Origin of the sequence: Paenibacillus konkukensis (assembly GCF_023523925.1) — a bacterium.
Taxonomy (GTDB): domain Bacteria; phylum Bacillota; class Bacilli; order Paenibacillales; family NBRC-103111; genus Paenibacillus_S; species Paenibacillus_S doosanensis.
Window position 1 is genome coordinate 1,960,833 of the sequence record NZ_CP027059.1, and the last position, 115,343, is coordinate 2,076,175.

89 protein-coding genes, 2 pseudogenes, 1 riboswitch and 2 other annotated features (2 of these 94 cut by a window edge) are annotated in these 115,343 nt (G+C 54.8%); of the genes and pseudogenes, 17 read left to right on the forward strand and 74 right to left on the reverse strand.

The genetic code is table 11. From position 1 onward, the window contains the following. The 5 genes from SK3146_RS08505 to cymR all read right to left on the reverse strand — a co-directional run. Window positions 1-95, reverse strand: partial view of an AI-2E family transporter gene (locus SK3146_RS08505; protein WP_249866231.1) — the 5' end (the start) only. 976 nt of this gene lie to the left of the window's left edge; the window shows 95 of its 1,071 coding nt (coding positions 1-95); its start codon is at window positions 93-95; the stop codon falls past the left edge of the window. Window positions 96-499: 404 nt separating this feature from the next. Then, a complete protein-coding gene (locus SK3146_RS08510; protein WP_218093074.1) occupies window positions 500-697 on the reverse strand; it encodes a hypothetical protein in 198 nt (65 codons plus the stop codon). 11 nt (window positions 698-708) lie between these two features. Beyond that, window positions 709-1,233, reverse strand: coding sequence for a PRC-barrel domain-containing protein (locus tag SK3146_RS08515; protein WP_249864673.1), 525 nt, complete (start codon window positions 1,231-1,233; stop codon window positions 709-711). 165 nt (window positions 1,234-1,398) lie between these two features. Then, entirely contained in the window at window positions 1,399-2,547 is a 1,149-nt protein-coding gene (locus SK3146_RS08520) for a cysteine desulfurase family protein (RefSeq protein WP_249864674.1), read from the reverse strand. A gap of 18 nt (window positions 2,548-2,565) precedes the next feature. Beyond that, window positions 2,566-2,985, reverse strand: a complete 420-nt coding sequence (gene cymR / locus SK3146_RS08525) for a cysteine metabolism transcriptional regulator CymR (protein WP_249864675.1) — start codon at window positions 2,983-2,985, stop codon at window positions 2,566-2,568. Between the two features lie 343 nt (window positions 2,986-3,328). Here cymR and mnmA point away from each other — a divergent pair, with 343 nt between their 5' ends. Further along, on the forward strand, window positions 3,329-4,414 hold the full coding sequence (mnmA, locus tag SK3146_RS08530; protein WP_249864676.1) for a tRNA 2-thiouridine(34) synthase MnmA: 1,086 nt from the start codon (window positions 3,329-3,331) through the stop codon (window positions 4,412-4,414). A gap of 106 nt (window positions 4,415-4,520) precedes the next feature. Here mnmA and SK3146_RS08535 read toward each other — a convergent pair whose 3' ends face one another. From SK3146_RS08535 to SK3146_RS08580, 10 genes are all read right to left on the reverse strand, one after another. Further along, window positions 4,521-5,858 (reverse strand): hemolysin family protein, encoded by a 1,338-nt coding sequence (locus SK3146_RS08535; RefSeq protein ID WP_249866232.1) that lies wholly within the window; start codon window positions 5,856-5,858, stop codon window positions 4,521-4,523. A 253-nt stretch (window positions 5,859-6,111) separates the two neighbouring features. After that, on the reverse strand, window positions 6,112-7,431 hold the full coding sequence (locus SK3146_RS08540) for a replication-associated recombination protein A (protein WP_249864677.1): 1,320 nt from the start codon (window positions 7,429-7,431) through the stop codon (window positions 6,112-6,114). Between the two features lie 226 nt (window positions 7,432-7,657). Beyond that, the gene (tnpA, locus tag SK3146_RS08545; RefSeq protein WP_249860177.1) at window positions 7,658-8,128 is read right to left on the reverse strand and encodes an IS200/IS605 family transposase; all 471 of its coding nucleotides are present in this window, start codon (window positions 8,126-8,128) and stop codon (window positions 7,658-7,660) included. A 290-nt stretch (window positions 8,129-8,418) separates the two neighbouring features. Next, window positions 8,419-9,738: an ABC transporter substrate-binding protein gene (locus SK3146_RS08550; RefSeq protein WP_249864678.1), complete on the reverse strand. Its 1,320-nt coding sequence runs from the start codon at window positions 9,736-9,738 to the stop codon at window positions 8,419-8,421. A gap of 173 nt (window positions 9,739-9,911) precedes the next feature. After that, window positions 9,912-12,464 (reverse strand): glycosylhydrolase-like jelly roll fold domain-containing protein, encoded by a 2,553-nt coding sequence (locus SK3146_RS08555; protein WP_249864679.1) that lies wholly within the window; start codon window positions 12,462-12,464, stop codon window positions 9,912-9,914. 20 nt (window positions 12,465-12,484) lie between these two features. Beyond that, window positions 12,485-13,648, reverse strand: coding sequence for a DUF6807 domain-containing protein (locus SK3146_RS08560; RefSeq protein ID WP_249864680.1), 1,164 nt, complete (start codon window positions 13,646-13,648; stop codon window positions 12,485-12,487). 1 nt (window position 13,649) lies between these two features. Beyond that, on the reverse strand, window positions 13,650-14,549 hold the full coding sequence (locus SK3146_RS08565; protein WP_249864681.1) for a sugar phosphate isomerase/epimerase family protein: 900 nt from the start codon (window positions 14,547-14,549) through the stop codon (window positions 13,650-13,652). Further along, a complete protein-coding gene (locus SK3146_RS08570; RefSeq protein WP_249864682.1) occupies window positions 14,546-15,640 on the reverse strand; it encodes a Gfo/Idh/MocA family protein in 1,095 nt (364 codons plus the stop codon). The genes SK3146_RS08565 and SK3146_RS08570 overlap by 4 nt, the downstream gene beginning before the upstream one ends. 56 nt (window positions 15,641-15,696) lie before the next feature. Then, the gene (locus SK3146_RS08575; RefSeq protein WP_249864683.1) at window positions 15,697-15,900 is read right to left on the reverse strand and encodes a hypothetical protein; all 204 of its coding nucleotides are present in this window, start codon (window positions 15,898-15,900) and stop codon (window positions 15,697-15,699) included. A 64-nt stretch (window positions 15,901-15,964) separates the two neighbouring features. Beyond that, a complete protein-coding gene (locus SK3146_RS08580) occupies window positions 15,965-18,028 on the reverse strand; it encodes a glycoside hydrolase family 65 (RefSeq protein ID WP_249864684.1) in 2,064 nt (687 codons plus the stop codon). Window positions 18,029-18,339: 311 nt separating this feature from the next. Between SK3146_RS08580 and SK3146_RS08585 the strand changes: the two genes are divergently transcribed. Beyond that, a complete protein-coding gene (locus SK3146_RS08585; protein WP_249864685.1) occupies window positions 18,340-19,275 on the forward strand; it encodes a helix-turn-helix domain-containing protein in 936 nt (311 codons plus the stop codon). Between the two features lie 78 nt (window positions 19,276-19,353). Here SK3146_RS08585 and SK3146_RS08590 read toward each other — a convergent pair whose 3' ends face one another. From SK3146_RS08590 to SK3146_RS08645, 12 genes and pseudogenes are all read right to left on the reverse strand, one after another. Continuing rightward, entirely contained in the window at window positions 19,354-20,112 is a 759-nt protein-coding gene (locus SK3146_RS08590; protein WP_249864686.1) for a tRNA threonylcarbamoyladenosine dehydratase, read from the reverse strand. Between the two features lie 127 nt (window positions 20,113-20,239). Next, the gene (aspS, locus tag SK3146_RS08595) at window positions 20,240-22,015 is read right to left on the reverse strand and encodes an aspartate--tRNA ligase (protein WP_249866233.1); all 1,776 of its coding nucleotides are present in this window, start codon (window positions 22,013-22,015) and stop codon (window positions 20,240-20,242) included. A gap of 34 nt (window positions 22,016-22,049) precedes the next feature. Then, a complete protein-coding gene (gene hisS / locus SK3146_RS08600; protein ID WP_249864687.1) occupies window positions 22,050-23,306 on the reverse strand; it encodes a histidine--tRNA ligase in 1,257 nt (418 codons plus the stop codon). A 688-nt stretch (window positions 23,307-23,994) separates the two neighbouring features. Next, window positions 23,995-25,953 carry an FAD-dependent oxidoreductase gene (locus SK3146_RS08605; protein ID WP_249864688.1) on the reverse strand — a complete coding sequence of 653 codons (1,959 nt, stop codon included), beginning with the start codon at window positions 25,951-25,953 and terminating at the stop codon, window positions 23,995-23,997. A 216-nt stretch (window positions 25,954-26,169) separates the two neighbouring features. Then, window positions 26,170-26,346 (reverse strand): hypothetical protein, encoded by a 177-nt coding sequence (locus SK3146_RS08610; protein WP_249864689.1) that lies wholly within the window; start codon window positions 26,344-26,346, stop codon window positions 26,170-26,172. A 134-nt stretch (window positions 26,347-26,480) separates the two neighbouring features. Then, window positions 26,481-26,923: pseudogene (gene dtd, locus SK3146_RS08615) on the reverse strand (D-aminoacyl-tRNA deacylase). A gap of 54 nt (window positions 26,924-26,977) precedes the next feature. Beyond that, window positions 26,978-29,167 carry a RelA/SpoT family protein gene (locus SK3146_RS08620; protein ID WP_249866234.1) on the reverse strand — a complete coding sequence of 730 codons (2,190 nt, stop codon included), beginning with the start codon at window positions 29,165-29,167 and terminating at the stop codon, window positions 26,978-26,980. Window positions 29,168-29,309: 142 nt separating this feature from the next. Beyond that, window positions 29,310-30,365 (reverse strand): CotH kinase family protein, encoded by a 1,056-nt coding sequence (locus SK3146_RS08625; protein WP_249864690.1) that lies wholly within the window; start codon window positions 30,363-30,365, stop codon window positions 29,310-29,312. 643 nt (window positions 30,366-31,008) lie between these two features. Continuing rightward, on the reverse strand, window positions 31,009-31,989 hold the full coding sequence (gene nrdF / locus SK3146_RS08630) for a class 1b ribonucleoside-diphosphate reductase subunit beta (RefSeq protein ID WP_249864691.1): 981 nt from the start codon (window positions 31,987-31,989) through the stop codon (window positions 31,009-31,011). A 37-nt stretch (window positions 31,990-32,026) separates the two neighbouring features. After that, window positions 32,027-34,111 (reverse strand): class 1b ribonucleoside-diphosphate reductase subunit alpha, encoded by a 2,085-nt coding sequence (nrdE, locus tag SK3146_RS08635; RefSeq protein ID WP_249864692.1) that lies wholly within the window; start codon window positions 34,109-34,111, stop codon window positions 32,027-32,029. Continuing rightward, window positions 34,098-34,457, reverse strand: coding sequence for a class Ib ribonucleoside-diphosphate reductase assembly flavoprotein NrdI (gene nrdI, locus SK3146_RS08640; protein WP_249864693.1), 360 nt, complete (start codon window positions 34,455-34,457; stop codon window positions 34,098-34,100). The genes nrdE and nrdI overlap by 14 nt, the downstream gene beginning before the upstream one ends. A 485-nt stretch (window positions 34,458-34,942) precedes the next feature. Then, a riboswitch (cobalamin riboswitch) is annotated at window positions 34,943-35,144 on the reverse strand. 335 nt (window positions 35,145-35,479) lie between these two features. Continuing rightward, complete coding sequence (locus SK3146_RS08645) at window positions 35,480-36,253, reverse strand: type III pantothenate kinase (RefSeq protein WP_249864694.1); 774 nt, start codon at window positions 36,251-36,253, stop codon at window positions 35,480-35,482. A gap of 266 nt (window positions 36,254-36,519) precedes the next feature. Between SK3146_RS08645 and SK3146_RS08650 the strand changes: the two genes are divergently transcribed. Continuing rightward, window positions 36,520-36,975, forward strand: coding sequence for a MarR family winged helix-turn-helix transcriptional regulator (locus SK3146_RS08650; protein WP_249864695.1), 456 nt, complete (start codon window positions 36,520-36,522; stop codon window positions 36,973-36,975). Window positions 36,976-37,139: 164 nt separating this feature from the next. Here the strand turns inward: SK3146_RS08650 and SK3146_RS08655 are convergent, their stop codons facing one another. Then, complete coding sequence (locus tag SK3146_RS08655) at window positions 37,140-38,243, reverse strand: lactonase family protein (protein WP_249864696.1); 1,104 nt, start codon at window positions 38,241-38,243, stop codon at window positions 37,140-37,142. A 15-nt stretch (window positions 38,244-38,258) separates the two neighbouring features. Then, a complete protein-coding gene (locus SK3146_RS08660; RefSeq protein WP_349655198.1) occupies window positions 38,259-39,095 on the reverse strand; it encodes an amidohydrolase family protein in 837 nt (278 codons plus the stop codon). Window positions 39,096-39,315: 220 nt separating this feature from the next. Then, window positions 39,316-39,528 (forward strand) — a binding site (T-box leader). Window positions 39,529-39,820: 292 nt separating this feature from the next. Here SK3146_RS08660 and SK3146_RS08665 point away from each other — a divergent pair. Continuing rightward, on the forward strand, window positions 39,821-41,020 hold the full coding sequence (locus tag SK3146_RS08665) for an aminotransferase class I/II-fold pyridoxal phosphate-dependent enzyme (protein ID WP_249864698.1): 1,200 nt from the start codon (window positions 39,821-39,823) through the stop codon (window positions 41,018-41,020). Window positions 41,021-41,182: 162 nt separating this feature from the next. Here SK3146_RS08665 and SK3146_RS08670 read toward each other — a convergent pair whose 3' ends face one another. The 8 genes from SK3146_RS08670 to SK3146_RS08705 all read right to left on the reverse strand — a co-directional run bounded on the left by SK3146_RS08670 (window position 41,183) and on the right by SK3146_RS08705 (window position 53,488). Continuing rightward, complete coding sequence (locus tag SK3146_RS08670) at window positions 41,183-42,520, reverse strand: ABC transporter substrate-binding protein (RefSeq protein WP_249864699.1); 1,338 nt, start codon at window positions 42,518-42,520, stop codon at window positions 41,183-41,185. Window positions 42,521-42,898: 378 nt separating this feature from the next. Continuing rightward, the gene (locus SK3146_RS08675) at window positions 42,899-45,499 is read right to left on the reverse strand and encodes an exo-rhamnogalacturonan lyase family protein (RefSeq protein ID WP_249864700.1); all 2,601 of its coding nucleotides are present in this window, start codon (window positions 45,497-45,499) and stop codon (window positions 42,899-42,901) included. 21 nt (window positions 45,500-45,520) lie between these two features. After that, the gene (locus SK3146_RS08680; RefSeq protein ID WP_249864701.1) at window positions 45,521-46,210 is read right to left on the reverse strand and encodes a rhamnogalacturonan acetylesterase; all 690 of its coding nucleotides are present in this window, start codon (window positions 46,208-46,210) and stop codon (window positions 45,521-45,523) included. Between the two features lie 3 nt (window positions 46,211-46,213). Further along, the gene (locus SK3146_RS08685) at window positions 46,214-46,912 is read right to left on the reverse strand and encodes a DUF1961 family protein (protein ID WP_249864702.1); all 699 of its coding nucleotides are present in this window, start codon (window positions 46,910-46,912) and stop codon (window positions 46,214-46,216) included. Between the two features lie 311 nt (window positions 46,913-47,223). Next, window positions 47,224-48,777, reverse strand: a complete 1,554-nt coding sequence (locus tag SK3146_RS08690; protein ID WP_249864703.1) for an extracellular solute-binding protein — start codon at window positions 48,775-48,777, stop codon at window positions 47,224-47,226. Between the two features lie 136 nt (window positions 48,778-48,913). Beyond that, a complete protein-coding gene (locus SK3146_RS08695) occupies window positions 48,914-49,798 on the reverse strand; it encodes a carbohydrate ABC transporter permease (protein WP_249864704.1) in 885 nt (294 codons plus the stop codon). Between the two features lie 17 nt (window positions 49,799-49,815). Continuing rightward, window positions 49,816-50,721, reverse strand: a complete 906-nt coding sequence (locus SK3146_RS08700; RefSeq protein WP_249866235.1) for an ABC transporter permease — start codon at window positions 50,719-50,721, stop codon at window positions 49,816-49,818. Between the two features lie 421 nt (window positions 50,722-51,142). Further along, window positions 51,143-53,488, reverse strand: a complete 2,346-nt coding sequence (locus SK3146_RS08705; protein ID WP_249864705.1) for a helix-turn-helix domain-containing protein — start codon at window positions 53,486-53,488, stop codon at window positions 51,143-51,145. Between the two features lie 97 nt (window positions 53,489-53,585). Between SK3146_RS08705 and SK3146_RS08710 the strand changes: the two are divergent. The 3 genes and pseudogenes from SK3146_RS08710 to hrpB form a co-directional block, all read left to right on the forward strand. Continuing rightward, window positions 53,586-53,734: pseudogene (locus tag SK3146_RS08710) on the forward strand (cell wall hydrolase); the annotation flags it as partial. A gap of 241 nt (window positions 53,735-53,975) precedes the next feature. After that, the gene (locus SK3146_RS08715; RefSeq protein ID WP_249864706.1) at window positions 53,976-54,203 is read left to right on the forward strand and encodes a 3-dehydroquinate dehydratase; all 228 of its coding nucleotides are present in this window, start codon (window positions 53,976-53,978) and stop codon (window positions 54,201-54,203) included. A 400-nt stretch (window positions 54,204-54,603) separates the two neighbouring features. Next, complete coding sequence (gene hrpB, locus SK3146_RS08720) at window positions 54,604-57,159, forward strand: ATP-dependent helicase HrpB (RefSeq protein ID WP_249866236.1); 2,556 nt, start codon at window positions 54,604-54,606, stop codon at window positions 57,157-57,159. Between the two features lie 172 nt (window positions 57,160-57,331). Here the strand turns inward: hrpB and pckA are convergent, their stop codons facing one another. From pckA to gap, 3 genes are all read right to left on the reverse strand, one after another. Continuing rightward, a complete protein-coding gene (pckA, locus tag SK3146_RS08725; RefSeq protein ID WP_283942833.1) occupies window positions 57,332-58,930 on the reverse strand; it encodes a phosphoenolpyruvate carboxykinase (ATP) in 1,599 nt (532 codons plus the stop codon). Between the two features lie 108 nt (window positions 58,931-59,038). Next, window positions 59,039-59,239, reverse strand: coding sequence for a GapA-binding peptide SR1P (locus tag SK3146_RS08730; protein WP_249864707.1), 201 nt, complete (start codon window positions 59,237-59,239; stop codon window positions 59,039-59,041). After that, window positions 59,212-60,255, reverse strand: coding sequence for a type I glyceraldehyde-3-phosphate dehydrogenase (gene gap / locus SK3146_RS08735; RefSeq protein WP_249864708.1), 1,044 nt, complete (start codon window positions 60,253-60,255; stop codon window positions 59,212-59,214). Before gap ends, SK3146_RS08730 begins: the two co-directional genes overlap by 28 nt. Before the next feature lie 827 nt (window positions 60,256-61,082). Here gap and SK3146_RS08740 point away from each other — a divergent pair. Beyond that, complete coding sequence (locus tag SK3146_RS08740) at window positions 61,083-61,805, forward strand: class I SAM-dependent methyltransferase (RefSeq protein ID WP_249864709.1); 723 nt, start codon at window positions 61,083-61,085, stop codon at window positions 61,803-61,805. Window positions 61,806-62,307: 502 nt separating this feature from the next. On the opposite strand, the gene SK3146_RS08745 is transcribed toward SK3146_RS08740, so the two are convergent. The 3 genes from SK3146_RS08745 to SK3146_RS08755 all read right to left on the reverse strand — a co-directional run bounded on the left by SK3146_RS08745 (window position 62,308) and on the right by SK3146_RS08755 (window position 65,024). Beyond that, a complete protein-coding gene (locus tag SK3146_RS08745; RefSeq protein ID WP_249864710.1) occupies window positions 62,308-63,558 on the reverse strand; it encodes an MFS transporter in 1,251 nt (416 codons plus the stop codon). 39 nt (window positions 63,559-63,597) lie between these two features. Further along, window positions 63,598-64,047: a MarR family winged helix-turn-helix transcriptional regulator gene (locus tag SK3146_RS08750; RefSeq protein ID WP_249864711.1), complete on the reverse strand. Its 450-nt coding sequence runs from the start codon at window positions 64,045-64,047 to the stop codon at window positions 63,598-63,600. 95 nt (window positions 64,048-64,142) lie between these two features. Then, window positions 64,143-65,024 (reverse strand): AraC family transcriptional regulator, encoded by an 882-nt coding sequence (locus SK3146_RS08755; RefSeq protein WP_249864712.1) that lies wholly within the window; start codon window positions 65,022-65,024, stop codon window positions 64,143-64,145. A 185-nt stretch (window positions 65,025-65,209) separates the two neighbouring features. Here SK3146_RS08755 and SK3146_RS08760 point away from each other — a divergent pair, with 185 nt between their 5' ends. Continuing rightward, window positions 65,210-66,349 (forward strand): Gfo/Idh/MocA family protein, encoded by a 1,140-nt coding sequence (locus SK3146_RS08760; protein WP_249864713.1) that lies wholly within the window; start codon window positions 65,210-65,212, stop codon window positions 66,347-66,349. A 120-nt stretch (window positions 66,350-66,469) separates the two neighbouring features. Here the strand turns inward: SK3146_RS08760 and SK3146_RS08765 are convergent, their stop codons facing one another. From SK3146_RS08765 to SK3146_RS08795, 7 genes are all read right to left on the reverse strand, one after another. Beyond that, window positions 66,470-66,937 (reverse strand): SRPBCC family protein, encoded by a 468-nt coding sequence (locus tag SK3146_RS08765; protein ID WP_249864714.1) that lies wholly within the window; start codon window positions 66,935-66,937, stop codon window positions 66,470-66,472. Between the two features lie 67 nt (window positions 66,938-67,004). Next, window positions 67,005-69,320 (reverse strand): helix-turn-helix domain-containing protein, encoded by a 2,316-nt coding sequence (locus SK3146_RS08770; protein WP_249864715.1) that lies wholly within the window; start codon window positions 69,318-69,320, stop codon window positions 67,005-67,007. A gap of 74 nt (window positions 69,321-69,394) precedes the next feature. Continuing rightward, window positions 69,395-70,273, reverse strand: coding sequence for a carbohydrate ABC transporter permease (locus SK3146_RS08775; RefSeq protein WP_249864716.1), 879 nt, complete (start codon window positions 70,271-70,273; stop codon window positions 69,395-69,397). Between the two features lie 18 nt (window positions 70,274-70,291). Continuing rightward, window positions 70,292-71,257, reverse strand: coding sequence for an ABC transporter permease (locus SK3146_RS08780; protein WP_249864717.1), 966 nt, complete (start codon window positions 71,255-71,257; stop codon window positions 70,292-70,294). Between the two features lie 98 nt (window positions 71,258-71,355). Next, complete coding sequence (locus SK3146_RS08785; RefSeq protein WP_249864718.1) at window positions 71,356-72,972, reverse strand: extracellular solute-binding protein; 1,617 nt, start codon at window positions 72,970-72,972, stop codon at window positions 71,356-71,358. Window positions 72,973-73,337: 365 nt separating this feature from the next. Further along, window positions 73,338-74,108, reverse strand: coding sequence for a sugar phosphate isomerase/epimerase family protein (locus tag SK3146_RS08790; protein WP_249864719.1), 771 nt, complete (start codon window positions 74,106-74,108; stop codon window positions 73,338-73,340). Between the two features lie 103 nt (window positions 74,109-74,211). After that, window positions 74,212-75,639, reverse strand: coding sequence for a transposase (locus SK3146_RS08795; RefSeq protein WP_434006817.1), 1,428 nt, complete (start codon window positions 75,637-75,639; stop codon window positions 74,212-74,214). A gap of 184 nt (window positions 75,640-75,823) precedes the next feature. On the opposite strand from SK3146_RS08795, the gene SK3146_RS08800 reads away from it, so the two are divergent. Further along, a complete protein-coding gene (locus SK3146_RS08800) occupies window positions 75,824-77,311 on the forward strand; it encodes an IS1182 family transposase (protein ID WP_249861330.1) in 1,488 nt (495 codons plus the stop codon). Window positions 77,312-78,040: 729 nt separating this feature from the next. Here the strand turns inward: SK3146_RS08800 and SK3146_RS08805 are convergent. Continuing rightward, window positions 78,041-79,825, reverse strand: a complete 1,785-nt coding sequence (locus SK3146_RS08805; protein ID WP_249864720.1) for a glycoside hydrolase family 36 protein — start codon at window positions 79,823-79,825, stop codon at window positions 78,041-78,043. A 195-nt stretch (window positions 79,826-80,020) separates the two neighbouring features. Between SK3146_RS08805 and SK3146_RS08810 the strand changes: the two genes are divergently transcribed. Further along, complete coding sequence (locus tag SK3146_RS08810) at window positions 80,021-80,932, forward strand: AraC family transcriptional regulator (RefSeq protein WP_249864721.1); 912 nt, start codon at window positions 80,021-80,023, stop codon at window positions 80,930-80,932. A gap of 134 nt (window positions 80,933-81,066) precedes the next feature. Next, window positions 81,067-81,528 (forward strand): DinB family protein, encoded by a 462-nt coding sequence (locus tag SK3146_RS08815; protein WP_249864722.1) that lies wholly within the window; start codon window positions 81,067-81,069, stop codon window positions 81,526-81,528. Between the two features lie 121 nt (window positions 81,529-81,649). On the opposite strand, the gene SK3146_RS08820 is transcribed toward SK3146_RS08815, so the two are convergent. The 9 genes from SK3146_RS08820 to SK3146_RS08860 all read right to left on the reverse strand — a co-directional run bounded on the left by SK3146_RS08820 (window position 81,650) and on the right by SK3146_RS08860 (window position 91,241). Next, window positions 81,650-82,078 carry a cupin domain-containing protein gene (locus SK3146_RS08820; protein WP_249864723.1) on the reverse strand — a complete coding sequence of 143 codons (429 nt, stop codon included), beginning with the start codon at window positions 82,076-82,078 and terminating at the stop codon, window positions 81,650-81,652. A 95-nt stretch (window positions 82,079-82,173) separates the two neighbouring features. Further along, window positions 82,174-84,390 (reverse strand): alpha-galactosidase, encoded by a 2,217-nt coding sequence (locus SK3146_RS08825; protein ID WP_249864724.1) that lies wholly within the window; start codon window positions 84,388-84,390, stop codon window positions 82,174-82,176. Between the two features lie 164 nt (window positions 84,391-84,554). Further along, window positions 84,555-85,175, reverse strand: a complete 621-nt coding sequence (locus SK3146_RS08830; protein ID WP_249864725.1) for a helix-turn-helix domain-containing protein — start codon at window positions 85,173-85,175, stop codon at window positions 84,555-84,557. Window positions 85,176-85,227: 52 nt separating this feature from the next. Further along, entirely contained in the window at window positions 85,228-85,482 is a 255-nt protein-coding gene (locus SK3146_RS08835; RefSeq protein ID WP_249864726.1) for a response regulator, read from the reverse strand. After that, window positions 85,482-87,071 carry a sensor histidine kinase gene (locus tag SK3146_RS08840; protein WP_249864727.1) on the reverse strand — a complete coding sequence of 530 codons (1,590 nt, stop codon included), beginning with the start codon at window positions 87,069-87,071 and terminating at the stop codon, window positions 85,482-85,484. The genes SK3146_RS08835 and SK3146_RS08840 overlap by 1 nt, the downstream gene beginning before the upstream one ends. 136 nt (window positions 87,072-87,207) lie before the next feature. Continuing rightward, complete coding sequence (locus SK3146_RS08845) at window positions 87,208-87,402, reverse strand: hypothetical protein (protein WP_249864728.1); 195 nt, start codon at window positions 87,400-87,402, stop codon at window positions 87,208-87,210. A gap of 175 nt (window positions 87,403-87,577) precedes the next feature. Beyond that, window positions 87,578-88,099, reverse strand: a complete 522-nt coding sequence (locus SK3146_RS08850) for a GNAT family N-acetyltransferase (RefSeq protein ID WP_249864729.1) — start codon at window positions 88,097-88,099, stop codon at window positions 87,578-87,580. A gap of 116 nt (window positions 88,100-88,215) precedes the next feature. Continuing rightward, a complete protein-coding gene (locus tag SK3146_RS08855) occupies window positions 88,216-89,631 on the reverse strand; it encodes a carotenoid oxygenase family protein (protein ID WP_249864730.1) in 1,416 nt (471 codons plus the stop codon). Window positions 89,632-89,894: 263 nt separating this feature from the next. Continuing rightward, a complete protein-coding gene (locus tag SK3146_RS08860; RefSeq protein WP_249864731.1) occupies window positions 89,895-91,241 on the reverse strand; it encodes an ABC transporter substrate-binding protein in 1,347 nt (448 codons plus the stop codon). A gap of 346 nt (window positions 91,242-91,587) precedes the next feature. Between SK3146_RS08860 and SK3146_RS08865 the strand changes: the two genes are divergently transcribed. Then, on the forward strand, window positions 91,588-92,349 hold the full coding sequence (locus SK3146_RS08865; protein ID WP_249866238.1) for a DeoR/GlpR family DNA-binding transcription regulator: 762 nt from the start codon (window positions 91,588-91,590) through the stop codon (window positions 92,347-92,349). 213 nt (window positions 92,350-92,562) lie between these two features. Here SK3146_RS08865 and SK3146_RS08870 read toward each other — a convergent pair whose 3' ends face one another. Next, window positions 92,563-93,153 (reverse strand): biotin transporter BioY, encoded by a 591-nt coding sequence (locus tag SK3146_RS08870; protein ID WP_249864732.1) that lies wholly within the window; start codon window positions 93,151-93,153, stop codon window positions 92,563-92,565. A 105-nt stretch (window positions 93,154-93,258) separates the two neighbouring features. Between SK3146_RS08870 and SK3146_RS08875 the strand changes: the two genes are divergently transcribed. Next, window positions 93,259-94,080 carry an ATP-binding cassette domain-containing protein gene (locus SK3146_RS08875; protein ID WP_249864733.1) on the forward strand — a complete coding sequence of 274 codons (822 nt, stop codon included), beginning with the start codon at window positions 93,259-93,261 and terminating at the stop codon, window positions 94,078-94,080. Beyond that, on the forward strand, window positions 94,077-95,891 hold the full coding sequence (locus SK3146_RS08880) for an ATP-binding cassette domain-containing protein (RefSeq protein WP_249864734.1): 1,815 nt from the start codon (window positions 94,077-94,079) through the stop codon (window positions 95,889-95,891). Before SK3146_RS08875 ends, SK3146_RS08880 begins: the two co-directional genes overlap by 4 nt. Window positions 95,892-96,300: 409 nt before the next feature. On the opposite strand, the gene SK3146_RS08885 is transcribed toward SK3146_RS08880, so the two are convergent. Both SK3146_RS08885 and SK3146_RS08890 read right to left on the reverse strand, forming a co-directional pair. After that, window positions 96,301-97,416, reverse strand: a complete 1,116-nt coding sequence (locus SK3146_RS08885) for an IS110 family RNA-guided transposase (protein WP_249864735.1) — start codon at window positions 97,414-97,416, stop codon at window positions 96,301-96,303. Between the two features lie 489 nt (window positions 97,417-97,905). After that, window positions 97,906-98,802: a LysR family transcriptional regulator gene (locus tag SK3146_RS08890; protein ID WP_249866239.1), complete on the reverse strand. Its 897-nt coding sequence runs from the start codon at window positions 98,800-98,802 to the stop codon at window positions 97,906-97,908. 137 nt (window positions 98,803-98,939) lie between these two features. Between SK3146_RS08890 and aroC the strand changes: the two genes are divergently transcribed. Continuing rightward, a complete protein-coding gene (aroC, locus tag SK3146_RS08895) occupies window positions 98,940-99,995 on the forward strand; it encodes a chorismate synthase (protein ID WP_249864736.1) in 1,056 nt (351 codons plus the stop codon). A 182-nt stretch (window positions 99,996-100,177) separates the two neighbouring features. Here the strand turns inward: aroC and SK3146_RS08900 are convergent, their stop codons facing one another. The 7 genes from SK3146_RS08900 to SK3146_RS08930 form a co-directional block, all read right to left on the reverse strand. Further along, on the reverse strand, window positions 100,178-101,332 hold the full coding sequence (locus tag SK3146_RS08900) for a sialidase family protein (protein WP_249864737.1): 1,155 nt from the start codon (window positions 101,330-101,332) through the stop codon (window positions 100,178-100,180). Window positions 101,333-101,452: 120 nt separating this feature from the next. Beyond that, window positions 101,453-101,701, reverse strand: a complete 249-nt coding sequence (locus SK3146_RS08905) for a hypothetical protein (protein ID WP_249864738.1) — start codon at window positions 101,699-101,701, stop codon at window positions 101,453-101,455. Between the two features lie 65 nt (window positions 101,702-101,766). Then, entirely contained in the window at window positions 101,767-103,383 is a 1,617-nt protein-coding gene (locus SK3146_RS08910) for a sodium:solute symporter family protein (protein WP_249864739.1), read from the reverse strand. Between the two features lie 17 nt (window positions 103,384-103,400). Continuing rightward, complete coding sequence (locus SK3146_RS08915) at window positions 103,401-104,324, reverse strand: NAD-dependent epimerase/dehydratase family protein (RefSeq protein WP_249864740.1); 924 nt, start codon at window positions 104,322-104,324, stop codon at window positions 103,401-103,403. Window positions 104,325-104,372: 48 nt separating this feature from the next. Further along, entirely contained in the window at window positions 104,373-105,767 is a 1,395-nt protein-coding gene (allB, locus tag SK3146_RS08920) for an allantoinase AllB (RefSeq protein WP_249864741.1), read from the reverse strand. Window positions 105,768-105,790: 23 nt separating this feature from the next. Further along, a complete protein-coding gene (locus SK3146_RS08925; protein ID WP_249864742.1) occupies window positions 105,791-106,567 on the reverse strand; it encodes an FCD domain-containing protein in 777 nt (258 codons plus the stop codon). A 276-nt stretch (window positions 106,568-106,843) separates the two neighbouring features. Next, on the reverse strand, window positions 106,844-108,193 hold the full coding sequence (locus SK3146_RS08930) for an ABC transporter substrate-binding protein (protein ID WP_249864743.1): 1,350 nt from the start codon (window positions 108,191-108,193) through the stop codon (window positions 106,844-106,846). 231 nt (window positions 108,194-108,424) lie between these two features. On the opposite strand from SK3146_RS08930, the gene SK3146_RS08935 reads away from it, so the two are divergent. After that, window positions 108,425-109,330, forward strand: a complete 906-nt coding sequence (locus SK3146_RS08935; RefSeq protein ID WP_249864744.1) for an SDR family oxidoreductase — start codon at window positions 108,425-108,427, stop codon at window positions 109,328-109,330. Window positions 109,331-109,499: 169 nt separating this feature from the next. On the opposite strand, the gene yidC is transcribed toward SK3146_RS08935, so the two are convergent. The 4 genes from yidC to SK3146_RS08955 form a co-directional block, all read right to left on the reverse strand. Next, window positions 109,500-110,327: a membrane protein insertase YidC gene (gene yidC, locus SK3146_RS08940; protein WP_249864745.1), complete on the reverse strand. Its 828-nt coding sequence runs from the start codon at window positions 110,325-110,327 to the stop codon at window positions 109,500-109,502. Beyond that, window positions 110,276-110,629: a hypothetical protein gene (locus SK3146_RS08945; RefSeq protein ID WP_249864746.1), complete on the reverse strand. Its 354-nt coding sequence runs from the start codon at window positions 110,627-110,629 to the stop codon at window positions 110,276-110,278. Before SK3146_RS08945 ends, yidC begins: the two co-directional genes overlap by 52 nt. Window positions 110,630-110,793: 164 nt before the next feature. Beyond that, window positions 110,794-112,656: an arginine--tRNA ligase gene (locus SK3146_RS08950; protein ID WP_249864747.1), complete on the reverse strand. Its 1,863-nt coding sequence runs from the start codon at window positions 112,654-112,656 to the stop codon at window positions 110,794-110,796. Between the two features lie 84 nt (window positions 112,657-112,740). After that, window positions 112,741-112,981 (reverse strand) — a binding site (T-box leader). A 209-nt stretch (window positions 112,982-113,190) separates the two neighbouring features. Continuing rightward, window positions 113,191-115,343 carry the 3' portion of a discoidin domain-containing protein gene (locus SK3146_RS08955; protein WP_249864748.1) on the reverse strand. 1,840 nt of this gene lie beyond the right edge of the window, so 2,153 of the gene's 3,993 nt are visible here — the last part of the coding sequence; the start codon falls outside the window, past its right edge — the gene reads right to left on this strand; its stop codon occupies window positions 113,191-113,193.

Here is a 115,343-nt window from a genome sequence, read left to right on the forward strand (position 1 = left end):
ATCGGACGGATTTGCAGCAGCATGAACAAAATCAGCAAGCTCAACAATATATAGACAAGGACCGTAAACAATTGACTTTTATAAAACCGATCCACATATTTCACCTGCCTCTTGCTTCTTTCTGTCCGGGCTCCTTTACAGTATATGTACAACCTTGCTATTTAATCCTCCGCGGCCCGATTTCTCCAGAAAGCGGGCATAACTTGCCCGCCGGCGAATACATTTGGATAATGGCTAACTTCCGTAAGAACAAATCCCCCAAAAGTGACGTGACGCTCTGAAGCTTATTCCGTCCGCATCCAGCCTAAGCTGGATCGGCGTCTAACCCTTCCTCTGGGATCGTTCTAGGGGTAGACATTCCTTTCGGGGGAGAACCCGGATTTCCACAGGATATGGCTGCGCATCATTTCCTAAACAACAAAAAAGTCGCATCGTCTAATCCGCCTGCTGCGGCGGTTAGTCGATGCGACCGGAAGCCGGGACCGCAAAAAGCCCCGGTTTAGTTCGCATGAACTTGAGGAATTTCCTCTTCGAAAAATAAATCGTCCAGGGAGCTTAACGTCCCGTCTTCTTCCACTTGGTATACGGACATTTTCTCGCCGTTTACCGTCAGTTCAATAAAGCAACCCCAGCAGTAAAATTGATGGGAACCGATTTTGCCGATATCTTTGGAATTGCAATTTGGACAACGTAGCATATTGAATCACCCTATTCTTCAATTGGTATATAACTTTCTTCCAATGTATCGTTGCAATGAACGGGTACGATAATCGCGTCTTCGCCTACCGTTACGGTTTCCGGCAAAGGAAGCCATTTGCGCCCTTCTTTCAAGTCGGAGATGAAGCCTTCCGTCAATTCGTATCCTATTACCTTTTTGCCCTTATTCGGGTCCAAATAAACGTCGTCGACAATGCCTAATTGCTGTCCGTTGACCGTAAGGACCGGCATTCCTTTGAGCTTCCTGTCCCCATTGAGGAGCGAAGTGAAAGCTTCTCCCTCATCCTCCATCCGGCTGATGACTTCTTCATTGGCAATCGTAATGGCGTCGTCGCCTAGTGCGATGACGTCTTTCCACATAATGCAGCTTGGAGAGGCAAACCAGCTCTTCGTCTCCAACAGCACGGCTTCCAAATGCCAAGCGTCGCCAAGCAGCAAATCCTTGGCTATACCTACCTGCTTGCCGGTCTGTACGCAAAATACCGGCAGTCCGATCACGTCACGCGCTCTTTTCAATGGAGACGTCCTCCTGAAGCAGCAATCTTAATTAAACATTTGTTTACCGAATTGGCAAACGGGAGCCTCTTTGCCGCAGTAATGGCAAAGCTAGCTCACTTGTCGGACAATCCGCCGCGGCCCGGCGTTCTGTTTGAGAGAAACGCGCCAAGCCGCGGTTTCTTATTATGCATTACGCACGCGATCGACGATGGTTGCAATTTTCCGGGCGGCCGCTCCGATCTCCTCCAGCGTATTGCCGAGGCCGAAGCTGAAGCGGATCGCCGAGCGGGTAATCTCGTCTTCGAGCCGCATCGCCTTCAGCACATGCGATACTTCAAGAGAACCGGAAGTGCATGCGGAGCCGCTGGCGGCGGCGATGCCTTCCAAATCCAAATTCATCAGCATGGTCTCCGTCGAAACGCCGGGGAAGCTTATGTTCAGAATATGGGGCACCCGCTCTGCAGGATGTCCGTTGACTACGGCCTGCTCCTGCCCTAGCAAAGCTTGCAGGCGCGTCACCATCTCTATACGTAGTTTTTCCAAGTTTTGTTGCTTTTCATACATCTCTTCGCGCAAGATTTGCACCGCTTTGGCAAAACCGGCGATTCCGGCGACATTCTCTGTGCCCGGACGGCGCTTACGCTCCTGATTGCCGCCGTAAAACAGCGGCTGAAGCTTCATATGCTTCGCTATATAAAGCGCGCCGATCCCTTTGGGACCGTTAATTTTATGCGCGGAAAAGCTCATCAAATCGACGGGCAGGCTGCTCAGATCGATCGGCTGGGTTCCCAGCGCCTGCACGGCGTCCACATGGAAGGGAATGCCCTTCGCGCGCGCAATCGCGCCGATTTCCCGAATCGGTTGGAGCGTGCCTACTTCGTTATTGGCGAACATGACGCTGATCAGAATCGTGTCCGGTCGAATCGCTTCCTCCACATCGCGGACGTTGACGCGTCCGGTGCGGTCTACCGGCAAATAAGTGACTTCATAGCCTTGCAGCTCGAGCTGCTCGCAAGCGTGAAGCACCGCATGATGCTCCGATTGTGTCGTAATAATGTGGTTGCCGATGGATTTGCGGGCGGCAGCCGCGCCGAAAAGCGCCAAATTGTCGCTCTCCGTTCCCCCGCTCGTAAATATGATTTGGGAAGGCGCGCAGCCAATAAAGGAAGCGATCGTATCTCTCGAACGGTTAAGAACCGCACGCGCTTCTCTTCCTGCGCTATGTGTACTGGAGGCGTTCCCGAAAGATTGCGTAAAATGGGGCAGCATGGCCTCGACAACCTCCGGATGCACCGGAGTTGTCGCAGCATGATCGAAGTAAGTGAACATCATAAGCGTGTCTCCGCTGAATTATATGTAGAACATATAATTGTCGTTTATTCCTTCGTCTTTGTAGTTGATCAAATCGTATAACGTCGTAGAGTCGAGCACTTCAGCGATGCTGTCGCGGATGCGCACCCACAAATCGCGCTTCGCCGGATCGTCTTCCTCCGTGAAATCGACCGGGCTAATAGGACCTTCCAATACCCGGATCACATCGCCTGCGGAAATATCCTCCGCCGCCTTCGATAAAATATATCCTCCATAAGCGCCACGGATACTTTTCACCAAGCCTGCATTCCGTAGTGGAGCTACCAGCTGCTCCAAGTAATGCTCGGAGAGTTGATGCTTCTCGGCAATACTTTTTAAAGAGGTAGGCCCTTCTCCAAATCTGGTTGCAAGTTCCATCATGATAGTTAGTCCGTATCGGCCTTTGGTAGAAATCTTCAAATAAAGCACCTCATTTACATTTCATACATTTTGGTATCGATTATATGTTAACATAAAACCTTCTATTATGGGAGAAAAACCGTGACATATTGATGAAATATTTTATTATTCGAAGAAACCTATGTATAATACTAGCTAGACGACATTCTTCGACGCTGCGCATGGCATTAATCCGGATAAACCCGACTTGAATACATTCGTTAAATAGCGTACTCTAGTCTGACGGCGCCAAGAAGGCTGCCATCGCGGTTCGGTACTTCCCGGCCCAGGCGGATTGCCCGTACATTCTTTGCAGGCGCCGGCAAGTCGTACAAGCTATCAAGCTATAAAGTGAGGTAATCCCATGAACAAAAAAACACGCGTCGTCCTCGGCATGTCCGGCGGAGTCGATTCTTCCGTCTCGGCGCTCCTGCTCAAGGAACAGGGCTACGAGGTTATAGGCGTTTTCATGAAAAATTGGGACGACACCGACGAATTCGGCCATTGCACCGCAGAAGAAGATGCGGAAGACGTGCGCCGCGTTTGCGACCAGATCGGTATCCCCTATTATACGGTAAATTTTGAAAAACAATACATGGACAAGGTATTCCAGTACTTCCTGGACGAATACCGCAAGGGCAGGACGCCGAATCCCGACGTCATGTGCAACCGGGAAATCAAGTTCGGCGAATTTTTGCATAAAGCGCTTGAGCTCGGCGCAGATTACATCGCCACCGGCCATTACGCGCGCGTCGAGCAGAAGGACGGGCTGTACCGGCTGCTCCGCGGCGTCGACAACAACAAAGATCAGACGTACTTCCTGAACGCGCTGAACCAATACCAGCTGTCCAAAGCGATGTTCCCTATCGGGCATCTGCCCAAGCCCGAGGTCAGAGCGATCGCCGAGAAGGCGGGTCTCGCCACGGCCAAGAAGAAGGACAGCACCGGCGTCTGCTTCATCGGCGAGCGCAACTTCAAGGAGTTCCTGAGCGGTTATTTGCCCGCCAAGCCGGGCGATATGATGACTCTGGAAGGCGAAGTGAAGGGCCGTCACGACGGGCTGATGTATTACACCCTCGGCCAGCGGCAGGGGCTCGGCATCGGCGGATCGGGCAGCGGCGAGCCATGGTTCGTAGCCGGCAAAGATCTCGAGAAAAATATTCTCTACGTGGTGCAAGGCGAGAAACATCCGAGCCTGTATTCGCGCGGGCTTCGCGCGACCGATCTGAACTGGATCGGCGGACAGCTCCCTGCGGGGCCGATCCGTTGTACGGCCAAGTTCCGTTACCGCCAGCCCGACCAGGGAGTTACGGTCGCTTTCCGCGAGAACGGCCGCTGCGAAGTGACGTTTGAACAGCCGCAAAAGGCGATTACGCCGGGACAATCGGTCGTCTTCTACGACAAAGACGTGTGCCTTGGCGGCGGCATCATCGACAAGATGATTCCTTAAAGCGGCGGGCTCAGCAGCAGTCCAAACATCAAAAGCGGATTCCTGTGCATCCGGCCCCGAAGCTGTTATAGCGGGGCGGCGGAAGCGAGGAATCCGCTTTTTGCCGTTATATGCTAAATGATGAATTGCCGGGCTGCGCGCCATTTGGCTTTTGTTTGACGACGATTCTTGCAATGCGAAGCTGATCGGTTTCGGCGATGATGAAATCGGTCGTATCGTCGTACCGGATTCTTTGGTTCTTCTTCGGGGGCATTTCTACCTGCGAGTATACCCAGCCGCCGATCGTATCGTAATCGTCCGACTCGATCTCCAGGCCGAAATAACTGTTGACTTCTTCAATCAGCATCCGTCCGTCGATGGAATGCGTCAAATGGTCCTTTTTCTCGATGCGCGGCCGTTCTTCGTCAAACTCGTCTTGAATCTCTCCGACGATCTCCTCGATAATATCCTCGAACGTTACAAGCCCGGACGTCCCTCCGTACTCGTCGATCAAAAGCACCATTTGATTCCGCTTTTTTTGCATCAGTTTAAGCAGCGCGCTGATCTGCATCGATTCGGGCACCTTGGTGATGGGCCGGACGATCGATTTAATATGCTCCATGCCGGGATCGGATTTGAGCAAATCCTTAATGTGAATAAAGCCGATAATATTGTCTTTATCCGGATTGCATACCGGATAGCGCGTATGCATCTCGGTGACCGCAATCAAGCGGTTCTCCTCATAGGAGCGGTTGGCGTACAGACAGACCATCTCGGTTCGGGGAATCATAATCTCGCGGGCATTCGTCTCGGTAAAATCGAAGATATTGTCCACAAGCGCCAGTTCGGTGTTGTCGATGAGTCCGCTTTTGTTGCTCTCCTTCATGAGAACGCGGATTTCTTCCTCGGTATGCGCCGTATGATGCTCCTCCTCAGGCTCAATCCCCGCCTTGCGCAGCATCCAGTTCGACGTTCCGTTCAAAGTCCAGATCAATGGGTACATGAGTTTGTAAAAAACAATCAGGGGGCCGGCGGAAAGAAGCGTCACCTTCTCGGACATACGAATGGCGTATGTCTTCGGGAACTGTTCGCCGAGCGTAATGTGAAAGGCGGTAATTATCGTAAAGGCAATGATAAAGGAGATCGTGTGAATGACGGCGGAAGACAGCTGCAGCGGATGCAGCACAGGCTCAAGGAGCCTTGCAATGGCGGGCTCGCCGATCCAGCCCAGCGCCAAGGAAGCTAATGTAATGCCTAGCTGGCATGCGGATAAATAACCGTTCAGGTTGGCTACGACCGTTTGGGCGAACCTGGCCCTGCGGTTCCCTTCCTGCACCAGCGCGTCGATGCGGCTGCTGCGGACTTTGACCATGGCGAATTCGGCGGCTACGAAAAAACCGTTCATTAGCACCAAAAACAGCACGAGGGTAAAGTTCCAAATCGTCGGTAAAGGGTCGCTGTCCATCAATAAGTTCCCTATCCCCCTAGCCCGAGGTGAATAGGTACACCTCCCTTAGGTTTATATTGTAAATTATATAATATTAAGCTATACAGTCAAACTGCGTGCTATGCCCGAAAATAACGCATAAAACGAAAGAAAGCTTGAACAATTTGAGAAAAACGGCGTAAAAGGCAAAAATTCGCCCAAATTTGGCCTATTATAAGATACGGGCCTAACCGTTCCCCTCAGGCTCGGTTTAGAAAAAGGCCTGCACGACTTATCGCGCAGACCTCCGGTTTCTTCTCCGTTCCTGGTTTTGCCTGATTTTATCCTCCATCCCCTGCTGCGTCGCTTCATAGAAGCAATGCCCGTCCAGCGGCTTCGGCAAATATTGCTGCTCGACATAGTGGCCGGGATAATCATGCGGATATTGATAGCCCACATGCCCGAGCTTTTCCGCCCCTTTGTAATGGGCGTCGCGCAAATGCAGCGGCACCTCGGCCTCGCCGATCGCATCGAACGCGCCCGTCACTTTGGCGATCGCCGTCGGAATGGCGTTCGACTTGGGGCTCTCCACCGCGAACAGAATCGCCTGGGCGATGACGTACTTGGATTCGGGCCAGCCGATCTTATGATACGCGTCCATCGCCGAGACGGCCTGAACCATCGCTTGCGGATTGGCCAGGCCGATATCCTCGCTGGAGGCGACGATCAGCCGCCGCAGGAAGGTCATCGGGTCCATGCCGAGCTTCTCGACGGCATAGAGAAACCAGAACAGCGCGGCGTCGCTGGAGCCGCGCACGCTCTTGTGGAAGGCCGAGAGGACGTCGTACTGCGTCGACTCGTCGGCCTTCACGGTGCGCCGCCGAATCGATTCTTCGGCGACGGCCAGCGTTACGCGCACCACCCCGTCGGGATCGGGCGGGGTGGTCAGCGCGGCGAGCTCGAGCGCATTGAGCGCGCGGCGGATATCTCCGCCGGCCATGCGCGCGATATGCGCGAGCGCCTCCTCCGCGGCCTCGATGGGCAGCTGCCCGAGGCCGCGCTCTTCGTCGGCGAGCGCGCGGCGCAGCGCGGCGAGCGAGTGCTCGCGGGTCAGCGCGTGCAGCTCGAACAGCGTCGAGCGCGACAAGAGCGCCCCGTTCACATGGTGGAACGGATTCTCGGTCGTCGCGCCGATGAACGTAATAATCCCCTGCTCCACCGCAGGGAGCAGCGCATCCTGCCGCGAGGTGTTGAAACGGTGCACCTCGTCGAGAAACAGGATCGTCTTGCGGCCGTACAAGTCCTTGTTGTTCCTCGCCTGCTCGATCACATCGCGCACGTCCTTCACGGAGGCGTCGACGGCGTTCAGCTTCACGAACGCTCCCTGCGTCGCGCGGGAGATGATGTTGGCCAGCGTCGTCTTGCCTGTGCCAGGAGGGCCGTACAGCAGGATCGAGGTGACCTGATCCGCTTCGATCGCGCGGCGCAGCAGCTTGCCCGGTCCGACGATATGCTCTTGCCCTATATATTCGCCAAGCGTCAGCGGCCGCATCCGGTCCGCCAGCAGCTTGCCTTGTCCGTTTTCTTCAGCAGCCAGTGAGAACAAATCCATAATAAGATCACATTCCTTTATTCTAATCTACCCGGGCCGTCTGGATCTCGAGCCAGCGGGTAACAAACCGGTTCAAAAACCGATCTTCCGGCAAGTCATAACCACCGGCTTAGCCGGTGGCTTCCATCAGCCCTATAAGGGCATGGTACTAGCACGCGCCTAAGAAGGCGCACTGAAAGTCTGCCAACCGCGAGCGGTCCCGGGCTTGCCCCTCAAAGGGGCTCTTTTATTTGCCCTTTCCTACCGACTCACCCGTAAACGGGTCGAACAATTCTTTCATCGTGATTTGTTCGTAGTTCTTATCCTCTGTTAGTTGATTTCGAATGTATTCGGCTATCGCTTTCCTGTTTCGCCCTACCGTATCCACAAAATAGCCTCTGCACCAAAATTGCCGATTTCCGTATCGATACTTCAGGTTCGCAAATTTATCGAAGATCATCAGCGAACTTTTTCCCTTTAAGTACCCCATAAACTCCGATACACTCAGTTTCGGTGGAATACTCACCAACATATGGATGTGATCCGGGCACGCTTCCGCTTCGTGAATCTCCACCCCTTTGCGCTCACACAACTCCCGGATGATCTTTCCGATCTCTCTTTTTAATTTCCCATAGATGACTTGCCGTCTATATTTCGGTGCAAATACAATATGGTATTTGCAGTTCCAGCGGGTATGTGCTAGACTGCTCTTATCCATTCCCTTGTCCTCCTTGATTTGATGTTGCGGTTGGCAGACCGGCTATCATCTTATCATAAAGGTCAAGGGATTTTTACTCATAGCTATAAGCTTTCCTGAACCCCCAGTCGAACTGGGGGTTTTCTTAGACAAAAAAAGAACATGAGCCGGCCTAAGCCGCTCATGCTCTATTATAAAGGACCGCCGCGAAATTACAATCTTTGCGCCCTGCGCGAAAAACGCTCCGCGCTCCCGGCAAGAACGGTTCCGGCAACCGCAGCGGACGGTTGTGCCGATGTCGGGGCGGCGGATTACTTTTTCGCGTCGGCGATTTTCTTGGCCGTGTCCTCTTCCGTCGCCCGAAACACCGTGTTGTAGTCGCCGCTCATAATGATCTTCGGCACCGCCTTCGCATAAGGCGTCAGCAGCAAGCTGTCGTAACGGGATTTGGCCGGAATCGGAGCAAACCCGTTATAGAACGACGCGGCGAGATTTTTATCCTTGAACGCGCTCTCCTGACCGTACACTTTTTTGACGTTTTCGCTATTTAGGACCGGCATCAGGCCGATTTTGGACAGCTTCGTCTGCATCTCCTCGGTCGTCAAGTATTGGATTACCTTCATCGCCTGATCCTTCTGCTTCGACATTGAGGTTACCGCGAAATAAGTCGGATACGCCTGAGAGCCGACTTTAGGCAAGCTGTCGAACGTCGGAAGCGACACCATATCCCAGTTCATGCTCTTATATTCGTCCGGGAAGACGAAGATGATGGACGACAGCCAGGCAAACATCGCCAAGTTTTTCTCCTTCAGAAACTCATTGCGGTAAGGAATCGTATCCTTAAGCTCCTTCATATAATCGACGTAGCCCGGAGATTTGCTCGGCCCGACGAAGACGGTGTCGAAGAATTCCCTCCACTTTTCGTCCGTGAAAATCGTCGGCTTCTCCGTCGCCGGATCTACGAAAGGAATGGACAGCTGATTCATCGCCAGCATATGCGTCTGCGACGAGGATAAGCCGATATACGGCTTGCCGTCGACCCGAGTCAGCTGCTGAGCGAGCTGATTCGCCTCCGTCCAGGTCATGCCGTCCTTCGGATACGGCACCCCGAATTTATCGAACAAATCTTTATTGTAATACAGCACCATATTGTTGTTGAACACGGGGATACCGTACATTTTATCCGGTGCGATCAGCTTCACGGAATCCGCTACGGACGGCTCCATTTTGGATAAATCGAGCTGGTATTTTTTGGCCAAATCGGTCATATCGAACTCCAGCCCGTTGTCGAGCAATCCGGAAGCGAAACCGCCAATCGAATCCCAGTAAATATCGATCGTTTCCCCCGCGGTCAGCAGCTCTTTGATCCAGTAATTCGATTGCTTCTGTATGTATTTGATGTTGTAACCGGGGAATTTCTGCTGGAGCGCATTGCCGAATCTTTCGTTCCAGCTGTCCGGAGAATCCCCGCTGTTGGAATAGACGACAAGATCGGCGGTTTCCTTGTCATCGCTCGTTTTGATCGCCTGATCTGAGGAGGCGGCCTCCCCGCCTCCGCCGCCGCAGGCCGTCAGCATGGACAGCAGCATGGAGGCGGCGACAACCGCTGCCGCCGTTTTTTGATATTTCAACCTTCATTCCTCCTAACGCACACAATAAAATAACCCTACAAAGTGAGGCCTTGACTTCGAAGCTGCTTCAGGTACTTTGCGGGGGTCCCCAAAATTTATCAATTCCATACTGTTTAAAAAGCCCGGCAAGCGTAAAGCCTTCGCCGCCTGCTGGGCCGATTGCTTCGAATCCCTTACTCGTACACCGATACCTCGACGGGGCCGATCAAACCGGACGGAAGCTTTTTACGGTCGTACCGGTTGCTTAAATTGTTCGTCACGTCGATTCGCAGCTCATTCATTCCCTGTTTCGCCAAAGCTCCGATAGCAAACGTGTACGGATGCCACATCCGCACCCCTGCCCATTCGCCGTTCACCCATACTTCCGCCATTTCATGGGCTTCGCCCAGATCGAGGATCAGGCTATCCGCTTTTGCAGCTCCGCTTTCCAGGGAAACTGTATTCGTATAAGTGATCGTTCCGGCAAAATGCTCCGGCCCTTCGGTTTCGGCCCAATTGCCGAGACTCAGACGACCGATGGCGGACTCGGCGGCAGCCGCTTCCGCGCTCTCGGTCTGAGGCGTAACAGTTCCGACGGCCTGGCGGCCGGCCGAAACGTTCCACGGCCCGTCGATGGAAACGCTGCTCTGCCGAATCCGGCGGCGGCTTCCTGCAGACAACTCGGCAGATCGCGACGGATCGATACGATACACGAGAGCCTGCCTTCGCTCCAGCGCAACGGACAGCGTCATGCCGCCGGCAGCAGCGGCGACTGAACCGGCCTCCGCCGAAACCGGAGCCAGGTCGATCCTGCCCTCCCAGGGGTCCCACAGCTCCGCCCTGCCTTCGGTCCGGATGGTCAGAGCGCCTTCATACGGCCGCTCCCCTTCGTTCACCAGCACGTAAAAATGGTTCCCGTCCTTGATCACATGGCTTGCCCGAATATCCGGGCGGGAAGGCTCCAGCTTAAGATCTCCAGGCTCCAGCCTCTCCAGCTCGGCGGCAATGCCGGACGGATCGTCCAATCGGATCGTAGACGGTACGGTCTGTGCCCCTTCGTGAGCCTGAATCGCAATGACTTGGCCGCCTTGGTCGATGAATCCCCGCAGCACCCGCTTCGTCTCTTCTTCCCACAAGCCGTCATCCTCGACGATCACGACGGAATACGTTTGCCCGGCGATGTTTATGCGTCCATGCTCAATGCCGCAGACCGCTGCCAGCAGGCTTTCCTCCAAATAATTGAACTCCCGCTGGTTTTCGAATAGCGGCTTCACGCTTCGCCACGGCAGCCAGTCCTCGCGGCCCAGCACGGCAATCGGCGTTACATTGACGCTGTCCGTCATCAGCCAGCTCATCCGCTTCATATAATCGGCGAACCGGCGGTAATGCGGCCACCAGATGTTGTTGGGCCCGACGTCCGGCGGGCGCTCGTTCAATCGGCGCGGCCCGTCGATGGAGTAATAGAAGGCATGCGGGCATAACAGATTGACGCCGCGGACGAGCAGCCAGTCCATATACCATTTCATATCGCCTGCGCTCAGCGCCCAGCTGGCGTCCAAGCCGCAGACGCCGAGAAACTCGTTCAAATTTCTTCGTCTTCCCCTATGCCGGGCCGCATCCGACGAGCATTTGGCCATCGTCGTATGCTTGCCCTCCACCGCCTTGCCGTCCTCCGGCGCAACCCAGCGCCATACGACGTCTTGGCCGGGAATGTGGAAATGCTCCAGCAGACCGATCTCGTCGCTGGCCGCCGGGTGGCCGGTAAGCGCTATGCCGTGGCATCCGCACCATTCGGCGAGCGGTTTGTAATACGATTCGATCATGCGCTTGTTGACGGCTTTGCTGTATCGTCTGCGGATAAGGTCCGCCCGGTCGCCCTCCAGCCACAGCAGCGGCAGATCGGTCACTTCGCAGCCTTCGCGGATAAAATAATCCAGAAAGCCGCCCGTCCACGCCTTAAGCCCCTTCGTATGTCTGCGGCCCATAATATCCGGCTCGTCTGTGAACATCGCCCGGACGGCCGTTCCGAAATACGGGCTTAACACCTCGTAATACCGGTCATGCGTGAGCCGGATAAACTTCTCGACGGCGAGCGGGTTCAGCAAATCGGCGGAAGCCGGAGCGTTCGGCTCGCCGTCGTCTTCGCCGAAGTGAATGCCGCGAATCGTCCCGCGGGAGAACGTCTCGATAAACAATAAGATCGTCCAATCGTCGTTATCGCCGCCGGCAGCCCGGAACGCAACGATTCCGTCGCTGGGCTCCAGCACGGCCGAATCACCCGGCTCGATGCCGGCTCCCTTCTTCCTGACCGCTTGCGCGGAGATCAGGACATCCCTGTCGCCGAGCACCTCCGCCAGCCGAACCGGCTCGGAGGCGCTCAGCTCCGTCATCTTGAGCCCCCGGCTCGCCAGCTCGGGGTTATCCTGCACGACAAGCCCTTTGGCCGCTCCGGAAGGATACATCGCTTCATCGTACAAAATAACGGTCATTCCGCGCCGCTCCGCCTCCTGAACGGCGGCCTTGACCAGCCCCATATAGGTGTCCGACAAGTATGGAATGCTCTCGGGAATTCCGATTCTCGGATGGATGACGAAGCCCATCACGCCTTTGTCCGCGAAATCGGCGATCTGTCTTACGATTTCGCTTTCTGTCAGCTCGTCGTTCCAGAACCAGAACGGAATCGGAGTGAACTCGTCGGAGGGATGAAGAAACTGCTGCTCCAATGATGTATCCGTATTCGTTGTCATAGCCAAGCGCCCCCCTAGCTTTACTGTGTGATGCGCAATCCGTCTTCGGCCCATGTGACTGCCGGAGGATGAATATAATCCTGATATTTATCCGCTACCTTGCTTGCTGCGGTATCGCCCGCGTGGAAATATATCCGGTGCTTATAGCGGATCGACTGCCCTTTCTGCAGCAGCTTGCCCCCGAGAAAATACAGATTGTTGGCGGCGAGAAGCCCGTAATCCCGGACATGCCAATAAGTCGGAAAATCGGCGTTATCCGGATGGTCGAAGGCGGCGATGCCGAGCGTATGTCCGCCCACCTCGCCGTGATAGTCGCACCATACGGCCCGCTGGCCCCAGCATTCCTTCTCTCCGACGGAGCCGTAGGAATTACGGATCACGCCCCCGTTCTCCGCTTTCATCGATTCGGCCACCCGAATGCCGAGCGGTCCCGCTTCTTTGGTCGCTCCGAGCTCGACGCGGCCGTTAGCCGTCAGGACGAAGTCGAGGTCGATGAACCTGCCTTCGCCCGGGGTATTGTAGAACGTCATCGTGCGCGTCTCGCTCAGCTGCGGCTTGCCTCCGTAGGAACACCAGTTTTGAGTGGACGTCAGTCTGGCAAAGACCGAGCCTGCGGCTTTTTCACCGAAGCTTGTTACTATTTGTTTGCCGTGCCGTTCCTTCGGCTCATTCCACATATCGATATCGTTCACGTCCCCGATAGCAAGCCAGAGCGAACGATGATGCGGATGCTCCCGGGTTTCGAAATCCAATCTCGTATAGCTTTCGCCGTACGGGCCCATGATCGGACCGAGGTAAGGCTTCGCGACCGCAGGATCGAATACGTAAGACGTGAATAATTGCCCTTCGATGACGATGTCGACGGCATGCTCTTTTTCGATCAGACGGATGCCTTGAGCGGACGAAGCGGAAGCGGAGCCCGGCGTCGTTCCTTCCTCTCGGCGCCGCAAAATATAGTTGCGGCTCTCGCCGGCATCAAGCCGATCGACGATCCAGTGCAGCGCCACCTCTTCTCCTAGCGCTTCCCATTGACATGCAACCGGGTTTCCGGAAGCGTCCGCAAGCTCTAGGCCGCCGGCTTCTGCATCCTTGAGCAGCGGCGTATCCGCCGGGAAGCGGACCGATACGGGACAAAACTCGCGATGGTGGCTTCCCGCCGATACTTGTAACGTTATAGTTGACATGCTATTCCCCTCTTTCATAGGCTTGTTCCAAGAGCGATCTGATATAGCCGAGCGACGGGCTCCATTGATGCGACGGGTTTTCCGTCATGCATTCGGCGGATATGCGGCCCTTGTAACCGCTCTTTTGCAGCGCTTCGAGCAAACCCGGAATATCGACTCCGTCCGGAATGCTCTCCCTCGGAAAGCTGCGGTCATACTCCGCATAATGCACATGGGCGAGCCGATTGCCCGCCGCAGCGCGATGAAGGATGTCCGGAGACTCCTGCTCAAGATGCATATGGTATGCGTCCGCGAGTACTTTAATATGGCGCAGCTGCAGCTCTTCGGCCAAATCCAGCGCCTGCTCGACCCGGTTGATGATGTTGCTTTCGCCGCGGTTCAGCGGCTCGATGGCGACGGCAACCTCATATTTGTCCGCATAGAAGTCGCACATGGCAAGAAACTGCTTGATCTGCTCCAGCCCCTGCTCCACCGGATATCCTTCGGGAACGGTTCGGGCCGCGCCGCTGCCGAAAATGATCATTTCCCCGCCAAGCGCCCGAACCCGTTTCATCGCCAAATCCACATAGCTTTCCACCGCCTCGCGGTGAACCTCCGGTCCCGTCAGCTTCAAGGAAGCCGGAATAAAGCTGTTGCATACCGGAATCGTAATTCCGGCTTCGCGCATCTTGACCGCCAGACGATCGAATTCCTCCTCGGACAGCTGAATGAGCGAGCCTACCGTCAGCTCCGCGTAATCGTATCCGGCTTCGAGCAGGCCGGAAATGTCCTGAAACAGTCTCTCTTCCAAGCGATCCGAGGAAGCGGACGTCCCGCCGCTCTGCGGCATGAAGGAGCCGGCCGTCAGGCAGCAGCCGACTTGGAGCGGACGGCTCGGCCCGCGATTCGTCTTCCCGCTCATCGCCCGCTCCCCTCCGGCGTATAAGGCAGAAATACTTCTTGGCCGGTTCTCGCCGACTCGTACAGCGCCTGCACGATTTCCACCGAAGCTCTGCCCTCCCTGCCTTCAATCATCGGCGGCCGATGATGGATCACTGCCTCGATCATATCCTGCACCTGACCGGCGTGCCCCGTCTTCGGCTGGCCGCCTCCCGCTTGCGGCGAAGACGGAGCGGACTTGGCTCCGCTGCCGTATGCGGCAATAATGCGGGCTTCCTCCGAAAATTGCTCGTCGTCATCAGCCATTTTAAACAGTTCGATCCTGTTGTTTTTAGCGTAAATCGAACCGCGGGAGCCATGAATTTGCGCGGACACTTCCAATCCCGGATAAGCGCATGTCGTTCCGATCAAGGTGCCGATCGCCCCGCTTTCGAACGTCACTACGGCGACGGCCGTATCTTCCGTTTCGATAGGATGATTGTAAGTGCCCGCTTTGGCGAAAATGCTCCGCACCGGCCCCATGAACCACTGCATCAAATCGACGGTGTGGATCGTCTGGTTCATGATCGCGCCGCCGCCGTCCATTTCCCAGGTGCCTCGCCATCCGCCGTTTTTGGCATAATAGTTGTCGTCCCTGTACCATTTGAGGTGAAAATTGCAGGTGATCGGCTTCCCCATCCTCCCGCTGTCAAGCGTATCCTTGATGAACCGGTTCGCAGGCGCGAGCCGGTTCTGGAAGACGCAGCCGAGGTAGAGTCCTTCCTCTTCCGCGGTCCGGTTCATCTCGTCGATTCGGTCGAGACGAATTTCCAGAGGCTTCTCCGTCAACACATGTTTGCCTGCGCGCAGCGCCTGTACCGTGTGATCGCGATGCCAGCCGCTCGGGGTGCATATGCTCACCGCCTTGATATCGTCGCGCTTCAGCAGCTCCTCATAGCTCGTATAACGATTTGCCGGATCAATGCCGTATTCGTCGCCAAGCTTGTTCAGCACGGCTTCGTTCATATCGCAGATCGCGACGAATGCGCATCCTTCCGCTTTGACGGCGCTGGCGAGATGGCTCTTGCCGACCCCTAGCCCGAAGACGGCGTATCCGATTCCATTCGATGTCATGGCCGATAGTTCCTCCTATATCGTTCGCTTAGTTTCATTCCCGTTGATGAACCCTTTTATAAATCAGGCGTTTTTCCGCCCGCTTTGAACAGCTTCGTCACGGCCAGCCGCAGCGCCAGCGGAATCGTCACGAACCCTATGATCAAAGTGCCGCCGAAGCCCGCCTGACCGTAGACCGAAGTAAACCACAGCCCCGCCGCAATCCACAATACCAGCAAAATTAACAGCAGACCGCATAGAATCAGCAAGTTTTTGATCATCGACCGTTTCTCCCTATTTTCCTGCAGCGGCTTCCATTGCCGGGCCGGCTTCCTACACGGCTTCCTACATCCAGGCGTTCAGCCCTTCCCAGCGGACCGTCCATGAGCCGTCGTCCGGGAAACCGGGAGCATGCCGCTCGGGACCGCCCTGCCAGCCGCAAGCCATCATCGCCACAGCGGTAAGCAGTCCGCCGTTCCCCGGCAAGTAGGCGTATAACCCCGGACGCTGGTAGTTATGTCCGTTAGGGAGATAGGTATTTTTGGTCACATCCTTGAGCAGCAGATCGACCGCCCAATGACCTTCTCCCAGTCTGGCCGCCGTCATGGCCGCCATCGGGTAATCCCAGCCCCATGTGTCGTCCCAGCGCCAGCTGTCCATAACGCGCTGAAGCGTTCTGCGCATCGCTTCGGGATCGACTTTCTTGCCGGGGAGCATGCCGAGCGCGCCCAGCATGGAAGGATGATCGATATTGGCTTTCGTGTACGTATCCGGGCAATTCTCATGAGCGAGATAAATTCCGTCTTCTTGCGGAAGCTCGGATAACCGGGAGCACACGTCCTGCCACTTGTCGCTGACCGGAAGCCCCAGCCTGCGGGCCCATTCCATCCCGATCTCCAGCCCGTGGCGCCAATATTCCAGCTCATATGTAGGGTTCCAAGTATGCTCGGCCTTATGGTTCTCCTGAGCCGGAATGACCGGCGGTCCTAACACATAGCGCTGCCCCGCATCGTCCCACGCCGCGAAGGAGGCCATAAATTCCGCCGATTCCAGCACGATGTCTCCGTAGCGGATCAGCGTTTCCCGTGTCGGCTCCGCCAGGTAGCATAGCTCCGCCAGCACAATCGGATGCGGCTGCTGCCAAATGAGCAGAGGGGCGATGACCGACGGACTCTGAGCTCCGTCCGATGCGACCATCTTAGGCCAACGCGCGCCGGAATAACCTTGAGAGCGGGCAATCTCCCGAGCCGAAGGAAGAATGTCTCTGTACCAGTCCATACTTCGCTTCAACAGTTCCGTCCTTCCCCATAATGGAAAATGAAACGCATGCCACCAGTGCATCTCCAGATGCAGCTTGCCGAACCAGCTGTTGTACAACAATCCGGTTTCCTGAGGCGGAACCGTTCCCGCGCTGTGGATGGCCGTATTGAATTGAGACAGCACAATGCGCCGTTCCAGCTCGATCGCCCTCGGGTCCGCGCTGTCCGCCAGCTCAACCGCTCCGCCCTTGGACCAGAAGCGTTCCCAGTGGGCGCGGCTCGCTTCGGCCATTTGCTGCACGGTTGGAAGCGTTATCACGTCGTCTAATAATGAAAAGCCTGCCGTCATTTCCAATTTTCCGTTGATGCCGCGGTTTGATAATATAAATTCATGGGCTGCCGTTTGCTTGAGCTCGCCTTGCGACCACTCCAGTTCCACCCGGTAGCCGTCTTCGTCCATGAAACGCTCTATGGCGGCCGTTCTTTCTCGCTTCGGTATGTATCGCGTAGTATGGGAATCCGGCTCTCCCCAATGAAGCCCGATCGTTTGATCCCAGCTTCTGGAAGTCATGCCCGGCGCAGGAAAAGCGATATGAACCGCGAGACGTCCCTGCGTCAGCAGCTCGCTCTCCACTGCGATGCCGAACTGTTCCGCATCCGGATGGCAGCAGGTCACAACGGTCACCGGCACACCCTCTACGTTGAAGCGGCTGGTCAATATTCCGCTCCACAGATCGAGCTGCTGCTCGATGCCCGTAATTTGGCCGGGCTGCACCTCGCCGCCCGTCTCCGACGCAAATCTGAATCCGAATTGGCCCAGCTGCAGACGGTGCGGATTTTGCCGAAGCCAGTGGTAAGCCTCTTCCTTGTCATCCGGGCGAACGGGATACCCGCCGAGCTTCTTCTCCTCGTCCCGGTACTGCATGCGCACGTCGCTCAGCCGCCAAACGTTCCGGCCGCCGGAGCTGTGCCATGCCCATTGCGTCTGGGTTCCAAGAGGAATCGTATACTGCTCGGGATAAGTTTGAAGGCCTGTGAAGTCGGCTGTAAAGGCAAATTCCCCATTCCCGACTGATAGCGGCGATAAAGGATTAATCTCTCTGATCACCGGATTATGTCTGGTCACTAACGCTTTACGATGAATGCTCAAGTAGGCGCCTCCTTATGCTTAATTATAAATTATTATACCAATCTGATGACCTGACATATGGGGGAGATACACGAAATTTATAGGGCTTCCACCTCATTTTGACTAACCTCACCTATAAAATAAGTGTAGATATAGGTTGATAACCGCATAGGCCTCCGCTTATAATGAGAACAAACTGAGATCCAGCGCCATCCAATTTTTCAACCGAGCAAAAAAGGAAACGCTCTCATGACTGCCGCTGCGAGTTGCGTTCTCTATAGTAGCTCCGGTCTTCTTTCACATTTCGCACATTTACCGGAGGTGGGACGTTCATGCAAACTTTGGCTTCCGAAGTGTTCAATTCAGAGAAACGGTTTCGTCCGGGGATGAATATTTTCGTCAACCGCGCCTATGAGGCGTTTAGCATTCCCCAGCATACGCACGACGCTATCGAGATCAGCTATGTGACCGAGGGGGTCGGTTACCAGTTTATTAACGATACCGTGGTGCCCGTCAAACGGGGCGACATTTATTTGCTCCCCGTCGGCACCTCGCATGTATACCGTCCGCCGTCCCCGGACAAAGTTCGCAGCTTTGCCATCATCAACTGCGTCTTCCGTCCGGAAGCTTTGAACGCGGCTGCGAATTTTCCGCCGCCCGGCTCCGCTTTGCACGATGCTTTGCACCAGCCTTCGCGCCTACAGCAGCCATGGTTGTATCATTACGACAAGGAAAGCAAGTATACCGAGCTGTTCCATACTATGTTGTCGGAATACCGGCTGCGGCTGCCCGGCTACGAGGTAATCGTTCAGTCGCTGCTCACCCAAACGATGGCAATGCTTCATCGGGATACGACCATTTCGCTGCTTCCGGAGAAAATGAATTGCAAAGTCCAGGAAGCGCTTCATTTCATTAAGCGCCACTTTCATGAGGATATCAATTTAAAGCAGGTTGCCGAGCACGCCTTTCTAAGCGTAAGCCATCTTCAGCGTCTCTTTAAGCAAAACACGGGAACTTCGTTCACCTGCTATGTGCAAAATTTACGTATTCAAAAATGCTGCGCCCTGCTCAAATCAACGACGATGACCGTGCAGCAAACCGCCGGGGCCGTAGGCTATCAGGACATGAAGTTTTTCCATACGCTATTCCGCCAAAAAACCGGCATGACCCCGCAGGAATACCGGAAGTATGACGATCCGGCCGCCGTTCGCTGTGACGGAAGCTTATTACATATGGATGAGGACGAAATCGGCATCTCTGAAAAATAGCATATGAACGAACGCAAAAATAAAACAAGCATGGCCTGCTTAAGAAACGGTTCTTAAGCGGCCATGCTTGTTTGCTTGTTATTGCGGCTTATCCTTCGCCTTGGCGAGCAAATCCTGCACGACTGTGCCGACGGCGATAAGGCCGGCAACCGGCGGCACGAACGCGTTGCTGGCCGGAGGCTGCTGCGCCTTGCGGATTTCGGGCGCATTGTCCGGTACGATCCGCTGCGTTACGTCTTGGCGCGGCTTGATCGGCTCTTCGGTCGAAAAGACGACCTTGACGCCCTTCTTAATCCCGTCTTTGCGCAGCTTCTGACGAATCACTCTCGCCAGCGGGTCCATCGACGTTTTGGAAATGTCCGCCACTTGAAACTTTGACGGGTCCATTTTGTTGGCGGCGCCCATGCTGGAAATGATCGGGATGTTCCTTTGCAGGCACTGCTTGATCAGATGAATTTTGTAGCTGATCGTATCGGAAGCGTCGATGACATAATCGAGCGGATATTCGAACAGCTTCTCATACGTCTCTTCGGTGTAGAACATGCGCAGCGCGATCGCGTCGCACTCCGGATTGATTTGCAAAATGCGGTCGCGCATCAAATCCGCTTTCGGCTGACCCACGGTCGATAACAGCGCATGAATTTGGCGGTTGACGTTCGTAATGTCGACGACGTCCTTATCGATGAGGACGATGCGGCCGACTCCCGTTCGAGCCAGCGCCTCGGCCGCCATCGAGCCTACGCCGCCGATCCCCAGCACGGCTATCGTGCTGTTGCGCATAACCTCCAGGCCTTCCGGTCCGATAGCAAGCTCCGTTCTAGAAAACTGGTGCAGCATCCGGCTGCCCTCCTTATGAATCAGGTGGTGGGAAGATTTGTCTCGGTTTGCGAGTCGATAACGGCAAATCGGAGCTTCAGGAACCGGATTGCTCCGGCCCCTTTCGCCCGCCGCCAGGCAGACCGGCTTACTTGGAAGCAGGCTGCTTCAAGGCCAAGCGGATGGACAACTGCTCCAGCTGCTTGTCGTCCACCGTGCCCGGCGCGTCTGTCAGCAAGCAAGTTGCGCTGGCCGTTTTCGGGAAAGCGATCGTCTCGCGCAGGTTGGTGCGGCCGGCGATCAGCATGACCAGACGGTCGAAGCCGAAGGCGATGCCGCCGTGCGGAGGCGTGCCGTATTCGAAAGCTTCCAGCAGGAAGCCGAATTTCTCCTGCGCTTCTTCCTTGGAGAAGCCGAGCGATTGGAACATCAGCTCCTGCACTTCGCGTTTGTAAATCCGCATCGAGCCGCCGCCCACTTCGTACCCGTTCAGAACAAGGTCGTAAGCTTGCGCGCGAATTTGGCCCGGATCGGTATGGAAAAACTCGACGTCTTCTTCTTTCGGGCGGGTGAACGGATGATGCTCGGCTACATAGCGCTTCGCTTCATCGTCGTAGCTGAGCAGCGGGAAGTCTACGACCCAGGCGAATTTGAACTTGCTCTCGTCGATCAAGCCGAGCTCGCGGCCGATCTTCAGACGAAGGTTGCCCAGCACGTCGGCAACGACCTTCTTCGTGTCCGCGGAGAAGAGCAGCAAATCCCCTTCCTCCGCACCCAGACGTTCCTTGAGCGCTGCAAGCTCCTGCTCGGAGAAGAACTTGACGATCGGTCCTTTCATCTCTCCGTCCTTCAGCACGACCCACGCCAAGCCTTTGGCGCCGTAGCGCGCCGCGAAGGTTCCCAGATCGTCGATTTCCTTGCGGCTCCAGCTTCCGCAGCCTTTGGCGTTCAGCGCTTTAACTTGACCGCCCTTCTCGACGACGGAAGCGAATACTTTCACTCCGGACGAAGAGACGATGTCGGACACGTCCTGCAGCTCCAGACCGAAGCGCAAATCCGGCTTGTCGGAGCCGTACTTGCCCATGGCGTCCGCATAGCTGATGCGTTGGAACGGACGCTCGATCTCGACGTCGGCCGTTTGCTTCATCAGACGAACGACCAGCTCTTCCATCATCTCAAGCAGCTGGTCTTGGGACAGGAACGAAGTCTCGATGTCCACCTGCGTAAATTCCGGTTGGCGGTCCGCTCTCAAGTCTTCGTCGCGGAAGCAGCGGGCGATTTGATAGTAGCGCTCCAAGCCGCTGACCATCAGCAATTGCTTGAAAATTTGCGGCGATTGCGGCAGCGCGAAAAATTCGCCCGGGTGCACGCGGCTCGGCACCAAATAATCGCGCGCGCCTTCCGGCGTGCTCTTGGTCAAGATCGGCGTCTCCACTTCCAGGAAGCCGTTCTCGTCGAGGAAATCGCGGAATACCTTAGCCGCTTTGGAGCGAAGCATCAGCGTGCGCTGCATTTCCGGACGGCGCAAATCGAGGTAACGGTATTTCAAGCGCAAGGACTCGTCGATTTCGATGCCGTCTTCGATAAAGAACGGCGGGTTTTTGGCCGGGTTCATAATTTCGATGTCCGTCACGCGGATTTCGATTTCGCCGGTCGCCAGGTTAGGATTGATCGTTTCCGAGTCGCGTTCTACGACTTTCCCGGTTACCGCAAGCACGAATTCGTTGCGCGCGCGGTCGGCAATGCTCAGCGCTTCGCCGGAGAAATCCGGGTTGAAAACGATTTGCACGATCCCGCTGCGGTCGCGCAGGTCAATGAACAATACGCCGCCGAGGTCGCGTCTGCGCTGCACCCAGCCGTTCAAAATGACCGTTTCTCCAATGTTCGCTTTCGTTAAAGCTCCGCAATGATGCGTTTTTAACATCATGATTCATCTACCTCCATAGGGTTAAAAATAATTATTCGCTCAGCTTGCGCATGATCGCCGCAAATTCATCGAGCTTGACGGTCTGCTGCTCGCCGGTGGCCATCGTTTTCACCGTAATTTCGCCGCGGGTCAGCTCGTCTTCGCCGAGAATGGCGACATAATGAGCTTGATACCGGTCGGCTGATTTCATCTGAGCCTTAATTTTGCGGCCCAAGTAATCTTTCTCCGCCTTTAATCCCGCTTGGCGCAGCTCATGCAGCAAACGGGGCAGCTCTTTCTCCGCCTGCTCGCCGAGCCCGACCAGATAGACGTCGAGCGGCCTCGCTACCGGGATCTCGGCTCCTTGCGCCTGCAGCACCAGCAGCGTGCGTTCGAGGCCCAGGCCCAGGCCGACGCCCGGCTGATCCGTGCCGCCGATCTGGCCGACGAGTCCGTTGTAGCGGCCCCCTCCGCCGATCGTGTCAATGGCGCCGATGCCGGCCGCCTTGTATTCGAAAGCGGTATGCGTATAATAGTCCAGTCCCCGCACAAGGCGCGGATTAATGCGGAACGGGATGCTCATCGCCTTAAGATAATCCTGAACCGCCTGGAAGTGGACGCTGCATTCCTCGTCCAAATATTCCAGAATGGTCGGCGCGCCTTCGCCGTATTTCTGGTCGATCTTGCAATCGAGAATCCGCATCGGATTGCGGTCGAAGCGCGATTGACAGTCTTTGCACAGCTTCTCCTTCACCGGGGCGAAAAATTGCTGAATCTTCTCACGATAGACGGCCCGCACGGCGGGATTGCCGACGGAGTTAATCTCCACCGTCACGTCCTTGATGCCGACCTCGCTGTAGAATGTATACCCCAGCGCGATCACTTCCGCATCCATACTCGGATCGGCCGAACCGAACGCTTCCACGCCGAACTGATGCAGCTGGCGGTATCTTCCCGCCTGCGGCTGCTCGTAGCGGAACATCGGCCCGATGTAGTACAGCTTGCTGACGTCCGGCTCGCCGTACAGCTTGTTCTCTACATAGGCGCGAACGACGCCCGCCGTTCCTTCCGGACGCAGCGAGATGCTGCGGTTGCCCTTATCCAGGAACGTGTACATTTCTTTCTCCACGATGTCTGTCGTCTCTCCGACTCCCCGCTGGAAAAGCTCGGTGTGCTCGAAGATCGGTGTGCGGATTTCGCGGTAATTGAATCTTTGGCACAGTTCTCTGGCCTTGCTCTCTACGTACTGCCATTTCTCGACTTCGCCGGGAAGCAAATCCTGCGTTCCCTTAGGCTTTTGAATATTCATCTATAGCCACTCCTTTCATTGACTTCCAGAAATCCGGCTGAACAACGAACAAATCCCCCCAAAAGCCATCCATGCCGCCGACGCGGCACCACAGACAATGGAAATGGGGTACCAAGAGTAATTTCCAGGGTAGTGACGTGATGCTCTGAAGCTTATTCCGTCCGCATCCAGCCTAAGCTGGATCGCCGTCTAACCTTCCTCTGAGATCGTTCTATGGGTAGACTTTACTTTCGGGGGAGAACCCGGATATCCACAGGAAATTGCTGCGCATCATTTCCTAAACAACTAAAAAATCTCCCGCCCCCGGCGCTCAAAGCCAGGGACGAGAGACTCGGTTCACGATATCTTCCCGCGGTACCACCCACGATTCGAGTCCGCCACGATATCCTTAATCATATCGTTGGAAGACTCACACTCATGCGGTTAACGCCCGCTCTACGCGAAGCAGCTACTGCACGGACAATCGGTCCGCGGTTCCCTGCCTGTCCTCGGGGAGGTCTGTTCATTCGATTCGCATAAGGAAGCTTGCAGCCTGGACTTCCCTCTCTGACTATGCGGGCTTTCGAATTACTTTGTCCCGTCAACGGATCAAGTATCACTTCATGGATTCTTTGCACTATTGTAATATCGAAATTTGACAAAGTCAAGCCAATTTCGCCGTCGGAACGGCACGATCGTCCAATCCCGCTTATTTTGCCGGTTTTACCTTTTTGTATACGTCGTTAATAAGCATGTACGTATCGCCGTTGGTCAGCTCCTGCTTTTTGCCGATGCCGTCGACGGTTTGCTTGTTCAGATAGCCTTTGGCTTGCAGTGCGCTAAGCGCCTCTCCTTGCGAAGCGTCCAGCTTCAAGAGCGCCGCGATCATAGCGGCGGCTGTATCCAGGCTGAGCGGCTGCTTGTCCGGCTCCTTCTGACCTGCAATCGGCGCCGCCGGATTGCCTGCCAGAGCTTCTGGGTTAAACTTGCGCATGCCGTTCAGCAGATTGACCATCCGCTGCTCGTTCGATGCGCCGTCCAAATTGAATTCGTTTTTGTACCCGCCAGTCGCCAAACCGAGACTGACCGCCGTCTTCAAGCCTTCGTAAGATTTATTCTCCATGAACGGAGCCGGCTTGAGCGAGTAAGGCTTCAGTTCCATTCCCTGCTTGTTCAGCGTATCCTGCAGCTTCGCTATCGTCTCCTTCGATGCCGACATTTGACGGAACGTCATGTTCTGCTCTATCGCCAGCTTGGCGGCCGCGCCGGCCGCCTCACCTTCGGCCATGCCAACCGGGATGACCCTCGCACTGCCGTGCGGCAGCGTGTCATAGCTCGCCGCTCTGCCGACAACGAGCAGTCCGTCCACCTTCAGCGGCACGATGCTGCGAAACGGTATCGCATATTTGTCCGGATCGATGACGACGGCTCCGTTATCGGCCGGGCTTGTCCGCTGGATATCGACCGGATAGCCGCCGAAGGCGATGCGATCCCATTGGTCGCGGTTTTCGAGCAAATCGATGATCGACAGCCGGTACTCGCCGACCATATGTCTCGATTCGCGCACATACAGCTCGGGAGCGATGCCGTCAAGCTCGACGCCTTCAAAGTCGGGGTAGCTTTTTTTAAGATATTCCAGCACGTGAGGCAGCTCGTCCTTGGCGATCTGTTGCGCTTCCTGCTTAGACTTCGGATCGAACGGATCGACACCGAAAATTTGCAGCGCGTTCACCAGCATCGTATTATCGTTCTGTCTGCCGCCGTTCAGGCCGCGCATTCTGACGCGCTCCTTGTTGACAGCAGGATAATTCTGCATCTTGTCGAAGCCCCACAGGCTCATTGCGTTGATGCCGTACTTCTGCTGACCCTTGTCTTCATCGGCAATCGTCTTGGCGAACTGCTTCCAACGCTCCGGAGTAATATTCGTCAGACGGAATACCGCCGTCACCGCCATCCGGCTCTTCACATCGCCCAAGTCTTCTCTGCCGTGAGTAAACTGCACGCCGGCCGCGTCTCCGATATCTCCGTCCTGGGTTGCATCGATAACCGCCTTCGCTTGAATCGACAGCTTCGTACCGTCCGCTTTGGTGACGGTCACACCGGTAACGGTTGTCGTATCCGCCGATTTGGCGACAGTCGGCTCAATGGATTTGGCCTGCATCAGCAAGTCGATGTTTTTCTCTTTGGCGACCATTGTGTAAAAAGCATTGGCCGCCGTCGTAATATCGAAGGAATCGCCCTCGATTTTGCCGTACCATTCGCCGAAAATACCTTTATTCATAATCTCCGGGGTACCGAGCACCCCTTTGGCAGGTTCATAGTTCATATCGATGCTGTTCAGCCAGCCTTCCGTCATCAGACCGCCGAGCACGGTACGGTCTTTGCCGTCGACCAGCAGCGTCTTCATCCCGTTGCGCGCCGCGGAAATGGCCGCAGCCACACCCTCCGGATCGGTGCCGACGACGACGACATCATAGCTGCTTTTAATATCCTTGGACGATTTGACTTCCATTAACGCCTGCTGCTTCGATTTGCCGTTTCCGGGCGAAGCCCCCTTTTTCATTGTGAACATATAGACCGCAGCCCCTACGGCAGCCACCAAGACCAGAGCGATGATTGCTAACAGCCACCCCCTGGCATTGCCGGTCGAATAACCTGCTTTCCCCATTACGCACCTCTCAAGCTATTTTTTTTGAAGCTGTTGCCGAATTGTATGCAACGATGATCCAACTACTATATACGGACCAATCATGGCAAATGTTTCAATTCGTTTGCGCCGCCCGTGCGGCTTGAAACAAAACTAGACTAAGTGTAACATAACCGCGGCGGCTTGGAAAAGAAACAGGCCCCGTGGGAACCTTGATCCCGCAGGGCCTGCCGTATTTTATCGAAATGTTTTGCGGTGCTGCCTCTTCAACTGCTCGCTGACGGAAGAATAGCCTGCGGACAGCTCGTTATCGCACAGCGCCGCGGCAATCATGCCGAGCGATTCCTCCACGCTGCAAAATAACAGCTGCTGCTCCGGTTGAACGGCCGCTTTTTCTTTGCCGGATTGATGCATAAAGTATGATCTCCTTGTACAGGCGAAAGTAGCGAACTCTTACTGCTAGTTTGTCCAAATCCGCTAAAACCTAACCGTTCAAAGAGTCATTATGCCGCAGGCCACCTATGCTTGCTCGGCGGCGTCACAAAAGTCTATGATTTGCTTTCAATGATGAGAGTGACCGGTCCGTCGTTAATAAGCGATACGTCCATCATCGCGCCGAAGATTCCCGTTGCCACCTGGAGGCCGTGCCCCGAAGCAGCTCGTTGAATTTATCGTAGAGAGGCTTTGCCTGCTCGGGACGCGCCGCGGCCATGAAATTCGGCCGTTTGCCCTTGCGGCAATCGCCGTATAACGTAAACTGCGATACGGACAATATTTGTCCTCCGACATCAAGTACGGAATGGTTCATCTTCTCCGTGTCGTCTTCAAAAATACGCAAGCCGGCGATTTTATCCGCAGCGAATTTGGCGTCCTGCTCCGTATCCTCATGGGTAATGCCCACTAATAGGACAAGCCCGCGGGCGATCGCCCCGACGACTTGTCCGTCCACTGTAACCTGCGCCTGCTTGCTGCGCTGTACGACAATTCTCATATTGCATGACCCTCTATTCCTAATAATGACCGGCGTCCGCTTGTGCAGGCGCGGTCAGGATTGCATCATCCGGTGTACCGAGTACACATCCTTGACGCGCTTGATTTTCTCGACGACCGCATACAGATGCTCGATATTGCGTATTAAAATCGTCATGTGAATAATCGCTACCTTGTTTTTGTCCGATCTAGCCGATACGGCGGAGATAACGGTCTTGCTCTCCGAAACCGCCTGCAGCACTTCATTGACGAGACCGAGCCGGTCATGGCCCGTAATCTCGATTTCCACATTGTAGTTGGCTTCGACGGAATCCGCCCATTCGACCTCGATAACGCGGTTTCCTTCATCCCCGTTGTCGGCGCCCGGAATGTTCGTACAGTCGGCGCGGTGTACGGAGACGCCTCGTCCGCGGGTAATATATCCGATGATCTGATCACCGGGAACCGGGTTGCAGCAGCGAGCGAATCGCACAAGCAGGTTGTCCACTCCTTTGACGCGAACGCCGTGAGTCGGCCTTCCTTTGCGTTCCCCTGCCGCTTTGATTTCCTTGACCTCTTTGGTGAGCTGCATCGCCTGCTGCTGTGCTTCCTCCTGCTGCTTGCGCAGCTTCTCGGTCAGCCGGGTTACGATCTGCGCCGCCGTAATGCCGCTGAAGCCGACGGCCGAGTACATATCCTCGATTTCATTGAAGTTGAACTTTTTGGCGACCTCCATCAGCTCGTCGTCCTTCATCAGCGTCGGAGGGTCAATCCCTAGGCGACGCAGCTCCCGCTCGATGGCGTCCTTGCCCTTCTCCACATTCTCTTCGCGCTTTTCTTTCTTGAACCATTGGCGAATTTTGCTGCGGGCATGCGAAGACTGCGCCAGCTTGATCCAATCCTGACTCGGTCCGTACGAATGCTTGGACGTCAATATTTCGATTATATCGCCCGTCTTCAACCGATGATCGAGTGGCACGATGCGTCCGTTCACCTTGGCCCCGATCGTGCGATTGCCGACCTCCGTATGAATCCGGTAAGCAAAATCAAGAGGCACCGAGCCTGCGGGCAGCTCGATAACCTCCCCCTTCGGGGTAAAGACGAACACCAAATCCGAGAAGAAGTCCATCTTCAGCGATTCGACGAACTCCGACGCGTCCTGAGCCTCGTGCTGCAGCTCCAAAATTTCGCGGAACCAGTTCATCCTGTCGCCGAAGCCTCCGGAAGGAACCATGCTGCCTTCCTTGTATGCCCAGTGGGCCGCGATCCCGTACTCGGATGTCTTGTGCATATCGAACGTGCGAATCTGCACCTCCAGCGGCTCTCCCTTCGGGCCAATGACCGTCGTATGCAGAGACTGGTACATATTGGGCTTCGGCATCGCGATGTAATCCTTGAACCGGCCGGGCATCGGCTTCCACAGCGTATGAATGATGCCCAGCGTCGCGTAGCAATCCTTGATATTATCGACGATAATCCGCAGCGCCAGCAGATCGTAGATTTCATTGAACTGCTTGTTGCGAGCGGTCATTTTTTTATAAATGCTGTAAATATGTTTCGGACGGCCGGATACGTCGTTGTCGATGCCCATCTCGGACAGTTTCTCGGTGACGGTGGCGATAACATCCTCGATGTACTTCTCGCGCTCTGCCCGCTTCTTTTGCATGAGATTGACAATGCGGTAATATTGCTGCGGGTTCAGGTAGCGCAGCGCGATGTCCTCCATCTCCCACTTGATCGCCGAGATCCCCAGACGATGAGCGATCGGACAAAATATCTCCAGCGTCTCGTACGCGATCCGCCGCTGCGCTTCCTCCGATTGATGCTTGAGCGTGCGCATATTATGAAGACGGTCAGCCAGCTTGATCAGAATGACGCGGATATCTTGCGCCATCGCGACAAACATTTTCCGGTAGTTTTCGTTTTGCTGCTCTTCCTTCGTTTTAAACTTGATTTTCTCGAGCTTGGTCAAGCCGTCCACCAGCATGGCACAGGTTTTCCCGAATTTCTCTTCAACGGTTTGCAAAGAAACGGTTGTATCCTCAACCACGTCATGGAGCAGTGCGGCAATGATCGAAGTCGTATCCATCTGCATGTTGACGAGGATTTCGGCAACGGCGAGAGGATGCAGTATATAGGGCTCCCCCGACTTGCGAACCTGGCCCGAATGAGCCTGTTCAGCGAACTCGTAGGCTTCTCTTATACGCTTGAGATCATTTTCCTTTACATAGCCGGACGCCTTCTCAAGAAGCTGTTCAATGCCCATTCGTTTATCCATTCCCTTAAATCGATTTTAATACATTATGCCTTTGAAATAGGCTCTGCGTCAACTTATTTGCGCCATTTCGACAAACTTTGTCGAAAGATTTTTACCGCTTTTGCCGCCTAAGCTTCCACATCTTGCATTTTTATAGCTTTTTAAGAGATTCCAGAATAATTTTCCGCCGTTCCTTAATATAATTGCGGATCAGTTCCGGCTCTCCGTCGAAGACGCCGTGCGACCATTTTCGCGTCGAATCCCGGTATATATGGGGCGCGATTTGTTCGTGTATCTGCAGGACGACGGGAGCGATGTTCCGCACCGTGAAATGCCGCTTCAGCACGGAGCGCAGCACGGCTTTATACTGTGCGCGGACGCTCGGAAACGATAGCAGCTTGCGGGTGAGCTGATTGTATCCCTGGACCCGGACCAGTCGGCTGCTGCATTTTTTGCCGTAGCAGTTGCGTCCCCACGTGCCTTCGTAATCCCATGGAATGATCCGGTACCGGCGCTTGCTCCGGTGCAAGTAGACGGCGTAATTTTGATCGAATCCGTCGTAGTTTCCCGTACAGACCGCGCCGGCGAGCCATTTTACATAATTGTCGATGTCCACCCGCTGCTTCAAGTATCGACTTAATTGCTTCCCCTTAAGCGTATTAAGCTTCAAAATAAACGATTTCCAGCGGATGCGGTCGGATTCGCTCCCCATCTTCAGCTCATAACCGCGAAATAAGGACGATTTCGGCTGCCGGGACTCCGGGTTTGACAACTTAAAATTGGCAAAATCGTTCACGGCATAAAACAACGCTTGCACCGCGATGCCGCGCCGCTCGAAAAAATGACGGTCCACTCCTTCAATCTCCAGGTACACCCCGAGGCTTTGCCCGTTAAGGCTAAGCAAGCAATGCCGGGTGCGGGGACTCGGAACGCCGATCCATTCGAAAAATCGGAACGAAAGCGCATTGCGGAGCATGGAGGGATCGTCATACTCGGCATTGTAATGATAAGTTTTCCCTCCGCGTACGACCTCGTACGATTTTTTCGGATAATCCCGGGTATGCCCTCCGCGATAGCGCAGCTTTACAGGCTCTCTCTTTCCTTGGACAACCATAAAGGCGCTTGCGTACTTTTCGCTCCATACGTTTTTTTGCAGCGATGAATGTTCTTGTTCGCCAATCTCGATAGACCGGGTAGGCAATTCCATGGCACCGTGCCGCCTTTCTCTAAGAAAAGCAAAAAGCCTATCAACGAATATTGATAGACTTTTTGACGTATTTCACCTTATGCTGCGGCCTCTTTGGCCGGCACGGCGCTTGTTCCCATGGCCGGCGAAAGCTGCGCGCGGGTTTTATTGCTCTTCGCCGTTGCCTAGAACGCCGCCCGGCTGAAGGTTGGAATACCAACCCCGGTTCCAGCAAGGATCGCATCCCCAGCGGTTCCCCAAAGGATGATTACCCCTTGTCCGATCTCCGCCGATGTGGTTCCCCCCGGTTCTGCTGCCGATCGTCCGTTCATCTCCGATATGATCGCCTCTCGTGCGGTTGCCGATTGTCCGGCCTTCCCCGAGACGATCGCCCCCTATGCTGCGACCTCTTCTGTGCCCGCATTCGTTCGCGTCCCCTCTGGAACGTCTGCATCTTGGGCGGGTTCCGCATCTGCAAACCCTTCTGGTGCCTCTGCGCCTGCGGCGGCCGCAGCGGCATCTGCATCCGGATATAGCTGCCATGCCAAACTACCTCCTCTATCATTGGGATAGTTTAGTCTATGACTAGCGGACGGCAAATGAAATAGACAATAGTTTGCAAGAAGAAAATATACGGATTTCCTTGTCCAAACGTCCCGGAAGTTTAGAAATCGAAGCGGAAATCTTCATCCTGCAGCGGTTCTACGCGGCTAGCGCGGACATATCCGTTCCCTTTTTTGGAAAAAAAGTCATGCTGCTTCGTGTGCGTGCTGATGCCGTTAAATACGATCGGATTGACCTCTTCGTCCGGAAATGCCGGATCGAGTCCGAGATTCATCAACGCTTTGTTGCCGTTGTAACGAACGAACGTCTTCACTTCTTCGGCAAGCCCGACGGCCGTATACAGCTCATCCGTGTAAGCTTCCTCATTCTGGTGGAGGAAATACAGCAGGCCGTACAGCGCCTCCCGCGCTTCTTCCCTCTCGTCCGGAGTCAGTCTGGCATACACTTCCTGGGCCAGCATGCCGACATAGAGACCGTGAATGCTCTCATCCCGCAAAATCAGGTCGATGATCTCGCCGCTGCTCGTCATTTTTCCTTGACCGGCCAAGTATAACGGATAGAAAAATCCGCTGTAGAACAAGTAGCTCTCCAACAGCACCGAAGCCGCCATGGCAAGATACAGCTGCTTCTCGGAGCGGATGTTCTCGTAATACTGCGAAATGGTTTCCGCCTTCGTTTGCAGCATAGGATGACGCTCTACCCATTGAAAGACGTCGTCGATCTCCTCGTTGGTCGCCAGCGTCGTAAAAATGCTGCTGTACGACTTGGCGTGAATCTGCTCCATCATACCCATGAAGCCGAGCACGGCTTTGCGCTGCAGTCCATCGACATGCTCCAAAATTTTGGGCATGCCGATGCCTCCTTGCACCGTATCGAGCAAAGTCAGCCCGCCGAGCACTTTCATATACAGCTCCTGCTCGGTCGGACTCAGCGTCAGCCACGACATCTTATCGTCCGACAGCGGAATCTCCTCGTCGGTCCAAAATTGCATAATGTTCTGGTTCCAGAACATCGCCGTGAAATCGTCATCCGGCCGGTTCCAGTTGACGGCTTTATGCGGCCTGGTCGTTTGTTCGTTCATTCCGTGATTCCCCCTTGCAAATGTCCGCTCATCTTGATCATACGGAGCAGCTGATGCATTCTTCCACCGTCAGGCGATTTGTCCTCGTATAGTAGAGCGACTTGAGCCCTTTGCGGGCCGCGTAAATATAGTAGCGCGCCAAATCTCTCGTCGTCACGTCGCTATTGACGTGAAGAACGGTGGAAATGCCCTGGTCGACGTGCTGCTGAATTTCCGCGATCAGATCGATCACCTTGAACTGGTTCATATTATAAGCCGATTTGTAGTAAAACACATTGTCTCTGGACAAAAACGGCATCGGGTAATAGGTCGTCGAGTTAGCGTATGTGCGCGTCTCGATCTGCTGAACGATCGGCATGACGCTCGACGTGGCGTTTTGGATATACGATATGCTCTGGGTCGGCGCGATCGCAAGACGATAAGCATGGTACATACCGTGCTTCGCCACCTTTTCCTTCAATTCAAGCCAATCTGCGGGCGACGGCAGCGTCATCCCTTCGAACAGCTGACCGATGCGGTCGGAAACCGGACGATAGTCGGTATTCGTATATCGGTCGAAGTAGGCCCCCGTCGCATAATCGGAACGCTCGAAGCCTTCGAAGGTTATGCCGCGTTCGCGGGCGATCTCCATGCTTTTCTCGATCGAGTAATAATTGACCGCCATAAAGAAAGCGCGAGCGAATTCTTGGGCCGCATCGCTTTCGTACGTAATATGGTTTTTCGACAAATAGCCGTGCAGGTTCATCGCGCCGAGACCGACCGAATGCAGCTCGCGGTTCGCCTTGACCACGCCGGGAGCATTGGCTACCGTCGTCATGTCGCTGACCGCCGTCAGCGCGATCATGCCTTCGTGGACGGACTCGCGGATTTTGCGCTGCTCCATCACGTTGACGATATTGAGCGAGGCCAGATTACAGCAGATGTCCCGGCGAATGATGTCCTGCTGTCCGTAATCGCCGATCTCCGATGTCTCCTGCAGCTGGAAAATTTCCGTGCACAGGTTGGACATTTTGATGCTGCCGAGCGCCTTCAGCGCATGCTGCCGGTTCGCGTTCGTTTTGTTCATCATGTACGGGTATCCCGATTCGAGCTGAATGGCGGCAATCTTCACCAGCATGTCGCGCGCCGACATAATTACCTTTTTGTTTACGCGCTCGTCGGCAAGCAGCTTATCGTACATGTCGTCCATATCCATATCGTCGAGATGCCGGCCGTAGGCGCGGAACACCGAATAAGGAGCGAACACGTGAAGCGGCTCGTTGCGCTCCGCCAGCTCGTAAAACTTGCCGGGCACGATCAAGCCTATGGACAGCGTCTTGAGACGGCTTTTCTCGTCGGCATTGATTTTTTTGCTGTCGAGAAGCTCCATGACGTCCCAGCCGAAAATATTGTAATAGGCCGCTCCCGACCCTTTGCGTTGACCCATCTGATCCGCGTAAGAGAAGGCGTCCTCCATCAGCTTCAGCACCGGCATGATGCCCTTGGCCGCCCCTTCCACGCCTTTGATCGGCTCACCGCGCCCGCGCAGCTTGGATAAGTTGACGGCAACGCCGCCTCCGACCTTGGACAGCTGCATGCATGTGGCAAGCGTATAATTGATCGCGTTCAGCGAATCGTCCACTTCCAGCAGGAAGCACGAAACCATCTCGCCACGGCGGCTCTTGCCCGCGTTCAAGAACGTCGGCGTGGCCGGCTGAAGCCGCTGTTCCATCATCGACGCCGCCAGCGTCAATGCCGTCGCCGCATCGCCCTGCGCAAGATGCAGGGCGACGATCGACACGCGGTCCGGATAATGCTCCAGATAACGGGAGTGATCGTTGCTCTTCAACGCATAATCCGTATAAAATTTCGAGGCCGCCATATACGAGGAAAACCGGAAATTGTAGCCGTGCGTCAGCTTGTAAACTTCCTCGACCTCCTGCTCGGTGTACTGCTCGTACACATTCTCGTAGTAGTTAAGGGCGATCATTTGCTTTACTTTATCGGTATGGGAGAGGAACGTTTGGCTTTTGGCAAATACCTCTTCCATAAATGCGTCCACCGCTTCCCGGTCCATATCCAGCCGGAAGAAGCCGTCGTCTTCCCGTCTCATCAACTGATTGTTTAATTCAATATGACGCAACCGCGCTCATCTCCTTCATGAATTGCTCTACATCGCGGGACGTGCCCGATAATTCGAATTTGGTCAGCACCGGTACGCCGTACATGCGGGCGATCCGGTCCGCGCTGACGGCAAAGTTGTTCCCCCAATTGCGGTTGCCGCTTGCCGATACGCCGGCCAGGCGGCGATAGTTGCGCTTCAGGAAATGAAGCACCTTCTCAGGAGGCTGGCCGAAACCGGTCGTGTAGGTGACGAGCACAAACGGTTCGTCAATCGTCATATTCTCCTCGATTTTGACCGAGGGCACATTCAGCTTGCCGACGAACCGTTCCACATTGCCGGTTTTGGAGTCGTAAGCAATCAGCATATCGGTGTTCTCCTCTCCTGTTTCCGAACCTATCAAAATTTCTGATAGATTGGCGCCATATCAAAAAAAATCAGCAGGACAAAATCCTGCAAACGTGAAACGCTTCTCTGAAGCCGTTTCTTGAGCAGGAACAAATCCCCCAAAAGCCATCCATGCCGCTACGCGGCACCACAGACAATGGAAATGGGGTACCAAGAGTAATTTCCAGGGTAGTGACGTGATGCTCTGAAGCTTATTCCGTCCGCATCCAGCTTCAGCTGGATCGGCGTCTAACCATTCCGCTGGGATCGTTCTATGGTTAGACATTACTTTCGGGGGAGCCCCCGGATTTCCACAGGAAATTGCCGCGCATAATTTCCTAAACAACAAAAAAAGCGCTTCTTTCGGCGGAAGCCGGATGCGCATTCTGGACGAAAAGCTCTACGGTTAACAATCAACCGTAAGCGTATGTACGTACGAATCCGACACTTCCCTATTCTCCGTAGGTAGTGGCAAACTGATAGGCAGGTCTCCTGACTCGGGAATCCCGGCTTCCTCGCCGCCTTCCCGGAATGCTGATCATCCCAGTGGCTTTTGGCGCGAAGCTCCTCCCTTACAGTGGCGGGACCGTGCCGGAATTGCACCGGACTTCCCTTTTAAGCTTAACGCTTCAAACAAGCGAAAAGCACCGATCAGCACAATATATAGAATGCAGAATTAAATGTACCTCAATATATTGTGATTGTCAATGATACATTTGTCCCACTCTGCACAAAACCGGACGCAATCTTTCGCCGCCCCGCTCCCGGCAAGGCGAAGAAGCCTTATGGCAAAAGGAGAGCCGGGGTTCATGCTGCTTGCTCCTGAACGCGGTCGTTCGTCCTTGCAAGGCTTCGCTATAAACTGCTTATAGAAATGCGGTAAAAACGCCGATCGCGCCATGCGGAAAATGCCGGTTGAAATCCGGGGACAAGGGCGAACGCCGACGCTTCCGCAGCCGGTTTCCGCTTGCTTCGTCTTTTTCGGCAGCGGGCTTCCGGCATCTAGCGGTTTAACTCCCAAGCGATGCGCAAGCCTTCGAGCACAAGATCCGGATGCGTGTGCTGGATCGTCCGCGACTCGGGCGAGATCAGCTCCGACAAGCCCCCCGAGGCGACCACCGTAAAAGGCAGTCCCGTCTCTTCCTTCATTCTGGTCACGATCCCGTCGACCTGCCCGGCGATTCCGTTCACAATGCCGTACATCATGCTGGACGACGTATCATGGCTAAGCCCCCTCTCGGGGCTAGTAATATTCACCGAAGGCAGCTGGGCCGTATTTTGGTACAGCGCCTCGGCCGATATAAATCCGCCGGGCAAAATCGCTCCGCCGAGAAATTGCTTTTTGTCGTCCACGACATTGATCGTCGTCGCCGTTCCGAGACCGATCACAATGACGGGCGCGCCATAAAACTGAAGGGCCGCTATCGCGCTGGCGATCCGGTCCGATCCGACCTGCGCGGGATGATCGGTTTTGATGGTGAGACCGGTTTTGATCCCGGGTCCGAATACAAGCGGCTCCAATCCCAGATGACGACGGGAAACTTCGCGCAGCGCCGCCAATAGGAACGGTACGACCGTGCTGATCACGACGCCTCCCAAAGCGGAATAATCGAACCGGCTCCGGACAAACAACTGGCGCAGCACGATCCACAGCTCTTCCGCAGTCATATCGCGCTGCGTAGTGATTCTCCAAAATTGGTTCAGGCTCGTCCCGCCGTAAACCGCCAGCTTCATATTCGTGTTGCCGACGTCGATGACTAGTATGTTTTCCTGCATCGCTCATTCTCCTGTGTCCAACATGTCATTGCTATTATAAACAATTCGAAGAGTCACCGCTACAAGGCGAAGCGGAATTTTATTTTAACCTGCCGGCGGACAGGCCGAAAACCTTTACGGCGCGCGGTATGAAACGCATGACGGAAGGTTACATTGATTTTATAGGGAGTGTGTTTATTCGCCTAAATTCGACGCCGCCATGTTCATTTTCGCCGTAATGTAGTAAAATAACATCAATTTATGTCTATTAGTTAGGAGATTTTGCGATGAGCAGAGAACAAGATTCGACATTGCTGTTACGAAGGCTGTTGGCCATGAGCAGACAGCTGAAGCGAGCGATACAGCAGATTAATAAAAACCCCTATCTTAATCACTCGACGATTTCGGTCATCTTCCAGCTGGAGCAGCAATCCATGAAAATGAACGATATCGCCGACTATTTGTGCATTACGCTGGGAGCGGCGACCAGTCTTGTCGATAAGCTGGAACGGCAGCAGTTCGTAGAACGAATCCGTTCCCAAGAAGATCGCCGCATTATTTATGTGCAGATGACACAGGCCGGCAAAGAAAAGATGTGCAATTTGCGCAAGCAAATTTTTAACGAAGCCGAAGTGATCTTTCATCAGGCGTCCGAAGAGGATATCCGGCAGTACATCGAATTTGCCGATAAAATGGAAAGCTTGTTAAGCGCTTACAACGACAACGCTGAAAAAAACAATTGAATCACGAGCTCCTTAAAGTGGAAAATGACGTTTGTTGAAACCGCTGTCATTGGCGAACAACCATCAGTGTCGGATATATCCGAAAAGCCGCAGACAAAAGGCCGCTTCCTCCCGGCAAGGCGTTAGCCAAGCTGGGGGAAACGGCCTGTCCGACGCAGCGCTTGTCAAGCGCCGGCAGCAGTCATCATTGCGATGCAAACCGGCTCGGAGACGGCGATCCGATGGCCGGTCCACTCCAGCTTCCCGTCCTCCTCGCGGCGGCGGAAAACCGTAATATCGTCCGACTCCTGGTTGGCGGCAAGCAAATATTGCCCGCCCGGAGTTACCGCGAAATTGCGCGGCGTCCGTCCGCGGGTGTGAACGTGCTCCACCAGAGCGAGCAGACCGTCCGCCTCGTTCACCGAGTAAACCGCTATGCTGTCATGCCCGCGATTGGAGCCGTATAGAAACCGTCCGTCCGGAGATAAGTGAAGATCGGCGGACGTATTCGATCCGTCAAAATCGTCCGGCAGCATACTGATCGACTGAAGCGCGGTTAAACTCCCTTCGCTTGTGTCGTAATCGTACACGGCAATCGTACAGTTCAGCTCATTGATCGCATAAATGCGGTTTAGTGCGGGAAGAAACGCCAAATGCCGAGGCCCCGCGCCTTTCTCCGTATCCGCCTCCCCATGAGGCTCAAGCTCGCTGCCGCTGCCGATGCGGTACACGACCAGCTTGTCCCGGCCAAGATCCGGCACGATGGCGTACCGTTCGTTCCAATCGGGAACGATGGAGTGGGGATGCGGCTCCAGCTGCCTGTCCGTCGCCTTGCTCGCTCCTTCATGACGAATCACCTGAGCCGCCGGCCGGATCGATCCCCCCGGTCCGGTCAGAGGAAACCTCGCTATGCTGCCGCCCGAGTAGTTGGCGGCCAGCAAGCTCGGCTCCGCTCCCGCTTGGCTTAAGCTGACGTAGCAAGGATCGCTGCCGCGGGTAAACTGGCGCTCTCCGCGCTCGGACAGCTTCCCGGAAGCGCGGTCGATCGCATAGCAGGCAACGGCTCCTCCCGGCTCGCCGTCCGTTTCTTGAACCTCGCTGACTGCGTACAGCATCTGTCTCTTTGAATCGATCGTCAAGAAAGAAGCGTTGCGAAGCCCCGTCACCTGCTGAACCAGCTCGAACGCTCCCTCGGCCGGATTGCACCGGTACACGGATATACCGGCCGCTTCTTTATGCGTATAGGAGCCTACATACATGAATACGTTGTTGCCGCTTGCCGTTGGCATCAGGATCAGTCCCTTCTACAATCTGTAAAACCGGGCGGCGGTAAGACCGAAAATTTGCTCCCGCTCCGCCTCGGACAAATGCTCCGGCAGCGTCGATTCCAGCAGCCCGTACACTTCGCCGTACTCGGCGGCCAGCAGGCATACCGGCCAATCGCTGCCGTACATGACGCGCTCCGGACCGAAATGTTCGACGACATGCCGCACGTACGGAACGAAATCCGCTTCGCTCCAATTGCGGTGATCCGCCTCCGTCACCATGCCGGACAGCTTGCAGTACACGTTCGGATGCTCTGCGGCTATCGCCGCGATATGCGTTGTCCACGGTTCGGTCTCATGCGCCGAGATGACCGGCTTGGCGATATGATCGATGACCGCGTGCAAATCGGGCAGCAGCTTAAGCAGTTTGCGCGTGTCCTCCAGCTGATGGGTCTTGATCAGCAGATCGACCGGAAAGCGCTCTTGCTCGAAAAATCGCAGCGCTTCCAAAACGGCCGGGCGAAACGCGAATTCCATATCGATGTCCTGGAGCATGACGCGTATTCCTTTGAAAAACGGATTGGCTTTAAACGCCGCGTAATGGTCCCGGAAAGCGGGATCTTCCAGGTCCAGCCAGCCGACCACTCCGGCTATCGTCCGGCTTTGTCCGCAAAGGCTCAGCATAAACTCGGTCTCGGCGAGCGTCGGCGCGGCCTGAACGACGATCGACTTGTCGATGCCGTGAGCCTGCAGATGCTCTTTAAGCTGCGCCGGCAAAAAATCGCGGTACAGCACGGGCGTCTCCGGGGAAAGCCAATCGTAATCCCCGCGGTCCAGCTTCCAGTAATGCTGATGCGCATCAATTCTCAACGTCATTTCCTCCCCATACCGTTAAAATCAAACTTGCTAGTTTCTTCCTCTTCCATGTCTGATGATAATACATGTTCTGCCGTTTCACAACATCCGCATCTCCCCTGCGCTAGTGTAACCAAGGGGCGGCGCCGCCATACGATTCCGGCGTTACGGGACAAGCCATTGCAAAAAGCCGGTTGACAGCGCCGAAGCAGCATGGTATTATTCTCAATAATTTAGTAACGAACAGACCGTGATGGGGAAAGTAGTCAAGGTGGATTATCAAGCGATCCGGGGACGGTGAGAGCCCGGATAGGAAGCCCTGCCGAAAGCCGCCCCGGAGTCGCCCTCTGAATCTTTGAGTAAGAGCAGGCCGGTGATCCCCGTTATAGGATAAGAGTGGACATAATAATGTCAATTTGGGTGGTACCGCGTGAGCTAAGCTCTCGTCCCTTTCCGGGGATGGGAGCTTTTTTTGCTGCTTTAAGAAGCGACGGCAGCGTTCATCTTCTCCTGCGGATAACGACGGACTTGTTCCCCCTTGTTTAGGGAGAACGGTCCCGGAACCTTCCCGTGCGACCGCTGGCGCGGCATCGGCAGAGCCGGTTTCCGCCGCCCCATAGCGCCGCGTCGGATAACCTGGCATCATTATGTCAATTAGGGTGGTAACGCGTGAGCTATGCTCTCGTCCCTTTCCGGGGACGGGAGCTTTTTGTTTTTTCCAAATTTAAGAGAGCTGGTGAACTGTTATGCAATTCAATTGGTCCGAACGCATTTCTCCTACGATCAGAAACATTCCGCCGTCAGGGATTCGCCGTTTTTTTGATATGGCTTCCGAGATGAAAGGCGTTATTTCCCTCGGCGTCGGGGAGCCCGATTTCGTCACGCCGTGGAACATTCGCGAAACCGGGATTTCATCCTTGCGCGACGGTTATACGATGTATACTTCCAACGCGGGCTTGCTGGAGCTAAGGGAAGAAATCGCTCGCCACTTGCACGAGTGGTATAACGTGCGGTACGAGCCGCGCAGCGAAGTGCTCGTTACCGTCGGCGTCAGCGAGGCGGTCGATCTGGCGCTGCGCACGATCATCCACCCCGGAGACGAGGTGCTGATCGCCGAGCCCTGCTATGTTTCCTACTCCCCGTGCACCGTCATGGCGGGAGGCGTGGCCGTGCCTTTGCCTTCCGACGCGGCCAACGAATTCCGGATTACGGCCGAGCAGCTGGAAGCGGCGATAACGCCTCGCACGAAAGCGCTCTTGATCAATTATCCGAACAATCCTACCGGAGCTACGATGCCGCGCGAGGAGCTGCTGAAAATCGCCAAAGTCGTGGAGAAGCACGATTTGATCGTCATCTCCGACGAAGTGTACGATAAGCTGACCTATGTCGGGGAGCATACCTGCTTCGCCGAGCTGCCCGGAATGAGAGACCGGACGATACTGCTGAACGGCTTCTCCAAAGCTTACGCGATGACAGGCTGGAGGCTCGGCTATGCCTGCGGTCATCCGGAGGTCATTGCGGCCATGACCAAGATTCACCAGTACACGATGATCTGCGCGCCTATCACCACGCAGAGAGCGGCTGTCGAAGCGCTGCGCAACGGCACGGAGGAGATGAAGCAGATGGTCGCTTCGTACGATCAGCGCAGACGCCTCGTGCTCAAAGGATTCGAGGAGATCGGCCTCTCCTGCTTCGAACCGAAAGGCGCCTTCTACGCTTTCCCGTCGATTAAGGCTACCGGGATGACCTCGGAGCAGTTCGCCCAGCGGCTGCTGGAATCGAAGAAGGTTGCGGTCGTCCCCGGCAACGTGCTGGGCGAATGCGGCGAAGGGCATATCCGCTGCTCCTACGCCTCCTCGGTGCAGAACTTGACCGAAGCCATCGAACGGATGGGAAGCTTTCTGCACGAGCTGCGGCAGCAAGGAACCGCGATCGTATCCGGCTAAAGGAACGCCCGCTTACGGAGCCTGCCGCCCGGCCGCTGACCGGCCAGGCGGCGCGCTCTGCCCAAGCGAAAACAGCGGCCGTTATTTCCGCCAACGCCAACAATCAGAAGGACTTCCGGGCATATTCGCCCGGAAGTCCTTCCTATCCCTGCCGCCGCAGGGCTACTTCTTCTTCAAGCCGTCGAGCAGCTTGCTTGCTTCTTCGTCCGCCGTCCGCATCATGGTGTTGATGTCCATCTCTCCGGCGGAAAGCTTGTTCAAGTTTTTCGTATAGGTGGCGAGAATCGGAACCTGACTCTCTTCCACGGTTTTATCCGCGATGGCCGGGAACTTATTATAGAAGAACGCGCCGAAATTTTTGCCCTTGAACGCGCTCTCCTGTCCGAGCGCCTTTTGAATCTCTTCGCTTTTCAGCGAGGTCATAATTCCCTTCTTCGCACACTCCATCTGGTATTCGTCGGAGGTCAAATATTTGATGACTTCCATCGCCGCGTCCTTATCTTTGGCCATTTTCGTAATGGCGAAATATCCGGGGTACGACTGCGGGCCGACGCCCGGCGCGTCCGGCATCGTAGGCTCCGAGACGAGATCCCAGTTAAATTTGGACAGCTCTTCTTTCATCACAAGCGGCATTAAAGGGGAAGAAATGAACATGGCCAGCGACTGATCTTTGGCGAATTGATTCAAGTCGAGAATTTTGCCCTTGTTCGCCTGCATCGCCTTCTGATAGACCGGATTTTGCGTCGGCTGCAGCAGCTGCAGCTCCAGAACCTGCTTCCACTTCTCATTCGTAATCGTGGGGCGCATCGCGCTCTTATCGAGGAGCGGAAGCGAGTATTGATTCGTCAGGAACAAATGATTGACCGAAGGCGAAAACCCGGTGTACAAGACGCCGTCCTTCTCCACATTCAGCTTCTTCGCCAGCTCGTCCAGCTCGGTCCAGGTCATGCCGTCCTGCGGATACGGCACGTTCAGCTTGTCGAACAGGTCTTTGTTGTAGAACAGCGCCATGCGCTCGTTATAGACCGGGAGGCCGTAGATCGCGCCGTTGCCGAGCTGCTTCATCGCATCGATTAGGGAAGGCTCGAACCGGCTCAAATCCACCTTATGCTTCTTGATCAGGTCCGACATGTCGTAGCTGAGCTCGTACACCATGTTGCTGGAAGGAAAGGAGCCGATCGAATCCCAATGGATATCGATGCGCGTGCCGGCGTTGATCAGATCGGGCAGATCGCTGCCCTGTGCCCGCTGTATGTATTTGATCGTGTAATTCGGAAATTTTTTGCGGATCGCGTCTCCGTACCGTTCGTTAAAGCTCGCCTCCGAATCGCGGCTCATCGAGTAAAATACGAGCTCGACCGGATCTTTGCTTTCCTTGGCCGATGCGTCCTTGACCTCCTCCGAGTCGCCGGAGCCCGAGCCCGATCCGCCGCTGCATGCGCTTCCAATCAGGCTTACAGCGGATAATAAGGCTAACGTGCTCGCCGTTTTCCATTTCATATGGCGTAATTCCCCTCTCTTTTTATTCCTTTTCATGAAAAATATGACATACAAAGCCGGGACAAATCCCCCAAAAGCCATCCATGCCGCTACGCGGCACCACAGACAATGGAAATGGGGTAACAAGAGTAATTTCCAGGGTAGTGACGTGATGCTCTGAAGCTTATTCCGTCCGCATCCAGCTTCAGCTGGATCGGCGTCTAACCATTCCGCTGGGATCGTTCTATGGGTAGGGTAGACTTTCCTTTCGGGGGAGCCCCCGGATTTCCACAGGAGATGGCTGCGCATCATTTCCTAAACAAGCACAAAGGCCCGATCACGGATGTGATGCGAGCTTTGCGCTTTATTCGGCTGTCCATCCGGCATCATCCGGCAGGCTTAGTCCGATCCGGCCGCCGCTTCCGCTTGCGCAAGAGACGGTCCGATCAGTTCCAGGCATACGATGGCGTTGAGCGACCATTGGGATACCGTATTCGTGGCGATCCAGGGAATTTCCCGGATCGGGCGGATATAACCGAGCTCGTCTACCGCTTGCGCACTATGGCCCAAATGAACATTGCCGACCTCGTCGTTCAGCAGGATCGACCAAGCCAGCTGCGCCAAAGCGGCATCCTGATTGCGGGACGCGGCATAGGCGGCGATGCCGGTAGAGAACATCGGCCAGGAATACCCTCCCTTGCCCAGTCCGCCGACAAGCTTCTCCTCCTTCACCTCTCTCGGCAAATTGTAAAATTCGCCGATCTCCGCCAGCATGCTTTCCCATTCGGGGTCCTTGAGCATGAGGGCCAATTCCATCCATACTTGCGGGCCGCCCATGCAGATCGCCAGATGGCCGCCGGCGTTGTTGCCCATGTCGTACAGCTTGCCGGTTTTCGGATCGTAGCCGTGCACCGCGAGGTTTTTCATCCGATTCGGCATCTTCTTCAAGCTTTCGATGCCTACCAGCAGCTTGTCGCGGTAAGAAGTATCCTCATAACGCTCCCAGCGAGTCATCCAGTTGGAGCTGAAAGCCGCCCAATCCGGACCTACGCGGGCATGGGTCGGGTATTCGTCCTTCGGGAAGTAGTACCGCATCGGGTCCAGATGAACCGTCGTATAATCCGAATCGGTCACTTCGTCCATAATGTCGCCGATCCGCTCGTCCGCGGTCAAATAATAGTAGAAACGGTGAAGCCCGGCCATGCCGATCCGCGCTTCCTTGCAGCCGCAGCCCCAGTGAACGACGTTATGCCGGGAGCCGAGGCCGGCGTATTCGCCGAAGTGATAGACGTCGACTTCGCTCGTATGGCGCGTCATCGCCTCGGCCAAGCGGAATATATCCTCGCGTCCGGAACGGAGGAACATGTACCACAGCCACATATTCGGCACGAGCTCGGTATTTTGCCAAGCGCAGCCGCCGATATCGTAGCGCCACGTATGGCGGGTCGGATCGTAGCTGTGCATAACGTCGCCGTAGTCCCAGAAGCCGTACCAGCGGCGCTGCTCGATTTCTTCCTTGTAGAACTCGATCGCCGCGTCCAGCTGGTCTTCCAGCCGCGCGTGAGCGGATGTGCTGCGGTTCGGAAGACTCCAGATGCCGAAGGCTCGGGCTTCATAATAATGCTCGGGGCGGCATACGAGCAGAGACGGGGATTGGCATTCGAGCGCCGCCGCATGAAGCTCGGCATGGCTCGGCGTCCGTTCGTAGCAGCCGATCGCCAGCTCGCTCGTATTCGCTATGCCGTACGGCGTGCTGCGCATCTCGTCGAAGCCTTCGTACGACGATTGCAGATGAGTCGTCGTATCGTAATGACGCAAATCCATCGGCTCGGCGTCCGGCGACCAGAACCACGCCGTCAGCTCCGCCTCTTCCTTGGACGTATGATGAAGCTCCAGCGAGGAAGGATACTTCTTCCAGAAATTGCGCACGCCGACGCTCAAGCCGCCGTTCTCGCCCCCGGCGTAGGCGGTGCCGAGCGAGCGATGTCCGAACGCCGCGCGAATCCAAGCGCAGCCCTCCTGCGTTCGCTTCGTAATAGTATACGAATCGGCCGAGCTTTGCACGAGCTTGAAGTCGTCCCATACGGCCGACTCCTCAATAAGCCCGATGAAGCGCTCGTCCTCTTCGGGATCGAAGCTGACCGGTTCTCCGGCGGTCTGGCGGCGGAACAATTCCTCGTATTTGCCGGACGTACGGATCGTCATCAAATGCTTCGGCGATTCGGCGAAGATCCCGGCATCTCCGGTGAACCGGACGTGACGGTTGTACAGCGGCCCGTTCATCGGCACCTTGAACGTCATGCCGAGCCCTTTGATAAAATCCATATGCGGGTTGCCGTCGAACTTGAACGTGTGGATAGCTTTGATCGTAGGCTGTCCCGCATAGAAATAGAGCCGCAGCGAGAACGGCAGCCATTCCCGCACGCCGGCGTGAAGCTTATGGTTGCCCTCGATCCGCACGACGGCGCGCACCGGACCGCTCTGTTCGACTGCGACGCTCGAGATGACGCTGGAGAACGGATGCTCCTTCCTCGTCACCACGCCCGATGTCGCATAGCGCTCCTCGCGGATGCAGAGGAGCCGGCCGCCGGTGCAGACAAGCGAGCCGCCGCGTTGAATCGAGCGGATCAGCGACGAGCCTTCGCGGTTCAACCGGCAGACGATGCTGCCGGTATCGACGACCACCTCATCGTCCGAGGACGTCACCTTAACGCCTGCCGCCGCGGCGGGCGCGCCTTTGCTCAAATAATACGCATCCGAACGCTCTCCGGCGATAGACGCCGCATGCGCGGACCATTTCACGCTGCCGTCGGGCCAATAAGCCGTCGGCCAGCTTTGCACAGGCACCGCTTCTCCGCCGGCTCCCGTAAGAGCAAGCGGTTCGTCGCGCTGCAGCTGCCCTTCCGCCCACGGTATCCCCCAGGTCACTCCCAGCCCGTCGGCGGCATGACCTTTCGTTCCCAGCCATTTCAGCTCTATACGATCGGTTTGTACGCTCATCGTTAAGTCCTCTCCCTCACCTTATTGGACCTTGCGGAAATAATGCGATAATCCCGGACATAACGCCGCAAGCTCGGCCGCCGCAATGCGCGCGACCTCCATCGCTCCGCGCTCGTTGAAATGCGTGTTATCCTGCGCGCCGTCCGGATAATTCGGGTGCTCGCCGGGCTCCAGCCACGTGAACAGCCGCTTTGAATCTTCGGGCCCCAGCTTGCGGTACAGCTCGCCGGTCTTCGCCTCCATATCGATCAGCAGCACGTCCTGCTCGGCGGCCAGCTTCTTCATCGCTTCCGGGTAATCGCCGTGCGTAGCCAGCAGCTGCCCGTCCGCATCGAAATGCCGGCGGGCGACGGAGGTGAACAGGACCGGCACCGCTCCCTTCTTCCGGGCTGCGGCAATATACTGCATCAGATGATCCAGATACGTCGTGAACGGCTCCGTGTGCCGCTGCTCGTCCGGCTTCTCGTCGTTATGTCCGAATTGGACGAACAAATAGTCGCCCTGGAGAAGCCTCTCCGCGATGGGCTTGAGGCGCCCTTCGGCGATGAAGCTCTTGGAGCTCCGGCCGCAGGAAGCGTGGTTACGCACTTCGGCTTCCGCCGTCAGCATCGCGCCGAGCATCTGCCCCCACCCGGCCATCGGCGCTTGATCCGCCGGGTAGCTCGCCGCCGTGGAATCGCCGGCGATATAAATTCGTATTGCGTCTGTCATAAGCTATCCTCTCTCCAATGCATAAACATTCAAATTCGCATACTCGCCGATCATCGGCGCCAGCTGCCTGAAGCCGATTTTGCCTCCTTCAAGCCGTTTGCCGTACGTTACGCCGTCGTCCTTCCACTGAAATACCGTCATCTCATTGATCATGAATACGATCTCATCCTGCCATTTCAGCAGCTTGATTCGATACGGGCCGGCCGCATCGCCGACGGAAGGAATCGGGTCGCCTCCTTGCGCAACCAGATGAAGTCCGAAGCTTTTGCGCAGATTGCACGTATGGAAGCTGCGCTCGTCCGCCTCCTTGCGCCGGAAGTACGAGACATGATAAGCGTTCATATCGCCGTGATGATACTCGGGGTATACGCCTGTCCGCGGCGCCAGTCCGGCGTCGAACAGGTCTTCCCCTTGAGCGCCCGCGGCAGAGAAAAACGTCATGCAAAGACCCGGCTCGCGGACCGGCCAAAATTCCCAGGTCGCCGCTATGGAGTCCGGGAAATCCACAGGACACCAGAACACGAAGTTCGCCTGTTGGCCAAGCTTCGGGTCCAGCACGTTTTCCATGCGCATTCTGCCTTGCGGAAAGGTGATCGCCGCCTGTCCTTCCATAATAAAATCGCCGACATCCTTTTCCTTGGCGAACGGATTATGATAGATGCGTTCGCCCAATGAATACAATGATGAATCGATTGCCGTCATCTGCTGTCTCCCCCTTATAGTGTAGTACCAATGTACCGCACATCCGCTTTTCCGGCCATTGTAGATTTTTGAGCCGGGGGCAGCATTGCTTAATACTTTATTGCACCGCTTCCACTTCCTTGCAATGGGCTGAATCGGCCGGCCCGGTCTTGAGCCCGCCGTTTCGCGGGGCGCGGCCTTCGGGTTAACTGCTGCATATCGGCTGTTTCCGCGCCGCGCCGCCAGCCGCTCATACAAAGCGGCTGGCGGCGTCACTCCCGCTAACAGGCTAAAAGGACCGTGTCGCAATCACACGGCCCTTGCCCGCAGCCTTATTTCTTGGAGGCCTGGTACAGGTCATTGATTTCTTTGACGTAGTCGTCGCCGCCGCTCTTCTTCCACAGCTCTACCGCCGCTTTAAAGCCCGCCTCGTCGATCTGGCCTACGATAAATTTCGTTCTCGCATCGTTGATGATGTTATCCAGCTGCGGTCCTTTTTGCGCGTATACGTTAGACACGAGCGGTTCGGCCGGGTTCGCCACGACGATGGATTCGTTCGCTTTCTGCACTTCATTGGATTTAATGCGAACCGGAGTTTGCACGACCTCCAAATAGCGGTTTTCCGGAATGCCCATGAACATTTGGTTCAAGCCGCTTAATTCCTGATCCATCAAGGTCGTGTCCTTCGCCGGCTCGATACCGCCTTCCACTTTCTTGTAATGCTTGCCTTCGATGCCGTTAAAGCCGAGATTTTGCGCCGTTTCGTCATTCAACTTATCCAGGAAGGCGAGCACCTGGCGAAGCTCGGCCTCGGTTTTGACCGTCGATTTGGAAATCGCCAGCATGCCCGCATACCCGGAGGTAGGCAGCGCGCGATTGCCCTTAGGTCCGGCAACGGAGCCCAGAATGTCCATGAAATATTTGTTCTTGTCGTCCTTGCCCGCCTGCTCCAGCGCCTTGTGAATCTTTTCGTCGATCCGTGCCGCGTTATCCGTGACGTCGACGATAACGCCCGCCTGGCCGTTGACGATCGGGTCGGTCCATTTGTTCGAGTCCATCACGGCAAAGTCCGCATTGATCAGCTTCTCGTCATACAGCTTTTTGAAAAATTTCAAAGCTTCCATATATTCCGGCGTATAATGGGCAGGAATCAGCTTGCCGCTCTCGTCCGTCCCCCATTTGTTCGGAACGCCGAACCAGGTCTGCATAATGTCGAACGGTCCGGTATATTTGGAAATGACCATGCCGTACGTATCGTTTTTGCCGTTTTTATCCGGATCTTTGGTTGTAAAGGCTTTCAGCATGTTATAAAAGTCGTCGATCGTCTTCGGCTCTTGCATGCCAAGATTATCCAGCCACTCCTTGCGGTAGACGATGCCGTTGCGGCCGAGCGGTCTGGCGCGGTAAATGCCGTAAACTTTGCCGTCGACCGAAATATTGTTGTTGACGATCGGATTGGCTTTGCTCAAGTTCGGATAATCTTTCAAATAGGGCCCGACTTCCCAGAACGCGCCGGATCGCGCCGCATTGATGAAGCTCGCCGTCTTGTCCTTGATGACCATGACGGTCGGCAGCTTGCCCGACGCCAGCGTAATATTGATTTTGTCCGCATAGGAAGAGTCCGGCACCCAGTCCAGATGAATTTTCGTATTCGTGTACTTCTCCAGCTCGGCGACGACCGGGCTGCCGTCCTTGGGAAACGTCGGCTTGAACGCCGGAAGCATAATGCTCAGCTCAAGCGGACCTTGCGCCGCAGAGCCGCCTTCTTTGCCCGCGGAAGCTTTATCGCCGCCGTTTGCGGCACAGCCGGTTACCGCCGTCACGGCGATGGCGGAAAGCATAACTCCGCTTGCCCAGCGCTTCATCGATTTTTTGGTGGATTTCATACCATGATTGCCTCCCTTTGATCTCTTCATAGAATAATATAAATGGGTGATAGGTTCTAGCTATTTATATGAACCCGCACTGCGAGCGCCTATCCTCATACGGCAGTGCGGGGAGCCCGTCGGTCGAAAGCGGCCGTCAGCCTTTGATCGAACCGATCAATACCCCTTTGGCAAAATGCTTTTGCAGGAACGGATACACCAGCAGAATCGGAATCGTTCCCACGACGATAACGGCCATTTTGATCGTTTGCTCCGGCGGCTGGACGAACGTCGGGTCGAGCTGGCTCATATCCCCGATGCTGCCCTGGGACAGCATGACCAGCTGCCGCAGCATTACCTGCAAAGGCCATTTGTCCGGATCGTTGATGTAGAGCAGCGCCTGGAAAAAGTTGTTCCAATGGCCTACCGCATAGAACAGGCCGAAGGTCGCCAGCACCGGCTTCGACAGCGGCAGAACGATTCTCCACAGCACCCCGAGCTCGGTGCAGCCGTCGATTTTGGCCGCTTCTTCGAGTCCCGGGGGCAGCTCCTGGAAAAAGTTTTTGACGACGATCAGGTTAAACGCGCTGATCGCGCCCGGCAGCATCAAAGCCCAATAGGAATCGAGCAGGCCGAGATTTTTGACGATCAAATACGTCGGGATCATGCCCCCGGAGAACAGCATCGAGAACAGCACGAGATTCAGAATCGTATTCCGGCCCATCAAGTCGCGGCGCGCAAGCGCATACGCCATCGTGACGGTAAATAGCAGATTGACCAGCGTTCCCATCGCCGTCACATAGACCGAGACGAGAATGCTGCGGAAGAGCGTGTCGGAAGAAAAGATAAACCGGTAGCCCGATAGCGAGAACGTCTTCGGTACGAGGAAGAACGCCCGCTGCGTCAGCTCCGCTTCGGTAGCGAAGGAGCCGGCGATCACGTACAGGAACGGCAGTATCGTCAATAGACCGAGAAGTCCGAGAACGACGTAGTTGATGCCGTCGAACAAGTTGCCCAAAAAGCTTCTATGATGTCTTCCCACTTATTTCCACCCCTTTATTAGTAAATACCGGATTGGCCGAACCGCTTGGCCAAATAATTGCTTGTAAAGACAAGGATGACGCCGACGATCGATTTGAACAATCCGACCGCGGTACTGTAGCTGAACGCCCCTTGGGTAATCCCCATCATATAGACGTAGGTGTCGAATACGTCGGCGACTTCGCGGTTCAAGGCGTTGGTCATCAAGTAAATTTGCTCGAAGCCGTTCTCCAGAACGTCGCCCACGCGCAAAATCAGCAAAATGATGATCGTGCTGCGCACGGAAGGCAGCGTAATATGCCACATTTGGCGCCAGCGATTCGCGCCGTCGACGATCGCCGCCTCATACTGCTCGGTATCTACCCCGGCTAACGCCGCGAGGAAGATGATCGTGCCCCAACCGCATTCTTTCCACATCGTCTGCAAAATAATGAGCGGCCGGAACCAGCCCGGATCGGATAAGAAGTCGATCTTATGACCGGTATACTGCTCGAGCAGGCTGTTGACGATACCGCCTTCCGTCGTCAGAAATACGTAGGAAATACTCGCCACGATCACCATCGATATGAAATGCGGCACATAAATAAGCGTCTGAATCGTCCGTTTATAAAGGTCTTTGCGGATCTCGTTGAGCAGAAGCGCAATGACGATCGGCGCCGGAAAGAAAAATACCAGATTGTAGAACGACAGCAGCAGCGTGTTTCTGAGCAAGCGGCCGAAGTCGGGATTTTGGAAAAAGTTGCGGAAATGCTCGAGCCCGACCCACTCGCTGTTCCAGAAGCCCGTAAAAGGCTGATAGTTTTTGAAGGCGAGCAGGACGCCCCACATCGGCACATATTTAAAAATTAAAAAGTAAAGCAAGCCGGGCAGCAGCAGCAAATACATCCATTTATCCCTCTTCAGCCTGCCGAGAAACCATTCCATGGCGCTTTGCCGTTTCCGCTCCTTCGTCCCGCGGATCGTGTCTGTCGTTGTTGTGTGGCCCATAGTTTCACTCCCTATACGAATATCATGTTCACCTATGCGACAAATTCCGATTTAAGCACTTATAAGCTTTCAAGTTTCGATTCGGTTTTGATTCGGTTTCGATTCGTTTCGTCGTTCGGCTGATTCATAAGTCACATTGTGTTGGAAGGGCCGTTTGTTTTCAATTAGACATTCTTGATCCGGCAGTTTCTGGCGTTTATACTTCTTTGGTAAATCTACTCTTTTCTTGATGAAAACGCGAAAAACCCGCTCCTGGAGCGGGTTTTCATGTGCTATCGAGCCGCCGGTGAACAACGTTTCCCCGAAGGCGCCCGCTCTTGCCGGAGCATGGTGAAGAGCGGAGCTTCTCCTGGCAAAGCTAACTTTTGCGGCTCATATCGCGATATTGACTCGGCGTAACGCCTTCGTATTTTTTGAAAATGCGGTTGAAATAACTGTGCTGGTAACCGACGCGCTCCGATACCTCGTTGATCTTGAGATCGGAGTTGCGCAGCATCTCCTTCGCTTTTTCCATCCGCAGATCGGTCAAATAATCGATGAAATTTTTGCCCGAAACCTGCTTGAACGTCCGGCTCAGGACGAAAGCGTTCGTGCCGCAATGCTCGGCGCAGCTGTCGAGAGAAATATCGTTCATATAGTGGGCCTGTATGTAGAGCATCGCCTGCTCGATCATTTTTTTGAGCTGGAAATCGGCGCGGCTTTCCATCGCCGCGATGAACGGGCGAATCACTTTATGCACGAACCACTTTTCGATTTGCTCCGGCTCCCGCAGCTGTCCGAGCTGCTCGAACATATTCGCCGATTTGAACAGCTGATTCGGATTCATGCCGGACTGCATCATCGCGTGCTCCAACGAACCGAGCAGGTTCATCACCCCTTGCTGCACGTCCATTTCCTTCACGCCGTCGGCGGCCAGCGTCTCCATAAACGCCCGGATGTGGCTCTCCGCCTCGCTCTCCTGCCCCATCCGCATCGCTTGAATAATATCGCGCTCCAGCGAAAACGGGTATTGGAACGGCTGCTCCTCCTCCGTCCGGCTGAACGCATCCAGATCGATGATCTGATTCTCGTTGCCGAAGTTTCGGTAGCTAAGCGCCAGCTTCGCTTCCTCGAACAAAAGCGGGATTTTTCTAATCTGAGTCGTCGCCTTGCTCAGCGTAATCGTAACTTGCATCTTCAAAATCCGGTTAATCGTCTGCATCAACGCTTCGCTCAGCTGCTTGAGCTCCGCTTGGCAGGAATCGCCCTGCGGAATGCTGATCAGCAGCCCTGCGGTTAAGTTATGGAAGTTAATGACATGGCAGTCGTCGAACCGCTCGCGCGCGATTTCCTCCGCCATATTCGCCGCCGCGAACGTAATGAGCCCTTCGTCCCCGTGCGAAAACCGGCCGACCGTGTCGAGCTGGGACATGCCGACCAGCTGAATATACAGGACGATATACTGCCGCTGCTCGGTGTTCCAGCCGTAATGATGCATCCGCTCGATCAGATCTTCCTCCGAATAAGCGGACAAATAGCCTTGAATCAGCTGAAGCAAAAACCCTTCCTTCACCTGCGGCAGCTGCTGCTCCAGCTTGCTCTGCAGCTCCAGGCTCTCCCGGTTCATATGCTCCCAATGCCGCTCGATCAGCTCGAATTCGTTTCCTTGCGTCAGCTTGCCTCCGCTAAGCAGGCGCACAAGCTGGTGCAGCGGCGAGTAAATTCGCCTGGATGCAATCCACGCCAGCACGGCGGCGAGCAGCAGGCCGGCGCAGCTCACCAGCACGATCGCCTGGGACAGAAATACGATCGGCTTCTTGATGGCGCTGATCGGAGCGATCGATACGTAGATCCACCTGCTGTCGATACGCTCCAGAGCGCCTGCCGAAACGGAATACGTATTCTTGTCCCATTTGAACAAGAACGACATCTGCTGAACGCCGCCGCGGCCGAGCACTTCCTTCTTGACCGCTTCGATCAGGGACGATTCCCGATTGCTGCCGCCGCCGGTCGAAATTAGCTCCGTTCCGTCCTCCTGCATCATGAAGGCTTCGCCTTCGTCATAAGGAGCAACCGTTTTCAACAAAGAGACGACATTGTCCCGGTCAAGCCTGGCGACCATAAGTCCGAACGGCTCGGAGACGCCTCCGGGAATTTTGTGCACGAGCGCCAAGTCCGTGGTCGTTCCCGCCTTGGTGTTCGTCAGCACCATAGTCCAAAATACGTTCGGCGCTTTCATGGTGATAGATTTGAACTGCTTCCATTCATCTGACTGAATATCGATCAAGCTGAATTCCGGATTAAAGTGAGCGGGCATTTTTCCGTCAATATACAGATCGAGCGATTTGGCCAGCGGCATGGCGCCCTGCATCAGCACGATCGTTTTGGAAATGTCGCGGGTCACGGCAAACTGCGTGTAGAAATCGGTTTCCTTCAAGCTGTAATCAAACTTCGTATCGAGCGCGCCGTGAGACATCGCCAGCTCCATATTGGCAAACTGCCCGTCGATATGCTCGGCGCGCTTCACAATTTGATTTTTGTGCAGCTGCAGCAGTTCATTCTCGATGGTTCCCCCGACAAACCAATAAATAAGCGCGCCTGTGATCAGACCGGGGATGCTCGCGATCAATAAGATAAGAATCAATATTTTACGATAATGCGTTCCTTTGCCGCCATAAAAGCGGGAGCCCCAATGCGTCAAGCGCAATTTCAGCGTATCGGGCAATCCACTTCACCACCAAGCTTATGTATAGTCGCTTTTTATAACATACCTTTATTTATTTTTGTTTTCAACCGTTTTATTTTGAACAGATCGTCTTTTGATTGGTTATTCATTTGGAGAACGGAAGGACATTGCGCTGTCGGCAAAGCTACTGGTGCGGAGGCGGAAGGCGAAGGAGAACAGGGGATGCGGCCCGTAGGCCATGTGGGGATTAATAGAATCAGAGCAAACGGCTCCGATTCAAAGGATTGCGCCCTCGGAGGCTTTTTGCCGATTCCCTGATACCAGGCTGATTCGGCGATGATTGCACGCTGATAATTGCAAATTTTTCTGTATCCATGTGTAACCTTTTCCATCTATCTTTCGTCTTATTAGTAAGACTTCGCAAAGATAATAGATTCTGTAGTCAAATTGTAAAACTTTTTTAATGTTATTTTAATAATCGTAATATATCCTATTTACATATCCAATATTAGGTTGGTGATCATTGATGAAACTATTTATTACTGTTCAAAACAAAACTGTGCCTGTGTACACCGATGAGAAAACAAATAAAAAGTTTAATCTATTAAAATCCGCTTTGGAATCCAAAGTGACCAAAGGCCGCAAAGCGATCAAAAAATGTCTCGATTCTTTGATCAGCATCGAAATTGTCGGCTGCGAAGCTATACTTCATTCCTTGAATGAGAGAGATACGCTTGCTCTGTCCCTTTATTGATATGAGACTTGCGTTTCATTCATGTCAGGTTATTCGGGCCTCGGCCGAGGCCCGCGCCTGCCTTGCCCCGGACCGCGCCTGCAGGCAAGTCCCGATCTGCGTCAGCCTGTCTTTATAAGTGCGCCCGCGATTGGCTGTATAACCCGCACTTCGTACCGGTTCGGCTGCGGACAGGCTTCTTTTTTCTTTTTCGCAGACGCTAGTTTTGATTTGGATTATTATGAAAACGATTACAATCCCGTCAATCTGTACGAACGGCCGAATGGCGCCCGCAAAAATTGCTTTTTCCTTTTCCGCGCGCCGGACGGTATAATATCACTATATGACCGGTGAACAAACGGCCTTACAAGGCCATCCATCATATCACCAGTACGCTGTAAGGATGAGAAAGAGTGATTTCATGAACGCGTTACCGATTGATTCCGTTATTCCCGATCTTCTGCCGGCGCTCCGCGAGCGCACTTCCGCCGTTCTGGTCGCTCCGCCGGGAGCAGGCAAGACGACGCGCGTCCCGCCGGCCTTACTCAACGAGCCGTGGCTGAACGGCCGGCGCATCATCATGCTGGAGCCTCGGCGGCTGGCCGCACGTTCCGCAGCCCGCTACATGTCCGCCGCGTTGAATGAGGACGTAGGCCGTACCGTAGGGTACCGGGTTCGGCTGGATACGAAAGTCGGCCCGGACACCCGCATCGAAGTCGTCACCGAAGGGATTCTCACCCGCATGCTGCAGTCCGATCCGGCGCTGGAGGACGTCGGAATCGTCATCTTCGACGAATTCCACGAACGCTCCCTTCACGCCGACCTCGGGCTCGCGCTATGTCTTGAGGCGCAATCCGTCCTGCGGGACGATCTGCGCATTCTCGTCATGTCCGCAACGCTCGACGCGGAGCCGGTGGCCGCTATGCTCGGACAAGCTCCGGTCGTCGCCAGCGAAGGCCGCAGCTATCCGGTCGAGACGAGATTCGCGAGCCGCCGACCGGAAGGACGCATCGAACCGGTCGCCGTCCGCTCGATTCTGAACGCCTTGGAGCAGGACGAAGGCGACATTCTCGTCTTCCTGCCCGGCGAAGGAGAAATTCGCCGCGCCGCCGCGCTGCTCTACGAGCATCTTGCGGCTTCGTCGATGCGCGGTGCGGTCATGGTCGCGCCTCTCTACGGCAATTTGCCGCAGGAAGAGCAGGATCGCGCGATAGCTCCCGGCAAACCCGGTCAGCGCAAGGTCGTGCTCGCCACGACGATCGCCGAATCGTCGCTGACCGTCGAAGGCGTCCGCGTCGTGATCGACGCCGGTCTGATGCGCGTGCCGCGCTTCTCGCCGCGAACGGGCATGACCCGGCTGGAGACGGTCGCCGTATCGCGTGCCTCCGCCGATCAGCGGCGCGGCCGGGCAGGCCGTACGGCTCCGGGCGTCTGTTACCGGCTGTGGACGGAAGCCGACGACCGGAACTTGCCGGCGCGCGGCGTCCCCGAGATCGCCGAGGCCGATCTCGCGCCGCTGGCGCTGGAGCTCGCGGAGTGGGGCGTCAGCGACCCGGCACAGCTGCGCTGGCTCGACCCGCCGCCGGCGGCCGCCTTCGCGCAGGCGCGCGAGCTGCTCGCCCGGCTCGGCGCGCTGGCCGCGGACGGCGCCGTCACGGCGCACGGCAAGCGCATGGCCGCGCTGGGGCTGCACCCGCGGCTCGCGCACATGGCGCTGCGCGGCAGCGAGCTCGGCTGCGGCCGGCTGGCGTGCGAGCTGGCCGCGCTGCTCAGCGAGCGCGACGTGCTGCGCGCGGAGCCGGGCGCCGCGCCGAGCGCGGATCTGCGCCTGCGCGTAGAGGCGCTGCGCCGGGCGGCAGCCGAGCGCGGCGGGCGGCGGGAAACCGCGGAAGCCGCCGTCTACGAAGGCTTCCGCATCGACACCGCCGCGTGCCGGCGCGCGCTGGCGGAGGCGCGCCAGTGGATGCGCGCGCTCAAGCTGCCGCCTGTCGGGGACGCCGCAGCGGCAGCGGACACGGACGCCTGCGGCCTGCTGCTCGCGTTCGCCTATCCGGACCGGATCGGCCAGCGGAGGCCGAACGGCCGCTTCCTGCTCCAGAACGGCCGCGGAGCCGCCTTTCATGAAACGCAGCCGCTGGCGGCCGAGGCTTATTTGGTCGCGGCGGAGCTCGACGATCACGGTCCGGAGAGCCGCATTTATTTGGCGGCTCCCGTCGAGCTCGGCGAGCTTCAGCAGCATATGGGCGCGCTGATCGAGGAACAGGAGACGGTCGCCTGGGACCCGTCCTCGCAAGCGGTCCGCGCGCGCCGGACGCTGCGTCTCGGCGCGCTGGTTTTGAAGGAAACCCCGCTGGCGCAGCCAAGCCCGGAGCGGACCGTCGCCGCGCTGCTGCAGGGAATCGCCGCCGAAGGCTTGTCCTTGCTCACCTGGACCCGGGCGGCGAGACAGCTTCGGCAGCGCATCCGCTTCATGCACCGGGTCGATCCGTCGTGGCCGGACGCCTCCGACGAAGCGCTCCTCGCCGCGCTGGAGCAGTGGCTCGCGCCGCATCTGTACGGGCTCAAGAGCCGCTCCGAGCTGGAACGGCTCCATCTCGCCGATATTCTCGAAGCCTGGCTGTCGTGGGAGCAGCGGCGAGAGCTCGACGCTTACGCGCCGACGCATATCGTCGTCCCGAGCGGCTCGCGCATTCCCGTCGACTACAGCGATCCGGCCGCGCCGCTGCTGGCCGTACGACTGCAGGAAATGTTCGGCCTGACCGATACGCCGAGAATCGGCCGCGGCCGGGTGCCGCTGACGCTGCATCTCTTGTCGCCGGCGCAGCGTCCCGTACAGGTGACCCAGGATTTGGCCAGCTTTTGGTCTCATGCTTATTTTGAAGTCAAAAAGGATTTGAAAGGCCGCTATCCGAAGCATTATTGGCCGGACGACCCGCTTGTCGCCATGCCGACAAGCCGCGTGCGGCCGCGCTCCTGATTTTGGCGATATGAACGGCGAAAGGACCTCCGATCCCGCTGCGGAATGCAGCTTAAGGAAACGAGGTCCTTTTGGCGAATACCTATCGTTTATCCAGCGTCAACGCCATGAAGAGAAGCTGCGATGGCTATAAATCGCCTTTTATGCGAGCAAGCGCATCCTGTAAGCTTCCCTAGTCCTGCCCCTGCGAGCCTGAGCCGGCTTTCGGCCCCGCTTCGCGAATCGCCTCGGGCGCATCCGCAAACTTGGCGAAATTATCGGCAAACCGCCGGGCCAGCTGCCGGGCGCTGCGGTCGTATGCCTCCGCATCGGCCCAAGCGGCGCGGGGCTGCAGCACGCCGTCCGGCACCCCGGCCACATGATCCGGGATGTACAGACCGAAGATCGGGTCCAAAGCGAACGCGGCCTGCTCCAGGCTTCCGTTCAATGCGGCCGTGACCATGGCGCGGGTGTACGCAAGCGGCATTCTGCCGCCCGTGCCGTAGCCGCCGCCCGACCAGCCGGTATTAAGCAAATACACCTTAGCCTGATGCTCATCAATCTTCTTGCCCAGCATTTCCGCATAAGCGGCCGGTCTCAGCGGCAGAAACGGCGCTCCGAAGCAGGCGGAGAACGTCGCCTCCGGCTCGGTCACTCCCCGTTCCGTGCCGGCCAGCTTGGAGGTGTATCCCGATAAAAAATGATACATCGCCTGTTCCTTCGTTAATTTGGCGATCGGCGGGAGCACCCCGAATGCGTCGGCGGTGAGAAACAGGATGACGCCCGGATGCCCGGCCGTTCCCGGAATGACCGCATGGTCGATAAACTCTACGGGATAAGCGGCGCGGGTGTTTTCGGTGAGGGTGCCGTCCGCATAGTCGGCCTCCGCGGTCAGCGGATCGAGCGCGACATTTTCGAGCACGGTGCCGAAGCGGATTGCGTCCCAAATTTGCGGCTCTTTCTCCCGCGTCAGTCCGATGCATTTGGCGTAGCAGCCGCCTTCGAAGTTGAATACGCCTTGCTCCGACCAGCCGTGCTCGTCATCGCCGATGAGGCGGCGGTTCGGATCGGCCGACAGCGTTGTCTTGCCCGTGCCGGACAACCCGAAGAACAAGGCCACATCCCCTTGCTCGCCGACGTTGGCCGAGCAGTGCATCGGAAATACGCCGCGCAAAGGCAGCAAATAGTTCAGAACGCTGAAAATCGATTTTTTCATCTCTCCGGCGTATTCCGTTCCCCCGATCAGGACGACTTTCTGCTCGAAGGAAATGATGATGAACGTTTCCGAGCGGGTCCCGTCCGCGGCGGGATCGGCCTGCAGCCCCGGCAAGGCGATGACGATAAATTCCGGCGCGTGCTCTTGCAGCTCCTCCTCCGTCGGCCGGATGAACAGCTGGCGCACGAACAGATTATGCCAAGCACGTTCGTTCACCACGCGGATCGGCAGCCTGTAGCCCGGATCGGCGCCCGCATATCCGTCGAAGACGAACAGCTCGCGCTCCTTCATATAGTCGATCGCTTTGTCGTACAGCTTCTGGAACCGTTCCTTCGATATCGGCCGATTCACCTCTCCCCAAGCGATATGCTCCATGACGGACGGCTCTTCCACAATATATTTGTCTTTAGGCGAGCGCCCGGTATATTTGCCTGTCGTTGCCCGCAAAGCGCCGCTGGAAGCAAGCCGGCCTTCGCGGCGCGCGACGGCCATCTCCACCAGCTTCGCTGCCGGTAAGTTCATATGGACGGAGCCCGATTCCGTGCTCTGCTTCGGACTAACGGCGGATAGTTTCATGATCATAGGTTCCCGTTCCTCTCCTGAATGGTTCGTCCCGCGACCGGCCGGCGAATGGCATGGCGATAGCGCCTCCATCCGCCCGCGGTCGCAGGCGGACTCTTTAAATTATGGTTTTATGACGGCAAGATCTCGATCGTCGCTATCGGATGTCCATTGCGATCTGTGACTCAGCTGCTTGCAGCGTTCATGGTCGCATTGGCTGTAGAAGGTAACGACTTTCTCCGTGTCGACGGTATCGATCATTTCTCCGCAATGCTTGCATACGATGACCCCCAAATTTACAGAACCGCCAGAGATGCTTCGCATGATTCTCCCATCCTTTCGCCCACAGTTTGAGTTAGTTCGACTACCCTTGAAGCGTAAGCCCATTCGTTGTCATACCAGGCCAACACCTTGATCTGATCGCCGGATACCATAGTGGACAATCCGTCCACGACGGCGGATTTGGAGCAGCCGACGAAATCGGCGGATACAAGCGGCTCCTCTATATAATCGACATAGCTTGCAAAAGCGCCTTCGGCCGCCGTTCTCAACGCCTCCCGCACTTCTTCAAGACTAGCCGCCGGCTTCGCGACTTGAACCGTCAAGTCGATCAGCGATACATCCTGCGTAGGCACGCGAACCGACAGCCCCTCGATATGCGGAGCCAGATGCGGCAGCACGTCGGCTAACGCTTTGCCGACTCCGGTCGTCGTAGGAACGATCGACTGCGTGCAGGCCCTTGCTCTGCGCAGATCCTTATGCGGATTGTCGAGATGGTTCTGATCGGACGTGAACGCGTGGATGGTCGTAAGCCATCCTTTCTTCACCTGAAAAGCCTGATCGAGTATATGAAGCACCGGCGCCGCACAGTTGGTCGTGCAGGAAGCGGCCGATACGATTTTGTGAAGGGCGGGATTATACTGGCGATCATTGACTCCCATTACGACAGTGAGATCCATCTGCTGTCCCGGAGCCGTAACGATGACGGAAGCCGCTCCGGCTTGCAAATGCTTCAGCGCCCCTTCGCGGTCGTTGAATTTGCCCGTTGCATCCAGCGCCAGCTGCACTCCGAGAGCGCTCCAGGGAATGTTCGCCGGGTCCCGTTCATATACTACCTTGACTGTGCGGCCGTTAACGATCAGGTCGCCGTCCTGAACGGAGATTCGCGCGTCCCATGTTCCGTGAACCGTATCGTATTTCAACAGATGAGCGACCGTTTCAACCGGATAGATGCAATTTATCGCTTTCAGCTCAACGGCGGTCTGCGAAGCCGTACATAGCTGCCTTACAAGCAATCTGCCGATTCTTCCCATGCCGCTAATGCCAACGCCTCTTCTCATGATTTGCCTCCCTCAATAATGTGCAATGCTTATATATATGGTATAACACAATTTGTATTATGACGCAATATATATTTGATTAATTGTACACTAATAAAAATTATTTGTACTTATGATATGTATTATTTATAGGGTGAGAACAATAAGTAATCGGTGCGCCGCGAACCGGCTCCCGGACTGCCGCAATACGAACTTCATACGTTGGAGCAAAGGAATGGGACAGGACGATGTTGTCAGACTAGCGATACCTCGGCTGGTATCCGGATCGCGTATTGGTATTCGTATGGGTTGCATTCACGAAATAATATCGGCTTCATAGAGTAAACCGGAACCATACCATGCTTGAACGCAGCCAATGAAGCGACTTCGGTTCAGCCTTGATGTAAGTTGAACTTTAACTAACCGTTGTGTTCCCTTAGATAATCATCCGGCTGAACGTAAAGCAGAATCTTCCCTTTTTCTTAAATCGCTCAATCTAACCGAATGAATTGCGCCTAGCCACTCATTGGCCAGCTGTCATATCCAAACCGTTGTCATCATTAACCAGGCAGCTTCGGGGCGACACTGCGGTTTCTTCCGGAATTTATATGATTTGGGACGGACGGAGCTTAGCTCTTATAAGGAGATAAGAATAGCATGGCGAGGTCAACCGGAGGTGTGACTGGGTGACCTTGTTTTATGTGCAGTTTTATGGGTGATCGGGGAATCAGGGGGATATATCAGGTTCAGTATATATATTCATTATATGGATCAAGTTTAAAAATATATTATATCTATGGTTATAAATGGATTACAATAACAGCAATGTTGAGAGGGGGGATGCTTGCATGAACAGCAAAAAGCGCGAAGATGCTTCGTACGAAAATGTGACAGATCAGCAGCTTCAAGAGCAGTTGAATTATTATCGAGAACGGGCTCCGGAGTATGACGACTGGTGGTACCGTCGCGGCGCATTTCATCACGGTGACGAAGCTAATCGAATCTGGTTCGATGAGATCAGCATGGTTAAGGTTGCTTTTCAAGCCGAGCATTTCCAGGGTGATTTTCTTGAACTTGCAGCGGGAACCGGCACTTGGAGTTGTTTGTTCTTAAAAGAAGCCCGGACGCTGACAATTGTAGACGGCTCCGTAGAGATGCTTTCACATAATCCGGTCGTTGCTGAGCCCAAGGTAAGGACGATTATCGCTGATCTTTTCCGTTGGTCTCCTGACCAGTTATATGATTCAGTTGCTTTTACTTTTTGGATATCGCATCTACCCAGAGAGAGACTGGGCGGCTTCTTCTCCATGGTTTCACGCTGTTTGAAGCCCGAAGGGAAAATGTTCTTTGTCGACGATCGAGAGGCAGCAGGAACCCGTGAGTCTCATGTAGTGAGGACATCCGGGCAAACGATGGTTCGGAAACTTAACAATGGTGATCATGCCGCTATAGTGAAGAATTTCTTCAGCGACAAGGAAATTAAGCAAATTGCGGCTGACGCGGGAATTGAACTGCATGTGCGCTATACGCCTACGTACTTCCAGTATGGGATAGGGTCCAAAACTGTTTAGAGTACCACGGGAAGCATCGCATCCACAAAATAGGATATGAAATGGAGCAGCCCCTTCTAACGGACATGGGTGCCGCAATGAAAACAAAATCAGGGATTTGCAGAATGTAACGGACGCCAGCGCTCCTATTTTACCTATCATCGCGATTTTTCCGACTTTTGGGGCTAATAAAGGCGCCTCTGTCCGTTAAAAAAGCAAAACCCGACTTTTGCGCGAAATAAGCGCACCCCTGTCCGTTAGCGCTCGGCCACGACGGTTCATATCTCCAGGATCTTCAGAACTGACTTACAATCAGGGTCAGACCGAGCGAACCCTTATCCATTCAAGGGGCATGATTGTAATCGGCGATTGGAGTCCCCGTAACCCTTCCCAATGGGATAGGGGTCCAATGCTGTCGGAACTCGTGTGATTGGATACAAAAACACCCTGCTGCGGGATCTCATCGCGCTATGACGATGTCCCTCAGCAGGGTGTTACGGCTGCGTCCACGTTCCATTATGTTTTAATCGGCCGTTTGCGTGCGCGTCTGCGCTTGCGTCCGGGACAAGGCGGGCTTCCGTTTGGAGCCTATGACATGCATCACGTAGAAAATAAGGAAAAGCAGCATGCTTAAAGCCGACAGGCGATACATTCCCGCGTATCCTGTTCCTGAAGCGGCGAAGCCGAGGCAGACGGAGCCGACGGCAATGCCGAGGTCAATGGAATTATAGAACATCCCCGTTGCGACTGCGCGCCTCTCCGGGGCGCTGCGCTGGATCGTCCAGGCCTGCAGCGACGGCTGCAGCATGCCGTAGCCGATCCCGTAGCACAGAGCGGATGCAATCAGCATCGGCATCCCCGACGCAAAGGAGAGCAGCACAAGACCGAGAGCGGTAAACAGCGCCCCCGCCGGCAGCACCGCGGCATGGCCTTTGCGGTCGAAGAGCTTGCCGGAAAACGGGCGAACGATCAGCACCATCAAGGCGTTGAACAGAAAAAACCAGCCCACGTTGCCGAGCTTCACTTCCTGGCCGAACAAGGCGATGAACGTAATTAGTCCCCCGTACGTAACGGACAACAGCAAGTTCAGGCCGCACGGAAACATCGCTCCTTGTTCCCAAAATCCGCTATGCCCCCGGCCGGAAGCCCGGACATTCTGCGCCGCGGAAGCACTTGCGGATGCGGCCCCTTTGCGGGCCGCAAACCGGATGAGCGCAGCAAGCGGGAAGACGACGACCGCCAGCGCCGACGAAACGGCGATCAAAGTGCCGAACCCGTATCCGTTCAGCAGCCATAGCCCGATGACCGGAGCGACGGACATGGATAAGCTGGTCGACAGGCCGAAATAGCCCATCCCTTCGCCCATCCGGTTCTTCGGAATAATCTCCGAGGCCAGCGTGCCGAACGCCGTACCGGCAACGGCAAAGCCGATTCCGTAGACGATGCGAAGAACGAGCAGCGCCCCCATCGACTGCATCAAGGCGTATCCGGCGGTGGAGACGGCGAAGACGATCAAACCGATAAACATAAGCCGTCTTTGCCCGAACAGCTCGAACAAAGTGCCGGCAAACAGCCGCGTTGCGATCGCCGAAACGGCGAACAGGCTAATGACGAAGCTGATCGTCGTGCCGCTGCTGCCGAACGCAGCCGATACATAAGCAGGCAAAGACGGCGTAATCATTTGCAAATTCAAATAAACGCAGAGATTGCATAAGGTAAGAAAAATAAAATTCATCGTCCAAAGCTTGGACGACGGCATATCCGTAGAATTCATAGTGTGTAACGATTCCCTTCTGGCAGTTGCATTATGATGTCATTTTTCTTCTTCCTGAAGCGATTCCGCCGTCCGGCTAATTTGCCGGAGCAGCTGCTTGAACTGGATCAGCTGATCTTCGCCGATCTCATGGGCCGCATCCCTCAGCGTCTGCAGTTCGATCGGAATCAGCTGCTTCGCCAGCTTGACCCCGAGCTCGGTGGAATAGACGCCGAACGACCTTCTATCCTCCGCGTTGGTCTCGCGGCGAACCCAGCCCTTGCGCTCCAGCGCATCGAGGATTCTCGTCGTGGTCGGCGCATCTTTATCGGCCCGGGCGGCGAGTTCCTTCTGGCTGATGCCGTCGTTGCCCTGCAGCCGGCATAGCACCGTCCACTGCTCCGGCGTTATATTGTAAGGTTTAAACCGGGCGGACAGCAGCTGAAGCATTCTGCGGTACGCCTTGCCGAGCAAAAAGCCGTACGATCCGTCCAGATCGTATCGGTCCATGAAGCTTCCCCCTTTCTAAATTAATTGTTTAGACAATTATATCACCAACAACTATTAGGCGCAAATCATTTCCTTTTTCGGTTTGCGAATCCCGCTTACATCCGTGCCCTAACGGTTCGGCTGTATTCGGTCGGACTCATGCCGGTCGCTTTCTTATAGGCTTTGGAGAAGTAATGGACGCTGCTGAATCCGAGCTGCCGGGCGATTTCGGTCATGCTGCTGGATTCGCCGCGGATGAGCTGCTTCGCTTTCTCGATTTTTAATTTGGCGAAATACTCTTTAATCGAATAGCCGGTTTCTTTCTTAAATATATCTTTCAGCCGGGTTTTGGCGATATGAAGCGACGCGCTGATCTCTTCCAAGGTCGGATTGCCGTCCGCGTGCTCTTCCAAAAACTGAATAATTCGCACCGTCAAGTTTTGATTGTCCTTCTCTCGGGAAGCCGACGATAAAACCGGCTTGGCGCTCTCTGGAAGGTTGCGGCGCAATAAGCGAATAAGCAGCGTTTCGAGATACAGCTTGATGAGCTGCTCGGAGCCGATCAGCGCATCGTCGCGGCGAATCGAAAACAGCGGGTAGCGAAACGGAAGATAAAAGGCTTCCGCTCCCTCTTTGACGATCTGGGCCAGCAAATTTCGTTCGGTATCCCCCAGGGAAATGACGCGGTCCTCGAAATATTTCATCGCTTCGGACCGGCAATCGAATGTGACGACAATCAGGTTAGGCGCCGTATCTTTATGCGCATAGAAGCTGTGAAATTCATTGGGCTTATGAAAAATAATCGTCCCTTGTCCCAGTATGTGGCGGCGGGAATCCGCCAGCACCTCGACCTCGCCTTTGTCCACATATACAATTTCCCAGAAATCATGCCGTTCTCCGGAAAAAACGTAGTTTTTGCCGAATTCAAAATAATACATCGTAATCAGACTTTCAATCGCAATCGTCTGATTCAGGTTCGTCCTTTTGTAATCCGCCATGCGCTTTCCTGCTCCTCGAATGTAGTTTCCGGCATTCTGCAGCCTCCCTATTATGATACAGCTTGCGCCGCTGCGGGAAAAGCAGCTGGAATTGACAAAAAATCCGGCTTTCAAGACAAAGAAATCGGCCGGGCTCTCTTTTATACTGAAGAAAATCGCAATGAAAGCTGAGGAGGATTACGAGGATGAACATTGGCGTGATCGGTTACGGGACAAGAATTAAAGGAGTTATCCAGAACGAGCTGAAGAAGCTCGATCCGCATCTGCAAATTGCCGGGCTAGTCGATCCCGATCCGGCCAAACACGAGGAGGCGAGACAGGCGGGCTCGGAACAAGTGCGCATTTTCGAAACGCCCGAAGCGATGCTGGCCGACATGAACTTAGACGGGATTATAATCGGCACGCGCTGTTCGCTCCACACTTCCATGGCGCTTAAGGTACTTCCCAGCGGCCTGCCGCTGTTTCTGGAGAAGCCCGTGGCTACCAGCCTGGAGGATGCGCTGCGGTTGAAGCGAGGCTATGAGTCTTCCGGCAACCGCAAGACGGTCGTATCCTTCCCGCTGCGGGTCACTACTATTGTGCATTGGGTCAAGGAAATTATCGATTCCGGCAAAATCGGCACCGTCGAGCATGTGCAGGCCGTCAACAACGTCCCTTACGGAAACGTATATTTTCAAGGCTGGTATCGCGATGAAGAGGAAACGGGCGGCCTGTTTTTGCAAAAAGCGACGCATGATTTCGACTACATCAACTACGTGCTCGGCATGCAGCCCGAATCGGTGGCGGCGATGGTATCCAAGCAAATCTTCAAAGGGAACAAGCCGGCGGGCCTTAGGTGCACGGAATGCGGCGACAATAAGACCTGTCCCGAGAGCACGGCGTTTCGCACCGATAAGCTGAGGGAGGAATGGGCCTACTGCTGCTTTGCCGAGGACACCGGCAACGAGGACTCGGGCAGCGCGCTGATCCGGTACGAAAGCGGAATGCACGTCTCGTACTCGCAGAACTTTTTTGCCCGCAATCAGGCGGCGGCGCGCGGTGCGCGTTTCTTCGGCTACAAGGGAACGCTGGAATTTGATTTTTATACGGGCATCATCAAAGTATACATGCATCATTCTACACGGGTCGAAACGTATGAATTTGGCGGCGGGGAGGGACACTTCGGCGGCGACGCCGCGCTGATGCGCAGTTTTGCCGGGCTGATGGAGGGAAGCTCAGAGAAGTCGGTCAGCCCGCTAGAGGACGGGCTCGTCAGCGCGCTGCTTTGCTTGAAGGCGAGAGAGTCGGCGGCGACCGGAACCTTTCAATCCGTTTCCTGGGAATAAGAACGGCGCTTCACATGCGCATAACGGCGGAACCCCCAGGGGACAGGCGAACGCTCTCATGGACCATGTTGACCGTACAAAATACAGGATATTGTACGGTCTTGGCCACAATATTCTCGGTTATCCTTCCGCCATTTGCTGGTCCAGCTGCTCCAGCACGAACGGCCACGCTTCCAAATGCCCGTTCCGGGAAGCTTCGTCGGGGAACCCGGCATGGGTCAGACGCAGGCGAGCGCCGCTGTCGTGCGGTTCAAGCTCGACCGTTACGACCGTCTCCGCCCCTTGGGTTCCCCCTGCGCCCGTAAGCCAGGTCAATTGAACGAGCCGGTCCGGTTCCAGCCTCAGGAATCTTCCGTAATGGGGGTGGCGCTGCGCCGCGCTGTCGGGGCTGCTTCGGAACACCGTTTCGAAGAAAAAGGCCGTGTCTACCTCCCCTTGCATGATCACGGTTCCGGGCGCCGCAAACCAGCGGTCGATCTGCCTGGTCCACGCGCTGAACAGCACTGCGGGCGAAGCTTTCATCAGCCGCTCGACCTGCAGTTCATGCGGCCGGGACGATAAATCGGGAATCGTTACGGGATTTGCCATATTTTTCATCGCTCCTGTTCGTTATATCGTTCATTGTTTCCATGCCAACTCCCGTTTATTATACCATTTACAGCGATTCCCGGTATTTTCCCGGCGTCGTCCCTTCGTACTTTTTGAATACCCGAATAAACCCGATATCGTTGGCGTAGCCGACCTGATTGGCAATTTGCGCAAAGGTCAGCTTCTTGTTCTGCATCAGCTTCTTCGCTTCGTCGATCCGCACTCTCGTCAAATAATCGGTTAAGTTCATCCCGGTCTGTTTTTTGAAAAAAGCGGATAAATACTGCGGCGTCAGTTGAAAATGCTCGGCAATGGTCGTCAGGCTGAGCGAATCGTCGCCGTAATGCTGCTCGATGTATTGCGCAATCCGTTCGGACAGCTGCCTGCTGTGGCCGCTGCGGCTCGCGTTCAAATAATGGCACAGCGCGAGGAACCAATCGCGGATTTGGACCTTCATCTCCTCGACCGTCGGACAGGAGGACAGCTCCTTCAAGGGGTCGAACTTTTCCCCGAACACTTCGCGATACAGCGGGTCCATCGGGTTAATAATTTTCCAAAGGGTGCTGACCATGTTGGTGAACAAGCTTCGGCCCAGCTCCGGCGTAATCCGCCGCTGGCTGAAATGCGCGTGGAACAAATTGCCGATCAGTTTATCGACATTGTCCACATCGCCGCTTTTGGTGAAATTGATCAGCTGAATTTCCGTTTCAATCGGATAATAGTAATGGCGGTCCGCCTCGGCGATTTCTCTGTAACGAATAATGGAGCTGTGGCCCCGGTACATTTTGTAATCCAGCGCGCTGAGCGCTTCGAAATACGATTCGCAGGCATGATCCATCCCTTCGTGGACATCTCCGATGGCAAGGGTAATATACGTCTTGAACCGCTGCTCGATCAGTTCCTTCAGCCGGGCGGCGATGACGTCAAGCTCCTTCTCCGCCTCCGCCCGCCGTTCCCGGTCGAAATTGACAAGCAGGGCGACGCGGTGCTGATCGAGCTCGACCGAATATCCCCATCCCCGCTCGCGAATCAATTCGTTGCCGATGTTGGAAATGATGAACCGGATCAGCGCCCACTGCCGCTCGGACTGATCGGTGCTAAACCTGCTGAAATCGGCAATGTCGATCAGCATCACGGCGAATACATCGGAGATGAGCCGGATGTCCATAAACTGCAGCGACTCTTCGGTCATCCGCGCGACGTCCACATGCCCGCGCACGAAGCGCGACAGAAAGCTCGCCTGAATGACGGGGGTCTGACGAGACAAAATATTCCGCAGCTCCCGTTCCTCATGAATGGTCATACGAATCGTTTCGCGGATAAATTCATACTCGTTGGACGGCTGCTTGGCTCGCGCCGGCTTTTCGCTTTGCAGCGCGCGCACGACGCCCCGCAGCGGAGCGTAATTGCGGTGCACCCAGAAGGTAATCGCCGCGCCGCCGCCGGCCAAGCAAATGAGCAGCAGCGTGATCATCCAATTTTTCAGCGTCTGGACCCGCTCCAGGTAGACATGCTTGGGCATCGTATGGACGTATTTCCAGCCGTTCTGTTCGGATACGGTATAGGAGAGCATCATCTCCTCGCCGTGATCCTTGTACTCGTAAGGAACGCCCTTCGTCGTCACCTCCTGTGAAATTTGGTTCCAGGGAAGCGCTTGACGCTCGTTTCCGACGATAAGACGGTCTTTCCGATCAAAGATATAAACCGAGCTTTGATAAGCCGACTCGATTTTGGACAGCATGCTGCGGACTTGACCCACGTCAAGCAAAATAACGAGCGCCCCGCGGATATCGTTCGGCTCTCCCAGGGGCAGCGTCTGGATGTATGTGATCGTATCGAGCGTTCCTGTCGGCGTTTCGTAAGTGGCAGGGGTATAATCCTTGTAATGCGGCCCCCCCAACAGTCCGCCGCGCCACGCTTCGAAGCTGGTCCCCACCGGCCGGTACAAACGCTGGTAGAGCACATCCGCCGTTGTTTTGGACGTCGGCATCAATACCGTGTCGTTGGCGCCGAAATAGACGTAATATCCGCTTATGAGATCGCTTACATTTTGGTAGCGGGACATATGATCCGATACGAATTCGACGAATTTGTAAGCGTCGGCCGTATCGGTATTGTCCGTATTGTTCATCAGCCATTGCAGCCGGGGATTCAAGGCGATCTGCTGGGACATCTGCTCGACATCCTTCAGCTTGCTGTCCAGCACTTGGCGGAGCTGCTCCAGCATCGCCAGATTCGCCCGGTTGGCGTTATCGGTCATAATCGTATTGGTCTTCGTGTACAGAATCGATCCAAGGGCAAGAGGAAGCAGGAAAACGGCCAGATAAGATAATAAAAGAGTGATGAAAGCGTTTCCGAGATGTATGCTTTTAATGCGCATCATGTTCCACCTCTCTCCGTTCATTCTTAATTATAGCTTATTCTGGAAGTGGTACCCGTTTTCCTGCTTCTCTTCAATCATTCTTTCAGCGCCCCGATCATAACCCCCTTAACGAAATATTTTTGCAAGAACGGATACAGCACCAGAATCGGAATGGTTGCGACCATAATCGTCGCATATTTGATCGCTTCGCCGATCGGCATTTTATCTACGCCGGAGGCGTCGGTCATCATATTATCCGTGCTGTTCGTAATGAGAATTTCCCGTAAAATGAGCTGCAGCGGATATAAATTGCGATCGCGCAAGTAAATCATCGCATTGAACCATGCGTTCCAGTGAGCGACGGCGTAAAACAGCACCATAACGGCCATAACCGGGATCGACAGGGGAAGAATGATGCGCCACATCACCGTCCATTCGCTCGCCCCGTCCATCTTCGCCGATTCCTCCAGACTGACCGGCACGGCCTGGAATGAAGTACGCATAATGATCAAATTCCACGTATTGATGGCGCCGGGGATAATCATCGCCCACGGCGTATCGACGAGCCCCAAATTGCTGACAAGAAGATACGTAGGAATCAGGCCGCCTTGGAAAAACATCGTAACGACGATCATAAACATGACTGCGTTCTTAAAAAATACGTTTCTTCTGGAAAGAAAATACGCTCCGAGCGCCGTCATCAGCAAATTAAAAAAGGTCCCGACAACGACATAAAATATGGTGTTGCTGTAACCGCTCAAAATGTTCGGATTGGCAAAAACGGCTTTGTAAGCGTCCAGGCTAAAGCCGTACGGCTTCCACAGCAGCCCGCGGTGCTGCGCCAGCAAGCCGGGATCGCTTAAGGAAGAAAAGGCTACGTATAAAAACGGATACAGCGTCAAGAAGCAAAGAACGATCATCACGGCCGCGTTCAAAACGTCAAACGATTTTTCGCCTAAAGTCGGTTTGTCCATCCTGCTGTTCCACCTCCGTTACCATAGTTTAGTCTCGCTTACCCGCTTGCTTATGCTGTTGGAGAGAATAAGCAGAGAGAACGCAATGACGGCATTGAATAAGCCTACCGCCGTCGTGTAGCTGTAGCTTGCTTCCAAAATCCCTTTGCGGTACACGAAAGTGGAAATGACGTCGGCCGTATCGTAGGTCAGCGGATTGTACATGAGCAAAATTTTCTCGCTGCCGACGGACATCATCGAGCCCATTTTCAATATCAGCAAAATAATAATCGTAGGCATAATCCCCGGAATCGTAATATGAATCATTTGCTTCCAGCGCCCCGCCCCATCGACTTTGGCCGCTTCATACAGGGTCGGATCGATACCGGACAGCGCCGCCAGATAGATGATGGAGCCCCATCCGACTCCCTGCCAAATGCCGGAGGATACATAAATGAAGCGGAACCATTCCGGTTCGGACAAATAAGACTTGGACGCAATGCCCAGCGTGGCAAGCAGCTGGTTCACAACCCCGTCCCTAGCCAAAAAGTCGACCAGCATCCCGACGATGACGACGACCGATATAAAATGCGGCAAATACGTGATCGTCTGAACGATTCTCTTGAAATATTGCCGGCGCAATTCGTTCAATAACAGCGCGAGCACGATCGGCGCCGGGAAACCGAAGATCAGCTCGTACACGTTGATCAGGAGCGTATTGCGGATTAATCTCCAAAAGTAGTAGCTGTTGAAAAATTCGACAAAATGATCGAAGCCGACCCAACGGCTGTTCCAGATGCCGTCGCCGGGACTGTAATCTTTGAACGCAATTTGCAAGCCGTACATCGGACCGTAGTCGAAAATTAAATAATACGCGATGACGGGCAGCACCATGATATATAAGAGCTTGTTGCGTTTCAGATCGCGTCCAATCGTGATCCATAGGCTCGGCTCGGAACGGCTCGGCTTGGCGACAGGCTTCGCGGCGGATTTGATCGTTTCCATACGGCTTCCCTCCTTCGCTTTGAATAAGCCGGAGGGATGAACGGCGGTTCATCCCCCGACAAGATCAGTTCATATGTCCATTCGCGGACAGGCGCCCATTAACGCTTGTTATATCTTTCCAATGCAGACTGTTCAATTTTGACCGCTTCCTGGATACCCATGCCCTCAATCGTTTTTACGTATTTGTCGAAGTTGTCCAGAGGCTCGGCTCCCATAATAAATTTGTTGAACATTTCGTCTTTAAACGTATTCACGTCGTTCATGATCGAAGCGAATTTGCTGCTCTCATCCGAAGTCGGCGTAACGGGCGGCAGCTTTCTTTCGTCGGTCGGTTCCGACCAGATTTTGATCGAATCCTTCTGTTCAGGCAATGCAGCATACTGCTCCATATATCGCTTGTCTTGCACGAAAGGACCGTTGAAGTTGGCGCGGACATGACGGGCCATCGCTTGCGCCATCGACATATCTTTCGGATTCATCACGTCGTCCGTATACGTCGGATAACCGTTCACCATTTTATAGGAGACGCCTTCTACGCCGAAATTGAACAGCATTTTACCTTCATCGCTATAAGCGTAATCGAGCCATTTGGCCGTCGCTTCCGGATTTTTGTTCGAGGTCGAGATGGCGGCGGCCACCCCGCCGGAGAAGTTATAAGTTCTTGCGCTCCACATCTTCTTGTCTCCCTTGTTGACGACCGGGAACGGTGCAGCGACAAGCTTGAAATCCGGAATTTTATTTTTCACGAGCGAGGTATAGTTGCCGATCCCCGAACCTGTGCTCATCACGGTCGCGAACAGCTGATTTCCCGTAACTTTCGCGTCTTTCAGCTTGCTGTCCGTGACGGCAAAGTCCGGATCGAGAAGCCCTTCCTTGTACCATTTGTTCATGACGGTCAGAAACTGCTTGTATTCAGGCTGAATCGGTCCGTATTTCACTGTGCCGTTGTCATGGTAAAAATCGTAGTTAACGCCGAACGAGCCGAGGAACGCCACGGAGCCTCCCATATCGCCTTTACTGATTAAGAGCGGGATTTCATCCGGCTTTCCGTTGCCGTTGAGATCGCTTTTCTTGATGGCAGTCAAAGTATTGTACCAATCGTCGATCGTTTCCGGCATTTTCAGGTTCAGCTTATCCAGCCAATCTTGGCGGAGCGCGATTCCGTTGCTGACCAGCAAGTAATCGTCGCCGCGCAGAAACGGAAATCCGTAGATGCTGCCTTCATCCGTCATGACCTGCTTTTTCCAGTTCGGGTTGGCGTCCAAAATTTTCTTCAAATTCGGCGCGTATTTGTCGATAATATCGTTCAGCTTAATAATTTTTTTATCTTTAATCGCTTTCTCGGGACCGCCGGGATAACCGGTCCAGCCGTACTCGATGACATCGGGCAAATCTTTGCCGGTAATCATAAGGTTGAACTGATCTTTCTCTTGTCCCACCGGAGGATGCTGGAAGGTTACATTGACCCCGGTTTTTTTCTGCAGCTCCTGATAAACCGTCATATCCCCGAAGCTTTTTAATGTAGCGGCGACGTTGCTTGCCAGGCCGACCCAGTACGTAAGCGCTTGCAATTTAGGCGGCTCTTGATTTTCCTGTTTGGCCGTTCCCTGATTTGCGGGAGCTGGACTGCCGCTGCTGCAGCCTGCGACGACCGTGATGGACAACAGTGCCGAGGTCCCTGCGGCTACCCATTTTTTCCGACTGATTTTTTTCATATACCCCTTTTACCTCCTTCAGAATATAGCAGAAGTTTGGCGAAATGCCGGCTTGCGGCAAAGGTATGATGCGATCAAAGATGCGTTTGGCCCAGGATGCTGTTCGCTGGAAATACCGGCGGCTTCGCTAACCTTATTGTTGCAGAGATTTCGTAACATGGAAACCGCTCAATTTAACCAATGATAAACTGAGGTTAATATTCGCCATTATCCGATATTAAGATCGGCTATCCCAAATTAAGATTGCCGTATTATCGGGCGTTGCGGGGCATTCGTTACGCTGCCGCAACGCAAAAAATCCCGTGCCGCTTGATCGTCAAGCAGCGCGGGATTCCCCTTCGCGCAAAATAATGATAAGGACTTGATTATACGCTGATAAGTCCGGTTTTCTGCAAATTGTTGAAGCTGATGGCAAGGCTTTCGAACGGATTGCGGTCGTAGCATTGATCCTGCTCCACCGCTCCCCATTCGACGCCGATTTCGTTGCAGGCTTTGAGAATGCGGTCGAAATTCATATTGCCCTCGCCTACTTCGGCGTAGCGCTGCTCGCGCTCTCCGGTGACGGCCATATCTTTCAGATGCACGACTTTCATCCGGCCGTTCACCTTGCGAATCCAGTCCGCCGGGTCGGCTCCACCGGCTTGTACCCAGTACACGTCGAGCTCGAAGTCGAATGCTTCGGGATCGGATTCCTCGAACAAAATGTCCATTCCGGTTCTACCGCCGAAATTCGCAAATTCGAAGCTGTGGTTATGATAAATGAACGTAAGTCCCGCCGCCTTAAGCTTGCGGCCGATCTCGGACGCTTCCTTGGCAAACGCCGAGTACCCTTCCGCGCTTGTCCGGTACTCCTGCGGCAAGCCGCCAAGTCCGACGTATCGGCAGCCCCATAATTGATGCTTCTCGATCACGGCGTCGAGCTGCTGGCTCAAATCGGCGTAGCTGATATGCGTGGCGCAAATCGAGAGCTGCTCGCGGTCCGCCAAATCCTTGAGCGCCTGATTGTCGATCGGGCCGACTCCGGACACCTGTACGGCGCGATAACCGATTTCTTTTACCTTTTTGAGCGTTTCGGCAATGTCTTCCGGGGTTTTCAGAAATTCTCGCAACGTATAGAGCTGAGCTGCAATTTTCAAAACGGGACATCTCCATTCGTTTTATAATGAGCAATCGCTTTCAATTACACTGTACCATAATTTACTTGCAAGCTCTAGAAGTGTGGTGAAAAAGTCCCTGTTATTACAAAATGAAGCCGTCAAAGTTACCAAAAAAACGGAACCCTGAGCATGTAGTGGAGCAAAGATACTGGGGACAGCCTGTTATCTTGGCGAGGACGGTGCAGGAAAGTGCACCGGCCCGTGGCCTTCTGGCTTTGAATCGGCACAGTCGCTTTAAATTCTGGACCATGGCCGTAAGTGTAGCTTGCTCTTGCATGCGATCAAGACCGCGGCTGCGGGCTCGATCGAGTCCATGTCTTCCTTTGGCCTCCGCAAAGGCATGTTCAATACGCGCACGTAGGGCTTGGATGTGCCGGTATGCACCATGACGCTGAATACTTTTTGCAAAATTGTAAGCCTGGATCTCCTTCTGTTTGAGACGGCGTTTGGCTTTTCGAACGGGATGCAATGCTCGGGTCTTGTAAACCGGGAATTCTTGCAGCTTGAGACTACGCAACCGGATGAGTGGGATGATGCCAAGTTCATGGAGCTGAACCAGATAGTCTGCTGACTCATACCCTTTATCTGCCGAAAGCGTTCGGATTTGGAGATGAGGATGACGAAATCGAATCGCTTGCACTTGCTTCAGGCTGACTTCTCTTTCTGCTGTACCGGATGCTAAAGAAGCCCGGGTGTCCAGGATCACGCCGGAGTGAACATCGATCAGATCATGCACCAAATAACGCAGATGAGCTTCCTGCCCTTTGCTTTTCTTATACAAACGGGCATCGGGGTCGCTGGTACTACGGTGCGTACGGTTGGAAAAGGTTTTGCCATGAAAATCTTCGTGAACAGCCTGTTCCTCTACCTCCGAATGATCGTTCCTCGTAGAGGGAGGTTTAGGGGCATCCTCCTTGTCGGTTTTCGTGTCTTCGGTATCCTCCTTGGCTTGGCGTACTAAATACGCCTCGATAGATTCGACAGGGGCCAGTTGGATTTCTGCCAAACTGTGAATGGACGCATTCGCGCGTACTTGTGTTCCGTCCACGGCCGCATCCATTTGCGGCTTAACGAGTCCTGCGATGATGCACTGGTCAACAATGTCGCGCATCAGGTCGTCAAACACCTGATGGTCCCGCCAAAACTTTCGGGTTTTCACCAGAGTGGTCCGATCCGGCAAGGCCAGCTCGGCTTCTTCGGGATGCAGAACGGCTTCAAAGTCGAGGCCGCAAAACCACAAGTAGCCCGCATGCATAGGCAGCAAATTGTACAGAGCACGCTCACTGTGGTTGAACAGATAACAAAGAACCATCAAGCGTAGCTGAAGTTCAGGATCGCTCACGGGACGACCCATATTTTCGGAATACAGAGCACGTGTACGTTCGTGAATCATGCTCCAATCAATAACACGATCCAGTTGACGAAGAAGATGGTTTTGGGGAACAAGCGCCTCCATCTCGACCATTTGAAATAGTCGAGGTTGGGTGCCTTGGCGTTTGGAAACTAGCATAAGTTTTGGCCTCATTTCTCATCGATCAGTTCCATTTATTTTACCATTTCTATTGTGTCATGACTGTACAATGCCACTTTTTCACCACGCTTCTAGGAGTCTGTCCGACGAAACAGGAAAAGCATAGTTTCGTCGCGAAACTTAACTGTAATCTGTTTATCTGGTAAAAAAGGGTGTGTGGTTTATGGCAAAATTTAAATCTTACTCCACGGAACAAGGTGAATTGTTTCCGATGTATTTGAGCGATTGGATCCCTGAAGATCATTTAGTGCGGCTTGTTAGCGACATCGTGGATCAGTTAGATCTCACGGTCATGACAAATCGGTATTCCCATCGCGGAGAAGAAGCCTATCACCCCGCCATGCTTTTGAAGTTATGGTTCTATGGCTATGCTACGGGTGTGTTCACCTCCCGGACCCTTCGTCAGGCTATGGATGAAAATATTCCTTTTCGTTGGCTATGTGGCGGCCATCGACCGGATTTCCGTACGCTCAGCGATTTTCGAAAGGATCACCTCGAATCATTACCGGGACTTTTCAAACAAGTGGTACACATCGCCATACAGCTAGGGTACGTGTCCCTCGGTCATGTCAGCATCGATGGTTCGAAGCTGAAAGCCCATGCATCGAAGCATAAGTCGATGTCGCGAGATCGGATGAACCAGGAAATCGAGCGTCTGGAAAAGGAAATCCGCGAAGCTCTCGAGCAAGCCGGCCAGATAGACGACCAAGAGAACGAAGAGCCCCTTTCGCTGTTGCCGGAATCGGTGACCAATCGCCAATCCCGACTTGAAAAAATCAGAGAGGCGCTCAGACAGTTGGAAACTCGCAAACCGGTAGAGGAATCGAAGACACCGGACAAAGATCAATTCAACTTTACCGATCCAGATTCCCAAATCATGGATACGAAAACCCAAGGCGTCATCCAAGGATATAATCCGCAAATTGCCGTAGATGCGGATCAGGGATTCATCGTCGGACTGCAGATGAACCCTAGCAGCAGCGACCAACACCAATTCCAGCCGGTGCTCGGTTCCATCCGCAACATAACGGGAAAGGTGCCCGAGAAAGTGAGTGCGGACGCAGGGTACTTTAGTGCGGACAACATTCAGGCGGCGACGAAGGCCGAGACCGACGCCTACATCGCGGCAACCCGTGAAAACAAGCAGCACGGGAATCCGTACGATAAAACCAACTTTACGTATATCCCGGAAACGGATACCTATGTGTGCCCAGCGGGACAAACGCTGATCCACAAGTACACATACTATGAAAAGGATCCTCAAAAAGCGACTCAATGGGTGTATATGAGCGATGCCTGCCTGACCTGCCCGTTTCAAAAGGACTGCGTTAAGTCCGGATCCGGTAAACGAAGGGTCAAACGCAATGAAGGCGATCCGATCCGAGAAGCCATGAGAACCAAAGTGCAAAGCGATGCCGGTAAAGACATTTACCGGTTACGTAAAGCCATCGTGGAACCCGCGTGGGGGCAAATGAAAGAATGTCAGGGCTTTCGTCAGTTTCACCTCCGTGGCGAAGATAAGGTTGAGGGTGAGTTCGTCCTTTTGGCTTTAAGCTATAATTTAAGAAAGCTTCATTCTGCCAGATATCCCAAACCATCCACGGTGTATAAACGGGAGAGGTCTGCCCAAAAACGTAAAAAAGCGGCGTAACTCCCACAAAGGCAAAGAAAGACACAGTGATTATACTCAAATCGTGATGAAAAATCATTTGAAAACCGAGTCTTACTCCGAAGGGACCTACAAAAGTAACTCCGTCGGACAGACTCCTAGGAGAGTGGTGAAAAAGTGACCGGAGGGTCGATAGAAAGTTGCCCGTCCCGGATTTCTTGAATAGTTAAGCCCGTGAAACGGGTGAAATCCGAAAACAAAAGCGAACGCTTCACTGCTTCAGATTGCTCTCGCTTGCTTCGCTCACTTTTTCACCACGTTTTTCATGCTCCAACGTACCCGTTTGGACAATGGCTTGGCTGCAAGCTAGGTTTTTACCAGCGAAAATGGCGTCTTCAAAACACTTCCCCAACCATCTTTCTCAGGGACGGCTAAGCGATCGAACAGTATTGGAAGGGAGCTGCAGAAGGTGTAGCCTCCGGAACCGAGTTTCTAATTGTAACGGACACCAGGGAGCTAAAGTCGTCACAAACAGACGCTTTTTAAACGTAACGGTCGCCACGGCGCTTACATAGCTCCGAATTGCTCAATAAGGCAGTTTTTTCAACAAATAGCTGCATCTGTGTCCGTTAGAAATCCAAAACGGTCGATAGGGTTTATATAACGGCCGCTGTGTCCGTTGCGAGTGTACTCCGGGGACAAAGGCGAACGCCGGCGCTTCTCCAGACTGCTCTGGCCGCTCGTCCGCTTGTTCCCGGATTTCTATCCCCTTCAGCTACAAGGATACAGCGCCAGCACCCGCGCCGAATGCGGCGGCATTCCCGTCAGCGTGAGGCGGCCTTCCCAAAAGCCCAACTCTTCCCCCGTCCAGAAGTCTTCCAGGCGTCCGGCACGATCAAGCTGAATCGTCAGATCGGATACCGCTTCCTCCCAGTTAAACAAACAGAGCAGCTGCCGGTCCGGCTCGTTCACCCTGCCTACGCGGAAGCTGTCGTCGTCGAACCGGGCGGCGATATTGCGAGTCGTCAGCGCTTTCTTCACGAGCTGCAGATTGCTCTTTGACATCGTCTGCATATCGTCGCCCGACAGTACCATTCCGCCGGAAGCGACGATATAGGCGGCGTGGAACATGAATTCATCCGGCGTTATGGAAGACATGCCTCGGCGCACCGTGCCGTCGGGATCGACGAGCTTGATGTTGCGGTTCTCCAGCACCAGGCAATCCGGGTCGTTCACCCACAGCCGGCCGTGCTGCCAGTTCCGGGAGAAGCCTTCCGCGGCGAGCAGGGCGAACACCGGCCATTTGCGGGAAATATCTCCGGTGACGCGCATGCCGTGAACCGTACCGAGCGACGGCCACATCGGCGCGTTGCAGCCGAGCAGGAAGCTGTCCGCTCCGGCTCCCTCCAGCACCGCTTCCATCCCCATGCGGTACGCCTCCACCTTGGTCGCCTCCGGTATATAGCGCCGGCCTCCGGGAAGCGCTCCCCACATATTCGCATCCAGCTTGAAGTAATGGCAGCCCCACTGCTCCCGCATCGTACGGAATACGCGGCGCAAGTAATCGCGGGCCTCCGGATGCGTTCCGTCGAGCATATACCAAGGCCCGTGCCGCCAGCCTCCGAACGAAATCCGGTTCGATGCGAGCGGCTTGTCCTCCTCGTCCCGGATGAACCAGTCCGGATGCTCGCGGAACAGCGCCGATTCCTGCTGAGCGATGAACGGAGCGACCCAGATCGCCGGCTCGAAGCCTTCGGCCTTGATCTGCTTGCACAGCTTCTCCATATCGCTGAACGATTGCCCCGGCGTAAGCCAGTCCCCCATGTATGCTTGATAACCGTCGTCGATCTGGATATATTTGAGCTGCGGAACCTGTTTGCCGATGGCGTGCAAATTATCGAATATATTTTGCTCGGTCACTGCAGGCCCGAAGCAGTACCACGAGCACCAGCCGGTCGGCACGCCCGGTGTCTCAAGCTTCGGATGATGCGCCTCGATGAGGGCCGCGAATTGTTCAAGGAGCGCTTCCCTGTCGCTTCCCGTAAGCAGGGCGAAGCTCTCCAGCTCACGGCTTTCTCCGGGCGCTACGATAAGTTCTTCGCCGTCGAGTACGACCTCGAAGCGTCCGGCGGCCAAACGAATTTCTCCCGTATGGCGGCGGCAGGACGTAAAGCCCATCAGCAAATGACGGGTCGGCTCCGGCGACAGCAGCACGAAATTATAGGCGGTAAAAAATCCTTCGGTGGCCGGGAGCTTGTAATGCTTGCGGTCGTCGAACTTACCGATCATTTTCGGCTCGCCGATCGTGCCGCCGTACTGGGACAGCATGCTGTAGCCTTCGCCATAAAATTTGGTATCTCCGCCGAAAGGCCAAGCTCCCTGGAATAAAACGATTTCCTTGACGGAGATCGGCTCGTCTCCCTCGTTAATCAGACGGAAGCTTGCCGTCTCCCCTGCCCATTCGGCAGCGACGCGGGCCCGCTCGCTTCTATTTCCGCCGGTTTCCCTAACCAAAGACGCGGCGGCTTGAATAAATTGGATTTCGCTGATCGTCATAACAGATGAACACTCCCATTAGCATAAATTTGATTTGACCGTGCTTATCCTCTACTATACCAACAGCGCTTCCCAACGGTTTATCCTTCAGTCTTGAATTTGCACGATTGGAGGATAAAATATTGTCTTGCCCCCCCTTTCGTGGTAGCATGGGCGATAACATCCACCGGACAAAAAAGACGAGGTGACGCATCGATGTCCGCAACGAGACAACCGCAGACGAAGACGGCCCAGCTGAACGAAATCCATTCGCGTATCGTAAGCGCCAACTTTTACCCGTTCAAGCCGGGGCAGCATGTCGGTCCGCGGCTTCCCTACGTCCATCTGTTCATCTACATTTCGGCGGGCAGGGGGACGATGAAGATCGGAGAGGACGTATGGGCCGCCGAAACCGGCGATTTGTACTATATTGCGCCCGGCGTATCCCATACGTTCATCGCCGCGCAGGACGATCCGATGGTCCACGCCTCCGTCTACGCCGATTTGCTGTCCCCCTCTACCCCCAAACAGAAGGGGGACCCGCAGCTCAATTGCCACAATGCGGGCGAGTACGACGTGTCGCTCTGCGCCGCACGGGTGCAATTCGCGGATGCGGACGGAATCGCTCTTCCCGTCCGGGTTCGGGCTCCGCGCGGCGCGGCCTGGCTGGAGCCTTATCTGGCGGTAATCGAGGCATATCCGGAACAAGGGATCGGAGACGATGCGCTGCTGCGCTCGTTGTTCGAAACGTTCCTCGTCCGGTATGTGCGGTTCGCCCGGAAGCCTTATGAGACCTGGTACGATCCGAGAATCGGGCGAATGGTCGATTGGCTAAGACATACGGAGACGGCGGACCCCTGCGTCAAGGAATGGGCGGGTAAGCTCGGCATCAGCGTCGCTTACTTGTACGAGCTGTTCCGCAAACAGACGGGGACGAGCCCGCAAACCTATTTGCTCAAGTGCCGGCTGGACAAGGCCAAGACCTATTTGCGCGAGACGAATATGCCGATTACGGAGATCGCCTATACGCTGGGCTTCTCTTCGCCGCATTATTTCGCGAGACAATTCGGCAAGCATGCTCAGGAATCCGCCTCCGAGTATCGCCGGAGGTTCAGAGGATTAAGCTGAAGTATACTCCCTGCTTCATATCTTGCTATAATGAGATGGCAGCCGTATGGGGCCAAGCAGAGCGTCCTCGTTCGCCGATAAGGCAGGATCGGTCGGCTTGATATTTTGCAATGACTAGGGAGGATGATGCACGGATGAGAGAATCCTATTTGTTCGGTTTGATCAACAGAGGAAGGGGTAAGCTGCTGGAACTGCTTGAAGCGTGTCCGGAAGCTCAGCGGGAGGAAGTGCCGCAAGGCTTTAACAATCACTTGCTATGGCAGGCGGGGCATCTCGTTACGGTAACCGACGGCATCGTGCTCGGTTTCTCCGGAGAGCCTTCCGCCGTTCCGGCAACGTACCGCGGCTTGTTCGGCAACGGGACCAAGCCCGCCGATTGGACCGGAGAACCGCCGGCTTGGGATACGCTCATAGCTCAGTTAAGAGAGCAATCAGGTCAGTTGGAAGCCGCCTTAAGCGGCAAAATGGATGCCCCGGTGAAGGAAAACTTCTTCAAAGCCGAAACCGTCGGCGAGCTGCTCCAGGCCGTTATGCTCCACGATAACCAGCATTTGGGCATGATCAACGCGATGCTGAAGGTGTTGAAACAAGGCTGAGGCCCCGGCTTCGGATAAGAAGGCATCGAGCCGCTTAGCGCGCGGCGTCGTTTCCTAAATGAACGGCAAAAGTCCTCTTTGCTCCGATCGGACAAAGAGGACTTCTTGCGTCATCCCCGGGTTATTCGGGGAGCTGGTTTTTATGGCGGGCCGGACCGGCATGGACCCATAATGTCACGATAGGGTCTTCCGTGCTGGAAATAAGATGATGATCCTCGCCCGGCTCGATCACGATAATATCGCCGGTTACGACCGGGTGGAAGGACTTGTCCACTTCCATCTCCCCTTTGCCCTGCGCGATGATAAACACTTCGCAGTCTTTGTGAACATGGTAATCCCGCCCTTCCGGGCCGTCATTCGTATGCGTGCGGAAGCCCGGCTTCTCAAAGGCCAGTCCTCCCGACGACAAATATTCCCCAGGCAGTATCCCTTGCAGAAAATGCCCTTCTCTCGTATCCTGCAAATCGGTTAACCTAAACTTTTTCAATACGGTTCGCTCCCTTAGAAGCGTGGTGAACAAGTCCGCTGCGGCGCCCATTTGATCCTCCAATCGCTGTTTTCTTAGGCGAACGCTAACGCTTTTCCAGATTCAAATGGCCCCTCCGCTCTTTTTTCACCACGCTTTTAGATATGATCTCGTTTGGCTTATTCCGCTTCATGCGCGGTGAGCCGGTATAAGCGGCTGCGGAAGTCGCCCTTCCACTGCGGGAGGTTCAGACCGATATGCATCAATTCATCCCCTCCGAAGACGGAGGCTTCCGCTGCGGCGCCGTCTACGTCAAGCACGCGGTAATCCTTGCCCGGGTCCAATCCCTTCAGACGCAGCTTGGACAGCGGCGCATTCGGCTTGGCCAGCACCTGGAAGAAGGCGACCAGCGCCTCCGTGCGATCCTCGGATACGAACATCCACCCCGTTTCGTTGCCCTCGAACGGGCTGAGCAGCCGGTAAAAGTCGCCGAACTGAATCAGCGGGCGAAGCTGCTTGTAAGCGGCCACCTGCCGGCGTACCGCCTCCTTATCCTCCGCCGTAAACTTCGTCAAATCAAGCTCGTAGCCGAAATTGCCCGACATCGCCACATGCCCGCGCATTTCGATAGGCGTCGTGCGGTGAACCTGATGATTCGGCACCGCGGATACATGCGCTCCCATCGTGCTGACCGGGTAGACGATGCTCGTGCCGTACTGAATTTTCAAGCGCTCCACCGCATCGGTATTATCGCTTGTCCACGTTTGCGGCATATAGTAGAGCATGCCCGGATCGAACCGCCCGCCGCCGCCGGAGCAGCTTTCGAATAAAATATGCGGAAACGCCGACGTAATCCGCTCCAGCACTTCGTACAGCCCCAGCATGTAACGATGCGCGGTCTCCCGCTGCCGGTCCGGGGCAAGCAGCGCCGAGCCGATCTCGGTCATATTGCGGTTCATGTCCCATTTCACATAGCGGATGGGACAACCGGCCAATATATCGGAGACGACCTTTACGATATAATCCCGCACATCCTGCCGGGAATAGTCGAGAATCAGCTGCCGGCGCGCTTCCGTCCGGCGCCGCCCCGGAACATGCAGACACCAGTCGGGATGAGCCCGGTACAGCTCGCTGTCCGGTGAGACCATCTCCGGCTCGAACCAGAGACCGAATTGCAGACCCAGCCTGTTCACTCTCGCGGCCAAATCCTCCAGCCCTTGAGGCAGCTTGTTCTTGTCGACGAACCAGTCGCCGAGCGAGCAGTTGTCGTTATCCCGCTTGCCGAACCAGCCGTCGTCGAGCACGAACAGCTCCAGGCCCAGCTCCTGACCGGCTGTGGCGATCTCCTCGATTTTATCGGCGTTAAAATTGAAGTAGGTCGCTTCCCAGTTGTTCACGAGAACCGGCCGCGTGCGGTCGCGGTATTCGCCGCGGCACAGCCGCGTCCGGTACAGCTTATGATAAGTGCGCGACATCTCCCCGAGTCCTTCGCCGGAATAGACGAGCACCGCCTCCGGCGTCTGGAACGATTCCCCCGGCTCCAGCAGCCAGCTGAAATCGAACGGATTCACGCCCATGACGACGCGGGTCGTGCCGTACGGATCGATCTCCGCCTGCGCCAGGAAGCTGCCGCTGTATACGAGACTGAAGCCGTAGGCTTCGCCGTGATCCTCGTCCGCATCCTTGGACAACAGCGCGACGAACGGGTTCAAAGAATGGCTGCTCGCGCCCCGGCGGCTCTCGATCGTTGCGCCTCCGGCGGTAAGCGGGCGTCGCTCGATATGCCGCTCTCTCGCCCAGGAGCCCGACAAATGCAGCATGTCGAAGTTCGGATGCGGAAAATCGACGCTCATGCTGAGCGCCCTTAAAAGGCGCAGCTTGCCGCCGCCTTCGTTGATGTAGCGCACCGAACGGGCTACCGCATTGAAATGGCGGAATACGGTATAGGTAACGACCGCCTTCAGCCCGATCAGCTTGTCCGTCAGCACGATATCCAGACTATCCGCCTCGTCCTCCCGCTCGACATAAGTCGCCGGAAGTCCGGGAAGCTGCGGCTTGCCGGGGTAAATGCGATGCGATTCATAGATCAGCTCGCTGACCGTCGTTCCGTTCTCCAGCTGAACCTGGTAGGCGGGCACCCGGAAATCGCTTCCGCCGTAAGCCGGCAGCTCCTGCGGCAGCGTGTCGAGCGATAAGCTGAGGTCGTCCGGATCGGTAGACGGCGTGAACGAGCAGCGCTCGCGTCTTGCCAGCAGCCCTCCCGGATTCGTTCCGCGCACCTTGCGGCCCCAGTGGATATGGGCGATATATTTGGATCGGACGATTTGCATCACATAGCTTGCGCCGGCGGCTTGCAGGTGAAACGTTTGCGAAGCCGGATCGAATACGATACTCATGACAGCCTCCCTATTCGTACAGGTTTTTCAGCTCTATTATAGCTTCGCTTCCCTCCGGCGAATATGGACAAAACCCATTTTCATATGGACGAATTTATGTTTTTATCGCAGGGCGCCGGTTGATGCCCGCCTCTTAACGATAGTCCTTCGGGCTCACTCCGACGTTATTTTTTGAATATTTTGGAAAAATAAGTGCGTTCTACGTAACCAAGCTTGAACGCGACGAGCTCGATGTTGTCCTGTTTGCTTTTCAGCAGATGGCAGGCGATTTTCATCTTGTAACGATGCACGTAGTCGGTGAAATTCATTCCTGTCTCCAGCTTGAAATACCGCGACAAATAGCTCGGATTCAAGAACAAATAATCGGCGATGTCGACGAGCGAAATGTTATCCGACAAATGCTCGGCGATATAATGGTCGATCTGCTGCAGCTTGGCCTTCCTCTCGATGACGGCTTCGCGGTTCGCTTCATAGAGCTCCTTCACCTTCGTCTCCATCAGATCCATCGTATCGCTCAGCCGCCGGCTCTTCAGCAGGCAATCGTGAAAGCCGTCATCGCTGTGCCGATCGCTCTCCAGCTCCAAGACTCTGACCCACTGCGAGCATTTGGCGATAAGCTCTCCCGGGTCGAGCTGCAGCTTGATTGCTTTGCGCTTCATTTCGTCGAGAGCTTGCCGGATGGAGCTGTCGTCCCTGTCCTTGTACGCCTTCAGCAGGCGGTTCCATTCGTCTCCGAGCGCCCCGGTCACATCAATCGACCACAGCTTGCCTTCCTGCGCAGGCATCGGTCCGAACGAAAGATCTTCATAATAGGCGGCGCGGTTCCACTGCTTCAGCTCAGGTCAGAAAGAGCAGCCGGATTTCGGGCTTCATCCGCTTCAGCTCGGCCGCCAGCTCCAGACCGTCCATCTGCGGCATGCCGATATCGGTAATGACCAGATCCGGATTCGCCTCGCGAAACAGCTGCAGCGCCTTTTTCCCGGAATGCGCCGTGGCGACGATCTCCATCCCCATCGTTTCCCACGCGACCAGCTTCACCAAATATTTAATCATCGGCACGTCATCGTCGACGAGCATCACTCTCAGCCTCATTATAACTCCCCCTTGCCGCTTATCGATGGTTCGAGCCCGCTCCCGAGCGGAATGACCATCATCACGGTGACTCCCTCGTATTCATTGCGCAGCAGCTGCATGGACGCTTGAGACCCGTAAGTGATACGCAGACGCTGAAGCACATTTATCAGCCCCACCCGCTTATAAGAGCCGAAGGTCTGCTCATCGGTCCGGCTGAGCCATGCGTTCATTTCCGCCAGCCGTTCATCGCCGCATCCCGCACCGTTGTCCGCAATCCGGATGCGCAGCTTGTCCCCCAGAAGCTCCGATTCGAGCTCGATCCGCGGGCGCTCCGCCTGTTCGGCAAAGCCGTGGACGAACGCATTCTCCACCACAGGCTGAAGCAGCAGCTTCGGCAGATCGACGCCCTCCGTCTCCGGCGCCAATCGCACCCGGAAATCCAGCTCGATATCGCTGCGCATCTGCATAATATCGACATAGTGGGCGAGCAGCCTGCACTCGCTCTTTAAGGTGGACGGCTCGTTAAACTTCATATAAGCCCGCAATAAGCTCATCAGCGAATCGATTTTTTGGCTGTGGAATTCATCGTCGTACAAAATCAGATTGCATTTGATCGAATTCAGCGTGTTTAGCAAAAAATGCGGACGAATCTGGGAAAATAAAGCTTGAAGCTCCATCACCCGCTTCTGCTCCTGCTCATGCTCGATATCGGCGATCAGCCGGTTGATCTGCTCCAGCATCGTATTGAGCGTCCGCCCGAGCTCGGCGATTTCGTCCTTGCCGTCCTCTTGGAAGCGGATGGTGCGGTTGCCGTTGCCGAACTGCTTCACGCCGAGCTGCAGCTTGCGGATCGGACTGTGGAGGCGTCTGGCCATCAGGATCGAGATCAGAAAAAACAACAGGAAAAACGGAACGACCAGCAATAACGAAATATAGAACGTCCGCGAAATTTCGCCGGTCACTTCTTTTCGCGGCGTTTCATAGACAAGCTTCCAGCCGGACTTCTCGATCGCCATCTCGTTTCTGACATTCTGCGGCTCGGCGTGACGGGACTCGAAGAATACCGTATCATCTCCCGCGATAAGCGTTCCGTCCGCATCGTACAGCGCCAGCTTGCCCGTCTGAATCTGGTCGAACAGCTTCGCGAAATAAGCGTGCGGAATCGATATATACAAGGTGGCCAGCAGCCCGTTATCCGTCGGATCGCGCAGCACCCGCGAAACGTAGTACACCGACTTGCCCCCGTCGGGCCCGGCCGCTACCGTTCCGAGCCACTGCAGCCGGCTTCGCTGCTCGTAATCGACGCAGTCCTTCACGATGCTCCAATGCTGCCGCACCTGCTCCGGGGAGATGTCTCCGCCGTCGAACGACTGGATAATAAAACCTTCGTTATTCACCAGAAACATCAAAATATCGGTATTCATCGTTTTGGCTATGACAAGACTGAAAAAGTCCTTAATCTGCTGATACGTCGTCAAATCCGCATAATTGGTAATCCCTTTGGCGGCCGTAAAATTTCTCAGCTCCTTGCGGACATTGGCGTCCTGCACGAAGAAATTGGAGGCGTAAGTCAAGTCGTCGATCATCTTCGCAATATCCTTCGACATAACCGAAACGACCGACTCGTTAGTCAGCTTGACTTTTTCCTTGACCTTGTTTTGCGTAACCGAATGGCTGATGACGCCTGCACGGGGCCCTATACCTGGTTATTTCGTATTTTGTTTAATAATTTTGCTTGCTTCGTCAGAGCCCCCCGACCAGGTTCCAGTCGCATAAGCTTAAATATAAGGAAAAGACGATCGGAAACACGCCGAGCACCAGCATCCCGAGAAATTCCGGGGCCAGAAACAACCATCCGATCGCGGCGTCCTTCCTCGCGGTATTCCAAAATTTCCGGGGCCGAACGACGCCCCGGGCTCCCACTTCCGTTTTGTTCATTTCCAAGCTGTTCACCTCATTTATATTAATTGCCTGGATATAACTATAAAAGGTTTGCCCCGGTTTGCACGCTCAAGATTTTTACCCGTTTGTGCACTATTTTTACCTTTGGGGTCCGGTCGGCCCGAGTGCGCCGCCTTGCCGCAGAACTCTGACAAAAGAAAGACGGAGCCGCCTAGTTCAGGCGAAGCTCCGTCGGAATGATCTTCTCAAAGCAGCGGTACGGATGTTTACGGAATGGATACCGCACCTCTCCTACGCTGGTGTAACCGAATTTTTCATACATGCCGATCGCGGCGGGGTTGGCCGAATAGGCGCCCAGCCGGATGCTCGTGTACGGCTGGGTCAGAGCGGCGGCTTCCGCAAACTGCAGCAGCTTTTTGCCGATGCCCCTACCTTGATACGCGGGGTGAACCGCCAGCCGGTGGATGACCATCGGATGGCCCGAACGGTCCTGCCACGGCAGTCCTTCGTATTCCGTGCTCTGCTCGTCATTGACCGCCACGGCGCCGATCCATTGCCCTTCATGCCGAATGCCGTATAAATGGCCGTTTCGCAAATCGTTGTGGAACACCGGCTTCGTCGGATAATACTGATCCCATTGATCGATGCCGTTCTCCCGCATATGGCGGGTCACTTCTTCATACAGCCCGGAGATAGCTTCGAGATCCTCCAAGCCGGCTTTCACGATATTCATAGCGTCTGCCTCCTCCAAGAGTTGTCGTATATGATCAGATCGCTGTTGTCCCCAAAGTCGAACGCTTACGCTTTTCCAGATTCAAATGGCCCCTCCGCTCTTTTTTCACCATGCTTCTAAGCATGACGGAGAAACAATTCCTCCGTGAACATGCCGTGAAAGCCGAACGGAATATGATGCGGCACATGGACTCTGCCGATTTCCGTAAAGGTGCGGGCATCGAGAAGCAGCAGGAACGAATGGCCCTTTTTGCCGTCCAGAATGACCGAAACGACGACGCCGTCATCTTCGCTCAGCGCATTGGGCTTCTCGATAAAGATCGGCTCCCCCGGATAGCAGTCCGGTTCAAACCAGATTTTGCTCTCGCCCTGCACGACGTCCGCTTTGACCAGCTGATTGGAGTATTTCTCCATCCGCTGCTTGTTCATGCTGATGCCGTATGCGTAGCGGTATGCGCGGCTAGCTCCCCGAGCCTGATTGATCGTCGGCAAATCCATCGATTCGCCGGCGAGCAGAACGCCGGACGCGGTGCCGCCCGACACCGGCAAGCGATACCGGCGGAGCTCGGTTCTCGGCGATGCGGGAGCGTCATCCTTGTTCGTCAAATTGTCGACCTGCAGCTCCCCGACCACCGAAGCGGTCGCCGACGCGCAAATGTCGAGCATAATGTCTCCGTTACCGGCTTCGTAAGCATTCACGTGATGGAAGGAGAAGAACGGCTCGGCTTCATACGTTTTTACCAAAGCGCCGTTTGACTTGCTCACTACATAAAAGCGCGTGCCCCGCTCCGGCTTCCATTGAAAATTGTCGATGAACGACTTGCCGCTCGTCATAAGCTCCAGCGGATTCACGACGAACGGGAACTCCGCGATAATGACGTAGCGCTCGGTAACCGCAAAGCTGTGAATATAGGAAGGCTCCAGCGTCGGAACCGAGCCGATTCTCTCCTTGCGCGTAGAATGAGGAGCTATCGAATACAGATGATATTGGCTGACGGCGCCGAACTCGATGGTGAAGTTGATATGGCGTCCCGTCTTCCAATCAATATGCGGATGCGCCGTCGTAAACTGCCCCGGAAATTCGCAGTGAAAATCGAATACTCCCATCGTGTCCAAGGTGTACGGATCGAACTCCACCACGTCGGGCGTCTCCGTCATCGCCACGAAATGGCCGTCGATTTGCGACACGTTGACGTTCGCATTGTGATCCTTCACCGTCTTCTGCCCGGCCGCCGTTCCGAAGCCCGATCCGAGCACACCGGTTTCCTGCGCCCGACGATAAGCGTTCGTCCGCAAATATTTGTTCCAGTACATGACTTCGGAATCGCGGAAGGTGAATTTGTGCAGCATGGCCAAGCCGTCGAACCAGTGCGTATGCCATCCTTGCTGCGTCGAGAACTTCGCCGGACCGTTGCGAAACAGCGTTCCCGACAGCCAGCCCGGCACCGAGCCGGTAACGGGAAGACGGCATCCGTGCACTTCCTGCTCCAAATTGGTAAAGCCTAATTGAAACATCGGTTGTTGACTCATCATAATAACCTCCTAATAAGTTCCCCGGATTGGATGCGGTCGTCTGTTCATGAGTTTGGCTCCTTCATCGTTCGTGCCAGCGTAAGTAGATTATCGATACCGACCGTCGGTTTGTTTATGCTTTTATATTACGTACCTACCGTCGGTATGTCAATATGTTTTTTCATCATTTATTCTTTCTGCCCGTCCTTTTTCCGCGCGAACTCCCTACCGTTCGCACAAATGCCAACAAGCCGCGCGGCTGCGCGGCTTGTTCAGCGTCGTCGTTATTGAGTGGTTTTCATCTCTTGAATATATTTATCCGCCTTTTCGTTCGCTTCTCTGAGCGCGGTATTGATGTCTTTGCCGTCGTTGATCATCGATTTGATGCCTTCCTTTAGGAAGGAGTACGACTTGACGTCATAAGCGGTCGCTTCAGGCAAAGGGGCCGGCTTGACGGCAAAGATGCCGAGCAGGTTTTTGCCGTCGTACAGCTTGGCGTCGGCGGCAAACTGATTGCGCACGGAAGCGTCGCTTAGAATCGTCAGCCGGCTGCCCGACCGATTCATCGCGAGCTGTGCTTCATTGCTGATCATACTTTCGATAACGGCGTAGGCGGCTTTTTTATTGCTGCTGCCCGGAGGCACCATAGCCAGGTGGAAGTCGATTTCGCGCCCGAGCCCCGGCTTGTCGTCGAATGACGGGAACGAAACGACATCCCAGTTAAAATCTTTGCCAGGCTCCTTCAATTGCGGCAGGCGCGCGGTCAGTGCCGAAATCCAGTAAGGGAACATCGCCACCTTCTGGTCCTTCAAAAACGCATCGATGCCGTACGTATACTTTTTGTTCGAATCGACGATGCCTGGAATGTCATAGAGCTGGCGGTACAAGCCGAATACCTTTTGGTACCCTTCGGAAGTCAGCACCGCCTTCTCCTGCTTCTCGTCCACGACAGGCAGCGAGTAAGCGCGGGTCAACAGCTGCGGGTCTCCCATATCGAACCCGATATATTGATTGCCCTGATCCGTCCGGGTGACTTGGCGGGCAAGCTCCAAAACTTGGCTCCAGGTCATTCCGTCCTTCGGATAAGGAACGCCGAATTTATCGAAAATATCTTTGTTGTAAGCGACCACGCCGTAATTCATCGCATACGGAATGCCGTACAGCTCTCCGTTTTTGCCGAATGACTTCAGTACATTGACCGCTTCCGGCTCGAATTTGCTCATATCGATGCCTTGACTTTTGACGAAGCCGCTTAAATCGGTGCCGAGCCCGAGCTGCAGCACATCATGCAAATAATAGTTGCTGGTCGCAATAAAATCCGGCACTTCGCCCGCGGCAATCATTTTATCCAGCGTCGTTCCTTTGATCAGCTCTAGGGTAATATTCGGGTATTTGGCGCGCAGGGGCGCTCCGACGAGCGTTTCCAGATCGGCATCGCTCAATATGCCCGCATTGTGGGAATAAAACCGCAGAGTGACCGGCTCGTTATTATACCGATCCTCTTTCGCCGACTCGGCCGTATTGTCGCTCGGGCCGGTCTTGCTGCCGCTTCCTCCGCTGCAGCCGGCAAGCAGAGCAGCTCCCAGCACAGCCATCAGCGCCATTAGTGTAAACGCTTTACTTTTTCTCATGGACAACTCTCCTTTAGCTTCGAATTGGGTCCGCGCTCCGTCGTTTGCATGCCCCCTTCTTGGGCGGCTTCGATGGGAAGCAAGCTTCCGACCATTTTTATATACGCTCGTTTTTGCTTCTTGTTGTTCATTTGTGATCAAATTCATTTTTATACTACAAAGAGCCCGCTCTCGGTGTCAATATGCCCCAGCAGCCAAACTGCCTTGACAATGGCCGATTTTCTCATTAATCTTAAAAGAAGTAAAGTTTCTAAAAAAATGATAATACGCAGAAATGAACATATACGAACCGAATCGTCGCCGGATGCGACGAACGAATATTTTTTACAATGAGGAGGTCATAATGATGCTCGCTGCCGAACGCAAGCTGCGCATAGTCGAATGGGTCAAACAGAAGCAAGTCGCCTCCGTAGCCGCCCTGGCTCAAGAATTTCAAGTGCACGAGGCAACGATACGCCGGGACTTGGCGGAGATTGAACAGGAAGGGCTGTTGAGACGGACCCACGGAGGAGTCATCCTCGACCAGGGGGCCAACGCCGAGCCTTCGTTTTCCGAGAGGGTCAGCGATCAGCTCGACCAAAAAGACCGGATCGGCAAAAAAGCCGCCTCTCTTGTCGAGGACGGCGATCATATTATTATCGATTCGGGGACTACGACGGTCCATATCGCGCGGCACTTGGTCAACCGCTCCAACATTACCGTGGTGACCAACGATATGAACGTTGCCGCGGAGCTGCGCGACGCTTCCGGCGTCACGGTCATCGTCACGGGAGGCACGCTGTACCGCTCCAGCTACATGCTGAACGGCATGTATACGGATTCGGTACTGGAAAAGCTCCATGTGCAAAAAGCGTTTCTCGGCACGCCCGCCATTCATCCGGCGCACGGGCTCACTCATCCCGAAGCGGAGCTGGTGCCGGCCAAGCAGGGCATGATCCGCTGCGCGCAGGAGATTATCGTCGTCGCCGACGATACGAAAATCGGGAAAGTGTCGCTGCATACGGTCGCGCCGGTGTCCAGCGTACACACCTTCATCACCGGATGCGAGGCGTCCGAGCTGCAGATCAGGCTGTTTCAGGAAGCCGGCGTCCGCGTGCTGACCGTGTAGCGCCCGGCGAAGCGCCGCTCGAGACAATGTTTGGTCATAACCGAAAAAAAGATGCTCGGACGCTTGCTCCCCGGCATCTTTTTTGCTTTTATTATGGCGAATGAATAATGACTGCCTATTTTGCCGATAGCGCTGCTTCATTACTGTCATTTTACATGCTACGCGGTTCATCGGACAGACTCCTAAAGCGCGCTGCCGTTTGTTTGCGGCGGCTTATTCCGTCAAGTCGATCATGCGCTTGACGCCCGTTATTCTCGAAACCGGGAACACCTGGCGCACCGGAACAAGAATGACCGCCGCCAATACCGCTTTGACCGCATCTCCCGGCAAGTAAGGATAGCAGCCTAGCGCCATCGCTTTTTGCAGTGAAATGCCGGCTTTGTGGGCGAGCCACGGAACCCCGCTTACATACAGCAGCAGCGACCCGCACAGCTCCAAAGCAAGAAACGTTAGCACGAAAGCGACAACGCCTCTGCCCTTGACCCGCTTCAGCAGCAGTCCGATCAGCAGCGCCGCGAACGGATACGCCCATACGAAGCCCCCGGTCGGCCCGAGCAGCAAGGCGAAGCCGCCGCTGCCGTGCAGCAAAGGGATGCCGAGCGCAGTTAGAACGACAACCAGAGCTACGCTGCAAAATCCGTACAGCGGCCCGAGAATCGCCCCCGTGAGCATGACGACCAAGTTTTCAAGCGAGATCGGAATCGGAGTAAACCCAAGGTGAATGTTCAAATAGCTGGATACGACCAGCAGAGCGCCGAACAGCGCACTAAAAGCCAATCCTCTCATAGTCAAACTTTTTTTCATTGCCACAGCTCCTTTTATTTGTTAACCTAATATGTATACATAAAGTTGACAATCGAATTCTAACACAAACCTTACTATTAGAAAAGAGTTAATTCTATGGAGTCTATGGATCGAACCGCCCTCATTACATTTGAACAAGTTTCTTATCACATCGATCACGCCGGAACCCCGCGGATAGCCCTGCGCAATATCGATCTCTCCGTTTATCGAGGGGAATGGCTCGCTGTGGCGGGAACGAACGGAAGCGGCAAAAGCACCTTGGCCAAAATAGCGGCCGGGCTGTATTCGCCGACCGGCGGAAATCTTAAGCGCAGCATCGGGCGGGAGCCGGCCGTCCAGCTCATTTTTCAAAATCCGGAGACGGCGCTCATTGGAGAGACGCCTTATGAGGATGTTTGCCTCGGTCTCGCCAACTTCGGCGTCTCTAACGAAGATATTCCGTCCCGGGCGCTCGACGCCTTGCGCCAGGTCGGGCTCGCGCAGCTTGCGCATGCTCCCGCGGCTTCGCTATCCGGCGGGCAGAAGCAGCTGCTCGCCATAGCCGGATGTCTCGCAGCCGAGCCTGCGGTGTACATTTTCGATGAAGCGACCTCGATGCTCGATCCGCAGGCAAGGGAAGGCATTATACATATCGCGCGCCGGCTTCACCGGGAGGGGGCGACGATTCTATGGATCACCCAGCTGCTGGACGAGTTGGTCTGGGCCGACCGCGTCGCTGCGCTGGAAGAAGGCCGGCTTCGGTTTACCGGAACGAGCCGGGCGTTCTTCTACGAAATCGGCGATGACGGGATGAGCTGCTGCGAACAGTTGGGGTTCGCCCCGCCTTATACGATTCAGGCCGTGCGGCAGCTCGTAAAGCACGGCTATAGGCCGGAGCCGCTGCCGCTGACTCCCGAACAGCTCGGCAAGGCGGTGAGCGCGCTATGACGCTGCAGCTGCAGCAGGTTACAGTGATGCCGCCTCGCGGCGGGTCGTCGGCGATCTTGTCCGAGGTGAGCCATACTTTCCCCGACGGAACGGTGACTTTGATCGCGGGCCGCACCGGCTCCGGCAAGAGCACTCTGCTCCACGCGCTGGCGGGGCTGATTCCTGCCGCCTCCGGACAAATCCTCTGCGGCGGCGAGCCTCTGTGGCGGGACGGCCGTGTGCAGAAATCCGTCTGGCTCCGCTCGGGTATCGTCTTTCAGTATCCGGAACGCCAATTGTTTGCCGACAGCGTGATGAAAGAATTTCTTTATTCGCTGCAGCCTCTTCGGCTATCGAAGCCGGAAGCGCTCGCGCGAATCCGCGGGTCGCTGGCCCTGCTGGAGCTGCCCGAGTCCATTCTGCAAGAATCGGTCTTCACCTTATCGGACGGCTGGAAGCGCAAAGCCGCCCTCGCCACCGCTTGGGCGGTTCAGCCGGACTGGCTGCTGCTCGACGAGCCGACGGCGGGCATCGATCCGCAAGGAATACCGCCGCTGCTCGCGGCGATCAAATCACATCGCGAGCGCGGCACAGGCGGAGTCATCGTCGTAAGCCATGATCTGGATACGTTCCTGCCCGTCGCGGATCAGGTCCTCATCATGCAGCGCGGCACGGTCGCCGCCGCCACGTCTCCGGCCGAGCTGTACGACGATCCCGGCCCGCTGCTTAGGGCCGAAGTCGGACTGCCGGCCTCGATCCGCATCGCGCAGGAGCTGCGGAAGCGAGGGTTCCGGCTGGCCGGCCGCCCTCTTTCCGCCGACGATACCGCCGAGGCGGTCGTTCGAGCGCTGCGCGCGCCGCAGCCTGCGCAACCCTCTGCGGTGGATACGGCGGCGGCAGAGGGCGGCAGCCTCGCAGCCGAGCCCGGTTTGCCGCCTGCGGATGCGGGCGCGGGCGCTGAGGAAGCGCTGGCTGCCGTCCAATGCGCAGCCAGCGGCGGCGAGGCTTTCGTCGCGGCCGAAGCTGCAGCGGCTTCGGTGCCTGCCGCAGCGGCAGACGAAGGCTTGCACCGGTTTCATCCGATCGCCAAGTGGATATTTTACGTAGCCGTATCGACCGGTATGCTTCTGCAAAACCGGTGGCCCGGACTGCTCTTCTCCGCGCTGATCGTCGCCGCTATGGTCTACGCGGCCGGCGTGTCCATGCGAACGGCCGGCAGGGCGGTTAAAGCGTTCGCCGTCTTCATCGTCATATCCGCCCTGCTGTCCGGGGTGGAGCTCGCGGCGGACGGAGAGTGGTGGCGCTGGCAGGCCGCGTCTTTTTCCCGGGACGCCGCTTTTCGAACCGTTCGCCAGCTCTCCGTGTTCTTTCTCGTGCTGGTCGCCGGCGTCGCCTTTGCCGTCAGCACCCGCCCTTCGATGATGCAGCGCGGGCTGGAGCAAGCTTTATCGTTTCTCGAACGGTTTCGCATTCCCGTCTCCGTCTTCACCTTCTCCGCCTCTCTTCTGCTGCGCTTCATTCCGTTAATAGCGGCGGAAACAGAACGGATGTCGCTGATCGTCAGAGCGCGCGGCAAAGCCGTGGCGAAGCCCGGCGCAGCCTTGCGCCTTCGGGACGTGCCGGTATTCATGATCCCGCTGCTGCTGTCGATGATGCGGCATGCCGAGGATTTAGCCCTCGCCCTGGAGGCCCGAGGCTGCAAACTGCATCGGCTGAACCGCTCTTCCGCAGACTACCCGCCTTTCCGGCGGAGAGATTGGCTTGCTGCCGCAGCCGGGATCGCGCTGCTCATTCTTTTGTTCATCTTGAATACATCGCTAAAAGGGTGGTGAAAAAGTCCGCTGCGGCGTCCATTTGATCCTCCAATCGCTGATATGAACGAGACTTGTCAATAGGCAGTTTGTAACTCCCCTTGGTTTTCCCTTACCCCTTTTCATACAAGAGGGGTGAACAAGCTGAACTAGAAGGCAAAAGCTATCAACGGTGAGCAGTCTGATATTCGCGGGTTCGGATATACCGCATGTTTTCTCTCCGTCTATAGAGAGTGGCACCACGAACTGTTGTCGTGCATCTTTCCCTCTTAGGGTTGGCACATAGCGATTACGTGGATTCTCTCTTACGGCTTTTCCCTTTGCCTTCTAACTCAGCTTTTCATCTCACTTGCATTGGAGGGGGCATGGGATTACCTTGAATCAACAAAATTGAACTTTGGTATAACAAGCGTCCTGTAAAACAGGCGATTCATCCATGTATTCTTTTTTCTTCAAGTTCTCTGGCAATCGACCAAATAAATCCACTTAATTCTCGCGCCACAGCCACAACTGCTTTGCCACTTGGCTTCCCCTTTGACAGCATTTTCGTATATTTTCGATGTAACCGATGCTGTGCCTTCCAGGATATGGCCTGTATTTCAGGTGTTTTTCCTTGTTGACGTTTCTTTAACTCTCCTTTCAACGCAGGTGTATAGCGATAACTCCAAGCGGATTCGACCAGCAAACGGCGAAGGTGGGTATTCCCTGATTTCGTAATACTTCCCTGCCATCGGCTTTGACCACTTGAGTATTCCCGCGGCACCAAACCTGTGTACCCCATAAAAGCCTTCGCATTTCCAAACCGGGTAAATGAACATACTTCGGCTACGATACCTGTTGCGGTCGTTTCAGCTACGCCACGTAAGGTTTGAAGGGCTTGTATTAATGGAGCGTGGTGCCCTTTCGTCGCTTCCTCGTGAATGGCTACTTCTATACGTTTCAGACGTTCTTCATTTTCATCCATCTGATGCAGCATTTCCTGCAGAACCAAACGCTGAGTAGCAGACTCCAATGGAATACGTCCTAACCACAACCGATACTTTGCCGTCCAGCGGCGAAGCCGCTCTTTAGGTGCAATCTGATGACGAAGAAGAAACTTCCCGATCCGCTGCCGGATTCGAGCCCGATCTTCCTTGACATCTTCACGCATCCGTACCAGATCACGAAGTGCTTCTTCCTCTTGGCTAGGTACATGCACACGGGTTAATTCACCTGCTCGAAGTAATTGTGCCAGACGCATCGAATCCCTGCGATCCGTTTTTACCCGTTCTCCTGGACGACTCGGCATGAGTGAAGGGGCGATAACTATACAGTCATATCCGTGTGCGGTTAGCAAACGAACTAAAGGATATCCTGTTGGTCCTGCCTCGTAACAAATGCTTAACTCATTGGGTTCGCCTAACTTTCTCAATGTTTTCAAGATGTGATACTCCGTATGAGGAATCGTACCCAAATACCGAGCGCCTTCTCTACCTGGATCTGCTACAGATACAGCAATTTTTTCCTTCGATACGTCTAAGCCTACGTATTTTATGGTATCCTTCATAGTACAGACTCTCCTTTGCAATTTAGCTCTGATTTTGGTTTTGGTTTAGCTTCTACTACACCATTATTCCCAAAATTAACCTAAGACGTTGCACTGACGGGGAGTCTGTCTCGTTCATGATAACTGTTGAAATCGGATTCTTTGGATTATTTTCTCGTTTTTTTGTGGAGAGAATCCGTTTTCAAAGGCGACCGCTTACGCTTTTCCAGATTCAAATGGCCCCTCCGCTCTTTTTTCACCACGCTTCCAAAGACAGCCGCTTAAGCTCAGATGAGCCCGAAGCGGCTTTTCCCGCATGGCCCGAAGCGAGAACACGCAAAAGGCCGCCCCCTGCATAAGGGAGCAGCCCTGTAAGAGTCTGTCCGATGAACGGCGACGTAGAAGGTATATCTATGCAAAATGATAGTATTCATGCAGTGTTAGCGGCAAAACAGGCAGTCATTATTCATTCAATATGCATAAACGTAACTCCATCGGACAGATGCATTCTCACTCGCTTATGGCCGCTTCGGCCAGCATCGTCATAAACCGTTCCGCCGCAAGCGGCAGCGAGGCTGCCTTGCGCGACGCGACGCCGATCATTCGCGGCGGAATCGGCTCCGCGAGCGGCAGCTCGAACAACTGCCCGCCTGCAAGCTCCCTCCGGACGAACGCTCGGGTTACAAAGGCCGCTCCATAGCCGCGGCGAGCCATCTCGACCAGCATGTCCATGCTGCCCAGCTCAATATCCGCTTCCGCGGCCACTCCCTGGGTTTGCAGCCAGCCTTCCACAAACCGTCGGGTGCTGCTCCCCGGCGACAGCAGCAGCAGCGGAAGCTCCGCGAGCCGGATCGCTGCGACCGGCCGACCGGCTTGAGCCAGCTTGCGGTAAGCTTCCCCGACGACGAAGCAGTCCTGGATGGAAAATAACGGACGGACGGCAAGCTCCGGGTCCGCCAACGGCAGATGCACCATGCCCAGATCGAGGCTGCCTTCCTGCAATTTGCCGGAGATTTCCGCCGTTTTTCCCTGCGTCAATCGAATTCTCACATCCGGATAGGCGGCATGAAACCGGTCCAACGAAGGCAGCAGCATATGCCTGATCACGGGCCCGCTCGCGCCGATCCGCAGCTCTCCGGCCGCGAGCCGCTGAAGAGACTGCAGCCGCTTCTCTCCGGCATCCAGTATGGCGAACGATTGCTCCACATAATCGTACAGCGATTGCCCTTCGCGGGTTAAGGCGACGCCCTTGGAGAGCCGGTCGAACAGCTTGGCTCCCAGCGCGTCCTCCAGCTGCTTGATCGCATAGCTGACGGAAGGCTGCGTAATATGCAGCTGCTGCGCCGCTTTGGTCAAGCTGCCCGAGCGGGCCGTGTACAGAAAAATACGGTACCATTCCAAATTCATCGACTGCATGATATAAATCCTCTCTATGGCAACAATTTAATTTTCGTATTTTATCTATTTCATGCTTGCAATTATAATGGGTACCAGAGCAAACGTCAAAACGGAATATCATTCAATGATTGCAGGAGGAGATAGGAATGGCCGGAAACAGTTTTGGAGAAAGCTTTAAGGTCACGACATTCGGAGAATCGCACGGGGAAGCGGTCGGGGTCATTATCGACGGGGTGACGCCGGGAGTGGAAATCGACGAGGCGTACATCCAGGTGCAGATGGACCGCCGCAAGCCGGGGCAGTCTTCCGTCACGTCCCCGCGCAAGGAGTACGATGAGGTTCATATCTTATCCGGCGTGTTCGAAGGGAGGACGACGGGCACTCCGCTGTTCGTCGTTTTATACAACAAAGATATGAGGCCCGAAGCTTACGACGATATTAAACTGGCCTTTCGCCCGGGACATGCCGACTTTACGTATTTGCATAAATACGGCATTCGCGATCACCGGGGCAGCGGCAGAGCTTCCGGCAGAGAAACGGCAGGCCGCGTAGCCGCCGGAGCGGTTGCCCGCAAGCTGCTGGAGAGGCGAGGCGTCAGCGTGACCGCCTATACGAAGGAAATCGGCGGCATCCGCTGCGCCCGGTACGTCGAAGGCGAGAGCGAACGCAACGCCGTCAGAGCTTGCGATCCCGAAGCCGCAGACGCCATGATCCGCAAGATCGAAGCGCTGTCGTCCGCCGGGGACAGCTGCGGGGGCATCGTGGAGTGCCGCATCGGCGGCGTGCCGGCCGGTCTGGGCGAGCCCGTATTCGACAAGCTCGACGCCGATTTGGCCAAAGCGATGTTATCCATCGGAGCTGTGAAAGGCATTGAATTCGGGGCCGGCTTCGAGGCGGCGCGCATGCTCGGCAGCGAGCATAACGATGCGATGAACAGCCAGGGGTTCATGAGCAATCATGCGGGCGGCATTCTCGGAGGCATCAGCACCGGCGCGGATATTGTACTGCGCGTCGCCGTCAAGCCGACCTCCTCGATCTCGCTGCCTCAGCAGACGATCCGCATCAGCGGCGAGGAGCATACGATCCGCACCGTAGGACGGCACGACCCGTGCATCTGCCCGCGGATCGTGCCGGTCGTGGAAGCGATGGCCTGCCTCGTCCTTGAAGATCACTTGAAGCGGCAGGCCGCCCTGCATGCATAAACGGAACGGGCGGCTGCCGCACCGCCCGCCCTGCTTTGCTTGCACACCGATTCGTCCCATTCCGGCTTGATCGCCGTGACGGAATTCGGACTGCTCGTTATCTGCTAGGCGCGTCGATCCGGCTGCGCTGCCGGCCGACTCGTCTTTCCCGCCCGGCGGCTCGGCGCAGGCGCGGTCAAGCTTTATTGGATATCCGGCCGCCCTGTCGCTTTATTCACAAGTTGCTTCAGCATAGCGCCTTGCGAGCCGCATTGCCCCCTCATAATATCCTCCTCGGTGAACCGCGCCATCAATATCTCCCGTTGTTTCACCCGTTCCCAATCATAAGTCACATAAATGTATCCGTCCGAGGCTTCGACAGCATCCGGATAAGACACCTCATTGCGTTCATCCAGCAATAACGTATACGGCCATGTCTTCCCGTCGTCTTCGCTCAATAACGCAGTCAGATGGCTCCGCCCCTTCCAGCTTTTCACATTCCCTTGGCTCATAATATCGTCCAAGTCAATTCTTTCCTCAAAATGATAATGATTAATCAATAACAGCCTTCCCGATTTCAATCTGCGAATATGAAAGCGCGAGCATGGTCCGTCGATATGGCTTTTCCGGCCCGGAGACCAAGTATAACCTCCATCATGCGAGAAGCTCTCCCCAATCCCGTCAAACGTTCTGACAAGCATCCATAAGGTCCCGTCGTTTTTTTCCACGATCATATGCTCGTCGAAGCCTCGATTAGGCACATCCGCATGACCTCTAAGACTAATCGTATTCCCGTTATCGGCGGATACGTAAACATTGGAAAACTGCTCATGCTGGAGTCCGTGATTTTCGCTTGGCCTGCTTCCGCTCGTATTGCACCATATCGCGCAAGGAAACAGCCATTCTTGCTTCGATGTGACAACAGGTTTATTCATCATAATGCCGTTGGCTATTCTTCGCGGTGGGGACCAGTTCAGTTTCTCCGCATCCGGATCTTCGCAAACGGAAACCCATACTCCCATTCTTCCGTCGTTAAATCCGCGCGCCTGCGTCCAAGTCAACCATAATCTTTTCAAAGGATCGATCCACAAATTGGGATCATAAATACGGCATTCCCGATCGGGATGCTCCACGACGGTAACGCCTGGGCGGAACGTCTGCCCATGATCGTCGCTTACGCATAAAACCATCATATTGCCGCCAACCTCCGCATCCTGTCCGGAGTAAAAATTGATAAAGATTCTTCCTTGATCCGTGACTTCAATCGAAGGAATCCCTTGCCAACGCCGATAATGATCCTTAAATCTCTCTTCGGTAGGCTCTATAAATATATGAGCCGGTTGTAATGCGGAATCCATAGATGTTCCATCTCCTTATCTCCGTTGTGGTCTAGAAGGGGGGGAAAATCCGTCTACAAAGGCGAACGCTTACGCTGCTTCAGATTCCAATGGCCCCTCAGCTCTTGTTTCACCGCGCTTCTAGTTATCTTCATGAAAGACGGCTGATCCGCTCGCCTGGTAGGATTCGGACTTTTTCATCGTTAGGAAGCTGCCGATAAAAAAGGCTGCTCCGAACAAAACGGTGAAAATCCCCCACCATAAATTGATATTATATGGAAAGTATTCCGTCGTTTTATTCGTAAACAAGCCGTATATCGTTAAAACGACGCCGAGGTAACAAAAAATAACGCCTGTTAAAAATTTAAGATCAAACAGCAATCGCTTCATACTATCACTCCCCGTCTGTTTCGTTGCAATCAGCCGACATTTACGCCTGGACAAGTTGAAACCGCTTACCAATAATAAAGATTAATAACAAGCATAATAATCAGAGAAATGACGGATAAATAGCCTGGGCGTTTATACCAAGGAAGATGGGCGTACGATATTTTTTCGCTGACGCTTCGCACTAATCCCTTAAGCTCGCTTTCCGGTCTCGGTTTCGTAAACAAGCTTACGACGATAGTGATGACCATAGTTACGATCCAAGCCCATAGTGCCCTTGAGAAGTTGCCTTCCGCGAGTGTGCTGTAGAAATCGCTTGGAATGAAGAAGAACATCAGGAAAGAGCTTGCAACCCCCAATAACAGTCCCCAGAACGCGCCCCATCCGGTCGCCCTTTTCCAGAACACTCCCAAGAAGAAGGTGGCAAAGAACGGTGCGTTAAAGAAGGAGAACAGCATTTGAATGTAATCCATAATGTTCGGAAATTTGGCTGCAATAAATGCGGCGAACACGGCGCATATGGTCCCAATCACAACCATGAGACGCCCGACTTTAATATAATGCCGGTCACTGCCGTCCTTGTTAATATAAGCTTGATAAATATCATAGGTCCACACGGTAGTAAAAGCGGTAATATTCCCCGCCATCCCGCTCATGAAAGCGGCCAATAGAGCGGTGATCCCGAGACCGAACAGCCCTTCGGGCAATAATTTCACCAGTGTCAACGGCAACGCCAGATTGTAGGGCAAGTCAGGGTTTTTGCCTAGCTCGGGAAAAAGCGGAACGGCTATAAATCCCGGAATGATAACGACAATGGGCACGATAAGTCGAAAAAAGGAGGCGTAGACCGGCGTGTTTTGAACAGCTCTTACATCCTTGGCGGCAAAAGCCCTTTGGGCAACCAGGAAGTCGGTCATCCAATATCCGAACGAGAGAACGAAGCTAAGACCTATAATGACGCCAAACCAGCTTACCCCCATCGGATTATCGGCCGTGCTGCTCAAGCCCTGCCATAGATGTGTGAACGACTCGGGCAAATTAGCCAAAATACCGTTGATGCCTCCAAACTTATACATTCCGATCAGCGCAACGGGCAGCAAACCGATCCATATTAAGAAAAATTGAATGACCTCATTGTAGATCGATGAAGTTAATCCGCCCAGCGATACGTATAATAGAACGACTATGGCCGCTACAATGATGCTGAAGACCATCGACCATCCCAACAGCACGCTGAATATTAATCCCATTGCGTACAAGCTAATTCCTGAAAATAAAATCGTCAGGACGAAAAAGGTGACGGCGTTCAATCCCCGGGTGGCTTCATTGAAACGAAATCTTAAATACTCCGGAATCGTTCTCGCTTTCGATGCATAGAAGAACGGATACATGTACAAGCCTACGAAGATCATGGCGGGCACTGCTCCCATCCAATAATAATGCATAGTCAGCATGCCGTACTGCGCACCGCTGGCCGCCATTCCCAGCAATTCCAGCGCGCCTAAATTCGCCGCCAAATAGGCGATTCCCGTCATCCATGCCGGAAGCGACCGGCCCGATAGAAAGAAGTCGCTGTCGGTTTTGATCAGCTTGCGAACAATGAATCCGACGACGATGACAAATGCAAAATAACTAAAAATAATGAAATAATCGATCGTGCCAACTGAAATTTGCCCCATGGACATTCACCCGCCCCGTTGAATTAAACGCTTTCAAACTGCCCGCTGCTTGCTTTCTCCAAATATTTTGCATAATCCGCAATGCCGTCTTCAAGATTGTATTTGGCTTTAAACTGCAGCTGCCGCTCCGCTTCGCCGCAATCGAACGCACCGATAAAATCATAGCCTAAATCTCCGGAGCCCAGCTTGATGGATATATTAGGGTAGAGCTTTTTAATAATGGCCGCAACCTCCGTCATCTTGGTATTGACGCCTGTTCCGATATTAAAGATGCTTGAGCTGCATGCTTCGGCCTGCAAAGCCTGGTAAACGGCCCGAGCGGCGTCCTTCACATAAATGAACTCCAATTGCTGATCCGCACCCTTCGCATCATCGACGTCTATTCCGTTCACAGCCCGCTCCAGCAGGGACTTGATGGGGTCCGGCATGAATCGGTAGGGCCCGTATACGAAAGCAAGGCGTAAAGAAATGACGTTCATCCCGTAATTTCTGTTGTACGCCTCCCCCAGATACTCGCCCGTTAATTTGGTTACGGCATACGTATTCTCCGGATTTACCTTGCTTTCCAATGTAGTTACGGCTGCGGCATGATTGCCGTAGACAGCGCCGGAGCTCAAATAGACCACTTTACGGATATGAAATATTTTTGCCGCTTCGAGGATCGTCGTCGTTCCTACAATATTGGTTCGTACAGTCTCATAAGGCGATATTTCTCCCGCATGAGGATGTGAAATTCCGCCCGAATGAACTATCGCGTCAATGCCGTGCTTTTGGATAATCGAGGCCAATCTCGGAAAATCGCATAGATCTCCCGTTTCAACGGTAAAATGCTCCGTCAGCGGCGATGTTTTCTGGTCAAATCCTACGACGTTATGGCCTTCGCGGGATAATAGTCCCATCACTGCGGACCCTACTAGCCCTGAGCTTCCCGTGACTAATACGTTCATGCTTATTCCTCCTTTATTTAACCCCTAAAAAGGGGGAGAATGGATCAATTAACGCTGAATGGCTACAAATTCTCCGTAGGAGGCATCTCCGGTAATTTTCCCGTTCTCATAAACGACGCTTCCCCGCACCATCGTTATCTTCACTTTGCCTTTAAACCTATATCCTTCGTAAATGCCTTGCGAGCTTTTCGTCTTGGAGAACGAGGATTCGCCTTTATACACCCATTCCTCATTTAAATCTACAATCGCCAAATCGGCGTCGGAACCGACGGTGATGGTCCCTTTTTTCGGATATAATTCAAACGCTTTCGCGACATTGGTGGAAACCAGCTTTGCCAGCTCGACCAAGCCGAGTCCTCTGGCATTCACGCCTTCGCTGATCATAGCCGGCAGCAGTACGTCAATTCCGCCGAATCCGGGCGGCGCTTCCCATATGTTATGTTTACCCTTAAGCTTTTCCTCGTCCGTGTACGGCGAATGGTCGGAGCCGATAAAGTCTATATTCCCTTTGAATAGCTGTTCCCAGAGAGCCTCTTTATTCTCGTACGACCTTATGGGAGGATTGCATTTGGCGAACGGCCCCTTCTCCCGCAGGATCGACTTATCGAACAGCAGGTAGTGCGGACAAGTTTCATTAGAAACCTTAACCCCCCTCTTCTTCGCCTTGCGAACCAGTTCTCCGCCTTCGGCTACGGACATATGAACAATATGCAGCCGGCAGCCGGCATTTTCTGCGAAACGAATGGCTCTTTCCATCGCTTCCAGTTCAGCCAGGGCCGGTCTTCCGTCAGGATATGATTCCGGATCGAGCACACCGCTTTGCTCCATCTCTTTGCTTGCGGCTTCAACAATGTCGGCGTTTTCCGCATGAACCCCGATGAGGCCGTTGAACTTGGCTGCATGTTTCATCGCTTTGAACAGAATGTCGTCCGGCGTATGCGGATAATTGTCATTGGCATATGAAATAAACGCCTTATAACCGACACATCCTAATTCATGCATTTCGCTGAGACGATCTGCCGATGCCGGAATCAATCCGCCCCACAGAGCGAAATCGATCAAGCAATGCCTATCCGCAATATCCTTTTTTAATTGAAACGATTCCCGATCGATGACCGGCGGGACGCTTAACGGCATCTCGATTAACGTCGTGACTCCGCCCGAAGCCGCCGCTTGAGAACCGCAGCGATAGTCCTCCCTATAATCTTGAGGGCCCGGTTCCCATAGATGAACATGGGGATCGATCGCGCCCGGCAATATAACCCTCCCCTCTGCATCAATAAGCTGCTTGCATTCAACCGCACTATCGCCGTCCGTAATCCCCGCAATTTTCCCGTTTTGAATTAACAAGGTTCCCCGGACCGCCCGATGCTCCAATACAATGATTCCGTTGACTATCGCAGTATCGAATATAGTTCCCATTTCCTGTACTCCTTTCTTCATAACTCTATGGAATCTTATCTTCCTTACTTTCGTTCGGCTTGTTCTTTGATCGCATTGATCAGCGTTTCAATATGAACGCCCATTCGTCTCTCCGCTTCATGCGGGTCGTTCTGTTTAATAGACTCGACAATCGAGATGTGCTGGAGCAAATACTCTTCTCCGCGTTCTCTGGTGATGAGCCGGGCAATCTGCGATTCCAACCGAAGCTCCTCGTAAATTAAAATATCCAGCGATGCAATTAAAAAGCGATTATAGGAAGCCTTTGCCACTTTAATATGAAAATCCAACGCAATATCTGTAGGATCGATTTTTCCTTTGACCACGTCCGCATGCTTTTTCAAAGAAAGCTCAAGTTCATCGATATCCTTTGGATTCGCCCGAAGTGCGGCCAGTCTTGCCGTTTCGCACTCCAAAGCTTTTCTGGCATGAAGCAAATCGATTAACTCATCGAGACTTTGCGGTATCGCAGCCATCATAAGCCGTGCCTGAAGGCGTTCCCTCTCTATCCTTTCCGATTGCATCTTGGCATAGCCGATTCCTTCTGAAGTGATGACCCTTCCTTGTGCATCGACAAGCTTGGTAAACCCTTTTGAGTCCAATTCTTTTAAAAGTCTTCCAATGGTGGCGGTGCTTAGCTCAATCCCTTTGAGCCCGAGCATTACCTTCAGTACCCAAGAACCGACCGGTTCGTCGGATTGGATTAAATACTTCAACACCAAATACTCCGAATATTCGTTTCTTGAAGCAAAAAAGCTCCCTTCGTCGAGTTTGTCTACGTTTTCAACCAATTTGATGTCCACCTTAAACCTCGCCTTCTCACCTGCTCATCATTGATGAGCAGGTGGAAATAAAAAAATTTTGACTCGCTTATTTTACACTGTACTGCTCAAACGCCGCAACACCACCTCATCAATGATGAGCAGGTACGTTTTTATTATAGTTTCACGATTTATTATTTGTCAATACATGAATTGTATTCGCTCTCATAGGCCACCGCCATCCCACTTTGCCCGTTTCCCCGCATAAAAAGAAACGGAGCCCGCGCCGACGTGCGCAAGCTCCGCTTAAAGCCGCTTCTATTTGCCGGCGGACGACGCCTTGATGGCGGCGTCTATGTCCGCGTCGGCCTGCTCCGCCGCCTTGCGGAAGGCCGTATTGACGTCGCTGTCTCCGCCTACGACTTCCTTGAACGCCGCGCTCACCTTGCCTTCGACCTTGTCGTCGTACGGCGTTTTCATCGCAATGGGGGCCGGCTTCTGAGGATAGAACGATTTCATATTTTTCCCTTTCAGCTGCTCCAAATCGGCGCCGAACAGATCGACGACCTTCTGATCTTTGATGATCGGAAGTCCGGTGCCGTCCCTGGCGAATTTCTCCTGCATTTCGTCGGACGTCAAATACGTAAGAATCTGGAAGGCGATATCTTTATGCTTGCTGATGCTCGATACGGCGGCGTAAGTCGGATACATCTGCGGACCGACGCCCTTCGCATCGCTGAAGGAAGGCAGCGAGATCGCATCGACGTTCATGTTCACCGCGCTGTTGATCAACAGGCTGCTGTTGCCGACGTACATCGCCAGGTTGCGGTCCTTATTAAACATATCGTTCTCTTTGCCCATCTTGTCCTTCGGAAACTCGGCGCCGGGAATCCGGTAAAATCTCGCGAAATTGTCCACGACCTTCTTGAACTCTTCGCCGGCGATCTGCGATTTGTTCGTCTTCGGATCGACGTAGGCGATCGACTTCTGGTTGACCCGGGTCATCGAGCTGAACGGCGTCGAGCCTGCAAAACCGTAATACTGGATGCCGTTGTCGGATTTGCTTACTTTTTTAGCCAGCTCGTACAGCTCGTCCCAAGTCATCCCTTCCTGCGGATACGGAACGCCGAATTTATCGAAAATGTCCTTATTGTACACCAGCGACTGCGCCGTCGTGAAGATCGGCAGCGCATTGATTTTGCCGCCCGTGAATTGGTCGATGAAATCGACCGTCGTCGGCTCCAGCCTGCTTAAATCGAAATTCGCCTTCTTGATCGAATCCGAAACATCCTGCAGCAAATTATATTTCGGAAACTGCGCAATCAGGTTAATATTCAAAATCAGCAGATCGATATCCGATCCCGCGGTCAGCACTTCCTCCACATTCGTACCTTGTCCGTAAGGGATAAACTTAAGGTTGACGTTCGGAAATTTCGCTTTGATCGCATTGCCCATCAAATCCATGAACTGCTCCTGCGTCGTGCCTGTGCTCGGGCGATAAAAGGTAACGTCGACCGGCTCCGTCTGAACCGGTCCTCCCTTATCGCTGACGGCTTCGACCGCTTGGGCCGGCGCCTCCTGCCCTCCCTTGGAACAGCCTGTAAACAGCGTCATCAGCATCGCCGAAGACAGCAAAGCCCCTGACAGTTTTCTTTGTGCAAGCTTCATTCGCACTCTCCCCTTTGAATTCTATCGCATATGTATTCGGCTGCGGCCGATCCGGCCAGCAGCATGCTTATTTAACTATACAAAGGAGAGGTGCTACGTTTCTATACGGTAAATTATGCTCCTATGTGTTAATTTGCGTTTGCGGTTCGGCAGCTTCTCCTGCCTGGAACCGACGATGGGCGCGGCGAATATACTATTTCGATATATACTTTTTTTTCACCGGAGGTTCCCATGAATTCGTATCCTGTCTACCCGTATTACAGTAAAGAAATGGTTTGCGAAGAGCAGCCGATCTCGTTCCCTGCCCAGCATCAGAACCAGCAGCCGGGGCTTGAGTATTTGATGAATCCGAAGCCGATTTTCGATAATCCTTCCTATATCGGAAGCGGCAAACTGAAAGGAAAAACCGCCATTATTACCGGCGGCGACAGCGGGATCGGCCGGGCGGCGGCCGTCGCTTTCGCCAAAGAGGGAGCGCAGGTCGCCATCGCCTTCTTGTACGAGGTGCCCGACGCGGAGGAAACGAAGCGGCATATCGAGAAGCTGGGCGGCAAATGCCTGACGATTCAGGCGGATCTCAGACATAAAGCGCAATGCGCCCGGGTCGTCCAGGAAACGTTGCAAGCCTACGGACAGCTCGATGTGCTGGTCAACAATATCGGCGTCCAGTTCCCTCAGCCAAGCTTGCTCGATATTACAGAGGAGCAGCTGCTCCACACGTTTCAGACGAATATTTTCTCCTATTTCTTCATGGCCCAAGCCGCGCTGCCGCATTTGAAGGCGGGGAGCTCCATCATCAATACGGCTTCGATCACCGCTTACCGGGGGAGCAAGGAGCTGATCGACTATTCCTCGACCAAAGGGGCGATCGTATCGTTTACCCGTTCCTTGTCGATGTCCTTGGTCAGCCAGGGCATTCGCGTCAATGCCGTAGCGCCCGGTCCGATCTGGACGCCGCTTATCGTTTCGAGCTACTCGGCCAAGGAAGTGTCCACTTTCGGAACCGATACGCCGATGAAGCGCGCCGGGCAGCCTTTCGAGCTCGCTCCGGCCTACGTCTATTTGGCGAGCGACGATTCCAGATACGTTACCGGAGAAACGATGCATGTTAACGGAGGCGACTTTATCACCTCTTAACGGCAAAGTAACCCCGCAAAATGGGGCCTTCGCTTCGAAGCTGATTCAGGTACTTGGCGGGGGGCCCCGAAATTTATAAATTCCGGCAAAAAAATAGCCCGGACCAGTCTCTCGACTGATCCGGGGCAGCTTGTACATAGCTTATTTCCTTTAAAAGCATACTTGCTCTCTACGCCTTGCTTTCCGCAGGCTGATTCGTTTCATCCACTGCTTTGACGTGATATATTTTTTTGGCGAGCAGCGTCTGCAAGATGACGAAGATTCCTCCTACGACCCAATACAACGGCACGGCGGCGGGAGCGCTGAACGAGAACACCGCCATCATGATCGGAGAGACGTAAGCGATAAGCGCAAACTGCTTCTGCTGCGCCGGATCGACGCCGATCTGCGATACTTTATATTGAAAGTAGTAGATGATCGCCGCGACGAACGGCAGCACCATATCCGGCTTGCCGAGCTGAAACCATAAGAACGAATGATCCGCCAGCTCCGGCGTCAGCTTGATCGCGTAATACAGCCCCGATAATATCGGCAGCTGAATCAGCATCGGCAGACAGCCTACCGCCAGCGGGTTCACCTGATGCTTCTGATACAGCTGCATCGTCTCCTGCTGGAGCTTCGTCTTCGATTCCGCGTCGTTCTTATCTTTATACTTGTCCTGCAGCTGCTTAAGCTCCGGCTGAAGGGCGTTCATTTTCTGTTTCATCATATGCTGGCTGCGGTACTGTCTCATCATGAGCGGCAGCAGCACCAAGCGGACCATCAGCGTCAGAACGATCAGCCCGAGGCCGTAGCTCCCGTCAAAAAAAGTAGCCAAATGCTGAATCAAATAAGAAAAAGGATACACAATATAATGATTAAACATGCCCGGCGTGCTCGCGTCGATCTTGGCGTTCGGTCCGCTAACCCCGCATCCGCTGACGATGAGCAGCACGGCCAGCGCCGTTAGTAAGCCGATAATTTTAAACCGGGTGAATCCATTGTTCTTCTTTGCCATAAACATCCTCCTCGTTTGGATAAAAAGTAACTCTCCAACGAGGGGCGGCAGTCACCGGATTCGCCGTCCGGCGCTTCCTTCCGCTTCACTCTGCGCGTTAATCCGTGATGAACGTCGCGGCGGGTTTGCCGCAACCGGGGCCGCGGAAGCGGCGGCATCGACGGATGCTCATTGCGAATCCAGTCCAGATGGACGCCGTCATGCAGAAAAATACGGTACACATAGCTGAACGAACAAATAATCCCGATAGAAAATAAATACGGCAGCAGTTCGTGAATGAGCACATCCTGCAGCTCGAACAATGCATTCACCTCCTTAGCATGCCCGTCTTATTTCAATAATATCTTACTATTTACGAGTATATCTTATATATACGAGATCAGAGGACCGATTGTTTCAGCCCACTGTTATGTTACTCTTTTCCGGCCGTTTCGTCCAGAGCCAGTTGTTAGTCAGGCACCCAGTATCACATTCTTCTCGGGGCGGGCAGGCCGAGCACCTCGAGCGCGTCCTTCAACGTCGCTTGGAAACGCGCCGTCAGCCACAGGCGAAACGTTCTCTCTTCGCCTTCCGACTTCAAAATCGGGCACGAGGCGTAAAAATGGTTGAATAGCGTCGACAATTCATGCGCATACGCGCAAATCGTATTCGGCGACAGCTCCCCGGCCGCCGCCTCCAGCGTCTCAGGCCAGTAAGCCAGCTGTCTGATAAGGCTGAGCTCCTGCGGATGCATTCGCTCTCTTTCCGGCACATTCGCCGTGATAGCCTCTGCTTCGCTGCCGGCTTTATCGAGAATGCTGCATCCTCTCGCGTGCGCGTACAATAAATAAACGCCCGTATTGCCCGATATTTCGGTCGCCTGCGCCAGATCGAATACAACCTCGGTTTGCAGATGAAACCTCAGCAAGTAGTAACGGATCGCCGCGGCGGCGATCGTCCGGCTGGACAGACCCGCTTTGCGGGAGCGCTTCGCCTCGATCGCCTCCTCCATCCGGCGGAGCAAATCCGCCGCTTGAATGCCGATCCCTTGGCGGCCCGACATCGGATAGGCATGCTTGCCTTCCGATACGTCCACGCCGAGTCCCGCCGCCGTATCCCTGCTGAGCGAGACGACGCCGTAGCTGACGTGCCTCAGCTGCGCCGCTTGCTTCTCCAGCCCGAGCGCGGCAAGCGACTGCCTGACCATCGCTTGTGGATATTTCTGCCTATGATCGATGACGTTAACGACCATATCCGCCGCGCCCAGCTTTTTCCGGGTCCCCTCGGAATCGGTCGACCATAGCCCTTCGCCGAACTTTTTGTAGCGGAAATCACGGCCCAATACGCCGAACTTCCACAAATGATAGGCAATATCTTTGGCCGTGTACGTCAAAATGCCATTGGAACGGACAAGCACTTTATCAGCCTGAAATTCCGCTTCGCTCCCGGCCGCATCCTCCTGCTTCAGCACCCAGCAGCCTGCCAGCTTCCCGGCAGTTTCCCGGCGGAAAATCGGCGTCGTTCGAAGCAGCTCGAATGCGCTGTCCCAGAAGCCTTCCTTCACGATGCTGCTTTCCCACACGAGCACGTCGTACCGGATGCCGAACTGCTTCATTTCCTCCAGATGCTCGCGGACGATTCGTTCCGCAACAAGAAGCCCCAGCCAGGCGGTATTCGTATGGCCCCGCTCCAGCTCGTGAAGCACCTCGGCCCGCTTCTGCAAAAGCTCCGGTCGCTTCCCGTACTCGCGGTTGATCTTGGCATACGTGTCCCAGCAAAAATCGCCGAACCGGGCGTAATTTCCCGCGTTGCCGGTATGGAGCAGTCCGACGACCGTGTCGGCCAGTTGGTTGCCCAAATCGTCGATATAATTGTGCACCTCGACCGTATAACCGCTGCGTTTCATCATACGGGCGATCGTATCGCCGATGCAGGAATTGCGCAGATGGCCGACATGCGCCGATTTGTTCGGATTGATCGACGTATGCTCAATGATGACTTTCTCCTTTTTCCGCTGAATCTTCTCGGATGACGCTCCCGGAGCGCTCCACTTCGCCCAGTTGACATAGAAATTGAGAAAACCGGGGCCAGCCGTCTCGATTTTGTGAAAGTGCGGTTCGGCTGCGGCATCGTTCATCAGCTTCTCCCTGATCTCCGAAGCTATCGACTGCGGAGACCGCTTGAGCGGTTTGGCCAGCAGCATCGCGGCATTGACGCTGTAATCGCCGTGCTCAGAATGAGCGGGGCGTTCCACGGAAACCTTCACGCCTGCGGGCCGTTCCCTCCCGGAGGTCTCCCATAGCTCGCTAACAATACGTTCTACCGACGAAACAATTATATTTCTGATCATCTGTGTTCCCTCCGTTTAGGATGATAGTGCCAGCGGATAAGCGCCGGCCGATTCCGGCAAAAGCAAAAAAGCCCCCGTCTCCTTGTAAGAGACGAGAGCCTGAAGTTCCCGCGGTGCCACTCTAAGTGCCCATCCGCATTAGCATGCGAATCGGCCGCTCATTAGCGATAACGGTCTCGTACCGGGTTCGCCTACGCCGCCATAAACCGCCGTTTCGGCCAACCATTTCCCGGGTCCGCTTCATTCCGATCCTTCGTACCGGCTTGCACTAACCCGGCTCGCTGCGACTGTCGGTCGGAATTACTCTCCCGTTCATCAATATTCGAATATGCCGTGAAACATCGTCTTTCTATACTTTATAGTAGTTATACTGGAAAAAGGTTTCCATGTCAAGCGGCATTCCAGCAAGGTTATCCGTCAGCATTTCGCTGCAGTGCCTGAGGACGAACCATGGCTCCTTCCGCCGACGAGACGGCGGCGCATTGTGAGGCTCGCAGCCAGTTCCTCCCCCGGCTCGACCTCGATCCCTGCCGTTTACGGCTGCCCGGATGTTTGCAGCATCAGTGCCGGACGCAGCGTCTCATATACTTTCTCGCGGGAATACAGCTCCGCTTCCGCATTCTGCCCCTCGGTATCGGCGACCAGAATCGAAGCTTGGCCGCCCCGCCGGCCGTTCACATAATCGGTCAGCTCCTGCGAGGACAGCGAGTAAGCCTGGATCGTATTGCCTGTGACAGTGATGCTTCCCAAGTAGACTGCCGTCGAGCCGATGCCGGTCACCTGCGTCCCGCCGGCGGCATGATTGGGCGATGCGTTCCAAGTTAAGCCGCTCTCGCTCCATGAAGCGTCCGAAAGTCCGTATACGTCGAATCGGTATGCATCGTCCCCGGGATTGGCGTCGGTCAGTCTGCCGCTTAGCCGCAGCTGCGCGGAGGCGATGCCGCCGACTGCAGGCACGTTGAACTTATAATAGGCGATCGAAGCCGCGGTTCCGTCCGGACTCGTCGTCATCCGGAAGTTTTGCGCGTCGTTCGAGTCTCCCGCGCCGAAATTCGCATCCGGCCGGGAGCGGTCGGCCCAAGCGTCTTCCGCGGCGGCTGCCTGCCGGTCGAACACGGCCTGTACCGCAGAATTCACCAGCAAATCCGCGGCGATGTTGCCCGCAATCTCATTGTCCTCAAGAACGATCCCCGTACCCGCATCGATCTGAACGCCGGTCCGGTTGCCCGTTACCGTATTGCCGGCGATCCAAACATCGGCCGGGTCTCCGGCTCCGACATGGCCGTTGTTTTTGTCCCCCGCATCCCGCATCACGACGATGCCTCTCGAACTCGGCCCCGAGAAACCGCGGATGACGTTATTTCTTATGATCGTTCTCGGCGCATTCAGCACTTCGATGCCGTCATCCGTAACGAACTCCCGCGTCGGTTCCAGCTCGGGATCGAACTCGATCAGATTGTTCTCGACAATCGTATCGGGCGAGCCCATCATTAATTGAATGCCGCGCAGCGAATTGCGGATCACATTGTCGTGAATGTAATTGTACGGGCCGGATGCGTCGTGATTGCTCGGAGACGAACCGCCGGTATTGCCTACGCCGATTCCTCCGCCGTGCCAAACACCCGTCACCGTATTGCCATATACTTCGTTCAAATATTCGTCCTCGCCGTGCAAATCGATCGCATCCAGCGCCGTCCCGGTAAACGTGTTGTCTCTAACGACGTTATTATGCGTATAAGCCTGCAGCAGCGCTCCGTGACGCAGCGCATTCGTGCCGTCAAATAAATTGTTCTGCACCACGTTCCAGCGGGAGTCGTTATAATATCCGAGCCGGTCTTCCTTAAACACCCCTTGAATATCTACGCCGTAGCCGGCCCCGCCGCCTCCGATATCCGTAGCGTTGCGGAAGAGCGAATGCTGGACGACGACATCGTGAGCTTTGCTGATCCTCACGCCGAGCCGCTCGTACTTCTCCACCGTCACATGGTCGACCACGATGTTATGCGGCTCGTTATTCGTATTCGTAGTGCCGGAAGAGCTGTCGTCAATGTAAATGCCGGATTTCGGCCCGCCGCGCTCCGGGCTGGAAACCGTCGTGTCGGTCGGATAAGCACCCGTCCAAGAGGAGCTGATCGTCAGGTTGGAGATGACGATGCCGTTCTTGTTGATCGCCGCCATGACGCGGCTGTTGCTTCCGGTCAGCGAAGAACCGGCCCGATTGTCGAAATCGGAAATCAAGATCGTCCCTTCCTGACTTTCCCCCCGCAGATTGACGCCGCTTTTCAGCACCAGGTTCGAGTTCGCATCTCCCGGAGCCGCCGTCTTCAAGTTATACACGCCATTGGGGAAATACAGCTCATCGCCAGGCTGCGCTTCGTCGATAGCCCGCTGTATGGCCGGACGGTCGTCCTCGCCGTCGGCCGGATCGGCGCCGTATTCGGCGGCGACATCGATCGTTCGGCCCGTCACCGCATTGGGCTGCGGCAGCAGATGAGGCGTTCCATCGGCGTTATACAGCCCCGCTTTCAAATAAGGGACGGCCGTCGGAGCATGAGAACCCGGTTCCTCGGCTACAGGCTCGAGGACGGCCCCGTTCGGATTGGGCGCATACACCTGAAGCTCTTGAATGCCGTTATACGCGGTCGCCGAGTTGCCTTCGCCGGTCAGCTTAATATAGCGCGCTTCCG

Excerpts from the sequence above, each read along its gene's own strand:
- SK3146_RS08510 (WP_218093074.1), bottom strand. The coding sequence starts at position 697 with ATGCTACGTTGTCCAAATTGCAATTCCAAAGATATCGGCAAAATCGGT.
- SK3146_RS08520 (WP_249864674.1), bottom strand. The coding sequence starts at position 2,547 with ATGATGTTCACTTACTTCGATCATGCTGCGACAACTCCGGTGCATCCG.
- mnmA (WP_249864676.1), top strand. The coding sequence starts at position 3,329 with ATGAACAAAAAAACACGCGTCGTCCTCGGCATGTCCGGCGGAGTCGAT.
- SK3146_RS08535 (WP_249866232.1), bottom strand. The coding sequence starts at position 5,858 with ATGGACAGCGACCCTTTACCGACGATTTGGAACTTTACCCTCGTGCTG.
- SK3146_RS08540 (WP_249864677.1), bottom strand. The coding sequence starts at position 7,431 with ATGGATTTGTTCTCACTGGCTGCTGAAGAAAACGGACAAGGCAAGCTG.
- tnpA (WP_249860177.1), bottom strand. The coding sequence starts at position 8,128 with ATGGATAAGAGCAGTCTAGCACATACCCGCTGGAACTGCAAATACCAT.
- SK3146_RS08555 (WP_249864679.1), bottom strand. The coding sequence starts at position 12,464 with ATGACAACGAATACGGATACATCATTGGAGCAGCAGTTTCTTCATCCC.
- SK3146_RS08560 (WP_249864680.1), bottom strand. The coding sequence starts at position 13,648 with ATGTCAACTATAACGTTACAAGTATCGGCGGGAAGCCACCATCGCGAG.
- SK3146_RS08565 (WP_249864681.1), bottom strand. The coding sequence starts at position 14,549 with ATGAGCGGGAAGACGAATCGCGGGCCGAGCCGTCCGCTCCAAGTCGGC.
- SK3146_RS08570 (WP_249864682.1), bottom strand. The coding sequence starts at position 15,640 with ATGACATCGAATGGAATCGGATACGCCGTCTTCGGGCTAGGGGTCGGC.
- SK3146_RS08575 (WP_249864683.1), bottom strand. The coding sequence starts at position 15,900 with ATGATCAAAAACTTGCTGATTCTATGCGGTCTGCTGTTAATTTTGCTG.
- SK3146_RS08585 (WP_249864685.1), top strand. The coding sequence starts at position 18,340 with ATGCAAACTTTGGCTTCCGAAGTGTTCAATTCAGAGAAACGGTTTCGT.
- SK3146_RS08590 (WP_249864686.1), bottom strand. The coding sequence starts at position 20,112 with ATGCTGCACCAGTTTTCTAGAACGGAGCTTGCTATCGGACCGGAAGGC.
- aspS (WP_249866233.1), bottom strand. The coding sequence starts at position 22,015 with ATGTTAAAAACGCATCATTGCGGAGCTTTAACGAAAGCGAACATTGGA.
- hisS (WP_249864687.1), bottom strand. The coding sequence starts at position 23,306 with ATGAATATTCAAAAGCCTAAGGGAACGCAGGATTTGCTTCCCGGCGAA.
- SK3146_RS08605 (WP_249864688.1), bottom strand. The coding sequence starts at position 25,953 with ATGGGGAAAGCAGGTTATTCGACCGGCAATGCCAGGGGGTGGCTGTTA.
- SK3146_RS08610 (WP_249864689.1), bottom strand. The coding sequence starts at position 26,346 with ATGCATCAATCCGGCAAAGAAAAAGCGGCCGTTCAACCGGAGCAGCAG.
- SK3146_RS08620 (WP_249866234.1), bottom strand. The coding sequence starts at position 29,167 with ATGGGCATTGAACAGCTTCTTGAGAAGGCGTCCGGCTATGTAAAGGAA.
- SK3146_RS08625 (WP_249864690.1), bottom strand. The coding sequence starts at position 30,365 with ATGGAATTGCCTACCCGGTCTATCGAGATTGGCGAACAAGAACATTCA.
- nrdF (WP_249864691.1), bottom strand. The coding sequence starts at position 31,989 with ATGAACGAACAAACGACCAGGCCGCATAAAGCCGTCAACTGGAACCGG.
- nrdI (WP_249864693.1), bottom strand. The coding sequence starts at position 34,457 with ATGCTGATTGCTTACGACTCCAAAACCGGCAATGTGGAACGGTTCGTC.
- SK3146_RS08645 (WP_249864694.1), bottom strand. The coding sequence starts at position 36,253 with ATGCAGGAAAACATACTAGTCATCGACGTCGGCAACACGAATATGAAG.
- SK3146_RS08650 (WP_249864695.1), top strand. The coding sequence starts at position 36,520 with ATGAGCAGAGAACAAGATTCGACATTGCTGTTACGAAGGCTGTTGGCC.
- SK3146_RS08655 (WP_249864696.1), bottom strand. The coding sequence starts at position 38,243 with ATGCCAACGGCAAGCGGCAACAACGTATTCATGTATGTAGGCTCCTAT.
- SK3146_RS08660 (WP_349655198.1), bottom strand. The coding sequence starts at position 39,095 with ATGACGTTGAGAATTGATGCGCATCAGCATTACTGGAAGCTGGACCGC.
- SK3146_RS08665 (WP_249864698.1), top strand. The coding sequence starts at position 39,821 with ATGCAATTCAATTGGTCCGAACGCATTTCTCCTACGATCAGAAACATT.
- SK3146_RS08670 (WP_249864699.1), bottom strand. The coding sequence starts at position 42,520 with ATGAAATGGAAAACGGCGAGCACGTTAGCCTTATTATCCGCTGTAAGC.
- SK3146_RS08675 (WP_249864700.1), bottom strand. The coding sequence starts at position 45,499 with ATGAGCGTACAAACCGATCGTATAGAGCTGAAATGGCTGGGAACGAAA.
- SK3146_RS08680 (WP_249864701.1), bottom strand. The coding sequence starts at position 46,210 with ATGACAGACGCAATACGAATTTATATCGCCGGCGATTCCACGGCGGCG.
- SK3146_RS08685 (WP_249864702.1), bottom strand. The coding sequence starts at position 46,912 with ATGACGGCAATCGATTCATCATTGTATTCATTGGGCGAACGCATCTAT.
- SK3146_RS08690 (WP_249864703.1), bottom strand. The coding sequence starts at position 48,777 with ATGAAATCCACCAAAAAATCGATGAAGCGCTGGGCAAGCGGAGTTATG.
- SK3146_RS08700 (WP_249866235.1), bottom strand. The coding sequence starts at position 50,721 with ATGGAATGGTTTCTCGGCAGGCTGAAGAGGGATAAATGGATGTATTTG.
- SK3146_RS08715 (WP_249864706.1), top strand. The coding sequence starts at position 53,976 with ATGAAACTATTTATTACTGTTCAAAACAAAACTGTGCCTGTGTACACC.
- hrpB (WP_249866236.1), top strand. The coding sequence starts at position 54,604 with ATGAACGCGTTACCGATTGATTCCGTTATTCCCGATCTTCTGCCGGCG.
- pckA (WP_283942833.1), bottom strand. The coding sequence starts at position 58,930 with ATGAAACTATCCGCCGTTAGTCCGAAGCAGAGCACGGAATCGGGCTCC.
- SK3146_RS08730 (WP_249864707.1), bottom strand. The coding sequence starts at position 59,239 with ATGCGAAGCATCTCTGGCGGTTCTGTAAATTTGGGGGTCATCGTATGC.
- gap (WP_249864708.1), bottom strand. The coding sequence starts at position 60,255 with ATGAGAAGAGGCGTTGGCATTAGCGGCATGGGAAGAATCGGCAGATTG.
- SK3146_RS08740 (WP_249864709.1), top strand. The coding sequence starts at position 61,083 with ATGAACAGCAAAAAGCGCGAAGATGCTTCGTACGAAAATGTGACAGAT.
- SK3146_RS08745 (WP_249864710.1), bottom strand. The coding sequence starts at position 63,558 with ATGAATTCTACGGATATGCCGTCGTCCAAGCTTTGGACGATGAATTTT.
- SK3146_RS08750 (WP_249864711.1), bottom strand. The coding sequence starts at position 64,047 with ATGGACCGATACGATCTGGACGGATCGTACGGCTTTTTGCTCGGCAAG.
- SK3146_RS08755 (WP_249864712.1), bottom strand. The coding sequence starts at position 65,024 with ATGGCGGATTACAAAAGGACGAACCTGAATCAGACGATTGCGATTGAA.
- SK3146_RS08760 (WP_249864713.1), top strand. The coding sequence starts at position 65,210 with ATGAACATTGGCGTGATCGGTTACGGGACAAGAATTAAAGGAGTTATC.
- SK3146_RS08765 (WP_249864714.1), bottom strand. The coding sequence starts at position 66,937 with ATGGCAAATCCCGTAACGATTCCCGATTTATCGTCCCGGCCGCATGAA.
- SK3146_RS08770 (WP_249864715.1), bottom strand. The coding sequence starts at position 69,320 with ATGATGCGCATTAAAAGCATACATCTCGGAAACGCTTTCATCACTCTT.
- SK3146_RS08775 (WP_249864716.1), bottom strand. The coding sequence starts at position 70,273 with ATGGACAAACCGACTTTAGGCGAAAAATCGTTTGACGTTTTGAACGCG.
- SK3146_RS08780 (WP_249864717.1), bottom strand. The coding sequence starts at position 71,257 with ATGGAAACGATCAAATCCGCCGCGAAGCCTGTCGCCAAGCCGAGCCGT.
- SK3146_RS08785 (WP_249864718.1), bottom strand. The coding sequence starts at position 72,972 with ATGAAAAAAATCAGTCGGAAAAAATGGGTAGCCGCAGGGACCTCGGCA.
- SK3146_RS08795 (WP_434006817.1), bottom strand. The coding sequence starts at position 75,639 with ATGCTAGTTTCCAAACGCCAAGGCACCCAACCTCGACTATTTCAAATG.
- SK3146_RS08800 (WP_249861330.1), top strand. The coding sequence starts at position 75,824 with ATGGCAAAATTTAAATCTTACTCCACGGAACAAGGTGAATTGTTTCCG.
- SK3146_RS08805 (WP_249864720.1), bottom strand. The coding sequence starts at position 79,825 with ATGACGATCAGCGAAATCCAATTTATTCAAGCCGCCGCGTCTTTGGTT.
- SK3146_RS08810 (WP_249864721.1), top strand. The coding sequence starts at position 80,021 with ATGTCCGCAACGAGACAACCGCAGACGAAGACGGCCCAGCTGAACGAA.
- SK3146_RS08815 (WP_249864722.1), top strand. The coding sequence starts at position 81,067 with ATGAGAGAATCCTATTTGTTCGGTTTGATCAACAGAGGAAGGGGTAAG.
- SK3146_RS08825 (WP_249864724.1), bottom strand. The coding sequence starts at position 84,390 with ATGAGTATCGTATTCGATCCGGCTTCGCAAACGTTTCACCTGCAAGCC.
- SK3146_RS08830 (WP_249864725.1), bottom strand. The coding sequence starts at position 85,175 with ATGCCTGCGCAGGAAGGCAAGCTGTGGTCGATTGATGTGACCGGGGCG.
- SK3146_RS08835 (WP_249864726.1), bottom strand. The coding sequence starts at position 85,482 with ATGAGGCTGAGAGTGATGCTCGTCGACGATGACGTGCCGATGATTAAA.
- SK3146_RS08840 (WP_249864727.1), bottom strand. The coding sequence starts at position 87,071 with ATGTCGAAGGATATTGCGAAGATGATCGACGACTTGACTTACGCCTCC.
- SK3146_RS08845 (WP_249864728.1), bottom strand. The coding sequence starts at position 87,402 with ATGAACAAAACGGAAGTGGGAGCCCGGGGCGTCGTTCGGCCCCGGAAA.
- SK3146_RS08850 (WP_249864729.1), bottom strand. The coding sequence starts at position 88,099 with ATGAATATCGTGAAAGCCGGCTTGGAGGATCTCGAAGCTATCTCCGGG.
- SK3146_RS08855 (WP_249864730.1), bottom strand. The coding sequence starts at position 89,631 with ATGATGAGTCAACAACCGATGTTTCAATTAGGCTTTACCAATTTGGAG.
- SK3146_RS08860 (WP_249864731.1), bottom strand. The coding sequence starts at position 91,241 with ATGAGAAAAAGTAAAGCGTTTACACTAATGGCGCTGATGGCTGTGCTG.
- SK3146_RS08865 (WP_249866238.1), top strand. The coding sequence starts at position 91,588 with ATGCTCGCTGCCGAACGCAAGCTGCGCATAGTCGAATGGGTCAAACAG.
- SK3146_RS08870 (WP_249864732.1), bottom strand. The coding sequence starts at position 93,153 with ATGAAAAAAAGTTTGACTATGAGAGGATTGGCTTTTAGTGCGCTGTTC.
- SK3146_RS08875 (WP_249864733.1), top strand. The coding sequence starts at position 93,259 with ATGGATCGAACCGCCCTCATTACATTTGAACAAGTTTCTTATCACATC.
- SK3146_RS08880 (WP_249864734.1), top strand. The coding sequence starts at position 94,077 with ATGACGCTGCAGCTGCAGCAGGTTACAGTGATGCCGCCTCGCGGCGGG.
- SK3146_RS08885 (WP_249864735.1), bottom strand. The coding sequence starts at position 97,416 with ATGAAGGATACCATAAAATACGTAGGCTTAGACGTATCGAAGGAAAAA.
- SK3146_RS08890 (WP_249866239.1), bottom strand. The coding sequence starts at position 98,802 with ATGAATTTGGAATGGTACCGTATTTTTCTGTACACGGCCCGCTCGGGC.
- aroC (WP_249864736.1), top strand. The coding sequence starts at position 98,940 with ATGGCCGGAAACAGTTTTGGAGAAAGCTTTAAGGTCACGACATTCGGA.
- SK3146_RS08900 (WP_249864737.1), bottom strand. The coding sequence starts at position 101,332 with ATGGATTCCGCATTACAACCGGCTCATATATTTATAGAGCCTACCGAA.
- SK3146_RS08905 (WP_249864738.1), bottom strand. The coding sequence starts at position 101,701 with ATGAAGCGATTGCTGTTTGATCTTAAATTTTTAACAGGCGTTATTTTT.
- SK3146_RS08910 (WP_249864739.1), bottom strand. The coding sequence starts at position 103,383 with ATGTCCATGGGGCAAATTTCAGTTGGCACGATCGATTATTTCATTATT.
- SK3146_RS08915 (WP_249864740.1), bottom strand. The coding sequence starts at position 104,324 with ATGAACGTATTAGTCACGGGAAGCTCAGGGCTAGTAGGGTCCGCAGTG.
- allB (WP_249864741.1), bottom strand. The coding sequence starts at position 105,767 with ATGAAGAAAGGAGTACAGGAAATGGGAACTATATTCGATACTGCGATA.
- SK3146_RS08930 (WP_249864743.1), bottom strand. The coding sequence starts at position 108,193 with ATGAAGCTTGCACAAAGAAAACTGTCAGGGGCTTTGCTGTCTTCGGCG.
- SK3146_RS08935 (WP_249864744.1), top strand. The coding sequence starts at position 108,425 with ATGAATTCGTATCCTGTCTACCCGTATTACAGTAAAGAAATGGTTTGC.
- yidC (WP_249864745.1), bottom strand. The coding sequence starts at position 110,327 with ATGGCAAAGAAGAACAATGGATTCACCCGGTTTAAAATTATCGGCTTA.
- SK3146_RS08950 (WP_249864747.1), bottom strand. The coding sequence starts at position 112,656 with ATGATCAGAAATATAATTGTTTCGTCGGTAGAACGTATTGTTAGCGAG.